Source organism: Lyngbya aestuarii BL J, assembly GCF_000478195.2.
Taxonomy (GTDB): domain Bacteria; phylum Cyanobacteriota; class Cyanobacteriia; order Cyanobacteriales; family Microcoleaceae; genus Capilliphycus; species Capilliphycus aestuarii.
Map to the genome: position 1 here is coordinate 1 of NZ_AUZM01000017.1, position 102,024 is coordinate 102,024.

Consider the following 102,024-nt stretch of genomic DNA (forward strand, 5'->3'; position numbering starts at 1 on the left):
TGATGCGTCTATTGCGATGAAAATGGGTCATGTAGCCAGAGGGGCTTGTTTAGGCTTCCCCACTCAAAATACTCACGGCTATGAAATCGCCCATTTAGGTGCCATTGTCAACTGCGTTCAAATCCTAGAAGCATACTGTCAAGGGAGTTTTAGCGAATTTCCTCATTAGTCTCCAAAAAAAATTGAAGCTTGGGGTTGACAGAGCAAAATATTCTATTTATAGTAGTAAAGGTGAAAGGCGAAAAATGCTGGACACACAACTTGCCCCCATCGTCTAGAGGCCTAGGACACCTCCCTTTCACGGAGGCGACAGGGATTCGAATTCCCTTGGGGGTACTAAAGAAAAACCAAATAATCAAACCAGAATTTAAGCTTGGGGTTAGAACGCCTCAAGCTTTAGTTTTTATGGGTTTAATCGAGGTTTTACTAGCCAAACACCAACAACCAAAGCGGTAGAGTCACTAACAAAGCCCCAGAACCCATCGCGAGAGTCGTAACTGTTAACTCCCGATCTAAATTAAACGCTTCGGCTAATACCAACGTGGCAAAAGCAGGAGGAGTTGCCATTAATAATACCATAACTAAGAGCGGAGAACCCCCAAATCCCAGAATAGAGAGAATCGTCCCGATAACTAACGGAACAATCAACATCTTAATAGTAAGACTAACAGAAGCTTGTTTAAAATAACGCCAAGAGGAAAGCTGACTCAACCGCATTCCCATCAAAATCAACGATAAAGCAATCATCCCCCAAGCCATGAGTTGTAAAATTTGTTCGACTATATCGGGTAAAATTACATCACGAGATAACAAGCTAAACCCCAAACTCCACAACGCCGGATTTTTGAACATTACTGTCATCAAAGCGAGAATATTTTGAGTCTCTAAACCAAACCTCGCCGCTAATAAAACCCCCAACCCATAAGCCCCAATCGCAGAACCCAAACCATCATAAAATACCGCCCAACCCAAGTATTGCGGCCCAACCAATGATAAGATAATCGGAAAACCAATATAACCCGTATTTCCCACCATTGAACTTAAGATAAAACTCCCTTGCGTCGGGCGACTCCAAGATTCATTGAGATGAGAATTAGCCTGTTTTCGACTGATCCAAACCCAAGCCAAACCCCCACCCAATAACATAGCTATCCACGCCACCACAGGGGCTAACAAAATTTCTCCCGATAAATCTGCTTGACGTAAAAAAACAAAAATTCCAATCGGAACCCCAACCCAAAATAAAAACTTTCCAATCCAAACCGGAACAAAGGCAGGTAAAAAACGTCGAAGAATCCATCCCAATAGGACTCCGCCAATTAACCATTGATAGAGTTGTAGAAGTTGAGTCATGAGAGTAGAGATGAGAATGGCTAGATCTTGAATGTCATCATAGTCTAATTCAACGAATTGAGTAAATAGGTCAGCTTTTTATAATCTTTCCGGTTTGAATCAAAATATTTTTTAATTATAAAAAAATTAGTCTTAATTTAACCCTAAAAAGATCTCAAACTTGACTTTTTGATTGATCTATTATTGCCGATAGAACTTTAAAATTACTCGTCTTGAATTTTCAGAAATTAGAAATTAGCCAAAATTCAGAATTAGTCGGAAGAACAACTCATCTCTGTGTAAACTCAAAAGGTAAAAATTAGATCCACTTTAGATTAGACCCTAAAAAAACAGTTTTAGAGTTACACTGATCGGGTGCGATCCCCGTGTCACGAGTCAAACCCGACCCGTCAAATCAGATGTTAAGCAGGAATCGTTAAATTAATGCTGATAATCTTCAACTCACGGTCTAAAATCGATAAGTGGTGCTTTGACGAAAAGCAGGAGTGAAGCAGTTGAATAACGCAAGTCTGCCCGAAAATACACAACCCGTCTCAGAAATGGTTGCAGAGGACATCCCGGAGGCCATTCGAGATCCTCACGAGACTGAACCCGCAACGGCTAGCCAGTCGCAGCGAAAGAACCTATTTTGGAAGTTACTCGGACTGGGTATTGTTGCCTTTGGTCTGACCCTTGTCCTCAACTATCAATTTGGAATTCTGCTTCGACAGACACCGACTTCCTCACCCACTCCCACCGCCTCAGACAACCCAACCGTTGTTTCTACAGAACCTTCATCCTCTGCGAGTGATTTTCCAGGCGAAGATCAAGCCCCAACCCCAGAAGTCACTTCCCGTGAAGACCCCTCAGAAGATTTACTCGGTCATCTACCCTACGAAGAAGCCTCCCTAGACCAACTGAAAAGTATTACCGGAGATAGTAGCATCAAATTACGTCCAGCGGCCGCTCAAGCTTATTTAACCATGGTAGACGCCGCCCGCCGACAGAATATACGTCTAGTGGCAATATCTGGATTTCGCGATATTCAAGATCAAGAATATCTATTTTTTGAAGTGAAAGCCCAACGGGGACAAAATGCCAGCACACGCGCCGAAGTTAGCGCCCCTCCCGGCTATAGTGAACATCATACAGGTTACGCCATTGATATTGGGGATGGGAACTACCCCGATACTCATCTGGAAGTCACCTTTGAGGAAACAAAAGCCTTCAAGTGGTTGTCTGAGAATGCCGCTTTTTACAGTTTTGAGTTATCCTTTCCTCAAGACAATCCTCAAGGGGTGAGTTATGAGCCTTGGCATTGGCGTTATGTTGGCGATCGCCATAGTCTAGAAACTTTTTATAAGGCTAAGTCTAAGCTGGAAAATTCTCCCGACACCCCCAAAGCCGAGATCGAACCCTAATCTGTTATGAACCAAACCTCCCTCAATCTGATTGCGATCACCATTTTTACCCTAACAATGTCCGCCCTAGTGGGGCCATTCGTCAATTTATCTCCTCTGATTCCCGCAGGTTTGGCTTTTTCGTTATTAGTTCTGGGGACAATTGATACTTTTGCTCTCCAGGGCCAAGGGTCAATGATTTTAATTGAGGGTATAGAAGGTATTTCGCCTGAAAAACGAGATCGGATTCTGCGTCACGAAGCGGGTCATTTTCTCGTCGCCTATTTAATGAATATTCCTATTAGTGGTTATGCCCTCAATACTCTCGAGGCTTTTAAACAAGGGCAGACGGGACAAGGTGGAGTCAGGTTTAATGATCAGGAGTTATGGATTCAACTGCAAAAAGGCCAGCTTTCAGCCCAACGGATTGACCAATATTGTACGGTTTGGATGGCGGGGGTAGCCGCAGAAATTTTGGCTTATGAGAATGCCCAAGGGGGCCTAGAAGACCGAGGAAAAATTCGGGCGGTGTGGACTCAATTAAAACGTCCTCTTTCGGATGCCAATCTCAAAGAACGATGGGCAACTCTACAAGCTCAAACGTTAATTGAACAAAACCAATCTGCCTACACTGCGTTAGTCGAAGCGATGGAACAACGCATTTGCGTGGAAGAATGTTATCAAATTCTTGAGAAAACCTTAAAAATCAGTGCTTGAAGAAGGCTAAACCGCCTATTTTTTCGTAGATATTGACCTCAATTTCTCCTTTTCTGAGGAATTATGGTGAATTCTCCTTCAAATAGTGACAGTCTTGACCAAATACTTTGGGGTAGTCACGATAAATTATTTAGCAAGCAGTCAGTGGAAAACCCTTGCCTCCATTGGTCTGGGAAGGGATATTAAACGGGAGAATCCAATGACTATGACTATGACTATGACTTTCGATGACATTTATCGCTATTTTCAAAGCCCTCCGCCTGTTTATCTCAATAAAGAGTTGGCAGTGTGCTACATCTTATCTGTTGTTCTCAATGGAGATTCCTACGGTACTGAGTTAATTGACCGACTCGAAGAGGAATATTCCATCTACCGACTTTCAGATACTGTGCTTTACAGTGCCTTGAAGTTTCTCGAAGCACAAGGTAGCATTACAGGCTATTGGAAGAAGGTAGAGGGACGGGGGCGTCCTCGCAGAATGTACCAGCTTACTCCGGAATTTCGGCGCAAAGCTCAAGAGTTGTCTCACCTTTGGTACGAATATGCTCAAGAGTATGCGGTCGAACGTCAACTTGTGTAAAGTATTCTCAGGAAAACTTCACTCAAGCTGTCTGCACCGTAACCCATGACTGTTCCTGTTCTACCTTCTACCTTTGTGCTAACAGCACTTCTAGCCGTCGGTTTGTTTTTCTTCATCAAGGCTTCTGTAAAAGATCGCATTCAACAAGAAAAACTGATTGCTCAACAAGAGGCTGAGTCCTTGTTGACTCAGCTTCAAGCTTACTTTAGTTCTCGTGCTTATCGAGTGGCACAAACAAACCCAGCGGAAAATCAAATCACCTATGAGGGGCTTGTTCGTCCAAGTTGGTTTCTGGCTATATTTTTAACCCTGCTCACTGCCGTGGGATTATTGTGTTTAGCCCTAGTTCTATCCATGCTCGTTCAAGATAACGGTGAATGGTTTCTGGGGCTAGTCATTCTTTCTCCCTTAACGGGATTATTTTATTGGCAACGATCTAGACGCATAGAGCAGGTCTCACTGAAGCTCGAAGCTGCCGTTGACTCCGTTTCTCAACCCCAGAGTATTATTACGGTGAGAGGACATCGAGATGAACTCGCCACCCTGAAACAGTCTCTTGGGTTGAAATCATGGGACTCAACGCACTAACTCTAGTGTGGCTCAGAGTCAGATCTGACTCTTTATCCTGGAGGAGACAGAAGTTCTCACTCCTCAAAAATTAGGCTAAACGTGTAATGGGTTCGGTAGAGAGTTATAATTAAATCTCTCTGATCGAGTTAACCCAACTCCGATCTGAGCCTACTTCTGCCAAATCAGCATCAACTCTAGGAAAGTTGTTGTAAGATGACGCTCAAACTTAGACAAAAAAAACGATGTTGCCCACAACACCCAAGTCTAAACTCGAGCGGGAGCCGCAGTAGTTGCTTTCTCTGCAATCTGTTTTAAACTGGGGAACAGAAAATGGTTTTCTTCGACATACTGAGCGCCGAACAAACCCTTTTCTGCCCAGAAGTACCGATCTGTGGTATGCTCGTTTCGCTTCACAAGAAGCAGAGCCGGGGGAATGATTCCTTCAGCATGAATGAATCGGCGAGCAGCGGTTACCGGCTTCTCTTCTCCACTAGAAATGCTGTATTGAGGTACACATTCTAGAATTCGACGGCCTTCTTGTCTGCGACGGCTCTTGCGTTTACGTCTTCTAGCCAATTTAACTTACCTCCTGTTTTTTGCAGACGTGTTGTAAATCTAGCTACCAAATCCGGTTGAAGTATATCGATTCTGGCTCAAAATTTCAATATCTTTTAACAGATCGATACAAAAAAGCCTTGCAATAAAGCAAAAGCGGTGCTAGTACAACTCATCATAACCCATCCCTAGGGTAGATAGAAAGCGCTTAGGGCCAATTTTTATGGAAAAAATTATTCTCGACGGGTGTCCAACAGTCATTAATCACCATTTATCAGGTGTTTCAGTTCAGAGTGAACAGTTAGAAGTTTTAAGATCAAAGAATAGGCAAGGGTCAAGTATCCGACTCCCGACCCTAGCATCAGTCGCTCATCTGGTAAAAATGCTCTAAAATGCTAGATAAGCTCGCCAAATTGACTGGATTTGCGAGAAAAATGATTGACTGTACGCTCTTGAGAGACTCTATAGCCAGCAAGCGAGGGTTGCTCATCCCCAAATTCAATGCTCCTGTTTTCTCATGCCCAGTAGTTCCGAGTTCGTTACACTTTGCCAAGCTCAAGTCTCCCTTGTTGCTAGTTTGGGAGCGTCCTTGAGTATTGTCTACTTGGCGGAAGACTGGGTAGAAGGTGGCAGTCGAAAATTAATTCCCGTAGCGGCTTATCCAGAAACAAGTATAGATTGGCAAGAAAGTCAAGCCTTAATGCCTCCAGATTTTGAAACCGAAGACAGTTTGAACCCTCGTCCGCTTCTGCTATCAGGAACCTCCTCAAACCAATCCGAGCCGATTCCTCTCGTTGAGGTCGAATCCGAACAAAACTTTGATATCCCTTCTTCTCAACCTCTCTCCGAAGAACAACCCGTAGAACAGCGTCAATTTGTTTTACCCCTGATGCGTGAGGGTGTCGTTATGGGGTTTTTAGTCACGAGCCGAGAAGATCGACCTTGGACACCTCAAGAACAGCATCAAATACAAGCGATCGCGCACACCCTGACAACAGCTTGCATTCTAGATCGACGTTTTCAGTGGTTTCAGCAACAATTTACACAGCAGCAACAATTACAAGCCCAACAACACGACACCCTACACAGTCTCATGCACCAGTTGAAAAGTCCCTTAACAGCGGTGCGAACCTTTGGAAAATTATTACTCAAGCGGCTGTTACCCGAAGATAAAAACCATAGAATAGCAGACGGTATTTTGCGAGAAAGCAATCGCCTCGAAGAACTCCTCCAACAAGTCGATCAAACCCTCACCCTCAACGAGGAACTGATCCGTCTCCCGACAACCTTTGATCCCAGTATTATCCCGAGTTCAGAAACACTTACCCCTCCCGATAGCTATCTCCCAGAGGAAAACTCCCCCTCTCCTCGGACAACAACCCAAGTCTTGCTTCCGGCTTCCCAACCATTAGAAGCAACATCCATCAAAGCAGTTCTTGAACCCTTAATGGTTTCGGCCCAAGCGATCGCCGAAGAACGTGATCTTCACTGTATTGCAGAGATTCCCCCTCAATTACCCCTCGTACAAGCCAATTCTAAAGCCTTACGGGAAGTTTTAAGTAATCTGATTGATAATGCCCTGAAGTACACTCCAGCAGGGGGCTGTATCTATATTCGGGTTCATCAACCTACCCACCCCAATCAACCCTCAAATCAACTCGCGATCGCCATCAGTGATACAGGGCCAGGTATTCCCAAAGAAGATTTAGAACATTTATTTCAACGGGGATATCGAGGGGTTCAAGCCACAGGTCACATTCCCGGAACCGGATTAGGATTGGCGATCGCTCAAGACTTAATCAAAGAAATGCAGGGAAAAATTCAAGTCTTTTCTCCCGTCAACTCAGACTGGATACCCCCAAACCTCTCACTGTTTTCTCGTCTGGGTCAAGGAACAACCTTTATTGTTTGGTTAAAACTCTGGGGCTAATCAACCCCTTTTTAGGTTTCACCCGATATCGTATAATGCAAGTCGCAGAGTTAGAAAAACAACTCGCAGGCGTTGACCAAACTTTACCCCCATTTACCCCAGAATTTACGATCAATGACGAATACAAACGACCCTGATCTCATCAATCAGGATAATCCCAACGTTAATGTTCCTCCCCCAGTCAGTACCCCTCCTCATGCTGATTCTTCAGTCCAACGAGAAGATATCATGGCACGCGCAGAAGATCGCCGCAATGTGTGTCGAATTTTGAGTCGAGCGCACGTTTTAGTGTCAATTCGTTGGTCAAATACTCATCTGTATATTGGGATTCCTAGCACCGTTTTTGCGGCTTTAGCTGGGGTGCAAGCCATCTCAGAACTCGGTCAAACGGGTAGTAACTCCGGAAAAATCATTCAAATTATTCTTTCAGTTTTAGTCGCCGGGTTAGCCCCCTTACTTACTTTTTTAAATCCAAACGAAAGAGCCAATAATAATCAAACCGCCTCTAGAGTTTATGAACAAATCGGCGATCGTTATGATGCCTTTTTACTGCGATGTCTTGTCGAAAGACGCAGCTTAACACAAGAACTCGATGAATTAGTCCAGCTAAATCTATCTTATTCCGAAGAAAAAAAAGCCCTTCCCCTCACCCCGGAATGGGCATTTCAACAAGCGAAACGAGGTCAAATGATGACTCCTTTTGCACAAGACCATAAAAGCAAAACTTAATAACCGTCACCTTTTGCTAAAATTAAACACAGTTTATATGGGCATCCTTGTCGATTATCCTCCATGCGCTCTGAACTTCAAGGCTTAGAAATAACCAAAGGAGAATTAAAACATCTCAGTGGTTTAGGAATGAATCAGGTTTATCGACCTGCAACCTGGCAGAAATTCGCAAAGGAAGGATTTAAAAGCTTAATCATATCGATCTTAATTTTAATCAGTTACGGAATTCTAGCGACAGTTTTTGAATACCATCACCCGTTACTTATTCTTACCCATGTGATCATTGTAATCAGCGTTCTTCTCGATGATTTATACAAAATTTTTATCAGTGTCAGAAATCCCGACTTACTGTATATTTTTGATAAAATTGATCGCTATAATGCCATTGTTCAGAGCTTAATCTTACATGAAGACTTAGAAAAAGCGGGAAATTTGGAAGTCAAAATCTATCAGCGAGAACAAGTCCTAGCCGCACTCAACTTTCTTCGCGCCGATCTGGTTCGAGCCTTAAAAACAGAAAAAATCATTCGGAAAAATAAACAGTTTATTGCCAACAATCAGGAACTCTTAGAAACTGATTTAAGCACCATTATCACTCCTTTCAACTCCGACGAAACCACCGAACCGGGACGATTACTCAACGAGTCCCTCCAACTTGCTACAGAAGTCCATCAAAAACTTAAACAGTTGCAACAGAAACACTCTACCCGTTAAATGTTAGGCTGTTGTATTATGCACTCGACAAATCACAGCCGATGCAACCTAAAATTATTGTACTTGATGACGATCCGACAGGTTCTCAAACCGTTCACAGTTGCTTGTTATTGACACAGTGGGATATCGATACCTTGCGACTCGGACTTCAAGATCAGTCGCCGATTTTCTTTATCCTGACCAATACAAGAGCATTAACTCCAGAACAAGCCTCCCGCGTCACTCGGGAAGTCACTCAAAACCTTAAACAAGCGATCGCCGCAGAGAAGATCGAAGATTTTTTGGTCGTTAGTCGTTCCGACTCCACCTTGCGGGGTCATTATCCAGTCGAAACAGACGTGATCGCCGAAGAACTCGGGGGTTTTGATGCTCATTTTCTGGTTCCCGCCTTTTTTGAAGGGGGACGCATCACCCGTAATAGCGTTCATTACTTGATGGTTAACGGAGTTCCTACCCCTGTCCATGAAACTGAATTCGCCAAAGATTCTGTATTTGGCTATAGTTACAGTTATTTACCCGATTATGTAGCGGAAAAAACCCAGGGTAAAATTCCCGCGACTGCGGTTGAACGCTTTGTTCTCGATGATCTTCGGATCGGGACTCAACACCGCCTGATGCAGCTTTCTGGGAACCAATGCGTTGTGGTTGATGGAGAAACCCAAGCGGATTTAGATCGGTTTGCATCTGAGGTATTAGCCACCGCTAAAAAAGGAAAACGGTTTTTGTTTCGCAGTGCGGCGAGTATTCTGACTTCTTTAGCTTCCCTCGGACTGCAACCTGTTCCCGCCTCGGAGATGTCAAAATATAGCCGTGAGGGGAAACCGGGTGTTGTTTTAATGGGTTCTCATGTCAAAAAGTCAACCCAACAACTCGAACGCCTCCTCCAAGAATCATCAGTTGTGGGAATAGAAGTGGATGTCTCTCATTTACTCGAAGACAGTGCCGTTCAACGTCAAGATTTATTAACTCAAATTCTCCAACAAATTCGAGCCGTACATAGCGAAGGGAAAACACCCGTTATTTATACCAGTCGTGAAGAACTGACTTTTAACAGTGTTCAAACTCGGTTAGAATTTGGGGCAGCGGTTTCTGATTTATTGATGGATATTGTGCGAGGTTTACCCGCAGATATTGGATTTTTAATTAGCAAAGGTGGAATCACCTCCAATGATGTTTTAAGTAAAGGTTTAGCCTTGAAAACGGCTCGTTTGTTAGGTCAGGTTATCGCCGGATGTTCAATCGTAAAAACTTCCGATCATCATCCCCAATTTCCTAATTTACCTGTGGTTTTATTTCCCGGAAATGTAGGAGATACCGATGGGTTAGTCACAGTTTATCACCGACTTAGCCCACAGAAGTGAATCTCGAGGAGATCAGGACATTAACTCAACTCCAAACGCTAAATTAGCCGCTGACTGGGTTGATTCATTCCATTTTTTGTGGCTAATCAAAGCATTTTCACCGGATGGGAAATAAGATTTAAGGAAGATTATCCCATCCTTGAATTGGAGCCACTTCTAAGACTCCAGACGGCATCATCACCACTGTAAATTCTATCAAATTTTGGGGTAAAAGATTCGGTTGATGTAACTCCTCTAAAGGTGTTTCTGCTACCCAATCAGAAGCAGCAACATTCATCGGTTGATAAGAGGCAATTTTTCCATCAGCAGTCAGTTTCACCCGATAAACTAAAGTGTCGTTAAACCGAACAGACTGCCAATTTTGATCAATAGAGTTGTACAAGATTTGATTTAACTCCACCAACGTCTTAGAATCGGTAACTTCAGAGGATTTCAGTGAGGGTTTTAAATGAATTTCACTTGAGGTTTGGGTATTCATGGGTTGGAATATTTTCGGTGTATCAATCTCCCACAACTTCACCATTTCATCACTACTTCCAGTTGCTAAAACTTGACTATCTGGGCTAAATACTAGCGACCAAATTGGCTTTTTATGACCTTCCCATTGACGAATTTGTTGACCTGTCTTTGGGTTCCACAGTTGAATTGTTTTGTCATAACCTCCGCTAGCTAAAATCTGACTATCTGGACTAAATGCCAGTGACCAAACTGCTCTAGAATGTCCTTTGAGTGTATGCTGAAGTTGGAGGTTATTTAGTTGCCATAATTTAATCGTTTTATCGGTACTAGCAGTAGCTAAAGTTTGACCATCTGGACTCAATGCAACTGACCAAATAGCTTGAGAATGTGCTGTTAAAGTTTGTAACCGTTTTCCATCTGTTAATGACCAAATTTCAACAGACCCATTTTCACTCCCACTCACTAACGTTTGAGTATCAGAATTAAAGACAATTGAACGAACCCAGTCAGAAGTTTTTAGGGTTAAATGTTTTTTTCCAGTTGACAAATTCCAGAGTTTAATTGTTTTGTCAACACTCCCACTAGCCAACCATTTTCCATCAGAACTAATCGCTAAGGTTTTAACATCTTCTATATGACCTTTGAGAGTACGAATTAGTTCACCTGTTTCTAGATTCCAAAGTCTGATGCGGTTATCCCAACCTCCACTTGCAAGAATCTTGCTATCAGGACTCACAACTAACGTTTCAATCGCATCCGTATGACCCGAAAGGCTATGAAGAAGTTGACCGGTTTTCTGGTTCCAAATTTTAATTTTACCGTCATAACTTGCACTAGCTAAGTATTGATTATTAGGAGAAATTGCGATCGCATAGACCCAAGTTGAATGTCCCATCAGGGTTTTAGAAGCGGGTAAGCGCAAGGGTTCTTGAGTCTTGGGTTCGGTAAAAACGGAAGGTTGAAACTGTGGCTTCGGCCAACTTAAACCCAGTACAATCGTAATCGTAGAAAGGGTCAGGAGCGTCGGATATTTCCAGTGGTAACGTTGTGACTGTATCATGAGTTTATTCTCTGTGTTCAATGTGAGGTTAATGGGTGATAAAATAATAAGCTCAGAGGGTCTAGTCAGGAGATTCAGTCAAGTTTTGGCGTGAAAATTAACATTAGGAATTGCGAGCGACAGGCTTTTTGGTTTTATTTTTTCCTTGATTTTCCATCCACATCCGCACCAAGAATAACACCGTTGTTCCCGTCATTAAAATCATTGCGATGGGAGTGAGATAAGTCCAATGTCCTGACATTTTATCCCAAACGTGCCAAGTCAAAAGAAAGATGGCAACATAAGTTAATTGATGGATTTTCTTCCAATTTTTCTTGAGCTTTTTAACACTCCAGTCATTAGAAGTAATTGTCAGAATAGCGAAAATTAGGAAAGTAAAGATTCCTTGAATATAAATCCAAGAGGTTTTCAAATCGAAAAAGTCAATACTGCGCTGACGAACGAGTAAATATCCATGACCAACAGCAAAACCGAATGAAATAATTCCAATTAGACGTCGTTGTTTGAGGAGAAATTTAGGAATTCCGGTTTGTCGGGTTTGAGGAAAGACAATTCTAAGAATCGTTGGTGAGAGTGTGATGACATAGCTAATTAACGCCAAAATTCCTAAAATATGAGGCAATGAAGGTGTATCTAAGGTGAACATAACTCTTTCCAGTAAATGACTCAAGAAGAACTCGATACAGTTCGATTTGTCGGGTAGTAACAGTCACCTTGGGGTATGATCAAGACATCAATAAATAGCTCTATAATTCAAGCAAAGACAAATAATGCTGAATTTCTTTTCTATTTGCCCTTGCCTATTGCATCAGCTTTTACCTAAACTCACAGATCACTCACTTTAGTTTTGTCTAAATACTGTTGGTATAAATGACCAAGTTTTTAGACTTTTTGGGCTGATTCTCTGTAAATCAACTATACAGGGATAAACTGATCAAACGCACCCATCTATTGTTGAGTTTTCAACCTAGACTAAAGATTAGGTATTAGCTGACCTGGAGTTTAGGAATGAATCTGAACTTAAGGCTAAGAGCAAAGAACATTCCTAATTACAGCACTACGCATTTAAGTTAGGACATTTCTAGATCCTAAAACCCTTTCACAGTCTACTGTTCCCTGATCCGGTGTTCCCTGTTCCCGATTCAAGTAGCGCTATACACAACCGCAACAAAGTCAGTCGGTGCTAAACTTGCAGTGACACCATCGACAATCGCTAAAGTTTCATCTCCGAAAAGCACTTCGGTACTGTTACCATTGACATTGAAAGAAAGCTGACTAACCTCTAAACCGTTCACCAAACCAATCAAATCTTTACCGATATTAAAGTCAGCAATCAAATCAGTTCCTTGACCCACACCGACAACAAAAGTATCATTTCCTTGACCGCCAGTGACCGTATCATTACCCAAACCGCCCCAGAGTAAATCATCACCGTGATCGCCCCAGAGTTGATCGTCGCCTTGATCGCCATAGAGAGTATCATTTCCGCCCTTACCGCCCAGGCGATCGTTACCAAAGCCGCCAGAAAGGATGTCATCACCGCCAACGGAACCGCCCGGAGAACGATGATTGCGATCGCCGCGTAGGATATCATCCCCATCTCCACCAAACAGTTGATCGTCGCCCAAACCGCCTGCTAGAGTATCATCACCGGAACGACCATACAATTTCTCTGAGATTTCAGTACCGACGAGTTCATCTGCGTCTCGGCTACCAAACAGAATATTTTGTTCTTGTCCGCCCTCAATGTAAAATTGAGCTTGTTCAAAGACTTCCGTCGCCACATCTTGTCCGAGAGTCCGACCATTCAAGTCGCCATCTTCAAAGTGAATTCCTCCATAGAGGCGAGACAAACCCGCTTCATCAGCCGCTTCAGAAAACGTATCCCAAGCCAGCGTCACGTCTTGTTGGGGAGTGAAATTAGGTTCAAAGCGAGATTGACCCGGTTCAAAGGTAACAGAAGCCCCAAAATTATCACTTCCGGTTGCTAATTCTAGAATAGTTGCAGCAGAAGCACTAAAGGTACTGTGTCCAGAAACATATTCTGCAAAAGGCGGCGATACATGGCTTCCGGGAGTTTGATAGGTGGTAAAATCTGTAGCTAAAATGGTTTGAGTGCCTTCTTCTGGGCCTGCCCAAGCTTCAACCGCATAACCGCCGAGTTCTTCGTTAAACTCACCAATTAAGCCCAATTCACCCAGTTCTCGCACCAAACGCACCGGACGAGTATAGTTATAATGAGTCTTGGCTTCCCAAGTAGCGACCCCCGCATCAAATACTGCATTTCCCAAACCGAAGAATAGCTTTGCATCTTGATCGAGAGAATGATCGTTTTGGGCGGAAGTATATTGTCCAAAGGTCATCCAAGTTCCTGGAGGAAAGGACGTACCGCCTCCATCTTCCCAAAATTCCGCAATCAGTTTTTGTTCATCGGTGAGGTTAGCACTGGTTTCGACAACTTGTTCAGCTTGGGCGATAAATTCGGGGTTGATAATGGTGCCGACAATATCGCGGTTAATGTCTACTACAGCACCATCTGCTAAGGTGATAGTCCGTGCTTCTAAGTCAACCTCTGCTTCGACCAATAAAAAGGGTTCTGGGGCTTCAGGACGCAACTGATCGCCGGAGTCCAAGCCAAAGGGAATCACATCGCCCCACTGTGGGGTTAAATATTCTTGTAGGGGAGCATTGTGATCGTCAACGGGGATGTGTTCTGGTGTCCAAGCTGCGATGTCTACCAGTTGTTCAGGGGTGTTAACCGCTTGATAATCAGTGGTATTGGCGTAGTCATTGAGTTGGTTAGAACCGTCTTGCTGACGAAATTCTAATAAAGCGTTTGCGGAGACGTTCCCAATTCCGGCGGCTGTGGTGGTGTCGGAGGTGGTATTATTGGGGTCAAAGCCCAAATCTGCCATGAGTTGATCAAAGATCTCAACTTGCTCGGGAAATAAATCTGTTAACACCCGATAAGCCGAATAGCTCATCGCTTCTGTTTTATGAGCATCGGTGTTTTCCGCTTCTGGACGTTGGAGTTGATCGCCCAGTTGAGTGGCGATCGCTGTTGGATCATAAGCAGCCCAAGCATCAAACATGGCGGTGTGTACCATACTGTAAGCACGAGAGCCAACAGTTGGGCCGACTTTGGTTTCAGTAACAGCTTGTTGAGCGGCTTGATCCCACATGACAGAAATAGTCGGTGAAGGGTCGTTGATATTCACCAGTTGGGTATTGGGATCAAGAAGCAGTTCCACAGAGTTGGTTTGACTTTCTGAGGTAGACATTTTAGGATTGAAGGTGAAAAATAAAATGAATTTGAGAGTAAAACTTGATTTTGACTCTTCTTTTTTTAGAGAAGTCGAATAGCTTTCCTAATCTAACCTATCTCTTGGATTTGAGAACTTATGCAACTTGTTGCCAACTGTTCCGCTCCAAATCAGACGATGCTTTATTTGTTGGCAGAATTGGCAAAAATTTCACATCTTGTTGATTTTATATACGGTTTGACTCCACAAACATATGCAGAAAAATCATACATTTTTTTTAGAGACAACCTAAGATTAGGAGTTTGAACTTATTACTATCATTAAATATGGATCGAGTTTTTGCAGTGGGAAAAAGTGGGTATTTGTTGGCAACGAGGGACTGACATTTTCTCACTGATCAAAGGTTTGACAAAAATCCAGTCTCAACCCAATCAAGTCAGATCAGGCCTAATCACGCAATCGGGCAACCAATTCCTGTTAAAATAATCAAGCCGAAAATGTTGCTGTTGAGTGATCGGCTCGTTTTCCGTCTCAGTGCTAGACATTAACGCAGAATCATGCAATCTGATACCTCATCCTCTACGACTGTTACGCCCGAAAATACGGTTCAACCCAAAGACCAAGCGACCCCACCCTCTGTTAATCTTCAGCAGCAAGTGCGGTTTAAAAGTCTCGATGGACGGCTGTTATTAATATTACCCCCAGAAACCCCCAATTTAGAAGATTCCGATCCCCCCACAGGTAGCCAGTGGACAGAACTTTGGCAACAGCTTAAACATCGAATTAACGGGAGTGAACACGCTTGGAAACCTGATACAGAAGTTCATTTGATCGCCGGAAATCGACTGTTAGATGTGCGTCAACTCCAAGAGATTGCCGAAGCTTTAACCATCGCCCAACTGCACCTGAAGCGAGTCCAAACCTCTCGACGCCAAACTGCTGTAGCCGCAGCCACCGTTGGTTATTCTGTCGATCAAGACTCAGAACGCAATAAACTTAATAATACGCCGACAAACAAAGCAGACTCTCAAGCAGATCCTCTCTATTTGCAAACGACTCTGCGTTCGGGAATGGAAGTCAAACATCCGGGGACTGTGATCATTGTCGGAGATGTCAATCCGGGAAGTACAGTCGTTGCAGAAGGAGATATTATCATTTGGGGACGATTGCGCGGTAGCGTTCATGCCGGAGTGAATGGCAATCTCAAGAGTATGATTATGGCGTTGCAGATGGAACCGACTTTAATTCGGATTGCGGATCAGATGGCCAGAGGCCCCGAAAAACCACCTGCTCAATTTTATCCAGAAATTGCTTATATGACCTCTCAAGGTGTTCGGATTAGTAAAGCTTCTGATTACGCTAAAGTGAAGCTTTGGCAAGTTCGAGGTGATCGATAATAAAGACTGAAATTGTTATTCAACCTGAGTTGCAACTCTACCCCACTGGGTTATCCTCAAGTTCTTCAGCCAAAAACCAGCGCAAACTAGACAAATAGGAGCAAGACAGTGGCAAGCTTGCATTTGCAGACATTCTCAGGCATGATTCTCTCAAAACATCTGATTTTTAAAATGTGTTGAGTAGACAAATGATTACCTAGATTGGCGATTTAACGACTATTCTAATATTCTTAAGTCCCTAACGGCTAACACACAAAACGAGCATGAGTCGCATTATTGTTATTACCTCAGGCAAGGGAGGAGTGGGTAAAACCACCTGTACAGCAAACATTGGCATGGCTCTGGCAAAAAAAGGACGTCAGGTTGCCGTGATTGATGCCGATTTTGGATTGAGAAATCTAGACCTACTGTTAGGCTTAGAAAATCGGATTGTTTATACAGCGTTGGAAGTGCTATCAGGAGAGTGTCGTCTAGAACAGGCATTAGTCAAAGATAAACGACAGCCGAATTTGGTGCTATTACCTGCCGCTCAAAACCGCATGAAAGATGCAGTCACCCCCGAACAGATGAAAGAATTAGTTGGGATGTTAGAAGCAAAATCCTATGACTACGTGGTGATTGACTGTCCAGCCGGAATTGAACAAGGCTTCCAAAATGCGATCGCCCCGGCGAAAGAAGCAGTAATTGTAACCACACCCGAGATTTCAGCAGTACGAGATGCAGATCGGGTGATTGGTTTACTCGAAGCCAATAGTATCAAACGAATCCGCCTTCTGATTAACCGCATTCGACCTCAAATGGTAGAGTCAAACGACATGATGTCTGTCCAAGATGTCGAAGAAATTCTGGCTATTCCGCTCGTGGGTGTTGTTCCCGATGATGAAGGAGTGATTGTTTCCACGAATAAGGGAGAACCCCTAGTCTTGGCGGAAACTGTGACTCCAGCAGCAAAAGCTTTTAGCAATATTGCGCGGCGTCTCGAAGGCGAAAAAGTGGAATTTATCGATTTTAATCCTCCCCCAGAAGGATTCTTAACTCGATTACGCCGACTATTCTCGTCTAAAATTTTGGGTTAAGGGGCAGTTTTTCGATAGCTCTGAAAATTTTTCTCTGGAAATTGTCGTTGATCACCGCTGATCCAATTCGGTTATAGATTATGAGTTCCCCGTCAACCAACACTTCCCTCTATAACCGTTCGTCAACAGAGGAAAATCAAAAGTCGATAGAAACCAAATCAAGTCTGAATTTTGAGCTAAATGGATAACTGATGACGGCTCACAAAAACCCCCCGCCTCTGAGTGCAATCTCCAGTTCTAACCCGAAACGCGATCCTCACCGAATCGAAAATCCGATGAAACTCAATGAACTCCTGGAACGACTCTTTCCGCGTAGTACCAATAGCCGCGAGGATGTCAAACGTCGCCTAAAATTGGTTCTCGCCCATGATCGCGCCGATCTGACTCCTGAGCTAATCGAAGCCATGCGTCAAGAAATTTTAGAGGTGTTGTCTCGCTATGTCGAAATTGACACTGAAGATTCGGAATTTGGTTTAGAAAGCGATCAACGTGCGACCGCTTTAATTGCCAATCTACCAATTCGACGGGTCAAAAATACTCCCGACGTGAATCAAACTTCACCCACTTCCCCCGATGCTCCCCTGTAGTTTGGGGAAATTTTCCCGAGACAGAAGGCTGAACCGACTATTCTCGACTCGGACTTGCCAAAGTGAAACTAAAATCTTAAATCGACAATTTCTTGATGTTCCCATCAGTGATACGCTAAAAGATGGTAATTATCTAGATGTTAAGCTTTCCGAGAAATCGGATGAAGCGATTTAAGGAAATAGACGCTCATCATGGTCACCACCGAACAAAGAACAAACGTAGGTTACATTACCCAAGTGATCGGTCCCGTTGTAGATGCAAAATTTCCGGGGGGTAAAATGCCCGAAATCTACAATGCCTTGACGATTAAGGGTCAGAACGAAGCGGGTCAAGAAGTCTCTGTTACCTGTGAAGTGCAACAACTTCTCGGTGATAACCAAGTCCGTGCGGTTTCAATGAGTAGCACTGATGGCTTGGTACGAGGGATGGAAGTGGTTGATACAGGTACCGCGATCAGCGTTCCTGTCGGCCCGGCAACATTGGGTCGGATTTTTAATGTGTTAGGTGAACCGGTTGATAATCTTGGCCCGGTTAATGCCGAGACAACTTTCTCTATTCACCGCTCTGCACCCGCTTTCACAGAACTGGAAACCAAACCTGCTGTCTTTGAAACCGGAATCAAAGTGCTTGATCTGCTTGCACCCTACCGTCGCGGCGGCAAAATCGGCTTATTCGGCGGTGCAGGTGTGGGCAAAACCGTCATTATGATGGAATTGGTCAACAACATCGCTAAAGCTCACGGTGGCGTATCCGTGTTTGGTGGTGTGGGCGAACGTACCCGCGAAGGGAATGACCTCTATCAAGAAATGATCGAATCAGGGGTTATTAACGAAGAAGACCGCACCAAATCCAAAATTGCCCTCGTTTACGGTCAAATGAACGAGCCTCCCGGAGCTAGAATGCGTGTCGGTCTGTCGGCTCTGGCGATGGCTGAATACTTCCGTGATGTCAGTAAACAAGACGTGCTGCTGTTTATCGATAATATCTTCCGGTTTGTACAGGCGGGTGCTGAAGTTTCCGCTCTCCTGGGTCGGATGCCTTCTGCTGTGGGCTATCAGCCGACTTTGGGTACTGACATGGGTGAACTGCAAGAGCGGATCACCTCGACAAAGGAAGGCTCGATTACTTCTGTTCAGGCGGTCTATGTCCCCGCAGATGACTTGACTGACCCGGCTCCGGCTACGACTTTTGCTCACTTGGATGCTACCACGGTACTATCTCGGGCATTGGCTGCTAAAGGGATTTATCCGGCGGTTGATCCGTTAGATTCCACTTCTACGATGCTACAGTCGAGTGTTGTGGGTGATGAGCATTATCAAACTGCACGGGCGGTACAAGCGACCCTACAACGCTACAAGGAATTGCAAGATATTATTGCGATTCTGGGTTTGGATGAATTGTCAGAAGAAGACCGTCGGACGGTTTCCCGCGCTCGTAAGATTGAGCGATTCCTATCTCAACCTTTCTTTGTGGCTGAGGTATTCACAGGCGCTCCGGGTCAGTATGTGGAATTAAAGGATACTCTCAAGGGTTTCCAAATGATTCTCTCTGGCGAACTGGACGATTTGCCCGAACAAGCTTTCTACATGGTTGGTGGTATCGATCAAGTCATGGCTAAAGCTGAAAAAATGAAGTCCTAGAAAGGTCAGAGGCTCAGGGGAACTGGAAATCAGTCCTCTGTGATCACAGTTTGATTTCCCCCCTTCCGCCTTTGTCTTCTGTTTACTTGAGATCACGAACTACTTTCTATTTATACTTGACAAATGACACTTAATGTGCGTGTAATTGCTCCAGATAAAACAGTCTGGGACGATCAAGCTGAAGAAGTTATTCTTCCCAGCACAACGGGTCAATTGGGTGTTCTTAGTGGACACGCACCCATGATGACTGCTCTTGATGTGGGAGTGATGCGAGTTCGGTCTAAATCGGAATGGGTTCCGATTGCCCTACTGGGAGGATTCGCTGAAGTTGAAGAAAATGAAGTTACTATTTTAGTCAATGGAGCCGAACGAGGTCAATCCATTGATAGAAGTCAAGCTCAGACTGCTTATACTGAAGCCCAAGCAAACTTAGAAAAAGCAGACAGCAATGGTAGCGATCAAGAAAAAATGAAAGCCAAAAATGCGCTGAAACGGGCTAGAGCGCGTTTTCAAGCCGCAGGGGGCATGGCTGAATAGATCCTAGCCATCGGATGGAGTGATTAGTCCTGAGAGAGTGGCATAGCATTTACTCGGGGCTAATCGTCTCTAGACTCCTACTTGAGATAACAGAGGTTGGATACTATCCCAGGTTAGTCCTTGCTGAAGATAATCGGGTTGGGTTGGGTTGTAGGGACTGGCAACACGGTCAATTTTTATAATTTTCGCTTCATTAGGTAGTACAGGAACATCGGGATCAAAAGCCGTCGGACGCATCAAAGAACTGGAAAATCCTTTAAAAATAGCAATTTCGTCAGGTTCACCCTCGATTTCGATGTGAACAATCAAAACCTCTTGAGGGCGTTTTTCGGTGTATTGTTCCAAACGTCGGGCGATTAAGTTAGTCATCGAACTGGCAAGCATGGTTGGTTAGGAGGTGAACAAGAGAGTCTTTGTTCTACTTTTTTATCTTAAACAATCAGGGGAAAAATCAATCAACTCAATCCAAAAAACCTGATCCCAACAAAACAGCGAGAACATTTCAACGCTCTCGCTTCAATCCTATTTACACAGGTTTTTCAACCTATTTATCATCTGTTGTAACCTAATAACAACATCAGGTTATTTGTTCCCCCTAGCACCGCTAAGATCATTAACATTTTAGCTATTGCTATTGCACTCCTCTCTTAAAGCTTCTTGAAGTGCTGTCGTTTGATCTTTTTCAGCTCCAAACTGATGTAATTATGGTTTGTTTAATCAAACCTGATAAAACTCTAACAGTCATTTTTTAAAAAATCTTTGTTTTATATCACGGCTCAGGGTGATCTTTATCACAAAGACAATAATATCAAATCACGGCACTTTCTAACATTTTAATTATACCCAAATTAGCATCAATTTCGACTTCGACACCAAGCGGTACGGTAAACTGATTGCGAATATGACCAATCATCGAACCATACCAAGCCGGAATTCCTAAAGGTCGAATATGATCATTTAAAACCTGCCACAAACTCAGTGTGGGAGAATCATCCTCCTCATCGAGACAGCGAGTACATTGACCAAAAATAAAACCCCCCAGTTGTTCTAGTATTCCCGCTAATCTCAAATGATTTAACATTCGATCAACGCGATATATATCCTCTCCAACATCTTCTACAAATAAAATCGCTTGATTCCAGTCAGGTAAAAAACCAGATCCAACTAATCCCCCAATCACCGATAAATTCCCCCCAACTAACCGCCCTCTCGCCTGTCCTGGAGTAATCGTTTCAACCCTAACTTCAGCGGGGTTTTGAAAGGTGATTGCTTCTGCGTTAAATAACAACCGTCTCAAGTAAGCGACGGAAAACTCATTCCAGACTGAAGTTCCTAAAAGTCCGTGAAAGGTAGTTAATCCACTGCGGCTATAAATAGCAACAAGTAAAGCCGTAATATCGCTATAGCCCAAAATGATTTTAGGATTGCGGCGAATCAAATCATAATCTAAAAATGGTAAGATGCGACTACTTCCCCAACCCCCTCCCGTAGAAATTAAAGCTTGAACTGATCCATCTGCAAAGAAAGCATTAATATCGGCTGCCCGATCTCGATCAACTCCGGCTAAATACCCGTATTCATCTAAAGCATGAGGGGCAACTTTAATCTTTAATCCCTGTTGGGCTAATTGAAGTTGAATAAACTTTATATGTGACTTCTTAATCGGACTTGCCGGAGTCACTAACCCTACAGTATCTCCTATTTTTAGTCGTGAAGGCTTGAGAATCTTCGGAGAAGAATTCGCTGTTATCGGAGAAATAGGGGAAAATTGAGTGAGTAATAAGGAGTGTCCAAACCTGCTTAAAAATTGACGACGGTTCATTAATTTGATTTCCTCCCCGACTCGAATGTACAGGAGTAAAGGGAAAAAGGGGAAAAGAGAAAAGGGTTAAAGAGTTCTCCCGGAAACGCACACTACACGAAAACCGAGATTGTAGTGGCGGTTGTCGCGCCTATAATTGTAGCGGTAAGCGGAACGGCAGAAAGTAGAAATGTAGTCCCAGGAACCGCCCCGCTGCGGAGAAGAATTTTCATTTCCATTTAACCAAACACTTCCATCAGTAGGCGCACCATGATAATTATCATGCCAAACATCAGCGCACCACTCGAAGACATTACCGTGCATATCATACAAACCAAAAGCATTGGGAGGAAAAATTCCCACATCTGTTGTTTCGTCACGATATATTCCTTCTGGTTCATCAGCATAAGTAGAAAGGCGATTATAGTTAGCTAACTCAGACGTTATAGTTTCGCCAAAATAGAAGGGAGTAGTTGTCCCGGCACGGGCACCATATTCCCACTTGCTCTCACTGGGTAAACTATATTTTTTGCCTGTTCTAAGTGAGAGTTTCTGACAAAATTCTGTCGCTTCGTTCCAAGTTACTGTTTCTACAGGACGACCTGCATCTTGAAAGTTGGAGGGATTATTTCCCATCACTGCTTGCCATTGTGCTTGAGTGACTGGATATTTTCCCATGAAAAATTCTGGCACGTCTACATTATGTTGCGGACCTTCATAATCATTTCTTCCTGCTTCTGTCTTTGGAGACCCCATGAGAAATCTACCTGCGGGTATTTTTACCATTTCTAGGGAGATTCTGTTGCCGAGGTTTTCTGTCATTACCTCTGCTTGATGTTGAGAGCGATTTATTATTTCTCCTTTTTCATTAACTGTGACTGTCTCAAATTTCTGAGTCGAGTTTGATGAATTTAATGAGTATGCTTTTGGCAGCAAAAATCTATGCCACCAATTTTTACTTAACGTTGCTGCGGCAAACCCACTTCCGGCTAAACCTGCTAATATCAATATTTGTCTTCTGGTTTTATTGGGTTGGGGTTGAGTTTTAGGCATGGATGGAATTGTTGTTTTGGCGTTGAATAAAAAGTCATGCGTATGCGCGAAAAACCCCCAACACTTAAATTGTATCACGACGGGAGAGCAGATGCAAGGCAATTTCTCTGTTTTTTTCGAGTGCTTCACACAATGATAAATGTGGAGATCAGAGATGATGGTGGAGGCGAGTGTATTTGTGGTTTTTCATCGCCTCTGTCTGGGTGCTTCACAGAATGAGATATCGGCAAAATTTGGGTTTTTGGGGTGAGGGTGGCGATCGCTTTTTTCTACTATATGCCTTGAGTCGGGAATTGTTGTTTTGGCGTTGAATAAAAAGTCATGCGTATGCGCAAACAACCCCCAACACTTAAATTGTATCACGACGGGAGAGCAGATGCAAGGCAATTTCTCTGTTTTTTTCGAGTGCTTCACACAATGATAAATGTGGAGATCAGAGATGATGGTGGAGGCGAGTGTATTTCTGGTTTTTCATCGCCTCTGTCTGGGTGCTTCACAGAATGAGATATCGGCAAAATTTGGGTTTTTGGGGTGAGGTAATGCGGCTACTCTGAAAAAAATTTGACGCGCTTCGCGGGAAGGAAGGGAAAAGAGGAAGAAGAGGAAGAAAGGGTAAAGGGAAAAAGGGGAAAAGAGAAAAGGGTTAAAGAGTTCTCCCGGCATCGCATACTACACGAAAACCATCTACTCTCAAGGAGATGGGGCCCGTATCGCCGATGCCGCGTCTGGCAGAACGGCAGTTATAAGGATTGCTGAACCAGCTACCACCCCGCTGCGGAGAAGAATTTTCATTTCCATTTAACCAAACACTTCCATCTGTAGGGGCACCTTGATAATTATCATGCCAAACATCAGCGCACCACTCGAAGACATTACCGTGCATATCATACAAACCAAAAGCATTGGGTGGAAAAATTCCTACGTCTGTTGTTTCTTCACGATATATTCCTGGCGGTGCATCAGCATAAGTAATATGGCGACCATCATAGTTAGCTAACTCAGACGTTATAGTTTCGCCAAAATAAAATGGTGTTGTTGTGCCTGCACGGGCACCATACTCCCACTTGCTCTCACTGGGTAAACTATATTTTTTGCCTGTTATTTGGGAGAGTTTCTGACAAAATTCTGTCGCGTCGTTCCAACTTACTTTTTCTACAGGACGACTTGCACCTTGAAAGTTGGAGGGATTATTTCCCATAACGACTTGCCATTGTGCTTGAGTGACTGGATATTTTCCCATGAAAAATTCTGGCACGTCTACATAATGTTGCGGACTTTCATCATCTCTTCTCCCTGTTTCTGTTTCTGGAGAACCCATGAGAAATCTACCTGGGGGAATTTTTACCATTTCTAGGGAGATTCTGTTGCCGAGGTTTTCTGTCATTACCTCTGCTTGATGTTGAGAGCGATTTATTATTTCTCCTTTTTCATTAACTGTGACTGTCTCAAATTTCTGAGTCGAGTTTGAGGAATTTAATGAGTATGCTTTTGGTAGCAAAAATCTATGCCACCAATTTTTACTTAACGTTGCTGCTGCAAACCCACTTCCTGCTAAACCTCCTAATATCAATATTTGTCTTCTGGTTTTATTGGGTTGGGGTTGAGTTTTAGGCATGGATGGAATTGTTATTTTTGGCGTGATTTTACCTCGGGGAATTGAGTTGAAAGGGAAGTTTGTGTAGAAGTTCAGAGGATATGACTATGACTTACCGAATTGGCGATGATAAACTTCGTCTTCTTTTTCCGTTTCGATTTTCAAGTTAGATCGAGGATAAGAAACACATAATAGGGCATATCCTTCGGACTGAAGTTCAGGACTCACACCCATACCTTCACTCTGATCAACCTCACCCTCTTGTAGTTTAGCCGCACAGGTGGTACAGACTCCGGCATGACAGGAACTCGGTAACTCTAGTCCGGCTTCATCTGCAACTTCTAGAATCAATTGATCTTCACAAACGTCTAGGGTATGAACGTTTCCTTGATGATAAATTTCAACAGTGTAAGTTTTTGACATGATCTTTTGCAAAGGTATATTCAATAAATTTCTCCTCCCCTTGTTTGAGAAAGTTGCTTTAACTTCACTACAACACATAAGAAAATCTTAAGTCTGGAGGAATCACTTTCTGCTAAGGAGAGGAGAGAATTTCTAACAGTTAAAGTTAGAATTAACTCTCGTCAGACGACGTTCATTGAGAGATTACTCAACTACAATTTTTCCAACCATACCCGCACCCCGGTGAGGCTGACAGTAGAATTCATAGGAACCTGTTGGTGCATCTTCAGGGATAGTCACTTTGAAATCTTGTCCGGGGGAGTAGAGAAGTCCCTCGTGAGAAAGCTTAGAAGCGATCTCTGAACTGGGGGATTTGCTCTTGTCAAAAACGACGTTGTGAGGAGGGAGTTTATTATTTACAAAGTCTATTGTGTCGCCAGGTTTGGCTTTAATAGTGCTAGGTTCAAATGCTAACATTCCATTATTAGCACCCATTTTTACCTCATAGGTTGCTGCGGCCGCAGGAGAAGCATTGAAGACCAAGCTGCTCACCATCAACAAAACAAGAGATAATCCTAATACTATTCGCTTAGAGATTGACAAAACGAAGTTCATATTCTCCTTTGAAATTGCTCGCTTTATGCAGATTTTCACACTTCTACTTTAGCATCCCAAGTTCAGAACTTGCTGAGAGGAAAACTGGTTTGAAGTGGAACCGATGATTATTGTACCATAGAGACTCAAGCTTGATCAGAAAATCTAAAAATGAGAGGTATGGTTATAGAGTTTACGACTAAATAACAATCTAAGGAAAATGACACCAAAACCCAATTATCGTCCTGAAAAAATGTCTCTTGGCCCTCTAGAACGAGAAATCTTAAACATTATCTGGGATTTGGGCTGTGCTACCGTCAAACAAGTCCATGAACAGATTCTCGCCGATCCGGATCGAGAATTATCCTCGCCCAGTGTAACAACCGTATTAAATCGTTTGCGCCGAAAAGGGTGGCTGTCTTGCGATCGCAGTGGACGGGCTTATATGTGGAAACCGCGACTTTCTCGAACCCAAGCCCAAGCCATTATTGCTTACGAACACCTCAATCAGTTTTTAGCTTTGGGCAATCCTGATATTGTGGCAGCGTTTGCCAGTGATCTCGATTCTGCTAGTTTAGATCAACTTGATGCAATCGCACAACGCTTAAAAGCTTTACGAGAAGCCAGAAACGAGGAGAAGTAATGCACTTAATTTTGATTTTAGTCTCCGGTGGATTGGCCATGAGTTGGCGAGGGGTAAATGTTTCGAGTTCTGGAACTTGGGCGCAACGTTGGCAGCGATCGCTAATTAAGTTAATTGTACCGCCTTTGATGTTATTGATCAGTGCGATCGCCGTGATTTGGATGGGGCCACAAGGACAGATGCTGGGACAACCGACAGGTTGGTTGGGTTATGGGTTAGCCTGGGGGCTGTGGGGATGGGCGATCCTGTTAGGTTTAGTTTTAGCCTTTAAAAGCTGGAGATTAATCAACCAAGTTGATCACTGTTCTCAAATTGTCGTTCAAGGAATTACCGTTCGAGTCTTAGAAAATCCGGTTTTATTTTGCGCTCAAATCGGGCTTTGGAATCCAGAATTAGTGGTGAGTCAAGGACTGCTAAAAATCTTAACTCCTGAACAACAAAAAGCCGTTTTCATTCACGAACAAGCCCATCGTTATTATCAAGATACATTTTGGTTTTTGGGGTTGGGATTTTGTCGGCGTTTAACGGCTTGGTTGCCGGGTACTGAAGACATTTGGCAAGAATTGTTACTATTACGAGAACTGCGAGCTGATCGCTGGGCTGCTCAACAGATTGATCCTTTACTTTTAGCAGAGTCGCTCTTATTGATGGTTCGTCAATCGGTTGCGATTTCAGAAGAAAGTTGTGCTGCGTTTAGTTGTGTTGCCCCTCAAAACCGGATGACAGAACGGATCGAAGCTTTGCTCAAGGATGATTCTACACTGGAATCTGATTCCCAATTAAATTACTGGAGTTGGAGTCGAGTTTTCTTTGTGTTTTTACCCTTAATTTCTGTACCGTTTCATTATCGTTGTTGAAAACTAATTTTAATCAGAATCTTCCGTTTCATCGAGATGTTCAGCCACCGCTTGATAGAGATCGAGAACATGATGATCTAGCAGTCGATAATAAACTTTTCGTCCTTGTTTACGATAACTGACTAATCGTAGCGCACGCAGCGATCGCAATTGATGAGAAACGGCAGATTCACTCATCTCTAAAATTTCTGCTAAATCACAAACACATTGCTCTTGTCGGGCTAATATAGATAATAATCGTAGACGGTTCGCATCTCCTAGCAAACTGAAAAACTCTGCCATTTGTTGAGCTTTTTCGACACTCAGAGTTTGAGTTCTCACATTCTGGATATCTTTTAAATCAACAGCATGATGTTGATCGCAAGTTGGGGTTTCTGCATTTTCGATGCGGTTCGTTATAGCGTTGTTTATGGCTGAGTCTGTTAACATTATCAATTTTCTTAAGGTGGCATCTAGTTTTTATTTGAATTAAGTATAACAGATCGCGCTTAACTCCCTATTTTTAATTCTTTTTTGCCGTGATTAAAGAGTCGTTTTCTGAATCTATAACGTATTGAACTGTTCATTCATCAGCAAGTTTTAGATTGTTTTGGGAGTGTCTGTGAAGCGATAGAAGATGTGATTTACCCTTAATCCCTGTTTCAAAATTGGGAAAAGACAAACCTGATTCAGGTCTTGACTCTCCACTTTACTGGAGACTATAGAATGAAAGAATACTTCTCATTGAGTCTCACATCTACTGGAGTCAAGGCGATGGAAACCAGCTATTTACGACTAAAAGGTATGGGGTGCGCCGCTTGTGCCAATAAAATTGATCGTGCTATTCACGAAGTTCCCGGCGTAACAGAATGTAACGTTAATTTTGGAGCAGAACAGGCAACCGTTCAGTATAATCCGAAACAAACAAATATAAACAATATTCAACAAGCGGTTAGTGATGCGGGATATAGTGCCGAACCGTTAGAAAGCACTCAAAATAGCCAAGAAGAACGGGATAAAGAAAACCGCAAAATCGCCCAAAAACTGAGAAAAAAAGTTCTTATTAGTGCGGTGATTAGTAGCATTTTAATTATCGGCAGTTTACCGATGATGACGGGGTTAGAAATACCCTTTATTCCGATGTGGTCACATAACCCTTGGTTACAATTAATTTTAACAACTCCCGTGATGTTTTGGTGCGGAAAAACCTTTTTTATAGGAGCCTGGAAAGGCTTAAAACGTCACAGTGCCGACATGAATACATTAATTGCAGTCGGAACAGGTTCGGCTTATCTTTACTCAATATTTGTGACAATTTTTCCCGGATTTTTTATCAGTCAAGGATTGAGTGCAGATGTTTATTATGAGTCAGCCGCAGTTATTATTACTTTAATTTTACTCGGACAATTACTCGAACATCGGGCGAGGGGAAAAACCTCAGAAGCCATTCGGAAATTGATGGGTTTACAAGCAAAAACCGCTCGGGTTGTACGAGATGACAAAGAGGTTGATATTCCTCTAGAAGCGGTTAAAGTTGGCGATATTGTGATTGTTCGTCCCGGTGAAAAAATACCTGTTGATGGTGAACTGATAGAAGGACGTTCAACCATTGATGAATCGATGGTAACAGGCGAAAGTGTACCTGTTGAAAAGAAACCCGGAGATGACATTATTGGCGCGACGATTAATAGAACCGGAAGCTTTAAATTTCGGGCATCTAGAGTCGGAAAAGATACGGTTTTAGCCCAAATTGTCCAACTGGTACAACAGGCGCAAGGTTCAAAAGCACCGATTCAAAAATTAGCCGATCAAGTCACAGGTTGGTTTGTTCCAGTGGTGATTGCCATTGCCATTTTAACCTTTATTATTTGGTTTAATTTTACGGGAAATTTAACTCTAGCAACTCTCACCAGTGTCGGGGTTTTAATTATTGCTTGTCCTTGTGCTTTAGGATTAGCAACACCAACTTCTGTCATGGTCGGAACGGGATTAGGTGCTGAACATGGAATCTTAATTAAAGGGGCAGATAGCTTAGAAATTGCTCATAAGATTCAAACAATTATTCTTGATAAAACAGGTACATTAACAGCCGGAAAACCAACAGTTACTAACTATATTACCACCGGAGGAACGGCTAATGATAACGAATTAAAACTCTTACGATTAGTCGCCGCAGTGGAACGAAAATCAGAACATCCTCTAGCTGAAGCCATTGTACAATATGCGGAATCTCAAGGAGTAGATTTTCCCTTACCTGAACCCGAAGATTTTGACGCGATGACAGGAATGGGAGTTCAAGGTTATGTTTCAGATCGATTTATACAAGTTGGAACAAGTCGCTGGATGGGAGAATTAGATATTGATATTGAAGCCCTAAAACAGTTTCAACAACAATGGGAAACTGAAGGAAAAACAACCGCTTTAGTCGCTGTTGATGGTATAATAGAAGGGGTAATTGGAATTGCTGATACGCTCAAACCCACTTCTGAAAATGCCGTAAAATCCTTACAAAGAATGGGGTTAGAAGTCGTTATGATTACCGGAGATAATCAAAAAACAGCCGAAGCCATTGCATCACAAGTAGGAATAGAAAGAGTATTTGCAGAAGTACGTCCCGATCAAAAAGCAGATTTAGTTAAATCTATTCAAAAAGAAAAGAAAAGAAAGGGGGAAAATCATCGAATTGTGGCGATGGTTGGCGATGGAATTAATGATGCACCCGCCCTCGCCCAAGCGGATGTGGGAATTGCGATCGGTACTGGAACAGATGTGGCAATTGCAGCCGGAGATATTACCCTAATTTCTGGAGAATTAACGGGAATTGTCACCGCAATTAAACTCAGTCGGGCTACCCTGAATAATATTCGCCAAAATCTGTTTTTTGCCTTTATTTATAACACAGCCGGAATTCCCATCGCCGCCGGAATTCTCTATCCGTTTTTTGGCTGGTTATTAAATCCAATTATCGCCGGAGGTGCGATGGCTATGAGTTCAGTTTCTGTGGTGACAAATGCGTTGCGTTTGCGTAATTTTAAACTTTCATCGTGAAAAACATTCAGTTATATGGTGCGTTAAATTATGCCATCTTTATTCAGTATAAATAAGTTTAATGCACCCTATCTATCAAATTAAATTGCCGCCTCAATGGAGACTAAACTCATGCTAAAACATCGGAAAATTGGATTCTATTTGAGTCAAATTTTACTCTCTTTAATTCTGGTAACTTCTGTTCAAGCTGCTTCTACAGAATCTCCTTCTCAATCTACCGATAAATTTCGCCAAATTCAACAACCCATTCCTGTTAAAATTGCAATCACAACTGCGGGTTTAGGGTTAATCGGTTTAGAACTGTGGTGGTTTATGTTTAGCAAACCCAAAGCAAAACAAGCCACCAAAACTGAAGACACCCAAGAATTACAAATTCTAGTAGATGGTGGATACGAACCCAACAGAATAACCGTTAATTCGGGTCAACCCGTTCGTTTACAATTTTACCGCAAAGACCCTAGCCATTGTTTAGAAAAAGTCCTCTTTCCTGATTTCAATATCTCCAAAGATTTACCTCTAGATAAAACCACAACGATTGAATTTACTCCTGAAAAACCCGGAGAATATACGTTTAGTTGTGGGATGAATATGGTACGAGGAACACTAGAAGTTCGAGGATAAACTAACATGATTAACCGCAGAACATTTCTGACTTTAAGCACCTCAGCAGCGAGTGGGATTTTGTTAACGCAATGTGTTTCTAACTCAATAAAAGCCCAATCCTCTAGTTCTTTGACAAGTTCTGCAACTCAAAGTAGTGTCGGAAACTTATTAGAGGTTGATTTAGAAGCAAGCTTTGATCAGGTTTCTATTGCCGGACAAAAGGCAAAACTGTTAAGTTATAACGGACAAATTCCGGGGCCAAGATTGGAAGCAAAACCCGGAGATACCATCCGAATTAACTTTACCAATAAACTCTCACAACCGACCAATTTACACTATCACGGTTTGCACATTCCGCCCACAGGAAACGCCGATAATGTGTTTTTAAAGATTCAACCGGGCGAAAGCTTTACCTATGAATTTACCCTTCCTAAAAATCATCCATCTGGAACGTTTTGGTATCATCCCCATTTACACGGTTTGGTTGCAGAACAACTTTTTGGGGGTCTAGCAGGTTTATTGATAGTACGGGGTGAACTGGATGAAATTCCTGAAATTCAAGCCGCAGAAGAACAATTTCTCGTTTTAAAAGATTTTGCTTTAAATGGAAATCAAGCCAACTTTCAAGGTCACATGGGGATAATGTTGGGGCGAGAAGGTGAACTTTTAACGGTTAATGGTGAACTCAATCCTAACTTTTCAATTCCCAAAGGGGGGTTATTGCGTCTAAGAATTTTAAACGCTTCTACCTCTCGTTTTTATCGCTTAAAATTAGAAGAACATCCTCTTTATTTAATCGCCACAGATGGCGGTTCTATTTCCGAACCTGTTGAATTATCAGAAGTGTTATTAACTCCCGGTGAACGGGTGGAAATATTGGTTCGAGGAGAACGAGAACCCGGACAATATCGCCTTTTAAACTTACCTTATGATCGCACGGGTGGTATGGGAGGTGGAATGATGGGAAGGGGAATGATGGGAGGCGGAAGGATGGGAGGTGGAATGAGGGGAAATCGTTCTAATACAAATACTCCCCAAACTTTAGCGACTTTTAGCTATAAAAACTCGGTTGAAACTCTACCTTTACCCAAACAATTAATTGCTGTTCCTGAACTTCCCGAACCCCAAGAAACACGCCGTTTTACCCTCAATCATGGGATGGCGCCGGGAATGGGAATGGTGTTTTTAATTAACGGTGAACCTTTTGAGATGGGAAACCCGGATACTGTGGTTAAATTGAATACGGTTGAAGACTGGGAAATTGCCAATACCGGGACGATGGATCATCCTTTTCATTTGCATACTAATGATTTTCAAGTTATTAGCCGAGATAATAAACCTGAACCTTATCGGGCTTGGAAAGATACAACCTTAGTGAAGCGGGGGGAAGTGGTTCGCATTCGTATTCCGTTTAAAGATTATCCCGGTAAAACCGTTTATCATTGTCATATTCTCGACCACGAAGATTTAGGAATGATGGCAACAATTGACATGAAAGCTTAAATATTTTTCTCGAAAAGTTAAAGTTTTGTAATGTTATCTAAATTGTTGATTTTGGAGGTGTTTTCTGTTAAAATAGAAAGTAGAAAAACTGGTTGTAAACCAGGAGGACTGAATGATGAGTTTATATTTCAGTGCTGCGACAATTCTCAGTGCGGCCCTAATTGTACTCAGTCCCATTGATCGATCTGCTGATTCGACCTTTGATATTTCTCAAGCCTCTCCCCCCTGTTGTCAATCTGGTAGACCGGGAATGATGCCCGGAAACCTCGGGGGTGGATACGGAAGACACAGAGGAATGATCTTTAACTCCAATGAAGTCGAAACGGTCACGGGAAAAGTGCTTCAAGTTGATACTTGGACGCAGGGAGAATGGCAAAGGGGAGGGGTTCATGTTGTCCTCCAAACCGACAATGAAACGATTAATTTACATTTAGGGCCGGCGTGGTATATTAACAATCAAGACATTAGAATCGAGCCGAACGATCAGATTCAAGTCACAGGAATCAGAGTGACTTCCGGTGATGGACGAGCGATGATGGTGGTCAGTGAAGTCAGCAAAGGCAATCAAGTAATCACGCTCAGAGATGTCGGTTTCCCAACTTGGATGAGGGGAAGATAATATTGATCTCAGTTGGGATAGAACAGTTTAAGATTTTTAGACAGTTGGCGAATAGAGTTCAACTGTCTGTTATTATATTAAGTTTTGATTCTAACTGAATGAAGCAATGTTAAGGTCGGGTGAATAGGCAGACAATTGCAGATTAGAAGTTTTTAGAATCCTTAAAAAATTGATAACGCTAAAGCCTAACTTCAAGGATATAATGACCGAAAAAGCAAACGACTCTCAAGATATTTCCATTCAATATGAAACTACAGGATCTTGTAGGAACAGATCAGCGTTATGATGTGAAAGCGATCGCCGCAGATGAGGAATTAACTCGTCAAATTCAGACGTTGGTGATTAACCTGGGTTTACTGAACCCACCTGCTGATGGTAAATTTGGCCCATTATCAACCGCAGCATTACATCGATTTCAAATCTTGATGGACTGCGGCGAACCGGGATATTTAGGTAGAATTACAGCAAAACTATTAATTGAAACCAAGCCAGAAGACTTACCGACTCCAGCTTTGGTGCTAAAAATTACTAAAGAAACAATTCTCAAACTTAGACCCGTTCAATCCAGTGAACTCAACGAATCTGAAAAGCAGGGAATTAAAGAAAATGAGTCTTTTTCTCTGATTGCCTTTGAACCGATTCGTAATCACGTCAGAGTTGCATTTCGAGGAGAAACTTTTCAAGACCAATCTATTTGGTATGTCTTTGAAAAACACGCCGAAATTTATGAAGGAAGTAAGCTTAGTTTTCCAAAAATTTTACCGAAACGAGTCCGATTAGAAAACTTTCCCTACAAACCCCAAACCGATAATTTCTTCAATCCCACAGGTGCTTGTAACGTCACTTCTATGGCGATGTGTTTGACTTATTTTAATACTCCAAGACGCAAAGGTTACGGACAGTTTGAAGATGAACTGTATGAATATGCGATTCAAAGAGGCTACAGTCGATGGAGTCCCTATGATTTGGCAAAAATTGTTAGAGATTACGGCTGTCAAGATTATTTCACCGAAAAAGGAGATATGGATGATTTAAAAGATTGGTTAGCTGAAGGAAAACCCTGTGTAATTCACGGATATTTTACCGCCTTTGGTCATATTATGCCTGTGGTGGGTTATGATGACTATGGGTTAATTGTTCATGATCCTTATGGAGAATGGTTTTCAAGTGGATACCGAACCGATTTAAGTGGTGCTTATTTACGTTATTCCTATGGTTTAATTCGACGGACTTGTATGCCAGATGGTAACTTTTGGGTACATTTTATTTCTAAATAAAACTGAATTAACAGGAGGTTAAAACGCTTATTTTGTCAACCTGAGAGTGAACTAAACCTCTTGAAATAGAACTTCCCTGATGAATTGATCACTCTCCATGGATTAATCAAATATAAAATTTTTCTCATCAACTTTTTATCGAAATTTAACGCACTTGATTAAAATCTGAGCCATTCTAGTAATCAAGTCGAGTTATTTGATTGATCATGTTTAGTCTCAATTCAGCACCCCCAACCTCACACACGACCCACCCTCAAACTCGGGTTACTCCATTTTCTGATCAATTCTTCTGGCGACAGATCCTTTGTTATACAGGTAATGCTATCTTTGTAGTCATCGCCCTGGTGATTCTTGATTGGTTGTATAATGCAACACCCGTATCGCTGAAGTTGGATTTAGGAACTTCTAATGAACCTTCCGTCTTTTCTGTGGCTGTGGAAGATAGCTGCTTGGTCAATGGGATTTTCGCTGTTTGCTTACCTGATGCTCGCCGTCACAGGTAGTTGGATGTTTTATACTCGTAATGTGAAAAAACCTCGCCCTCCAGGGTTACGAACCGCTCATTATGTGATTGGCGGTACAATGGTCGGGTTAATATTACTCCTGTTGGCAATTGGTTTGATTGGCACCCTCGGTTACTATGGGAGTCTCGGTCATTCAGCCCACTTGCCTGCGGGATTAACCGTTGTCAGTTTAGTTTTCGTTTCAGCGTGGAGTGCGACTCAGATTCATCCTTCCCGACCTTGGGCGCGATCAGTTCATATTACGACAAATATTGTACTTTTCTTCGCCTTTGCTGTTGTTTCTCTTACAGGCTGGACTGTCGTACAAAAATACTTACCATAAGATAGAGTTCAGGAATCAAACCCCACCTTATAGTATAGATAGAGATTAATTGATCACAGATAATTCATCGATTACCTGAATCCGTCCTCTCATAACAGCCCGAAGTAAACGATCAACAGATTTGCGCTCATCTTCACTGAGAGTATCATCTAAGATAGCAGCCATTAATCCGTATCGATCAGCTTGAGTTAAATAATTGTTATTTCCGACAGATGCAACAATGGCGTAAACCGCTCCGGGAAGAAGATTAATTAAGGGCATAGGTCTAAATTGAACTTTTATATTACCCTTAATTATCTCCTATTTTGGTGATTGGATCTGTGACAAATTGAATTACGTTTTGTTGACAGCACTAGAAAAACCTAGTGACTTGTTGCTTCATATACCTGTGATATATATCACAATAGTAATTATACCACTTTCTCCGTGTCTAAGCATAAAAGCCTTAAAAGCCTGACTCATTCAGCTAGAGATCACCCTCGTGCACCTCAGCAAAGACAGAGCCAAATCGCTCTCTACATCAGAGTTATGAGATGAAATACTAACTCCAATTCAAAAAATAAGCAGATGAATCTTGCGAAAACCGTACCTCAATAGACGGTACATACGAAAAATGAGAGATTGCATAAAACGTTTACATTTCGTTACGATAGATTCATAGATTAAATTAAGGAAATAAACCGTTTACACACGCTGAATTCAAAGGACATATTTAATGAATAACTCTATACGAGTCGGTAACTTATTTGGTATTCCGTTCTATGTCAACGCCTCCTGGTTCATCGTACTAGGATTAATGACATTAAGCTACGGAACCAACTTATCATCGGAATTTCCCACCTTGGGCGGTGTTAATTCTACATTCCTCGGTTTAGTCGCCGCTTTGCTATTATTTGCATCAGTATTAGCCCACGAACTCGGACATAGTTTTGTCGCCATCAAACAAGGAATCAACGTTAAATCAATTACGCTATTTCTGTTTGGGGGACTCGCAAGTTTAGATAAAGAAGCCAAAACCCCCGGTGGCGCTTTTTGGATTGCGATCGCAGGCCCGGCGGTGAGTCTCGCGCTATTCTTACTATTAACCGGAATTGGAACTAGCGTGGCGACAAGCGGGCCGTTAGGGGCAATGGTGGGTTTACTGGCTTACATTAACCTGGCGCTGGCATTATTTAACCTCATCCCAGGCTTACCCCTTGATGGCGGAAACGTTCTCAAAGCGTTGGTTTGGAAAATTACCGGAAAACAATATACTGGGGTAATTTGGGCGAGCCGAGTCGGTCAAGCTTTAGGTTGGACAGCGATCGCATTAGGATTTCTCCCGACCTTATTATCTGGACAATTCCCCAACTTTTGGACAATCTTAATCGGTTGGTTCCTGTTACAAAATGCAGGTGTATTAGCCCAAGATGCAACCCTACGCAGCAAACTGTCTGAGTTCACCGCAGAAGATGCTCTAACCAACGATACTCCGATCATTTCTGAGGATTTATCCCTGCGCGAATTAGCCAATGAATATATTATCGGAAAAGCTCAAACTCGACGGTTCTTTATTGTCAACGAAGAAGGCGAATTGTTAGGTCAATTTGAAGTGGATCAAATGAAAGCCATCCCCACCTCTCAATGGCCGACAACTCAAGTTAAAGACCTCATACAACCCGTTGAACTCTCCAAAACCATAGACGCCGAACGTTCATTACTCGATGTTGTCACCTTATTTGAAAAAGAACAACTCGACGAACTGGCAGTGATGCGAAATGGAATGTTAGTCGGGTTAATCGAAAAAGCCTCAATTCGCCAAGTGTTACAACGCAACGCCGAAGCCAAACCCGCTTAAATTTTAAGCATTGTAACTAACCCAGAACCCGGTTTCTTTGAGAAGTCGGGTTTCTTAGCATTTGGGGCTGGTTTACAGAGATTGATGTATCCTATACATATTTGTGTAAAACCTGCCCTCTATATATGAAATCTTTTTTGCAAAGGAGGCTCTCAAGATGCCTCGAATTTAGTTATATATGAATTCTCTTAAGAAAAAACGGTTTGCAGATTACGGTCCTTACTCTCATTGGAATTGGCAAGCACAATCAGAGAATAGCTTACCCCACTGTGCTGTAGAAATTGAATTATTTAGTGATGCCTGTTTTATTAGAAGTAAAGAAGTTGAGCATGGTCCATATTTAGTTATAGACGCTGAACCGTTTCCACCCATAGAACCTCGGCAATCAATGCACGGTCGGCTAATTTTAAGATGTGAGTATTATCTAGACCCTAATCAAGATCCAACTATTTCCCCTCGTAATACAGATACATCAAGATATCATGGAGGGAGTTTACAAGATGAGATAGCTGCTATCTATTCACTCTGCTTGGGTGTAAGGCTCAAAGCAGGAGGTATTGTCCGACAGTTTTCTCATGGCAATGAGTATGGTAGACCTCGTATTCCTAGATTAGATGAAACTCCAATATTTTTTACTCCTCGTAATGGCAGATACATTTTACCGTGGCATCCAATTGAACGAAAATTAGATGGAATGCAAGAACAAATTAATTCATACATTCTCTTGACACCTCAACAAGCTTCCATCCTAGTTCGTGCCGCTAGACTTTATCAAGATGCAGTATGGTTAGCAGAAAGTGATCCTGAAATCTCTTGGCTGTTACTAGTATCAGCAGTTGAAGTAGCTGCTGACTATTGGTATGCTGAAAGTAATCCTGATCCTATTAAACAACTAGAGCAGCTTAAACCGGATTTGTTTCAAAAATTGAAGGATTTAGAAAATGATGGATTACAAGCTATTGAGATTGTGAGTAAAAACCTAGAAGGTCTTTTCGGCTCCACTAAGAAGTTTAGACAGTTCCTTTGTAAATTTAAGCCTCATAAACCACCCGCAAATAGACCAATCTGTTATCAGGTAGATTGGAGCCAATCATCACTAGATAAGATTTTCAGCAAGGTTTATACCTATCGTTCAAAAGCATTGCATGGAGGTACACCATTTCCTAAACCCATGTGCAGACCACCAACAATAGATCATCAAAATCAAATGTTTGCAGAATGTCCAGATGTTGGACTGGCTGAAGCATCACTTGGAGCGTCTTGGAAAGCCAAGGATGTTCCAATACATCTGCATATATTTGAATACATCGTAAGACATTCTTTATTGAACTGGTGGCAAAGCATGATTGAGATTAGCTGAAGGTGAAAGTGTTGAACGAACTTCCCAAGTGGAGGATGTTAGAGTAAAAAGCATCAGCCTAAATAACATGGTTAGATGACATCGTAACGAAATAGAGTTGCCATGATTCGACTAATTACCCCCGATGACACAGCAGCGCTCATCGCCCTAGCTAAAGACACAATTAGCTTTAAACCAAACGAACTTGAGGAACTGGGTAAAATGTTCTCCGACTACTTCAATAGTAATAGCGATGACATCTGCATCACCGACGAAGATAATGGGCTGGTGGGAGTAGCCTACTGCACCCCCGAACACATGACCAACGGGACTTGGAACCTGCTGTTGATCGCCATCCACCCCAACTATCAGGGACAAGGACGGGGTACTGCATTGCTGCGCCAGGTTGAGCAAACGTTGACGAGGCGAGGTGAGCGTATACTATTGGTGGAAACTTCAGGATTACCCAGTTTCGAGCGCACACGAGCATTCTACCGCAAATGTAGCTACGATGAAGAAGCACGAATTCGCGACTTCTACGATGTTGGCGACGATCAGATTGTTTACCGCAAGGTGTTGGCTAACCCGTTGAATTGATAAACCCGTCCCTACACAAATATGAGACAATATAGAACGGTACATCGGAATAGAGAATTGAAAAACTGTGAGTTCAACCGTCGTCACGACTGAAAATTCAAAATCAACAGCTAGCCTAGCCCGTCGTGCTGTTTTTCCCTTCACCGCAATTGTCGGTCAGGAAGAAATGAAACTGGCGTTGCTGCTGAATGTGATTGACCCCAAAATCGGTGGTGTGATGATTATGGGCGATCGCGGAACGGGCAAATCGACCACCATTCGGGCTTTAGCTGACTTATTACCCGAAATAGAGATCGTTGCAGATGACCCCTTCAACAGTCATCCAGATGACCCAGAATTGATGAGTGATGAAGTCCGTCAGCGAGTCTTCGAGCAACAATCAGTTCCCGTCGCGCGTAAAAAAGTCTCGATGGTTGATTTACCGTTGGGGGCGACGGAAGATCGGGTTTGTGGCACCATTGACATTGAGAAAGCCTTAGCCGAAGGGGTAAAAGCTTTTGAACCGGGTTTGTTGGCGAAAGCCAATCGCGGTATCCTCTACGTCGATGAGGTGAACCTGTTAGATGATCACTTGGTTGATGTATTATTAGATTCGGCCGCCAGTGGTTGGAATACCGTTGAACGCGAAGGTATCTCGATTCGTCACCCGGCGAGGTTTGTATTAGTCGGTTCAGGAAACCCCGAAGAAGGAGAATTACGCCCTCAACTGTTAGACCGTTTTGGAATGCACGCCGAAATTCGCACGGTAAAAGAACCGAATTTGCGCGTTCAAATCGTTGAACAACGCACTGCTTTTGACGGCGCTCCGAACGAATTTCTCGCTCAGTATGTCAGCGATCAAGAAAAGCTCCAACAGACGATTATTGAGGCTCAACAAAGACTTTCTTCTGTTGAAATTAGCCATGATTTTCGCGTGAATATTTCTCAAGTTTGTGCAGAACTTGATGTTGATGGGTTGCGAGGTGATATTGTTACTAACCGCGCCGCTAAAGCGATAGCCGCCTTTGAGGGTCGAACAGAAGTAACTGTCGAAGATATTGGTCGGGTAATTACCCTGTGCTTGCGTCATCGTCTGCGAAAAGATCCCTTAGAATCAATTGATTCCGGATACAAAGTGCAGAAGGTTTTCCGTCAAGTATTTGGTTTACCCGAACCCGAGGATGGTAATTAATTGAAAAGGTTTAAGGGTTAGAAATTGGAACTTTAACCTAGAACAAATCCTAACCCATGCAAAGACGTATTATTGGATTTGATCCTGGACTTGCAACTTTGGGCTTTGGTGTGATTCATTGTCAAAATAAAAGGGAACGGGGTGGCAATTATCCCGTTTCTTTAATTGATTTTGGAGTGATTAAAACACCTGCCCATCAAGAAATGGGAAAGCGTCTTTGTACAATTTATGAGGATTTACACACCTTAATTGAACAGTTTAAACCTGATTTGGCGGTAGCTGAAAAATTGTTTTTTTATCGGATGGGAAATGTGATTTCTGTCGCGCAGGCTAGAGGGATTTTAATGTTAGTTTTAGCCCAGGAAAAAATTCCCCTAGTTGAGTTTGCTCCGCCTCAAGTTAAACAAGCGTTAACCGGATATGGTAACGCCAATAAAGTTGAGGTACAAAATGCCGTCGCCCGTGAGTTAGACTTAGAGAAAATTCCCAAACCTGATGATGCAGCCGATGCTTTGGCGGTTGCTTTAACGGCTTGGTTTGATGATGACATCGTTCCCAAGCAATAAAATAGAAAAAAATATCAATTTAGGATAGATGGTTATTTTAACTTCTCAAGAAATTGCTCAATTTCGTTCACAACTTTCTGAATATTCCCAAGCATTAGAAGCGTTGGATACGATAGAAGACTGTGAAGGTGATATCGAAGATGCGGCTATTTCCATCGCGATTCAAGTTGGACAAATGCCCACAACTTCCGATAATTGGTTAGCGGGTGTGGCAAAACGGTATCGGGTAACAATTTGTGATCAAGAATATCGTGACGAACTGTTGCAAGGTAATATTAGTAAAATAGTCGGGCATTTAATCGAACAAAATACTTGTCCACAACTGTTAGTCACTCCTGTGGTTATTTATGCTGTCAAAACAGGAATTAATCAATTCTGTGAACCCTTAGAATACAAATTGTCTTCTTAAAGAATGACAACAACACAAAGTTAACCAAAACTTAGTTTAAAGCTCTTGACATAAAATCAGTTTATCCCCTAAAATACACATCAAAGTTAACCCTTAAAGAAAAGGCGTTAATGTCTTTTTAATGTCCAAATTAAAGAAACCTTTCTAATGGGTGTTCTAGGTGTTCTACAAAGGGGTGTAATGGGGTGATAAAATTTAAGTTAAATTTCAATTTCAAGTTAAACCTATGGAATCAAGGCCTAGTTTACTGCGGTTTATTCCTCTCACTTTCCGCCTGTACAACCTCATCAACAGTTTCTCCTCAACAAACAGAAACACCAACAACAAATCCCGATAAAATTGTTGAAGTTATCCCAACATTTGAAGCTAAACTTGTTAACGAAAAAGGCGGATATTATTGTTCAGATGGTCAAACCGCCTTCGGGCCAGTCACCCAAAAAATGATCAAAAAATGTGTAGACTGGGGAGGTGGAAGTGCTTGTAATAATACTTACTGGTCAGAAACACTCTTTCTCAAAGCCTACGGAAATGGACAATGCCCAGACGGTTCTCGCCTCAACTCTGTTACAGGTTACTGTGTAGAAGGTCAAAATGCAATCGGCCCTTTTCCTCAACAATTAGTAACAGCTTGTAGCAACGCAGATGGGGGAAACTCTTGTAAATCTCATCGTTGGAATACTCGTTTATTATATAATCTTTTAAGAAACGAAGAATTAATTAAAGCACCGGAAACGCCGCCCCAATTTGTTTTGTTAGCCTTTGATGGTTCGAGTTCTTTAGAGGCTTGGAATAAATCACGAAAATTTGCCAAAACCTTAGAACAAAAAGGCATCAATTTACGCTTTACTTATTTTATCAGTGCCGTTTATTTTGTCAACAACGAAAATCGCAAACTCTACGACGCACCAGCCGGAAAAGGTCGCGGACGTTCAGCCATTGGTTGGGGCGGTTCAGCCGATGACATTCAAAAACGACTCGAACAAGTCAATTTAGTTTATCTTGAAGGACATGAAATTGCTTCCCATGCAGTCGGTCATTTTAACGGCAATAACTGGAGTGAAGCTGACTGGAAAAAAGAGTTTGAATACTTTGATAAATTCATTTTTGACGCTTATAAAATCAATGGTTTAACAGGTCGCCTTGCCTTTGAGAGAAGTGCAATTGAAGGGTTTCGCGCACCCGAATTAGGAACCGGTCCCGGTTTATTTCGCACCTTAGAAAAACAAGGATTTCGCTATGATACCAGTCGCACAAACCAAGCCAACTATTGGCCGCAAAAACAAAATGGAGTTTGGAATTTTCCCTTAGCCAGTATAACGACAGCTTTAACAAAAAAAAGTTTACTGTCAATGGACTACAACTTTTATTATCTTCACTCAAAAGCAAAATCTAACCCGAGTAACGCAAAATATTATGAGGAGGATATGTTCAAAAGCTATATGAACTATTTTGAGAAGAACTATAAAGGAAATCGCGCCCCGCTACACATCGGACATCACTTTTCGGCTTGGAATAATGGTGCCTATTGGAATGCTTTATTTCGGTTTGCAGAAGCGGTTTGTGGTCAACCTGATGTGCAATGTGTGACTTATCGTGAACTAGCTGACTTTATGGATATGTTAACACCGACTCAAATTGCAGCTTATCAGAAAGGCAGTTTTCCGAAAGTTATAGCGGATAAGAGTCCTCAAACAAACCCCGTAAAAGTAGAAGAAATTCAACCCGAACTCTGTCAAGTTTCAGAGCCAATTGGAAATCAAACTAAACAACAGAAATTGACACCAATCTCCCGTCTTAATAATGGGGTTTTAGATTAAGCTGTTGGCGAAAATCCTCATTATATTCAGCTTCCCAATAAAATTGAGCCGATTTAATTTGTAACGGGTTGAGAATTTCGACATCACTGAGATTGGCGTGTTTGAGGTTGGCGTTTTGAAAATTTGCATTTTTGAGATGAACCCCTCGAAGGTTGGAACCTTTGAGGTTAGCATCTTGAAAATTTGCATCTTGAAAATCCGTGTTAAATAGATTGTCAAGGCAATAAAAATCTACTCGAATTAAAATAGCTTGATAAAATTGAGTTTGATTTAAACACGCTCCACACAAATTAGCATCGGTTAAATTCGCGCCCTGAAAGTTGGCTTGAGCTAAATTCGCCACTTCTAAATTACCTCGTTCTAAGTTAACCCCTTGAAGTTGAGCGTTTTGGAGTTTGGCTTCTCTTAAGTTAGCCTTCATTAAGTTAGCATCGGTTAAATTCGCGCCTTGTAGGATAGCCTGTTGTAAATTCGCCCCTTGTAAATTCGCGCCTTGTAAGTTCACTGCTCGTAAATTCGCCCGAGTTAAATTCGCCCCTTGTAAATCTGCTTCCCGAAGATTTTGAACCTCTCGTAAATGGTTAGTTCTAACTAAATAGGCTTGACGCAAGTTCGCACCTTTTAAATTCGCACCTTGCAATTCTACGCCCATAAAATCTGCTTGTTCAAAGTTCGCTTCAATGAGGTTCGCATCCGTAAGATTCGCTTCAGATAAAATCGTCTGTTTGAGATGGGCACCCCGTAAATTAACGCCTTGAAAATCCACACTAGAAAGGTTAGCTTGTGCAAATTTCGCTTTTCGTACAGAATAGGCTTGTTTGAGATGGCTTCCTTGCAAGTTAGCCCCTTGAAAGTCTGTACATTTGAGGTTTGCACCTGTTAAGTTAGCACCGCTGAGATTTGCGCCGGTGAAGTTAGTTTCATGGAGATTTGCGCCTTGGAGGTCAGCACCTTGCAAGTTGGCTCCACTGAGGTTAGCATGACTAAGGCTAGCTCCTTGTAAGTTAGCACCTTCTAAGTTGGCTTCAACTAAATTAGCGCCAGATAGATTAATCTCTTTGAGGTAAGCTTGAGAAATATCGAGTCCATCGAGAGAAACACCTTCATTATTGAGGTCTTGCAGGGCTTTCAGTCGCGCTCGACTGGCGAAAACTCCCGATGTGGCGGTACTGTCAACAACCTGCCATGCTTCATAAATTGCCCGTTTTCGGCGTTTACGACTTTCGAGTAAATATAAAGCTGCAACCGTAGAAATGCTGAAGCTTTCTACATGGTCAACAGTAATTAGAGAAAGAACTTCCTGAGTGATACAGTGTAAAGCTGTGTCTTGTACCTGACAAATCGTTTCACCTGCAACCCAGTTTTCAACACGGTTGACAAACAGCAGACCAATATAAGCAATCACCAACGCCAGGTAAATCCGAAACCACAGACATTTATCAAAGGAACGAAATAAAGGCGAGCGGGCTTGAATATTTTTCCACTGATACCACTTTACACGTTCAGGTCGCTTCAAGGTCATACTAGATTTTACTGCCTCAAAAGAAGTCACGAGTTGACGACAACCCGTGCTTTTTCAAATCTTAACCGAATTAGCGTAAATTTATTCTTACCATAAACCGCGAACAGGTGTACCATTAGGCGGTTCAGAAGGTTGAGACGGTTGGGGTTGAGGCGGTTGCGGGGGTTGACTTCCCACCGCTACACAACTTCCATAAAGCCGTTTACAAATTTCATCTATTTTATCTTGGTCGGGTAACGGATTTTGATACCCTCGAAATAACGGCCCGGTAATAATGGCTTCGTATTCTTGTTTAGTTATCTGTTCAATCGTAATATCAGCGAGTGCTAAACCTTGGGTTAACCCCGCTACTCTCTGTCCACCTGAAATCACTAGGGCGTTGGGGTCGTCGGGGTTGTCTTGGAGAGCGAGTTGAATTTGACCTTCTAACACCGTAATTGTACCAATTCCGTCTTCATCAGCACTCATCAAATAAGTCGTTCCTTGAACACCAACAGCAAACCCTGAAAGACACCCATTCGCGGGGCCAGAAGCCACTACAACCCCTTGTTGAACTTCAATACACTGACCCACAACAATCGAAGAATTTTCGGTCATTCGTCCCGACGCGCCTGTATTAAAGTCAAGTTGCGCCCGGGCTTGTTCGGTACGAACTTCTTCGCCTAAAGCCGCATCATCGTTTTCTTGGGCGACTTGGTTCTCGATAAAAACTTCGTTGTTATCTCCAAGAATTTCTGTTAATATTGCTATGTCTATTTGTGCAATCGCTGGAATAGCAGCAAGCGTGATTGTTAAGGCGACTCCTAAACTACCAAAACCAGATTTTATTGATTTGACTGAACTCCTCATCTCCTCTCTCCTTTCTTTATAAATGATTAACTCATGGGTCGATGAACTTTTCCATGCAAAGGTCAGTATTTCGGGATAGTTTATCTCCTTCAGTAATAAATTAAAAGATTATCGGACAATACAAATTTTATTCTATAGTTTAGGAGTTCAGAAATAATTGTCATTGGTGAGTGGAACGAAGAATCTCTAAAACACGGACGTTTGACTCCGAGTAACAGGATAACCGATAACAGATAACTGAAAAATGAGGTGTTAAGTCAGAAGACCGAACACCTCATTGATTTTAGACAAGTTGTGACGAGAGGGGTTTTCTCACCTCCCCAGTTAAACTAGGAAGGATGAGAGAGTAGTGGCTAACCGTTAAACAATTCCTTCAGAAGAATTAGTTGTCGTTCCAACAAAACCCTGGGAAACTTGATACTCAAAGGCTTGATAGAAGTTGATTTGAGTCACTTCTTTAACCCCGTAGAATTGAGTCAACTCTTGAGCATTTCCGCTGATGAATTTATCCAACTCTAACTCAGGATTTTCAGTGAGGAAATCATCGCTATAGGGGTCAATACCCGCTTCTAAACCTGCACCGAAAGCATACTCAACAACTTCACGTTTGCTGATTTCAGTGAGTTGTTTACTGTAGAAGTTGGTGAGAACATCTCCATTTTCTGCGGTGTATTCATCGAGGTCATAAGAGTCATCAGTTTCAAATCCATCTTCGAGGAATTGACCCTGCATTTCACCGATTAACTCATCATCTTCAACCTCTCCGCTAGCATCAGTATCGAGTTCTGCTTTGTTGTCCTCAATTAACTGAGCATTTTCTTGTTTGAACCACTCCGTATCTAACAGAGAAGAAGTGCTGACTCCTTGGGTTTCGGTGTAGTTGAAAGCTTCTTCGTAGTTGAAAGAGTAAACCTGTTCAACCCGATAGTTTTCAACCAGTTCCTCACCCAAACCGCGATAGTAATCGAGTTTAACAAACTCTTTCACATCCAAACCAATTTCGGTCGCAGTTTCGAGGATGAAGGTCTTGACAACGGAAGTATCGAGTTCGGCAATTTGTTCTTCAGGAATCTCGAAGTGTTCAGCGATTTCTGACTTATACTCTCCGATAAATCCATGAACATCAACCGCAGACATTTCTAAGTTATTCGCCAAGCCGTAAGTTGAAGCGTGTTCAACAATTTGACTTTCGCTGAGTTCATTAACCGAGACACCGTAATTGGCTTCTAAAACAGATTGGTGAGTGGATTTGTAGAACTCGATATCGACTTCTTCTTCCGCTACAAACTTGCTGTACAAACCACCGACAACCATCTCAGAAGGAAGTTCTGCGACTTGTTCAACCGCTATTTCAAACCGTTCAGCGAGTTCATGTTTAAATTCTTCCTTCAGGTAGTCTTCATCGACGTATTCTAACGGGTTAATTCCGTTTTTCCATCCCTTACCGAACATGAACTTCATTAAGTCTTTATCGGGGATAGAAGCAACATCAACATCTCCGTCTTCCATGTCGTCGGTGTCATCGATATTGTCACCTACGCCATCTTCCGACTCATCATCCATTTCCGACTCATCATCCATTTCCGACTCATCATCCATTTCATCGGAATCATCATCCATTTCCGACTCATCATCCATTTCCGACTCATCATCCATTTCCGACTCATCATCCATTTCCGACTCATCATCCATTTCCGACTCATCATCCATTTCCGACTCATCATCCATTTCCGACTCATCATCCATTTCCGACTCATCATCCATTTCAGAATCATCATCCATTTCGTGATAGAACTCGGCGATTTGTTCAGCGTTATCTTTACGGTATTTATCGAGGTCGATAGCGCTGTATTGTACCTTCTCAACTTCAAGGATTTCTTTGAAGTCGCGACTGAAGCCAATATCAATCACCTGTTTAACATCGAGTTGAGAGATATCGGTGACTTCAATTTCCAAGTCTGCAAATAATTGAGTTTGTTGTTCAGCAGTTAACTCGGAGATTTGATATTTCAGGTAGTGAACATCGAGGTTAGCGAAAGTCTCATCGAAACCATCGAGAATTTCCGCATCCGTCAGAGGAACAATTTCTCCCTTGAGAACATCCTCTTCAGAGACTTCGTAGAATGTGGCAATTTCGGTAGTCTCGGTTGTACGAATATATTCGTAATCAATTTCAGACTGAACCAGTTTGAGTTCGACACTTTGGAATGTTTCGCTTCCAGACAGTTGAACCAGTTGTTCAGCAGTAAGTGCTTCAACGCTAGCGACTTCAACTTCGAGGACTGTGCTAATTTGTTCTAGGGTAACGGTTCCTGCTTCAACTAAGCCACTCAGTTGGAACTCAACGTAATTCTCGTCAACTTCAACTGATTTAGCGACAGTCTCAATATCGAGTTGTTTGATGTATTCTAGAACATCCGCATCGGTAAAAGAAGTTTCTTCTGTTCCGTCATCGGTAGTTCCGTCATCGGTAGTTCCGTCATCGGTAGTTCCGTCGTCGGTAGTTCCGTCATCGGTAGTTCCGTCGTCGGTAGTTCCGTCATCGGTAGTTCCGTCGTCGGTAGTTCCGTCATCGGTGGTTCCATCGTCAGTGGTTCCGTCGTCGGTAGTTCCGTCATCGGTTCCATCATCCTCGGTTGAACCATCATCGGTTCCATCATCATCGGTTGAACCATCATCAGTTGGAGGTTCAACAGTATCATCACCTTCATCACCGACTGAAGAATCATCGCCTTCGTCTTCAGCAACATCATCGCCTTCGTCTTCCGCAACAAACGTTTCAATTTCAGTGGCGAAAGTTTCGCTGAAGTATTCAATAACTTGTGCTTCGGTGATTTCAGCATCCGCTTCTAAATCAAGAGCGGTAGTAATATCTTCACCGTAGACAGAGGTAACAAACTCTAAGTCAAACCCGGTTGGAACCAGTTCAACAGTGGTTTCTTCGCCGAGAAGTTCCTCGAACTCGCTATCAGAAATTAACTCAGCAACTTGTTCGTCAGTCAGACTATCAATATCCTCGACAGTCGTTAACTCAACCTCTAGAATTTCCGCAACACTGGTGAGATTTTCTTCAGTGATAACTTGATTGAGTTGATAGCGAACGAAGTCATAATTAATGTCTTGTTCTCCATGTTCAACACTGACAACGTTCGACTCTGTGAACCATTCTGTTGCTAATTCATCAGTGACTTCAGCTTCAGTAACTTCCGCATATTCAGCGATTGCCGTAACATTTGTTTCCGCTAAGAAATCGAGAATTTCAGTGTCGGAAACCATCACCACTTCTTCACCCGTGATGGCGGCGATGTCAACATCAAGCGCTTCAGCAATAGCGGCGGCGTAAGTGGTTTTAACGTATTCGAGGTCAACTAATCCTTCTAAGCTAAATTCTTCGCTGTGTTCAACTGCAAACTTGAAGACTTGCTGGAAGGAAAGTTCAGAGATATCATCGACATCCTTGTAGACATCTTTCAATGCTTTCTCGAGGTCTTCACCGAATTGTGCTTTGTATTCTTTGCTATCGAACCAGTTCAACTTTTTGAAATCAACAGTGCCTTCTTGTTCGTAGACAAATTCAACAATTTGCAGTTTGCTAACTTCGGTAATAGACTCGACACCAAAGACAGTTTGAACATCGCCTTCAAAGGTTTGACGGAAGTAGTCATAGTCAATGTCTTGAGACAAACCACCGACTACAAAATCAATGACAACCTTGGCATCAAGTGTGCTAACTTCGGTGACTTCAATGTTGTAGAAAGCAGCGATTTTTTCAGAGAATTCTGTGCGGTAAACTTCGACTGTTTCTTCTTCGATGTAAGTTGAAAGGTCAATTCCTTGTTCCAAGCCAACCGTAACCATGTAGTTGTAGACTTGTTCGGAACTGATTAAACTAACGTTACTAACTTCAAAGAAAGTGGTCAGTGCTTGCGCGTTTTCTGTGCGATAAACTTCAACTTGGAAGGCAGAGAGTTGTTGTTCGGGTTCAAAGTTATCAGCAAAGAAGTATTTTTTGAGGTCTTCGAGAGTTAGGTCTTTTTCTTTCTTGCCGATAGATTCTGCAAAGTCTTTTAGTTCATCTTTGAATTGCTTGCGAACCCATTTTTCATCGATGAAGGGATGCTTTCCACCGAAGACAAATTCTAAAGTTTCATCAACGGTAACGTCTGTACCGAATTGAACTTCTAAAGCTTCTTTGTAGACATCTTTGAGGTATTCAACATCAACAACTTGTTTCAAGATTCCAAGTTTTAAACCTTCGCCTTTTAAGAAGGCTTTGAGTTGACCATCAGTTAAGTCATCAAGGTCTTTAACTCCACCTTTGAAGAAGTCTTTGACATCTTTCTCAAATTCTTTGAATTCTTTCTTAAATTCTTTCCGCAGTTTCTTGAAGTCAATTTCAGAACTGCTTAACTCTTGGTCAAGAACAAAGAACTTAATTTGAGAAACTTCTAAGCTGCTGACTGCCTCGATTTCAACACTGTAGAATTGAGCGAGTTGTTCCGCATATTTAACCTTGCAGTAGTCAACATCAACTTCAATTTCTAAGTTGGCACTATCGAGAACATCTTCATCACTGATTTCGCTAGTATTCTCAACATCAACTTCTTCGCGAATCTTGTCACCGTATTGTTTCTTGATGAATTTGAAGTCGAAGAAAGCAGAAGTATTTAAACCTGCTTTAATTCCTTTTTCTTCAAGATATTCAAGAATTTGTTCAGGAGTTGCATTTTCTCCCAGTTCTTCTGTCAGTTTTTCGCCATGAATGGATTTTAGATAATCAAAGTTAACTTTCGGGGAAGGACTCTTTCCTTTACCAACAACTTCTTCTTGAACGAATTGGATTAAATCGCCTAACTTCAGACCTTCAACAGATTCAACTGAGAAGAAAGTTTTAAGTTCAGCGTCAAACTCCTTCAAAAGTTTATCAACATCAAAGAACTTAGAAAGTTTGACTCCTTTCAGGTCAGCTAAGTCTTTTGTGACTAACAAGTCTTGCAGGTCTTCGTTGCTAATTTCGCCGTCGATACCGAGTTTTTCAAGCAGGTCAGCGTTACCTTTAACAACTTTGACATCTAGATAAACCTTAGACGGGGGTTCTACATCATCGGGAGTTTCACCGTCATCGGGAGTTTCACCGTCATCGGGAGTTTCACCGTCATCGGGAGTTTCACCATCATCGGGAGTTTCACCATCATCGGGAGTTTCACCGTCATCGGGAGTTTCACCGTCATCGGGAGTTTCACCGTCATCGGGAGTTTCACCGTCATCGGGAGTTTCACCGTCATCGGGAACATTCACATCAGGAACTTCTCCCACAATCTGTCATCGCCTTCACTACCCACATCGGAGTCGTCGCTATCATCTCCTGCGATTACATCATCATCTGCATCGTCGGAGTCATCATCGTCGGAGTCATCGTCTTGGTCGTCGGTATCGTCTCCATCATCATCGGAGTCGTCGTCTTGGTCATCGCTATCATCATCAACGTTATCATCACCACCATCAACAGGAACATCGTTACCGTCGGTGTTATCATCGCCTGTCGCAATTAAGTTGAAGTTGCTAACGATAGACTCAACTAATTGTTCGATATCTAACTCAGCGAGGGTGGAAATTTCGAGAACTTCTAGAACTTTTGAAACCGAGAAGGAGAAGCTAAATTCACGATTTTCTTCGCGTCCAAATTTTAACCAGTGGTCAACAGCTGTAATTTGACCCGACTGCACAAAATCAACGAGTTCTGGGTTCAGTTGTAGGTATTCGCCAACTTTAAAGAAGTTGCTAAATTCCCGTCTTTCTTTTTTACCAAACTTAGCAAAATGCTTGAACAGACTGAATTGACCGCCTTGAACAAAGGATTCTAAATCAGAGTTCAGACTGAGATATTCACTCGGTTTAAAGAAATCACCGCATTCGCGTTGTTCGTATTGTCCATCTTTGAGGAAGTGACGGAAAGCACTTACAAATTTACCTTGACCTTGGAAGAAGCTGTCGAGGTCAGTATTCTTTTCTAGGTATTTTTTGACACTAAATAAGCTGTTAAACTCCCGTCCTTCTTCTAAACCAAATTCGAGGAAATGTGAGAGTAAACTCTGACGACTGACAACTTGAGAGACATCAACGTTTTTCGTAGAGTATTCGGTGATATTAAAGGTATAACTAAATTCCCGACCTTCAAATTGACCAAACTCCATGAAGTGGGCTTTCGCATCAAGTTGACCTGCTTCTACTAGGGTCTTGATGTCGGAGTTGAATTCTAGGTAAGCATCTACATCAAATAATTCGTCTAGGATATCATTTGTTGCTTCTGTATCATCCATTTCAACTCCGGTTTGTACGGCTTCATCAGGAAGGGGTTCTGCGCCGTCTCCAATTCCGCCATCGGGTTCAACGGGGATGGGGGTCATGTCGTCCATGTCGTCCATGTCGTCCATGTCGTCTGAGGTGACATCTACAGGTTCGTCCATGTCGTCGATGTCTTCGTCCATGTCGTCTGAGGTGACATCTACAGGTTCGTCCATGTTGTCCACGTCGGGAAGGGGTTCTGCGCCGTCTCCAATTCCGCCATCAGGTTCGACAGGAATAGGGGTCATGTCGTCCATGTCGTCTGAGGTGACATCTACAGGTTCGTCCATGTTGTCCATGTCTTCGTCCATGTCATCATCTCCCGTTACAACATCAACAGACTCAACAGGTTCTTCTGTGATGGTTTGGGTTTCTTCGTTTACAGGAAGGCCTGTTAAAGGGTCAAAGATTAAGTCGTCCATAGCTAGATTAAACCTCTACTTAAATTGCAAAAAATTTACTGAAAAAAATCTGTAGATTAGTGACTGAAAGGGATTTAATTCTCCCCTCTAAATTTCAGTCAGACTATAAGGGGTTTTGGGTTAATAAAGACTCAGAGTTTAGTTTTTATTGTCTGAGTTGCAAGCATAAATTTGTTGCCTCCTTTCTGCTTGAAGTTGTAAGCTCTCATCTTTCATAATTTAATCTGAGGTCTCACACCGAACTTTTTGTTCTCTACCCTGATTGTAATAAACACTTTTAAGATCTCTATGAGGGTCAGATGAGAAGTTTTTTATGATTTCTATTCAACCCATACCTTTAATTGTTACATCTGGAATGAATAGTGGCATCCGTTAAAACACGGAACTTCTAAATTCAGAAGAAAAAGGCTTGCAATGACGTTTTAACAGGGATTTTTGCCTCAAAGCCTAAGTGATAGTTATAATTAACTAGGGGGATTTGCGTGATTATACTGAGGTCAGGAAGTGATCATTATGTCATTGAAAATTTGTGCCATGCAAAAATAAGTCACTCCTGTTTATATTTCAATTTATGAGTAGGAATGACTCAAAAATAAAGATTGATGAATTGTCAAGCTTCCTATGAAAAGAAGCAAAAAAGCTACAGCATTAATCAATCTTCAGTCTCGATCTTTCAATAGATAGATTGCAGAAAATTGTTAGGGCTACAAGTTGTAGCGGCTCTGATCCGAATCCTGGAGTCAGAACCCTTCTATCGGAGACGTAATTTTAAAAGTTAGGTTCCTCAATATTCCTTGATATTAGGGACAAAGGCGATAACCCATTCCTCTAACGGTTTCAATGCGATCGCCGCCCAATTTTTTCCGTAAATATCCAACATAAACATCAACAATATTCGATCCGGGATCGTAATCATAACCCCAAACGCGATCAAGGAGTTGTTCTCGACTCATCACTTGTTCAGGATGACGCATCAACGTTTCTAAAAGCTGAAATTCTTTAGCGGACAGTTTGATGGGACAATCAGCGACTTGGGCTTGACGAGTATACAAGTCCAGCAAAATATCCCCGGCGGTCAATACCCGTTCCTCTTTAACAGGTGAGAGAGTCTGATGACGTAAGCGGGCGCGTACTCTCGCTAACAACTCCGCAAAGCGAAACGGCTTAGTGACATAATCATCAGCGCCTTCTTCCAAACCAGCAACTTTATCTTCGATATCATCACGAGCCGTTAAGATAATGATGGGGACTTGTTCTCCCTGGCCCCGTAATTGTTTCAAGACTTGAAAGCCATCCTGATGGGGAAGATTTAAGTCCAGGATCAGCAAGTCAAATTGATTTCCCAGTGCTTTTTCTAAGGCATCAGAGCCATCATTGGCGACGGTAATGGTAAAGCCGTTGGCTTTTAGCCCTTTCTCTAAAAAGGCAGCGATACGAGGTTCATCTTCAGCGATCAAAATCCGGCTCATTAGACAGAACTTCCTTCAGGAGAATGATTTCAAAATAATTGATTAAAACGAATGCTGTATGTGAAATCCTCAAGATGCAGCCCTGCTGGTTTGAGTCGCTCTGAATCAAAATCTATATTCTGTAACAGTTTACCTTTTGTTCTCAGCATCTTGAGCAGTGACCTCAACTCTAAACTGAACGGATGTAGATCATCTTTGTTTTCTATCGGTAGATGCTTTGTCTGCCTTGGGATTCACACCCTATGGGATCTATCGATTCCATCATAACTCTCATTAGGACTGGTGAGATCAAGGATTCAGCGAAAAAAGTCTGCATTAACCCCAACCGATACCCGATACATAGACACAATTTCCCTGACTCTTAGTTTGCCCAATCACCCAGCTAAAATATCAACCCTTGTAGTTATACGGCTCAGAAATTAATTTTTCTCAACGAATAGTCGGTTTTCCTCACCTGATGTCTGCCGTTGAACCCCTCCGGGTTGTGTGGAATCTCTTAAAATATCAAGTGATGTCAACAAAGGCAGTCCCCAATAGAAGCGCAAAATGACACCTGCCATCTTAATTGAAAAACTGCAAAAACGTTATGGTTCTGTCGAGGCCGTCAAAGAGGTCTCTCTGTTCGTCAAACCGGGGGAAATCTTCGGTTTACTCGGCCCCAACGGTGCGGGTAAAACCACGACTCTACGGGCATTGTGTACGTTAATTACTCCGGATTCGGGTCGTCTGGAAGTCTCAGGGGTGAATGTTATCGAAAAGCCCCGACAAGCGAGACAACGCCTGGGTTATGTGTCTCAAGAAGTCGCCTTAGACAAGGTGCTAACAGGTCGTGAACACCTGCAACTGCAAGCGGCATTGTACCATCTGCCTCGGCCAATGATTAAAGATCGGATTGCCAAGGCGATCAATTTATTGGGTTTAGCAGAATGGGCCGATCAAAAAAGCGGTACCTATTCGGGCGGTATTCGCAAACGTCTCGACTTGGCTGCTGGCCTTCTCCATCAACCCGATGTGTTGGTGTTGGATGAACCGACGGTGGGCTTGGATATTGAAAGCCGAGTAGCGGTTTGGGATTTCCTGCGTCAGTTGCGTCAAGCCGGAACAACGGTGTTAATTACCAGCCACTATTTAGAAGAAGTAGACGCTTTGGCCGATCGCGTGGCAATTATTGATCAGGGGGTTGTGATTGCGACAGGAACCCCTTCTCAACTCAAAGATCAAGTTGGAGGCGATCGCATTACCCTCAGAATTCGGGAGTTTTCGCCGATGGAGGAAGCCGAAAAAGCCAAATCTCTCCTGGAATCTTTACCGTTTGTCACCGAAGCCATTATTAATACTGCCCAAGGGAATTCTCTGAACTTGGTCGTTCAACCTCAAAGTGATGCGCTGTTAACGGTACAACAGGCGTTAAAAGAGGCGGACTTACCCACGTTTGGGATCGCCCAATCTCGACCCAGTTTGGATGATGTTTATCTAGCGGCGACAGGTCGAACCCTGATGGATGCGGAAATCGCAGCCGTTGCGGTTCGTGACCCCAAAGCGGAGAAAAAACAAAATATGCGTTAAGGTGAAGGCAATAGGGAACAGGGAACAGGGAACAGTTAACAGGGAACAGTTAACAGGGAACAGTTTTTAGCTTCTGCGGCAAAAGCCTCACACCTGAAAACGAGCGTGTCAGTGTCAGATGAATCGCCGACAAAATCTCGAATTTCTCCGAGTTCCGTTACAGTTGTAATAAAGTATATTTGCTTTAAGTTGCCCAATGAGAAACGTAGCAAAAGTCAGACTATACCCAACGGATGACCAGAAACAAACCCTTGCAAAAGCGTTTGGCTCTGTACGTTGGGTGTGGAATTACTGTCTAGAGCTAAACAACCAAGTCTACAAAGAAACAGGCAAGGGGATCTCAGGGATGCAGCTAAAAAAGCAACTACCAATCCTTAAGAAGAAAGAAGAAACAGCCTGGTTAAAAGAAACTTATTCACAGTGCTTACAGCAGTCTGTTTTGAATCTTTCTAGAGCTTTTGTCAACTTCTTTGAAGGTCGAGCTAAATTCCCGAGGTTTAAGAGTCGTCATGGAAAACAGTCGATCCAATACCCCCAAAACGTCAAGATTATTGAAAACTATTTGAGTTTCCCTGTAATTGGCAACATCAAAGCTAATATTCATAGAAGGTTTGATGGAAGTCTAAAAACGGTAACAATAACTAAGACGAAAACAGAAAAGTATTATGCTTCAATACTGTTTGAGAACGAGGAGCAAGAACCCGAGATTTCAAGCGAAGGAAAAGCGATTGGACTGGACTTGGGATTGACTCATTTTCTAATTACAAGTGAGGGGTCTAAATACAATAATCCTCGACACTTCAAAAAACACTCACACAACTTAAAACGGAAACAACAGAAGTTATCCCGTAAGCAAAAAGCGTCTAACTCTAGGAATAAAGCACGTAGGTTAGTCGCAAGAGCGCACGAGAAAGTCAGCAACGCAAGGCAAGATTTTTTGCATAAATTGTCTCGCAAAATTGTCAACGAGAACCAAGTGATAATTGCTGAAAATCTCAACGTAAAGGGCATGGTACGCAACCATAATCTTGCCTTAGCAATAAGCGATTGTGGTTGGGGAATGTTCTTAAACTTTGTTGATTACAAAGCTAAACGGGATGGAAAGACCTTTGTGGAGATAGATCGGTTTTTCCCATCCTCAAAGACTTGTAATGTTTGTCTGAATGTTGTAGAAAGTTTGCCACTTGATATTCGTCAATGGGAATGCAATCATTGTCATACCCAACATGATCGTGATATTAACGCAGCCATAAACATTCGAGACGAGGGATTACGAGTCATCGCGGGGCGTATAAACTGCGCGGGAGACCCACGCAGACAGCCCCTTGCCTCGGGGACGGAGGCGACTGCCAGTGGAGGAGGTGTAAGACGAAATCTTCGCAGCTCTCGGAGCTTGCATCCGAGAGAACGAAGACCTCTCATTGGACGCAAGTCCTCTGTGCGGCAACTTCCGATCAATGAACAATCTAAAGATGCTTCGACCAAGACTGTTCAAGAAACTGGAAGCTTACGACCGAAAGCGAAGCGTCGGCGTAGGTAGTTCACAGAGAATTATTCCATTAAACGTCTTGCTGAAATTTGTAAAAAAGTTGTAACGAGATCTTGTAAATATGACAGGTACAACCACTCCTAGTTCATCTAATCTAAGTTTATCTCCGAGTCAACGGGAAACGATTCAACCCAATCCCGTCGGAGAATTTCTTCAAGAAACTCTGGCGTTAACTCGTCGGTTGTTTATTCAGCTTCAGCGCCGTCCGTCAACTTTGGTGGCGGGTGTGATTCAGCCGTTGATGTGGTTAATTTTATTTGGGGCGTTGTTTCAAAATGCACCGAAAGGTTTATTTGGAGAAAGCCAAAATTATGCTCAATTTCTCGGTGCGGGTGTAATTGTGTTTACGGCTTTTGCAGGGGCTTTAAATGCCGGATTACCCGTAATGTTTGACCGGGAATTTGGCTTTTTGAACCGTTTATTGGTGGCGCCACTCACGACTCGCTTTTCGATTGTGGTCGCCTCTGCAATCTTTATGATCACCATGAGTTTTATCCAAACCGGAGCGATTGTAGCCGCAGGTGCTTTTCTGGGGGCGGGACTTCCGGGAATTCCTGAGTTGGGTTTGATTGCTGTGATGTTGTTTCTGTTGGTTTTGGGCGTCACGGGTTTAAGTTTGGGTTTGGCGTTTGCCTTACCAGGACACGTTGAATTAATTGCGGTGATTTTTGTCACCAATTTACCGCTATTATTTGCCAGTACCGCTTTGGCACCGCTTTCGTTTATGCCGAGTTGGTTACAGGTTGTGGCTTCCTTGAACCCATTGAGTTATGCGATTGAACCGATTCGTTATTTGTATTTACACGCCGATTGGTCTTTTGGAAGTATCGTCATGCAAGCGCCTTTTGCTAATATTTCTTTAGGAGGTGCGATTGGGGTTCTATTTGGCTTTGCGATCGCTGCGTTATTAGTGATTCAACCGCTTCTGCGCCGTCGCTTTGCATAACTAAAGCTTCTAAGTTGGATTCAATAAAGTTTGTAACCCTCTCTATCTCTAGGGAGGGTTAAAATCTGCTCAATTAGTCTATCGTTAGAAATAGTGATTTAGGTGTGAATGCAATGAAACTTCAAGTCAAATCTGGTGTGGGGATGGCAATATCAATCCTATCGGCAGTTGGAATCAATGTAACGCTGTTGTCCCAACTGAGTATTGCTCAACAAAACAATCTGAATCCGCTCCAGGATTTTAACAGTCAGCATAATGATAATGGGACGAGTTTGGGGATTGATCAAAGTACCATGTATAACCTGATTCATCGGGCGCAAATGGGAACTTTGGATCTGAATGTGAACTCTGTTCATGATCAACAAAAAGATAATATTCGCGATGCAGCAGCAGAATTTCGCGCCAAGCAACGTCAAAGGTTTGAACAACGCAATCCTGAAGTGGCGGGAGAGACTTCTTCTGATGGCGAGCAACTCAATCCATAATCTCTTTGAGTAATTACCCTCACCCACTTAGGCTAGGTCGCAGGGCTGTTTCCAAGTCGGACGAAATTTTGATTGATAGGGAGGTCGGGAAAAATCTATCAACTTCAAGGTAGATTTTCCCTTCTCACTCGGCTTTGTAACTGAGGCTCTAGATATTAAAAAAAGCTTAGACTTCCTTCTAGTGAGAGGATGTGGGGTGCAGAAAAGCCAAATAAACAGTACACTAAAAGAGTAAGAGGTAATTCACCTCTATAAAACTCCCCCGCACTTGCTCTATTGTTCATAATTCACATCATTTTCGACGGGGAAAGCCACAAGCAACTGTTTACAAAAAGGCAAATATGTCCAGGTATGACTCCCACTTACGCTGCTCTTTTTGCGGCAAGTCCCAAGAGCAGGTTCGCAAGTTAATTGCTGGCCCTGGTGTTTACATCTGTGATGAATGTGTAGAACTCTGTAATGAAATTTTAGAAGAAGAATTTTCAGATCCGACTAAAACTACGCTTGCAGATCTCGAATCCAATTATCTTTCTACAGGTTCAGTCCAGACAACTCCTTCATTACAACAGATCCCCAAGCCCACTGATATCAAGCAGTATCTTGATGATCACGTTATTGGTCAGAATGATGCGAAAAAGGTGTTATCGGTCGCGGTTTATAATCACTATAAACGTCTGAGCCTAGATCAAGCGAGTTTGAGTGGAGATCTCAATCCTGATGATGGCGTAGAACTCCAAAAATCAAATATTATGTTAGTCGGGCCGACGGGTTGTGGTAAAACCCTTCTGGCTCAAACCCTTGCCAAGCAGCTAGATGTTCCGTTTGCGGTGGCTGATGCGACAACGCTCACCGAAGCTGGATATGTTGGGGATGATGTCGAAAATATCTTGCTGAGACTGCTACAAGTGGCAGACTTTGATATTGAAGCGGCTCAACGTGGAATTGTTTACATTGATGAAATTGATAAAATTTCCCGTAAAAGCGAAAATACTTCGATTACTCGCGATGTTTCGGGTGAAGGGGTACAGCAAGCACTACTCAAGATTTTAGAAGGAACGATTGTTAATGTTCCCCCTCAAGGTGGACGTAAGCATCCTTACCAAGATTTTATCCAGATTGATACGAGTAAGATTTTATTTATCTGTGGTGGTGCTTTTGTCGGTTTAGAAAAAGTGATTGAACAACGGTTGGGTAAAAAGTCTTTAGGCTTTATTCAACCTTCGGAGACGGCAAATAATACAGCCGTTAAATCTGTTCAACGTCAAGATGAACTATTCCAACACGTTGAACCCGATGATATGGTGAAGTTTGGGTTGATTCCTGAATTTGTTGGCCGAATTCCAGTTGTAACGGTGATTTCACCTCTGAATGAAGAAGCATTGATGCGGATTCTAACAGAACCCCAAAATGCTTTAATTAAGCAGTATAAGAAGCTGCTGAAAATGGATAATGTTAATTTAGAATTTGAACAGGATGCTTTAAAAGCGATCGCCGCAGAAGCTTATCGTCGCAAAACGGGTGCTAGAGCATTGCGAGGAATTTTGGAAGAATTAATGCTTGATGTGATGTATGAGTTGCCTTCTCGTAAGGATGTGGTTCGGTGTATTATCACTCAGGAAATGGTTGAAAAACGATCAACGGCTGAGGTTTTATGGCATCCAACCTGGCGTAGACAACATGAGTCGGCTTAGGTTGATCAGCTTGAGTTTATCAGTTTAGGGATGGGATGGAAAGTTAAATAATTTTGTTTTCTATCCCTAATTTTGCTGATTAATTAATTGTTAGAAGCTGATGTTGGGTCTGTGGTTGCGGCTATTTTCACAGAGCGTAACTCTTTTTGAATCGAAATCGCTTTTCCCAAAGATGAAATAGCTTCTTGATAGTTTTTGAGTTTGGAGAGTAATGCACCTCGAAAACGCCATGCTTCTGCATCATTGGGTTGGAGTTTGATAGCTTGATCGTAGGCGGTGATCGCATCAGGATATTGTTCTAGTTTTTCAAATAAAAGCCCTTTATGTCGCCAAGCTTCTGAAGCTTCGGGTTGGATTGTGATCGCTTTTTCGTAAGTTTCTAATGCTTCTGAATATTGCTTAAGTTGTACGAGAACTGAACCTTTACCCAGCCATGCTTCATAACAGTTGGGTTGATGTTCAATTGCATTTTCAAAGGAATCAATTGCCTCTGAGTATCGTCCTAATTGTTGTAATAAAGATGCTCTCATATTCCATAATTCGGGAGAAGTTGGATCGAGTCCAATGGCTTGTTCAAAAGATGCGATCGCCTGTTCGTAGCGTTTCAATTTACACAGGGCAACAGCTCGATTTAACCAAACTTCTCGTTTTCCAGCATCAATAGTAATGGCTCGATCATAAGAGATAATCGCTTCTTCATATCGTTTTAATTTTCCTAAGACATTACCGCGATTATGCCAGGTTTCATATTTATTGGGTTGAATTTCTAATGCTTTGTCATAGGAAGTTAAAGCCTCGTCATAACGCTTGAATTTTCGCAGCAATGCACCTCGATTGTGCCATGCTTCATCATCCTTCGGTTGAATTGCCAAAACATGATCATAGGATTCTAAGGCTTCAGAATATCGCTTCAACTTAACCAAAACATTACCGCGATTATACCAAGCCTCGTATTTTTGAGGATGAATTTGTACAACCTTTTCATAAGCCTTTAACGCTTCTTTATAACGATTTAGACGCACCAAAATATTACCTTGATTATACCAAGCTTCCTCTAACTCTGGATTCATTTTAGCCGCTTTTTCAAAGGAAATTAAAGCTTCTGAATAGCGTTTTTCGTTATTTAAAGCTTCTCCTTGTTTGAGATAATCATCTGCAATAAAGTCCGGAGAAGAATTAAACTGAAAACTCCCATCAAATTCGGAAGGAAAATTGGAGTTTAATTGATTTCTTTTCGGTAAATTATTATGGCTATTATGACCCCCGGGAAACTGAATTAAATTCGATTGCTCTTTAGACTTAAAATCAGACTTAAGTTTTTGTAAACTTTCAATTAAATTTAACTGTAATTGCTTTAATTCCTCAATCGACGCTTGAGATGCGGAGGCTTCTTGTTTCAAAAAATTAATAGAGTCTTGAGTTGCCTTAATTTGCGCTTCTAATTGTTGAGCTTGCTGCTGAGATTGATGACGAGATTGAGCGATTTGTTCTTCTAAACCATCAACCCGATTTAAACCCCGATTTGCCTCTGTTACTAACTCTCGAATCACCAAACGCCGCACTAACCAAAAAAATGCCATCGTTATGACAGGTGATAAGATCCCAATAATCAATAAACTATTAAGCAGCGTAATGGTTTGATTAAAATCGGAGTCGCTCTCGTCATTCGGACTAATTTCTTGAGCTAAATTTGTGTCGTCTAGGCTTAAATTTACCTCGGAGGATAAATTATTTTGATTGGAAAAAGTTTCAACCAATAAAGCCAACCATGTCCGACTTAAGACTTGATTCAGCTTTTGTTGATTGGACTGCGAGAATGCTGAGGATGGAGTCAAAGGTGGGATCGCCGAAGCCAGAATCAACTCCTGATCCGATGTAGACTGAGATCTTAAAGGAGAAAACTCCTGGCCGATCAGCATTTCCGGCATACTTACCGATGGTGTATGCTGCGATATGAGGTTCTCAATCCAATCACTCTTGCTATCGATAGTAGGAATTATACCCGAAGAACTCGATAACAAACTCTCAGGAATAGAACGAGCTTCGCCTACGGAGTCCTGAGCGACTAAAGCCGCCAAAGTTAAAAATGCTACATTTGATAATTTCATAACGCTCAACTCGCTTGCAAGCTAGGAGTAAATAGCAGACTAAGATTAGCTCGAACTAAAATATAAACTCATCCCCCTTTTCTACAGACAAACGTAGGCTAGAGTTAGAGTCATACATACTCTTACACCATTCACCTGATTAATCAGGAAATACTCAGTAAAAACTTTTCTGGTTTTCGCAGTTGATTACGGTGGGTCAAAAAATATAGCAATAATCCTGAATCGCTCAACAGTCAAGAGAAAAGAACACTTAACTTCAGGATGCAGAAATTAGCATTTTAAAGGTAATAAAAATCTCTGAAGCCGATAGCAGTGCGTTGAGGTTTCCCAACTTTGAGCCACTGTTGTTCAGTATTAATCTCTTGAAAAAATAGAAAATCTAATGGATTCACAAGTGCCTCAATTGCCTGAAACTGGGAGTGACGAACCGATTTTTGTCCTACCTCCTTACAAAGTTGAACGGGTTCTGATTGCAGCGGCAGAAATTACCGACTGGGGATTAGAAATGTTTGCTATCCCCAATTTATGGAAACAAACCAAAGGTAAAGGGATTAAGGTAGCGGTTCTCGATACTGGAGTTGCTCTGAGACATCCAGAACTTGTTGATGCTGTCGAAAATGCTCGCGACTTCACCAATAGTCCTTCTGGGCCGAGTGATGTAGACGGACATGGAACTCACGTTGCGGGAATTATCGCCGCTCGTGAAAATCGAGGCGGAGTGGTTGGTGTGGCACCGGAAGCAAAACTGTTAGTGGGTAAAGTCTTAGGTGATAATGGCTATGGAACCGCCGGGCAGCTTGTCAAAGGAATTCGTTGGGCAATTGATCAAAAAGCTGATATTCTTTCGATGAGTTTGGGAAGTCCTCTCCCGAGTGATGAAATGCACGAGGCGATTAAAGCCGCAGTTGAAGCGGGTATTTTTGTGATTTGTGCGGCAGGGAATAGCGGCCCAAATCTAGATACAGTAGACTATCCAGGGATTTATCCGGAAACGATATCAGTCGGAGCGATTGATCGAACTCGTCGCATTACTCAGTATTCTTCTCGGGGTAAAGCGGTTGATATTGTCGCACCGGGAGATAATATTCTTTCAACTTATCCGCCCAGAGGTGTGGCGGTTTTGAGTGGAACCTCGATGGCGACGCCGTTTGTGAGTGGAGTGGTGGCGTTGATGGTGGCGAAACATCGGAGTTTTGGCGGTAAAACTGCGGTGAAAACTCAAGCGGATTTAATCGAACATTTGCGGAAAACGGCGACTGATGCAGGAATGCCGGGATTTGATCCTTATTATGGGTTTGGGTTGATTAATCCTGAAGCGTTGTTGTTATCTAATTTGGATCATACATTACAAACCATTGCTAAGGAAGAATTAACCAGCAAATACATTGAGAAATTGAAACAGTTCACACAAAATTATACAAATAATCTTGGAAATTCTCAAGATTTTCGATGAAGTGATTCCTTTTCTGAGGAATATTGATGCAAAAACCCGGTATCTTTGGGAAACTGGGTTTTTATTTTTCACAACTGTATTTTACAATTCTGGATTGAGTAGATAAAAACTCGGTTCAGAATTTTGACTGGGAAGAATATCCCGAATATTTTTCACCCCCAAACGTTGACAGAGTTTGGAAAAAGCCTGTAAACTTTCTAGTCTTGCTGATAGTTCGCTCAACGTGTCTAAATATTCGGCGATCGCAATTTGTTGATACGTCCATTTTTGATCGAGTTGGGAAGCGTGAAACATCTCAAACTCGACCTCTGCTTCTTGTTGTCGCTCTTTTATTTTATTCGCGGATAATCCACAATCAACGGAAGAAATTTGAGCGATGCGTTCAACTCGCTCTCGACTAATATGGGGATGAAAACGGGACGCACCAAACCGATAAGCGGTTGAGAATTGCGAACGTTCATCAACTAATAATTTATCCGCCCATTGAATAGCTACTTGTTTAAACCGGGGAGCTTCTAATGTTAGCAATTGTTCCGCATCATTAATCAGTCCAGTTTCTAACAGAAGATTGGCTTCAACCGCAGTCGCAACCGCCCAACCTTGTACCGCAATATCGGCTTTTAAAATCGTTTCTGCGTCCAACTCCGGTAGAGTTTGCACGGCTTGGTTAGACAGAATCATTCTAACTTTGGAAGCCACTTTTAGGGTGTCTTGTACGGGAGAATCAGGAAAACGATTGCGGTTGAGAAGTTCTGCTTGTAAAGCCGCTATCTCTTTGAGAATAATCGTTTGATGAAGTTCCGCGATCGCATTTCCCAAACGTTTTTGTTCTTCGGTGTTGTATTCGACTAATAAACACAGATAAACTAGCTGGTTGCTCATCTGATTTAAGCGGTTTTCTATGCGATCAAAGCCTGCTTCTACGAGTTTATGCAGAGTATCTAATGAAGCTTGAATTTGGTGGAGTTTAAAACCCATATAGATGAATCCCGCCACACTCACACCCAGATTTAGAACAGTTGCTCCCGCAGAAATTTGAGTGAGTTTTAAGACAGAAGCCAAGTTTTCTTCAACTTTATTAAACTTAGACAGAGTTTTTATTAAGCCGGGGGGTTCGACGAGATGGCGAACAATTTGACCCGTATCGGTTTCTCGGATAACTCCCCCAAATCGTTTGAGAGAACCATCGATTAAACCTTGTATAATCACCGGATCATCAACTAAAAAAGTTGTATCAATTAACACGAAAATCTCCTATTTATCGAGTGTAAAGAAAGGGTAATTGATCGTCATAATTAAATAGGCGATCTGATACTGTAACCCCTTGTGAAATATAGGGTAATTTTTCAAAAGCATCACTTCGATCAATGGAAGTGACATTTTGAGTAAATCCTTTTTCGTAATTAGATAAACTAATTAACAAGAAGTATACATCATACTCAGATGTATCTAATACTTTCGATTTTGTTAGAAAATCAGGAGTAATATTCAACTTGAGAAGATCAGATTCTCCTCCCATCCATAAAGCTTGTGTAGCTCGGTACAAAGGCGAACAGTCATCAGGTTTAATCTTTCGATTTTCTTTTATAGATTGGATGACTTTTTCTTGTTTAGCACTCACTACCAGCACTAGAAAATAATTTGGGTGTCCACTTTGATGATTGGTTTTGCTTCTTAGGTTTGTATCGGGATAAGAATTGACAGTCTTCTGTTCTTTATTTTTCTCTACTTGTTGATACAAAATACAAAGACCACCAAAAAGTAACAAAAACAAAAGTTCCATGTTTGGAAAATTCCTATTTACAAGGTGAATGGTTTTCCGTGAAAAAAATACACTTCTACTGATTTTAAGTAAAAGTCTTATGAAGTACGAGATTCATTCTCTAAATTTTGACGAATCTCTAGTACAGAATCTTTACCCAGTGTAATTTCATCCCAACGCTTAACTTCTGCTTCAAAGTCACGTTGAATAATCTCTAATTGTTCCTGAAGTGAGCGATTGACAAAATTGATAGTATCTTTAATTGACTGCTCAAACTCATAATCAACCTCTTTGAGATGATTAATCATCCAATCACGAAGAATATCCCATAACTTTTCCTTTTCATCTGCGATACCTGCTGACCACTGACGAGCCATATTATCAGTATCAGGAAGTTCAAGTTTTTGGTATTCAACTTGTTCAATTTTATCTTTCCAGACCGTTCTGGTTTTTGTTTTCTTATTAAAACAGCCTCCAGTAGTATAATGTTCTTCTACCGCTTGTTTACCGACAACCTCTTTGTTTTTCTTCTGGCTTTGTTTAATATTTACAGAGAAATTAAACAAATTTTCAGATCATGTCGGTGGTGTTTGAGATATCCGATTTTTAAACTCAGCAATAATTGCTTCATCAAGTTTAAATTCGGGTAATTCTTGACAACATAAATCGCACAGTTCATTTACTTTTTGATTGACTAATGACTGCAAGGCATCTTCAAGCTGTTTCGCTTGGGCTTGTAGCATAAATTCAGCCCGAACAGATAACGCTTCTCGCATCGCAAAATAGAGGCTACGAACCGCACGTTCAGCGTGTTCTAGTTCTCGGAGTCCTTCGGTATCGCTTTGACGAACCTCTTTAATCCAAGAACCTGATGAGTGAGTAAAATCTTTGCATTTTCGACTGACTAAATCGTATGCTTTGGTAATATTGCGTGCGTATGTTGGCGCAATAACTTCGTTGAGTTTTTCTTCTAGTTCATAGGTTCCCAGGTTATTTTTAAGCGCATTCCGAACAGTAGCAATCAGATTAATAGTTAAATCAGCTTCAATTTCACGAAAAGCATCAATGAGGATTTGAAACCCCTCTAACCCTTCTTGTTTAGCCTTTTTAGCCGCTTGAATTCGAGACTTAGGTGTGTTCTTTTTTAGAAGTTCTACTTTCTCCTCAATTCCATTATGAAATTCTCGACAAAAACGCTCAATTTCCTTAGACAAACGTTGACGACTGGCTTCGATTTTAGCTTGCTCTTTCTTGATTTCTTCCTGACTTTCTATTTTTCGTGTCTCGGCTAAAAGATTGATACTTGCTGTTAACGCATCGCAACTAGCGAAAACTTCAAATAAAGCAGGTAAAATCACCAACTCCGAAAAAGACTCTTGTAAACGAACTCGTAGACGATCCCAAAGCTGTTTTCCTCCACTCCATTGGTAAGCATAGCGGAGAACTTTTCGCAGAGTTTCATCATCAATATTTTCTCCGTCTTCTACTTGGTCTTCCAAGTCCCGAAACCAACCTCGCAAGTTTTTATCTTTACCAACATATTGTTTTATTGTTCCCGCACAATCTAGAAACATTGCTTTCAACAATTCCAGGCGAGTTTGTTGATCAACCAAAGATTTAGATTTTAGTGATCCTGGCCCCCAAGCACATTGAGCGTAGTACAAAAGTCGAGCATTAAAAGGCAAAATATCCGGTAAAACTTCCAGAGAAAGCGTCTCTTTAATTTCTGACTGTAGCTTACTAATGCGTTCTTCTAAAGGTACATCATCAGACCCTCGCTGATCGACTCGATTGAGAATAAAAATCATGGAATCCGTTCGACCTTGCAAGTATTTAACAACTTGTTTCAGTTCTTCTAACAATCGCTTTCTGTGATCATCATCGACTTGCATATAGTCAAGCGCAACCAGACAAAAGGCTTTATTCACTTGAGATTGAATCACAGCCAGATTGTCCGCATCTTGAACGGATTTCAGTCCCGGTAAATCTATTAATTCAACGCCAATTCCAGCAGGTAAACCGAGTAAACTTTGTTCTAATGCAGGGAAAAGGGAGCCAACTGCTGTGACTTGAGGAGCAATACAGATTTTTTGCTTTTGTCTAATTTGGTGATAATCAGTCATCACACTGCGAATTTTATTATATAAATCTTCATCGGTTAATCCTTCCCATTCGCCTGTCTCCCAAGTTGCGCCTTCGGTGGCTTCAACAATTAATTTCCGCTGATTACCATGGCGAAGTGTTAACACTCCTGCGCTCATTTCTCCGGCTTCAATGGGAGCGATTCGACATCCGATGAGTGCGTTAACAACAGTTGATTTTCCTGAAGATGTTGTCCCAATTGTGGCGATAGATAAATTTGGGGGGTCGAGTCTTCGTAATGCTTCTTGATGGGCTTGACGGAATTTTTCAAGTTGTGATTGAATTGTTTTATCTGCAAAAGCATCCGGGTACTTTTGAACAAGGTTTTCAATCCCTTGACCTAACTCTTTTAGGTTTTTCTGAGTGTTCTCAAGTTTCGCTGTAATATCTAACATTCTTGTCTCATTTTGGGGTAATTTTTCAAAGAGTTCTGCTTCTCTAGTTTCTGAAGGTTTTGTACCTTTGTTGAATACAGATTCTATATGTTGACTCGCCCCTTCCTTGACATCATTTAATGTCTCAAGATGAGGTTCGACGGACTCTTTAACAAAATCTGAAGCTTGTCGAGAAGCACTTTCAACTGACTTACCGAGTTCTTCTAGTTGTTGTTGAGCGAGTTTTTGAGCTTGCTTCAGCGTTTCTTGGAAATCTGGAAAAACCATTCAGTTTTTGTCCCATGAATAAATAAAAAGTTTGAACAATTCCTCAAGCTTGGACAATTGGAATGAGTGAATTGTTATCTCTAAGTTCAAGATTAACCTTAAAAGTTTTGGATAGCCCAGAGCGTAATTACCGAACTTTGCAAATATTTTGATGTGCAAAAAAATGGAGGCTTTATCAGTAAAAATACGGTTTATTTTTTTAGGTTTTATATTTCAATTTTTATTAATATATCTAGAGCAATTTCAAATCTGATTTGACCTGATAACTTAAAAAAACAGTAACTCCCTTTTTGATCCCCCCTAGCCCCCCTTTTTAAGGGGGGAATCAGAATAAAGAAATAAAAATTCCCCTTTTTTAAGGGGGATTTAGGGGGATATTTTAAAGAAGATTTAGGGGGATAAAGTCCCCCTTTTACCCCAATGTTGGGGGATTTAGGGGGCAGGGAATTAATCCTCAGTTTTCAACCCGTTAAACTGTTGCTAAAACCGGAGTTTGGGTTGGAGTTGAATCTGCGGGAGTATCAGTACAGTAAACTTCACAAGAATTATTCGGACTTTCAATTAGTCGAACTTTGTGCAATTTCGCTCCCAATTCCTGAACGGGATTTTGCAGCAAATCTCGAATATACACCGCAATATTTTCGGCTGTCGGTACCACTTTGGCAAAGTGAGCGATATCTTTATTTAAGAAGGTGTGATCGAAAGGTTCAACGACATAATCATCAATCACCTGTTGTAAAGCCGCCAAATCCACAATCATCCCGGTGCGGGGGTCAATTTCACCTTTAACGCTGACTTCGAGGTGATAGTTGTGGCCGTGGCCGTTGGGACGGGCGCATTTGCCGTAGATTTCGCAATTGTCCTCAAAGCTGAGGTCGGGGTGAGCGAGTCTGTGAGCGGCGCTAAAATGAGTGCTGACAGTTAAATGAGCTTCCATGCTGTTTCCTTGGTAATCGGCCCAAAGTTTGGGGTGTTCAAAGACTTGAATGTTGGTCAGGGGGAGATGGGGTGCTAAACGTTGCCAAATGACTTGTGCTAAGTATTCGGTGGTGGGTAGGGTTTGCTGAAATTCTGGCCAAGCGTCGTTGAGGAAAGAAAAGTCCAGTTGACTGGTGACTTCAGCCTTGATAACGTGTTTGACATCGGAGAGGTTCAGTACCATCCCATATTCGTCTAGTTGTCCCACCATTGAGATGTAGAGGACGTAATTGTGTCCATGACCAGGGGCGCGAGCCGTTGGCCCAAATCGTTCAAAGTTCTCAGTTTCGCTCAATTCGGGCAACCAATACCGATGACTGGCTGAAAACTCTGCCCGACGAGTGATAACGCATTCCATAAAATGCACACCAACATCTGTTGTTAAGTTCTGTAAACTAATTTAAGCTTTTTTTTAGATTATTTCAATCCCCACTAGATTTCAGAGTCTCATTTTGAGATGAAGTTAGGAGGATTGCAATCCTGAAAACTAATGAATCAGAATGACTTTATTTTTATTATAAAACATTCTTCATTTCCTGTTTGATTTCTCTCCGCAAACCCGCAGCGATTCTAAAGAATTCATGCCCGGTGTGTAAGCAGGAATCATCATAATTGACGGTAAAGTATTCGAGTTCTTCTAGTCCATCACTGACATGATTGAGACAGTAATAAAGATGAGCCGCAACACTTGCAACATTCGCCGGATTTGGTGTTGAACGAAAGCGATTTTGAGCTTGGGCTAAAACATCTCGACAGGTTTCAATATAGATTTGAAAATCTTCCATCAGTTCATCATCAAAGGGATCAGCCGAGAGTTTATCCACCTCACTTTTAAAAGGTTTAAGTATACGGTCAAGGTAGCGGTTAATGGGTTTATAAACTTGATTGAGCCATTCTTCAAGTTGAGTATCGACGGCTCTTGCGGTTTGACGTCGCCTGCGGGTTTGAGCGGTTGAAGTTGTTGTGGTGTTTGAGGTGTAAGGGCGGGATTTTGTGTGACGCTGTTGGTCATAGGATTGGCGGCGCTGAGGATCGCTTAAGACTTCGTAGGCTGCATTAATCCGAATAATGCGTTCATGGTTAGCAGTTTCGTGGTGACTATCGGGATGAAATAATTTTGCTAAACGACGATAAGCTTGTTTGATTTCTGATTGAGTCGCGGTTGGTTTGATTTCTAAGGTTTGGTAATGATTAGTGGTTGAGGTAACCATGAAAATTTTGCTCCAGATTCAACAGTTCATGCTATAATGAGCCACTAACATTTTATCGATTAGATGAACTGTTAATCGCCCACTGTTTATTTTAACGATTCATCCGAGAAACTGAGTTGATCTGAATCTGAAATTATTTCTTTTGAAGTTAGCCCTCTGGTATTGGAAGTGAGTTAATATTAATCTCTTGTACAAACAAAATTTCCAAAGAATGAACTTAAGTTTTGAATTATAACCCGAGATCAAACCGTCGCAAAGTCGAGTATTTTTCCCTAAAATTACTATTAATACCGATTCAATCAAAACGAAAATGCCAGAAAAAGTTTAAATGTAATACATGAGATTGGTTTGTCGCTGGGTCTCTAACTTTTCACCCAAATCCTTCAAAGTATATTTCTGTAAAATCGAGTTAGCCATTTGATGAGCTTCTTCCCAGACTTCATCGACAATCAGACTTTCGAGGCTTTTGTGATGTCGATTCCGATTGGGGCTTGAATTTGAGCCTTCCAGACAAACAACTACATCAAATAGGGTTATTTTCCAAGGTTCTTTAGCAAGCAAATACCCTCCCTTTGCTCCCCGTTGACTCCGAACGATACCACTCCGTTTGAGAGTAGCCAGTAGCTGTTCGAGATAGCGCTCTGGTATCTGATGCTGACGAGCAATCTGACGAATTTGACGTGGCTCACCGTGAGGATAGTGAGCGGTTAACTCTAGCAACGCTAGAATTGCGTATTGACTCTTACAGGACAATTCCACCAAATTAGGATGTAATACGATTCCATTTAGTTTCTAGTATACTCCGGTTTTCTCATCGGGTTTATGGGTTTTTGTAAACTTGATTTTTATTTCAAGTTTGAGACGCGAATACCCATCTTGCCGATCACAAGGTAAAACAGAGATAGGGAAGTCTGTCAAAAATTGCTAGACAGTCCTGATCGTACACTGTTGTATCTAGAAAACCCTCTCATCTGTTCAGTCGAGTGAAACCCCACCGAAAAAAATAGGTTTGGTTATTCTAAACCTGATGCTTGGGTAAACTTTGCTGAAAGGAGAGAAACAACAAACATGAAATCCTCAATTGCTATGACTCAAGAACTTGAAAAGACAAAAAAACTCGCTCAAAAAAATACCAGAGCCACAGCATTTCTAACATTTTTTATGCCGTTACTCGGTTATATTTATACCGGACGTTATCAAGCGATGTTGATGAGTTTGGGTCTGTTTATTGGAGTGACAGGTGTTTGTGTGGCTGGAGATCTTGAACTTGATGAAACGGAAGATTTAACTCTAGCTTTACAATTTATTTATGGGGTGGGGACTGCTGTTGAAAATTCTCGGGCTGTTAGTCAAGCGAAAAAACGTTTACAAGAGCCAAAATTTCCAGCGATTAATCCTGAACACCAAAAGATTCAATTACTGAGATTAGCCAAAGCTCAAGGAGAAGTTACTTTAGCAGATTGTGTGCTAGAAATTAATTGTTCGGCTCCCGAAGTTCGCTTGCTCTTAGAAGAATTACAACGGGAAGATTTAATGATTGTGGATAACCGAGAACCCGATGGTGCTGTGGTTTATCGGATTATTTCATCAGCGGGTTAAAATCATCTTAAAAAAGCATCTAATAACTTTCTTTTGATTTGAGTATTTTGATGTTACTCGGACTATTCTATAGCTTTAGGTTGAACTTAAGATTTGCTCCCCAAGTCGGATGGATTTTGGGGAACTGAATATTAGGTCAATCGATGTAGTCAACTCACAAAATGCCAGAAAGACTTCACCGTAAAGCTTGAGTCCAATCAGATCCGGTTAATTTTTCAAAAACTTGGGGAAAAATACAGCTCCAAGACCATTGTATGAGACGCTAGTATCAGTTGTTTTTGGTTAACTATTCATGCCTGCGGTCACTCTCAAACAGCAACAATATCAAACCTACATTCTGTCTGATGAAACAATTTCTGCGGAAGTTTCCGTCGTTCCAGAACGTGGGGGAATTATCACAGACTGGCGTATCGGTGAACATCAAATCTTTTATTTAGATACCGAACGTTTTACTGATCCCTCGTTGTCGGTGCGGGGTGGCATTCCTTTATTATTCCCCATTTGTGGTAATTTACCCAATGATACTTACACACTCAATGGAAAAACTTATCAACTTAAGCAACATGGTTTTGCTCGTAATTTACCTTGGGAAGTCACCGAACAATCTACAGAAAAAGGGGCAAGTCTCACCGTAACTCTCAAGAGTAATGATCAAACTCGTGCGGTTTATCCGTTTGATTTTGAGTTGAATTTTATTTACACACTGCGAGGTAATACTCTAGAATTACGTTATCGTCACACCAATTTGTCTCAGGAATCTATGCCGTTTTCAACAGGTATTCATCCTTATTTTACAGTTGCAAACAAACAGCAATTAGTTTTTGATTTACCTTCAACTCAGTTTCAAGCCAAAGATGATGAGACGATTCAAACTTTTTCAGGACAGTTTGATTTTGAACAAGATGAAATTGATGTGGCATTTTTTAATTTATCTAAATCCTCTGCGGTAGTCAATGATTTGAGTCGTAAATTAAAGCTGACCTTTGAGTGGGATAATCGTTACTCAACTCTTGTTTTCTGGACGGTTAAAGGCAAAGAGTTTTATTGTCTAGAACCCTGGAGTTCTCCTCGTAATGCACTTAATACAGGTAAATCTCTGATGAGTGCTAAACCCGGAGAAACGATAGAAACGTTTGTCAAAATTAGTGCAGATCTCGGTTAGAGTTTAAGGTTAGTCACTGGAGTTACTCTTAACTTATTGTATAAAAATTCCCCAGATTAATTAATCGTTAATATTGGGGAATTATAACTAATATTTAAGAAAATTAATTAAAATTTAGCTATTATATTGAATTAGGTTTTAAAATGAGTAATGGATCTAAAGTTTTGATTCGACAGTCTATCAAACTAAGTTTAACCTTATGGGTTTACTTTGTGCTGTTACTAGAGACTGGGAGAGCAGAGTTTAGCAAGACAAACTCACCCTCATTACAACAGCCAGAAACACAGCAGTTTTTGAACGAATCAGAAAAACCTTCACAGCAGCAGACAATTCCATCTCAGCTACAAGCTATTCAAAAATTAGAAGAAACACTATCAAAATCACGAACTCTAGCTGATCAATCTCAAGTCGCATCAATCTTGCTGAAACTCGGTAAACTTTATCAAGAACTCGGAGCAACAACACCTGCATTACAATACTATAACGAAGCGTTAACCCTATATCAAGAAATAAAAAACCCTCTCCAAGAAGCCTATATTCTCAGCCAAATAGGAAGTGTTTATGTCGCCTACTTAGGACAATTAGATGAAGAACAACTCTTTGCATTTAATCACGATTTATTGATCAATTCTCGGCAGTCAAAATTATTGCTCGATCAAAGCTATAGCGATCCGGAAAAAGCGAAAGAACTTTATAACCAATCTCTAGCAATTTACCAGAAAATTAATAACTCTCCTAACTCTAAGATTGATACCTTTGCTGCACGTCAAGGAGAAGCAACTGTTCTCAATACTATGGCTCTCAATGACTATTTGAATAATGGTGAAGAAGATAAAGTTAAATTACTTAAACAATCTTTGGCAATTTATCAGGAAATCGGTGATCAAAAAGGGGAAGCTCTTGTTCTCAGTAATTTAAGTGAATTAAACCTGATTGAGTACAGAAATGATCAAACGGGGTGGGATTTATTTGATCAAGCTATGACAATTTATCAGGCAATCGCTAAGTCTCCTAATCGTGAGAATTTCGCTGCACGTCAAGCCGAAGCTAACCTCTTAAATATTGCCGCTCAATATTGGGGGTTAGACAATCAACAAAAAGCATTAGAATATCATTATCAGTCTTTAGAAATTTACCGAAAAATTGGAGATTTAAAGGGAGAAGCGACTACCCTCAGTCTCATCGGTGATTACTATTTTTCATTAGGAGATCAACAAAAAGAATTAGAGTTTTACAACCAAGCCTTGATCATTTATCAAAAACTGGGTGATCGTGTTAAAGAAGCGAATATTCTTGATCGCTTAGGGTTAATCTATTCTCAATTAGGAGATGTACAACAAGCATTAGAATACCACAATCAAGAATTAGAGACTCTCAAAGATATTAGTCAATTTTATACCCAACTAAAAGATCCAGAAACAGCCTTAATATTTGATTATCGTCAGCCAATCATTCTATTCACCATTGGAAAGCTTTATTCTCAAATAGAAGATGATCCCAATGAAGTAGAGGCTTATAATCAAGCACAAACAATTTATCAAAAATGGGAAGATGACGAAGGAGAAGCAGCTTTTCTTCTGGCGATCGCTGAATACTACGGAAAGCAAGAAAAGCAGGAACAAATGATAGAGTTTTTAAATTCTGCTGTGACTGTTTATCAAAAAACTGGCAACCGTATTCAAGAAGCAAATCTCTTGCGTGATCGGATTGCGGGGATCTATTTCTATAGCTTGAAAGATTGGGAAAAAGGATTTGATACTCTTGATAAAGCACTAAAAATTTACCAAAAAGTTGGCGATCGCACCGAAGTTGCAAAAACATTAAATAAGATTGGATACTTCTATCTTAATGTTTTAGAGGATCAAGAAAAAGCATTACAATTTTATACTAAAGTTATTCCAATTTATCAGGAACTAAATGATCTTAGTCAAGAAGTATATACGCTCAGAATCATTGGTAAAATATACTACGAACTTGGCAACAAACAGAAAGCATTAGAAGTCTTTAATCAGGCTGTAAAAGTTTACAAAGAAAGAGGTGATACTGAACAAACTGTAAAAATTATTATTGAGATTGCTGAAGATTACACAAAATTGAAAGACCAAGAAAAAGCTCTAGAATTCTACAATCAAGCCATCCCGATTTCTCAACAGTTAAAAGATTACGAAAAAGAAGCATCAATTTTGAGAACAATAGGCGAGCTATACTATGAATTAGAAAACCCAAATCAAGCAGTAGAAACCTTTCAGCAAGCACGAATAGCTTATCAAAAAAATAATTATCGCTCAGGAGAAGCCTGGACAATCTATGAAATTGGTAAAGCCTACACCACATTAGGGGACTTGAAAAAAGCTTTAGATTCCTATCAGCAAGCCCTACCGATTTATGATCAAGAAACTGATGCGCCTTTTCGAGAAGAACGAACTCTTGATATGTTGATTAGAATCAGCCGTATTTACGCTTACTTGGGAGAGTCAGAAACAGCTTTAGAATACTGCAACCAATCCCTAAATAATGCTCAAAATTTCCCCCAATCAAAAATTGTCAGACGCTCAGAAATGTTTCGAGAAATTGGTAAGCTTTGTTATCAAATTGGAAATACAGAAAAGGCATTAGAATCTTTTAATCAATATTGGACTATTTATCAAAAATTAGGACTAGATCGAGAGGTAACGGCTCTGATGCGTATTGGTCAAGATTACGCTGAATTAGGAGATCAAAAACAAGCATTATACTTTTTTGATCAAGCGAGAAAAGTTTATCAAAAAAGCGGCTTTTCTGAAGGAGAAATAGAGACTCTAAGCTGGATGGGTAAAATCTATTCTCGGGCGGGAAATGATCAAAAAGCGTTAGAGTCTTTCAATCAAGGTTTGAGAATTGCTCAGAATATTGAGAATTTGAGTAAAGAAGCTTCTATACTGAGTGAAATTGGTGATAGCTACTCTGAATTAGGAGATGAAGAAAAAGCATTAGAATTTTATAACAAAGCTCTCATAATTTACCAAAAACTCGGAAACTTTAAACAACAAACAGATCTCCTCAACAAAATTGGTGAACTTTATCAGCAACTTGGAAATTCAGAAAAAGCATTAGAATTTTACCAGCAAGCCCTGACAATTTCCCCAGATAATAACTCTTGGACTCAAGTAAAAATCTCCAGAAATATTGCTCAAGTCTACTCTCAACTTGGAAATTCAGAAAAAGCATTAGAATTTTATCAGCAAGCCCTAAATTATAATCAACGCTCTAGTTCATACCTTTATACAGATATTGCTAAAGTTTATTCCGATTTAGATCAACCCCAAAAAGCATTAGAGTTTTTCAATAAATCTCTAGAATTACTGAATAACAAATATCCCGATGCTGAAGCAGAAAATCGATTTGGAATTGCTAGGGTTGAACGAAAACAGAGTAATTTAGACACTGCTTTCACTCAAATTAAAACAGCAATTTCCTTAATTGAAAAAACACGAGCTAGCAAAAATTCTCTAGAAGAACGTCTGACCTTTTTTGCCTCAAAACAGGACTATTATGAGTTCTATATTGATTTATTAATGGAACTCCATCAACAAGATCCCTCAAAAGGATACAATGCCCAAGCATTCAATATTAGCGAACGTTCTAAAGCCAGAAACCTCCTCGAACTTCTAGCCTCAGCTAACACCGATATTCGTAAAGGTGTTGATCCAGAATTAGTTATCCAAGAACGAAGTTTACAACAACAATTGGATGCAGTGGAACGACGACGAGTCAAAATTTACAGCAGTGAAAATGACACCCTAGAACAAAAAACTGCCATTGAACAAGAACGACAATATCTTCTCCGTAAATATCAACAAGTCCAAACTAAAATCCGTGAAAAAAGCCCGAGTTATGCTGATCTGACTCAACCTCAACCCCTGACTTTAGAGCAAATTCAACAACAAATTTTGGATGATGAAACTCTGCTATTGCAATATGCTCTCGGTGAGAAACGCAGTTTTCTTTGGGCTATCACTAAAAATAGTATGACGAGCTATGAACTTCCCTCTAAAGCATTAATTGAACAAGCAGTGAGAGATTTTTTTCGTAGCACAATTATCAATAAAAGTCGTTCTCCAGTAAACTTATCTCAAGATTCTGAATCTCTTTATGAGATGATTTTGGCTCCAGTTGCTTCTCAATTAAATCATCAACGTTTGGCAATTGTTAGTGATGGAATTTTACATTATCTTCCCTTTTCTACTCTTTCCTTACCCACAACTTCATCAGAAAAAGAGTATTTACCTTTAGTTGTTAATCACGAAATTGTTAACCTTCCCTCAGCATCGACTTTAAGTATTTTACGCCGAGAAGCCGAACACCGAAAACTTGCTTCTAAAACAATTGCGATTGTTGCTGATCCTGTTTTTAGTTCTGAGGATGAACGCTTAAAAACTCCAGCTTTAAACCCTGAGAGTTGGGAACAATATAATCTTAATCGTTCCGCCAGACAATTAGATATTGGAGTTTGGCAACGACTCCCCGGAACTCGGATTGAAGCTGAAGCAATTCTCGCCCTAATACCGGAGTCTGAGAGTATCCATGCCTTTGATTTTGCGGCTAATCGTTCCACCGCCATTAGTTCCCAATTGAGTCAATATAAAATTATCCATTTTGCAACTCACGGATTATTAAACAGCGTCAATCCTGAACTTTCTGGGATTGTTTTGTCGATGGTTGATCAACAAGGAAATCCCCAGAATGGTTTTTTACGTTTGCATGATATTTTTAACCTTAATTTTTCCGCAGATTTAGTTGTGTTGAGTGCTTGTAAAACAGGATTAGGTAAACAAGTTCGAGGAGAAGGATTAGTGGGATTAACTCAAGGATTTATGTATGCAGGAACACCCCGAGTCTTAGTCAGTTTGTGGGATGTCGATGATCAAGCAACTGCCGAAATGATGAGTAGATTTTATCGGTTGATGCTTGAAAAGAAACTCTCGGCAACGGCAGCTTTAAGAACCGCGCAACTAGAGATGCAAACCGAGACTCAGTGGAAATCTCCTTACTATTGGGCTGCTTTTACTTTGCAAGGTGAGTGGCGCGAAAAAATCGATCACCCGAAATTGTCTTCACAGAAATACTAGATTGATTTTAGATGAAATTTAAAAAATAATCTCACAAAATGTCATAGCCAAGAAGCAAAGGTTTTTTCCGATCTACCGATGACGATCTGTAGCAAATATTTAAGGATTTCATATCCGCCCCGATCTGCGGTAAGCTAGAGTTCAAATCGAGATGGTCAGATTTATGCGATCGCGAATCTTTCCCCGTGTTTTACTTGCAGGTTTAATTAGTCTTGTCACTTGGTTCTGGACTCTCCCGGCTTTTGCTTTGATTCCTGTGGAAATTTCTGATCTGGGTTTCAAAGACTGTCCACCTGAATTATCAGAAGGGATGATTTCTAGTTTTTCTTCCCAAGGGGCAAACTGTTATATTATCGTCGGAAAAGCCAAAAATACTTCAGGAAAATATGTTGTGGATGCTGATGTATTTGGTCGGATCTACGATGCAAATGGTAATCGAGTCATGCAAAACAGAACTCGCCTCGGAAGTATTAGTGAAGTTCCTCCGGGTGTTACTGATTTTGAGTTGAGAGTTTCTTTTCCGACAAACCTTAAGCCCCCGTTTAGCTTAGAACAATTTAAAGCTTCTGGGTTTACAGGTCGAATTGGTCGTTAGTTGACTCAAATTAACTTTCCGGTTGGGTTGCGAATTCTACGAACCCAACCCGATTTTTTTCGACTAAACGAAACTGTACAAAATTCCGGGGATAATTCCAGCCACAATTTGCAAGAGGAAAATAGCAATAATTGCTGAAAAGTCAATTCCGCCCAAGGGGGGAATAATTGAACGAAAAAGATTTAAGTAAGGATCAGTTAACTGACTTAAAACAGAGAAAAACGGGTTACTCCAATCAACATTGGGAAACCAGCTTAACAAGATTCTAATGAAGATTAGAACCATATAAATTTGTAAAAACTGAGCTATCGTATTAGCCAGTAGTAGTATTGGGGAACTCATAGAATTTTATTGAATTTCTACTCAACGTTAAAAGTTATCCGAACATAGATATCTTATCACATCTGAGGTGTGATTAGGTTTGATGAAATTGCGGCCAAACGTCCGACTCAAACGTCTTCTCGCAGCGATTCGGAATTTTCGGGGGTAACGCCGTTAACACTTCCCAACTGTTGACGAACATCATCTATAGCCTGATTGAGTTGAGCAATTTTATCCTCAAGACTCAAACGAGCCATTTCCATATTCTCAGCATCCGGTTGATTGGATTTATTTTTGGCTTTTTTTGGCTCCATCAACTGATTGTTCAAGTTCTCACCAGACATTCGTGAGGTGAGGACAACCCCCAAAACTCCACCAATCAAGCTCCCCAAAGTCGCTCCAATCATCAATCCACTGGTAAACCCTTCTCGATTGCTCATATCAACTTTTCTGTTTTCAATACCCTAATTTTACCGTTGTCAGGGACAACTCTCAGAACTTAAGTTCCAAAGGTGCGATCGCCAGCATCCCCTAATCCGGGTACAATAAACCCGTTCTCATTCACCGTTTCATCAATAATCGCCGTATACACCTTCAGCTGAGGATAAGCGACACTCAACCGTTGTAACGCCGGAGGAGACGCCACAATCGAAACAATTCGGGTGAACTCTGGATTAACTCCCCGTTGTGTCAATTCTTCCATAGTAGCCATGATGGTTCCGCCTGTCGCCAACATCGGTTCACTGATCAAGACGCGGGTTTGAGGATCAAAATGAGGAGGCAGTTTGTTCAGATAACAAGTTGATTCTAAAGTTTCCTCGTTGCGTACCATCCCTAAATGATAAACCGAAGTGATCGGTACAACACTCTGAATGCCTTCCATTAACGCTAATCCCGCTCGTAAAATCGGAATCACCGCCAGAGGAACTTGAGGATTCACATAAGTCGCTGGACATTCCGCTAAAGGCGTTTGCACCGTTGTTTCTAGCGTCGGTAGCCAGTCTCGTACTGCTTCATAGGTGAGCCATCGCCCTAATTCTGTCATCGCAGATCGAAAAATTGCAGAGGGGGTACTGACATCACGAGCCACTGAAAGCCAGTGCTTAACCAACGGATGGGGGGGAACATAAACGCGCAGTTGCAAAGCCATAAGCCGATTGATGTCTGCTGAAAATCCTCAATTATCATAACTCGTTCGCGAAGTGTTCTAATACAGTTGGGAAAATTCTCCTAATTATTTGACAATAATTTTCAATAAGGTTATATTAAATTTTAGTGTTCTCCTCTCAAAGGATCGGTAAACGGGGCGGCGGTGTTCAGACCGCTCCCGTTTTTGTCTATATTTAAAGGTCAGGGGCGGGCGTATGACCCACTCTACGGGACAACCGAAAAGAACAGATAATCCTGAATCCCGGTAGTGATCGAATCGCGATACTCCCCTCAAACCACTTGAGGCGTTACACTGTGAGAGTCAGAAGATCCTGAAGAGAGTAAACTTCATGCCTGTTTCTAGCCGTCAGCCGTCTATTGGTGTAAATCCGGTATCCACTTCACCCGTATTTGATGTGATTGTCATTGGTTCTGGGATTGGAGGACTGGTGACAGCAACCCAGTTAGCCGCTAAAGGTGCTAACGTCCTCGTTCTCGAAAGTTATATTATTCCCGGTGGAAGTTCGGGCTACTTTGAACGCCAAGGATATCGCTTTGATGTGGGTGCGTCGATGATCTTTGGTTTTGGAGACGAAGGCACGACCAACCTACTAACCCGTGCTTTAGAAGCCGTCAACGTTAACCTCGAAACTATTCCCGATCCGGTGCAGATCCATTATCATCTCCCAGAAGACAGTGAAGTTAAAGTTCATCGAGATTATGAGAAGTTTTTGCAAGAACTGATTGAAAAGTTTCCCCATGAACAACGAGGGATTCGTAAATTTTATGATGAATGTAGGAAAGTCTTCAACTACCTCAACTCAATGGAGTTACTTTCTTTAGAAGAACCCCGTTATTTAATGCGGATGTTTTTCCAAAATCCGGGTGCTTGTCTGGGTTTAGCGCAATATTTACCTCAAAATGCAGGTGAAGTTGCACGGCGTTATATTAGCGATCCACAGCTATTAAAGTTTATAGATATTGAATGCTATTGCTGGTCAGTTGTTCCGGCTGATTTCACTCCGATGATTAATGCCGGGATGGTGTTTAGCGATCGCCATTATGGAGGCATAAACTATCCTAAAGGCGGAGTCGGTGAAATTGCCATTCAGTTAGCGGAAGGACTAGAAAAAGCCGGAGGTCAAATTCACTACAAGGCTAGAGTTAAACAAATTTTAATTGAAAACGGTAAAGCTGTGGGAGTTGAGTTAACCAACGGTGACGTCTATCGCGCTAAACGAGTGGTTTCCAATGCAACCCGTTGGGATACTTTTGGTAAGTTAGTTCCTGCTCAACACACGCCGAAACCGGAAATTAAATGGCGAAAGCGGTATAAAAAATCACCAAGTTTCCTCAACTTGCATTTAGGGGTTGAGGCTTCTGTCTTTCCCCCTGGAACCGAATGTCATCATGTGATTGTCGAAGACTGGAGTCAAATGGAAGAACCATTTGGGACAATCTTTGTTTCTATTCCTACCCTGCTTGATCCTAGTCTTGCCCCCGAAGGCTATCACATTATGCACACCTTTACCCCCACTTGGATCGACGAATGGCAAGGATTATCTGAAACCGAATACGAACGAAAAAAAGAAGAAGCCGCCGGACGGATAATAGACCGTTTGGAACAGTTCTTTCCCGGTTTAGATGCGGGACTAGACTACATGGAAATCGGAACTGCGCGATCGCATCGTCGTTTCCTCAACCGAGAAGATGGTACCTATGGCCCGATTCCTCAGCGTCAACTCCGGGGGTTGTTAGGAATGCCGTTTAATCGCACTGCTATTCCCGGTTTATACTGTGTGGGAGACAGTACCTTTCCCGGTCAAGGGTTAAACGCTGTTGCCTTTTCGGGGTTTGCTTGCGCTCATCGCATTGCAGTCGATCTCGGCTTTTAACAGGTTTAAAAAGGGAGGTCTGGAGGTCGGTATATTTTGACTTCTGACCTCACAACTTTTATCTTGTGGAGCATTATTTTTTCGATTTCAAATGAGAGGTTTAGATTAAAAAATATCTGGGTTTAAGCACAAGTTGAGAGTGCAAAATTGGGGCGGCAATCTTTGGCCCCGACAAGTTTATAAACACGGATAAGAATTTCACCCACTCAATTCTAACGGACAAACATGAGACTGTTGTTGCAGCCATTGTTGTCCGACTTGTTGTAACGCCTCGATCACGGGTTGAAGTTCTTGGCCCTTTTCAGTGAGAGAATATTCAACTCTCGGCGGAATCTCTGGATATACAGTGCGTTTAACCAAACCGTATTGTTCGAGTTGTCGCAGTCGAATCGTTAAAGTTTTCGTACTAATTCCGGGTAACGCCTCAACGAGTTGATGAGTTCGGCGACTTCCGCGAAATAGTTCTCTGAGAATCTGAAGTGACCACTTCCTCCCGACCCGATCCAAAATAAATTCAATCGGAGAGGTGATCTCTAGACACTGAGGGACATTCAGTAGTAAAGGCGTAGAATCGTTTGCTTTGAGCTTCATCAGACCATCCTCATAAACTTCATCTTTTTTAATAATAACCGAAAAATCCTTGTCCTCGCCATTTTTTTCGTTTTGTAACTATGAAGAAGGACTCAAGGATGATGGCAATTTGCTGAGAAAAGAATAGGATAAAAGTAGAGTCAATCAAAAACCGATTCAGACTCAACTCCCCTACAAGCCTTTCGTTAAAAAGACGTAACATTCGGCAAATAACCAGTAGGGATCAATGCTTTTTTATTTTAAAGACTTGTTTTAGCAAGAGTTAAAGGAACGGTAAACCCGTTTCAATTTTTAGCAAAACCCGCAAAAAACTCTACTCAAAGATAGAGGCTTTGCGGGAAACTATCTCTTTTACCTGGAGTGAATTTACTGATGTTAAAAACCATTACCCTACAAAAGATCTCCCCAGTCAAAGAACAAACCCTGGTGTTGTGGTTCGATCAAGTGGGAATGGCTGATGTCAAGTTTGTTGGCGGAAAAAATGCTTCTCTCGGCGAAATGATCCGTCAACTCACCCCCAAAGGTGTCAACGTTCCTCAAGGGTTTGCGATTACCGCCTACGCCTATCGTTACTTTTTGAAATCAGCAGGTTTAGAGGTAAAATTGCGTCAACTGTTGACCGATTTGGATGTCGATGATCTGCATAACCTCCGAACTCGCGCCGAACAAGCCAGAAATTTATTAATTAATACTCGATTTCCCGTAGACTTAGAAAGTGCGATCGCTCAAGCTTATTTAAAGTTATGCGATATCTACGGAACAAAGGTTGATGTTGCAGTGCGTTCGAGTGGAACGGCTGAAGATTTACCGGATGCGAGTTTTGCAGGACAGCAGGAAACTTACCTGAATATTCAAGGTTGTCAAGCGGTGATTGCTGCGACTCATCAATGCTTTGCTTCTCTGTTTACAGATCGGGCGATTTCTTATCGGACAATTAAAGGGTTTAATCATTTTGATGTGGCTTTGTCGGTGGGTGTTCAGAAGATGGTTCGTTCTGATTTGGCAACTTCTGGAGTGATGTTTTCTATTGATACAGAAACCGGATTTAAAAATGCTGCTTTAATTACAGCCGCTTACGGTTTAGGGGAAAATGTGGTGCAAGGTGCTGTTAATCCTGATGAATATTTAGTTTTTAAACCCACATTACATGAAGGTTTCCAACCCATTTTAGATAAACGTTTGGGAAGCAAAGCGATTAAAATGGTGTATGATAGTGAGGGAACAACTAAGAATATTAATGTTGATTTAGCCCAACAACAAAAATTTGCCCTTAATGATCATGAAATTCTACACTTAGCGAAGTGGGCGATGTTGATTGAAGATCATTATTCGCGAGTTCGGGGATGCTATTCGCCGATGGATATTGAATGGGCAAAAGATGGGATGAGTGGGGAATTATTTATTGTTCAAGCCCGTCCTGAAACGGTACAATCCCAAAAATCAACTCAGGTTCTTCAGCAATATAAACTACAAGAACAGGGTAAAGTATTATTGACTGGTCGGGCGGTTGGCGATCGTATTGGTCAAGGTCAAGTGCGGGTAATTCTTGATGTTAAAGACATCGATCAATTCCAAGCCGGAGATGTATTAGTGACCAATAAAACTGACCCAGATTGGGAACCGATTCTCAAAAAAGCCAGTGCAATTGTGACGAATTCAGGCGGAAGAACTTGTCATGCCGCGATTATTGCCCGAGAGTTAGGAATTCCTGCGGTTGTGGGTTGTGGCGATGCGACAACGGTTTTAAAAACAGGTCAAGTGGTTACAGTTTCTTGCGCCGAAGGAGAAGAAGGTCAAGTATATGAGAACTTAGTTCCTTTTGAAATAGAAGAAACGGTACTCGAAAATCTGCCAAAAACTCGTACTCAAATCTTGATGAATGTTGGCAATCCGGAAGTTGCATTTCGTTTAGCAGCGATGCCTTCTGATGGGGTAGGGTTGGCGCGTTTAGAGTTTATTATTGCCAATCATATTAAGGTTCATCCTTTAGCATTGATTCATTTTAATCAATTAACGGATGAAAAAGTAAAGCATCAAATTGAGCAGTTAACAGTTCAATACGATCATAAGCCTGATTATTTTGTCGATAAATTAGCCCATGGGATTAGTATGATTGCGGCTGCTTTTTATCCCCATCCTGTCATTGTACGCATGAGTGATCTCAAGAGTAATGAATATGCCAATTTGTTAGGGGGTCGTGAGTTTGAACCCACTGAAGAAAATCCGATGATTGGATGGCGAGGGGCATCTCGTTATACTGACCCGAAATATCGAGAAGCATTTGGGTTAGAGTGTCTAGCGATTCAGCGAGTTCGAGATGAAATGGGGTTGGCTAATGTGATTCCAATGATTCCATTTTGTCGCACTCCCGAGGAAGGACAACAAGTGTTAGCAGAGATGGCAAAATACGGCTTAGTTCGAGGCAAAAATGGGTTACAAGTTTATGTGATGTGTGAATTGCCGAGTAATGTTTTATTAGCGGATGAGTTTTGTCAGGTTTTTGATGGATTTTCGATTGGGTCAAATGATTTAACCCAGTTAACATTAGGTTTAGATCGAGATTCCGGTTTAGTGGCGCATCTATTTGATGAACGCAACCTTGCTGTTCGCCGCATGATTACAATGGCAATTGAAACGGTTAAACAGCAAGGACGTAAAATCGGAATTTGTGGCCAGGCGCCCAGCGATTATCCGGAGTTTGCTCAATTTTTAGTGAAATTAGGAATAGATTCGATCAGTTTGAATCCAGATTCAGTTGTGCCAATGATTCTCAATATTGCTGAAATGGAAGGATCGCTGTGATCGAATGATATAGTTTGGGTGGTGTAAGTCAAGTTCTAGAATTTGGGAGGAGTCCTAAGTTCTAGACGAGCTGAGACTGCGGAGGTTAGGGTATTACCGAAGCAGTCTTTTTTTTTGGGAATCAACAGAATTGTACATTTTTCAAGATAGACACAGACAATTGAGTATTGAATTCGGGAGATCAGCCTAAATTTGCTCGAAATGCTTAAATTTTTCTTAAAAAAATAATTTCAGGATTCATCAACTCAACCCATCAATTTTGCTTTCATTGCTGCCTCATCCCAATAGGATTCTAGTTTTTGAATTTTGCCCGCCTCATTGAACTCAAAAATAGCAATTCCTTCGGTTGTCGCAGTACGACCATTTCTAGCCAAAACATTCATTGTCCACTGGACTGCTGCTCTATTACCCCCGCTGAAAATTTGATTCGGTGTAATCTCTAGCTTCTCATAAAATTTCGATAAAATTTCAAAAAACTTATCAGCATCTTGGTGGACATTCAGCGGTGGTTTTCCCACTGGGTCATACACGAGTGCATCCTCCGAAAAAGCCTGTAGCCAACCTTCTGAATTTAAAGCGGTGACTTGGCGATAGTATTCGGTTAAAAACTGTTCAATCTCAGTTTGGGACATAACAAAATGCTAGGCGATGGCTTGGCTCTAATTATAGATGCTTTTTTTCTTTTTTCCAAGCGATTATCCTCAATTGAGTTGTGAATAAAGGTTTAAAGGGTTTAATTACATTTGTAAATGATATAACATTTTCTTAGGAATTTTGAAAGTCTTTTTTTGATTTTAAATATAAATACGGATCGCCATCGGGAATGATGGGTCAGATCTATTGCCTCAACCCCCTAATTCTAGGCAGGGCTGTTTCATTCTAAGTTAAAAGCCGGGGTTGATGGGGTGATGGGGTGGTGGGGAGAGGATTTTTTTCCGATGAAAAATAACTTTTTATTAATAAAAATTCCCCCCCGGAACCCTACCTCCCTACCTCCCCACCTCCCCACAAATCAAGTTTTAGGGGGATCAGGAAACGGCCCTGCCTAATTATAGGGGTCTTAGATGGATTGATTATTCATAAATTAAATCCTCTCGCTATCAGTGTTCAAAAGGGAATCATAGATGATAATATAGAGTCAGCCCTTTTTCACCCTTCTAGGTTTTTCGAGAGAGAACATCACCCCAAAAGCTGAATGAGTATTTTCACACTGCAATCGGTCAAAAAAGATTTTGGAATCAAGGAAATCCTCAGAGATGCCAATCTCAGCCTTGATGCTACGGATAAAATCGGTTTAATTGGGATAAATGGCTCTGGAAAGTCAACGTTATTAAAAATAATTGCCGGGTTAGAACCGATTGATAGCGGTCAACTCTTAGTCAATTCTAAAGTTAAAATTGTTTATTTATCCCAAGATCCCGATTTAGACGACAATAGCACCGTTATTGAACAAGTTTTTGCTAAAAGTGGCGAACAAATGAAGCTCATTCGTGAGTATGAGGTTCTCTCGACAAAAATCGCTAAACATCCAGAAGATAGCCAATTAATTACTCGTTTATCCGCCGTTACTCAAGCCATAGACGCCGGGAATGCTTGGGAACTGGAAACACAAGCCAAGATTATTTTAACTCAACTTGGAATCGAAGATTATGAAGTCAAAGTTGGAAGTTTATCAGGAGGATATCGTAAACGAATTGCTTTAGCATCCGCTTTGCTTTCTAACCCGGATGTGTTGTTAATGGATGAACCCACCAACCATTTAGATGCAGGGTTAGTGGAGTGGTTGCAAGGGTATTTGAATGGTTATCGCGGTGCTTTATTATTAATTACCCATGATCGTTATTTTTTGGATCGCGTTACTAATCGGATTGTTGAACTTGATCGAGGGGACTTATACACCTACACGGGAAACTATTCTTATTTCTTAGAAAAGAAAGCAGAATCTGAAGATGTTGAGGTGAGTCAACAACGAAAACATCGAGGCCTTTTACGGCGAGAATTGGAATGGTTAAGACGTGGCCCAAAAGCCAGAAGTACCAAACAAAAAGCTAGAATTCAACGCATTGAAGGAATACAGGACACTGAATTTAAGCAAGCCCAAGGGAAAGTCGAAATCTCTACCCCAGGTCGTCGGATTGGCAAAAAAGTTATTGAGTTAAAAAATATTTCCAAATCTTATAGTGAAAGACCGATTATTCAGGATTTTACCTATACTTTTGCACCCGATGATCGAGTGGGAATTATTGGTAAAAATGGTGTGGGAAAATCAACGTTATTAGATTTAATTACAGGTCGAATTCAACCGGATTCTGGAACTGTTGATATTGGAACAACCATTTATATTGGTTATTTTGATCAACACTCCGAAGATCTAACTCAAGCTTTAAATGAAGAACAGCGAGTGATTGATTATCTCAAAGAAGTCGCTGAATATGTCAAAACGGCTGACGGGACTCAAATTACCGCCTCTCAAATGTTGGAACGATTTCTGTTTCCACCCAATCAACAATATTCACCCATTCATAAACTTTCGGGCGGTGAAAAACGACGATTATTTTTGTTGCGGGTGTTGATGAGTGCGCCGAATGTTTTAATATTAGATGAACCGACAAACGATTTAGATGTACAAACCTTATCGGTTCTAGAAGAATATTTAGAAGAATTTAATGGTTGTGTAATTGTGGTTTCCCATGATCGCTACTTTTTAGACCGAACTGTTGAACGAATTTTTTCCTTTGAATCTGAGGGAAATCTACGTCAATATCCGGGGAATTATTCAGTTTATTTAGAATATAAAGCCCGAGAAGAAGCGGAAGCCGCAAATCAAACGACAACGGCTAAAGAAAAAGTTTCAGACACCCAACAACCCGACAAATCTCAACGCTTTTCTTGGGATAAAGAAGGAAATCGCAAACTGTCTTCTAAGGAGAAAAAAGAATATCAAGCCTTAGAAAAGAAAATTGCTAAATTAGAAGCCGAAAAAGCGAAGTTAGAAGCTGAGTTATACAATGTATCCCCAGGAAAAGTTAGCCAAGTTCAAGAACTTCATCAAAAAGTTGAACAGTTAGCCCTAGATATTGATCAAGCCACTGAACGTTGGTTAGAATTAGCAGAAATTGATTCTTAAATTGCTCTTTCTATTGCCAATTTCCCACTAAAACAAACGGCGCCCAATAAAAAGGATGACGAGTTCTATCCTCATTTAAAAGATTGAGTTGAGCGGTTCTTAAAGCCTGCGCTTTATTGGATTTAGTTTGACGATTTGCTAGCTCTCGATAGAAATCAACCATCAGCCTAGCGGTACTTTGATCCTCGACTGTCCATAAGGTTGCGACGGTGCTACGCGCTCCCGCTCTCACTGCAATTCCCGCTAAACCAAGCGCGGCTCGATCATCTCCTCGGACGGTTTCACAAGCACTTAAAACTAATAATTCAATCGGCCTCTTTTCATCCGGTTTGCGTAAAATTTGATCGAGCGTTGTCACATCTATTCTATCATTATAGGTGAGAATAAAAGTTTCCTCAGCATTAGAACCAAACTGACCATGAGTTGCGAGATGAACCACTGGAAACGGTACTTGATTAATTAAATCTTGCAGATTTTCTCGGGTAAATTCTTCATTTTGACGTTTTTCGTGATTGGGAATGGTTTCAGCAATTTGATTTAATTCTTCATCAACTGCTGGAAGTGTACCGAATTCCCCAAAGGTTGGCGCATCTGTTGCACCCGCTAACAACGCTTTTAAGTCTTCTTGAGTCAACGGTTGTGGGTTTAATAATTGCAAACCTGGAGTGAGTGCGATTGCATATTTTTGAACTAAAAACTCATTTCCATCATATAATGTTCCCATCGGAATATTTCTCAGTGTTCCATCTAAGACAAACACTAAAGTATCAACTTGACTATTCTTTAAATCCACTTCAGCCGGACGAATCAACCAGTCATAAACTTGTCGAGTTAAAGTAAAAATTTCAGGTGTTGTTGCGGTGCTTCCATCTCTGGGAGGTTGTAATAATTCTCCTTGTAGTTGTCGAACTGTTTTGTTGATTTCTTCTGAGTTAACTTTTGTTGTATAAAGTCGAAATGTGGGTTCTGGTTGTGTGGGTAAACTGACAATAATTTCTAAGCGATTGGGTAAAATAATCGGGTAAATGATAGCAGCCGTTTGAGCAACTTCATCAATTATTCTAGGGTTCGCATCGACACAAGCATCCCGAAAGAAATTATTGAGTTCAGCTAACTGTAAAGACTCAATCACTTGACGCACGTCTCTAATTTGGAGTTGTAAGTTTTGCGCGTCTCCCGCGATTTGAAATTCATTGGCTTCTTGTAACTGTAAATCCACCAATTCACGATAGACAGGTTCGACACTTTCGCGGAAAGAAAACTGCACTTCTGGGTTAATCGCCACTAAATCACTCCGTAAAGATTGCAAGGTATCAAAAGCATTAGTATAAGCTGCAATTGCTCCTTTTCTATCCTCTTGTTGTTTGCGAATTCGTCCGAGTTGCCAAGAAAATTGATAAGCAATATCGGGTGAATTGTAAGTCGGTGCAATACTTAAAGCTTGTTGGGTATATTCTTCTGCTATTTTCCATTGTTCAGCTTGTTCATAGAGTTTTCCAAACGTTCCCAAGGTATAGGCTTGAGCTTTAATATCCCCTAAACTTTGAGCTTGAGTTAGGGCATTTTCTAAGATTGAAATAATTTTCTCCATCGTCAGATTTTGAGGCGAATTTGCTAACTGGAGAGCCAATAAACTTTTAGCAAAATTAACTTGAGCATAGATTCCCGTTCGAGTTGGGGGCAGAGTTTTTAAAGGTTCATAGACTACCAGCCATAATTGTTCTGCTTTTGACCATTGTTCACTATCAATCAATAAACTCAATTGATTCAGTTGGGCTTGAATTTGAGTCAGTAACACCGGGGAAACTTCAGCCGCTTCTTGATACAAATTTATAGCTTTTTCTAAATCTTCTAAATAAGCTTGACGCTTAGTTTTTTTAACTCGTTCTGAATCTCCATCCTTAAAAGAAAGACGGCGTGTTCGTTCAGCAATAGATCGTTCTGTATTACCTAAATTCAAGTAAATTGTAGCGATTGCTTCAAAATTCTCCTGTTTTTTAGCGATGTTTAAACTGCCTTCTAAAAGAGTCTGAGATTGTTCGATGTTACCGACAACACGAAGCAAATTTCCTAAACTTCTCAATCCTTCTAACTTCCAAGCATCATCAGGTTTTTCTAACAAGAGAGTAACTGTAGAATCTGATAAATTGCAACCTTGTTCAATGTCTTGTTCAACCTCAAAAATTTGTAATAGGGTTTGACAAACTTTTGGATATAAGCCTAAATCTTGAAAAGCGAGTGCTTGGTTTAATTGATTTTGAGAGAGTCGCGTTTTATCTCCCATCTCTTGATAAATTTTCGCCGCTTCTACCCAACTATCAATTGCATTTTGAATTTGTCCAGTTTGCCATTGAAAACGTCCTTTTATATCAAGAGTTTGAGCTAATATTTTTAAACTTTCAGAGGAGTTTTTGAGAGATAGAAGTAAATTTAAACTTTGATTGATTGTGGCTTCTGCCTCTTGCCATTGATTTAACTTTTGATAGGTTAAGGCTAAGTTACTGAACGCCATTACTTGGTTAAGTTTATCGCCTTTTTGAGCAAAACTCGCCGCCGCTTCTTGCCAAAATTGCACCGCTTTTTCAAACTGTCCAGCTTGATAAAAAATTTGAGCCTGCTGAGTTAATTGTAAGCCCTCTTGCTGAGTTTGAACGAACAAAATTTCTGGCATTCTAGCAAGAACAGGTTGCACTGCCATTGACATCAAAAACAACATCAAAATAAAAATTCGGAACCCTTGCTTTAAGTTTATTTTTAAGTTTTTAAAGTTAATCATTATTGTGTTCCCCAATTGATTCTCATTTCTCACCCTAATTTACCGACCGTCCTGCTTGTATTTTAGAAAAAAACTTGCCTTTTGTCTATGAAATGCCAATATTTTCAATGAAAAGATATTCTTGAATTGTTTAATTAGATTTAAGAACAGTAAATCAATTGATAGATGAGTTAAACTTTTCTATAAATCATAATCAGAAATAGTCTTGACTGCTTGATCCTATTATTTTTCGTACAAAATGGCAATCTTTAAGAAAAACAAAAGAATTAAAAGTCTAAAATTTAAACTTTAAGTAAGATTGTTGATTTACCAGATGGCTAACAAAATGTTAATATTTATATTGGTTTCCTTGAAATCAAAAGATTAAAGTGAAATTCTAAAATCTTTAAAACCTGCTATAAACTATGGAAGACGTTAACAATTCAATTCAGAATGAGTCAATTTACTAATTTACCTCAATTACCCAATTTTTCTCGACGAACAACCCTGAAAATTCTAGGAGTGAGTGCTGTTTCTGGACTGATTGGTTATTCTCGATTTAAAAAGCCCCAGCCTACACATTTTCAGCAGGATTCTTTGATATTACCTCGGCTTCTCAATCAACCTAAACAGGTGGTTATTGTGGGTGGAGGACTCGCCGGATTAGCCTGTGCATATGAACTCAGTCAACGAGGATTTAAAGTCACATTATTAGAAAAATCTCCTCAACTGGGGGGTAAGATAGCAAGTTGGCCGATTAAAGTAGGCAACGAAACCTTCAACATGGAACATGGTTTTCATGGTTTTTTTCCTCAATATTATAACCTCAATAGTATCATTGATGAACTCAATATCAAAACTAACTTTATTTCTTTAGAATTCTACTCTGTTGTGTTTAGAAACAACCAATATAAACCGGAAGTTTTTCGTCCCAATCATTCGGCTTTTCCCTGGAATATTGTTGATTTAGCAATTTCTTCTGAGAATCGATTACGTTGGGGAATTAACCTAATAAAACCCGCTCACTGGAAAGTTTTTAGAGAAATAGGCGGCTTTAAAATACCTGATAGTTTTCAACGTTTGGACTCAGTATCCGTTGCGAATTGGGTGAAAAAAGATTTTCCTCAAGGCTTATATGATTTGTACTTTTTACCCTTTGCCAAATCCAGTTTAAATGCACCCGATAAGCTCAGTACCGCCGAACTGATGCAATTTTTTCATTTTTACTTTTTTGGCAACCCAGAAGGCTTGGCATTTAAGGGTACACGTCAGGATATGGGAACCAGTTTAGTTCAACCTATCGCTCAATCCATTCAACAACAAAATGGTGAAATTGTCACCGAAGCAACCGTCAGTAATATTCAGATAAAAGCTGGAAAAATTGATTCAATTTCTTATTTTCAAGGAGAATCTTTAAATCCTGTTCCTTTTTGGGTAAAACGAAATCAATGGATTGAAAAAGATTGGGAATATTTTGGGGCGGGAGATGAAGTTTATGCAATTCCGGCGGGAACAAATGAAGCACTTTCTTTAACTTGTACCCATCAAGGCTGTACAGTTAAACACACTGAAAATGGGCAATTTTATTGTCCATGTCATGGAAGTATTTTTGAAAGTAACGGACAAGTGATTTCAGGGCCAGCCCAACGAAACTTACCTCAATATAAAGTAATTCAACGTCAACCGGAACACGTTAAACTTATCGCCTTAAATGCTGAAAAAACACTAAAATACTCAAATAATTCACCTCAAAATTCTACCACAATTCAAGCAGATTATTATATTTTTGCCACAGATATTCCCGGAGTTCAACACCTTTTTTCTTTAACTGAAGGAGAAGTCAACTCAACCCTACAAGAACAAATTCAAAACCTACAAGTTGCTGATCCCTTTGCCGTTTGTCGGTTTTGGTTTGATCGCGATTTTCCTTGGGAACAGAGTAACTTTACCTCTTTATCTGGCTATGAACTCACCGATAGTATTACCCTCTATCATCGCATTCAACAGCAATTTATTAACTGGCATCAACAAACAGGGGGAAGTGTGATTGAACTGCACGCTTATTGTTATAAAGAATCTCAATTTCCCACTCAAGAAGACTTACTAATAACCTTTGAAAAAGAACTCTATGAAATTGTCCCCAAACTCAAATCTGCTCAGTTAATTCATCGAGAATTAGTTAATCAAAAAAACTTTGCAGGTTATCCACCCGGAAGCTATGCCAAACGCCCTCAAACTGCCTCCGGTATTTCTAACTTAATGTTTGCTGGAGATTGGGTAAAAATGCCTTTTCCTTGTGGTTTAATGGAACGAGCCGTCAGCAGTGGATTATTAGCCGCGAATGAAATTTTATATCAAGAAGGTTTACACCGACGCCCATTACTTTCTGTGAACCCAGAAGGATTTTTAACAATTTGAATAATTTGAATTATATGAACCAAAATATCAAAATTCGGGACTTAGAAATTAACCCCAATCATTGGTATGTTGTTGCTCGTAGCAGCGAAGTCAAAACTCAACCTTTGGGGGTAACATTGTGGAATAAACCCATTATTTTGTTTCGAGATAACCAGGAAAAAATTCATGCCTTAGAAGATCGTTGTCCCCATCGACAAGTTAAACTCAGTCATGGTAAAATAATAGCAGGTTTGATTGAATGTGCTTATCATGGCTGGCAATTTAACGCTCTGGGTAAATGTGTCAAAATTCCCTATTTAGCCGAAAATCAGAAACTCCCCCATTGTCAAATTCAGAACTATCCGGTTCAAGAATTAGACGGTTTTATCTGGCTATTTCTAGGAGAAAATTCAACTCAAACTCAACCGTTAGGCATTCCCGAGTGGGATCACTTAAATTATATTGCTACCGTTTCTCTGATTCACTGTCAAGCTCATTATTCTTTTGTAATTGAAAACTTGATGGATATGTATCACGGACATTTACATCAAAATTGGCAAGCTTGGACAGATGCCGTTTTAGAAAAAATAGATGAATCTCCCGATCAAATTGATGTTCAGTATCAAGCCCAAAGTTATTATAAAATCGATAAAATCTGGTCAATTTCTCAGCTATTTTTTCCAGCTTTACGTCAACTTCATCCTGAACCCTTAACGGTTAGTTATATTTATCCCCATTGGGTTTCAACATTAGGAAAAGACTTTAAAATTTACTGTCTATTCTGTCCCGTAAGTTTAACAGAAACCAAAGCTTATCTGATCCATTTTACATCGCTTCATTCCTTTTGGCGCCTGCACAAACTCCCGATACCATTTCGTCGCTTTCTCAAAAACAAACTATTCGGTTCAGCCCAAAAATTACTTGATGGATTAGTTGAACAAGATATTAAAATGATCGAAGAAGAACAACAAGCCTATCAGAATAATCCTGAACAAAAAGGATATGAGTTCAACCGAAGTTTAGCCAGTGTACAGAAGTTAATCTTACATCAAGCCTCACTCTCTTAATCTTATCTTTGTTCTGTTCTTTGTTCTGTTTTTTATGATGTCTTTAAATTCTCCACCAACCAATTAAACTTAGCCTCAGCCAACTCTAAAAAATCTTGTTTACTCTCCGTCATGTCTTCTGTATCCTGTTCCATATCTTCGAGATAATGATCATTAACTTCATATCCCAAACGCCTAACCGTTCCCCGCATCCGACTCGCTAAACAGAGACATATTCCTTGATAAAATCGAGAAGCAAAGCCCGCATTTTTATGGAGTTGAGACATTAATTCAAAGCGAGGAACAACCAAAACCAAACTTTCTTCAAGTGCTTTCACCGTAGCCAAAGGAGGACGATTATCAATAAATGAAATTTCCCCCACCACTTCTCCTTCGACTAACCGGGCTAGTTCTCGCTCTCCATTGGGAGAAATAGACACACTTAATGCACCTTTTAAAACAATATAAAGCGCACTAATCGTTCGACCTTCATAAATCAGTGTTTCCCCCGGAGGAATCACTTGTGTTTTACCTCGATTAATAATCCAACATAAATCTTGATCATCCAGTCCGCCCAGAATAAATAGAGCTTTTTTAGGTTGTTCAATCATTGGTTTTTTGAGTTTGTAAAAGTGCTTTTTGATCTGAAAATAAAAACATTAAAACTCGCTTATACCTAAAGCCAACATCGAAAAAACAAACTCCTATTCCTCCTCTTGTGTCACCGTTGTCACCTGATCAATAAACCGAATCAACCCTTCGTGAAACTTATTCGGCGCTTTCATATAGCAAGCATGACCTACTTTTGCTAAAATAAACTTCCGAGCATTGGGCATGAGTTTCACTAACATATCCGCCTGTTCAACCGGAATAATCCGATCTTCACTTCCCCAAATCGCTAAAGTCGGAAGTTCAATTCCCCGAAGCTGTTGACTCATTTTCAGAATTCCCACCGGAGCAATCGCCACAAACCCCTGAAGATGCTGTGAATGCTTGACTATAAAAGAGAGACTATAAATTCCACTCATCGACGGAGACACTAAAATAGCCTTCTGAAGACTCAATTTAGCAATCAATTTTGGTAAAAATTCATCATGATAGTCTGATATTGATTCAGACTGACCATAACCCGGTAAATCAATCGCAATCACATGGAAATTTTTCTGAGTTAAGCGCTTGAGTGTACCCAGATCTTTCCAGGTTTTCGCATTAAAACTCGCGCCATGCAGAAACAATACAGACGGATTTTGTGGATCTCCTCCCTCCAGATAATGAATATTTGCGGTTTGAATCTTGATAACCTTTGATGCTATGGCATATTCCATAAAGGGATTAATATAAATTAAACAAAACACCTGAATTGATCAGGATTTTATTTAAACATCCTAGCTTATTATATCTTAGAGACTCGGAGAGGGTTTATATTAAATTAAGAAAGTTGATCAGAATCGTTTCTACGCTTGTGCTATGGCAATCGACCGTTTACCTGAGTCTCCGCCTCCAAATCCCGTAGATCACCAACCTTTGCCCAAGGTTCACTTACTCACCATGTTTCGGCTCGGTTTATTTCAGATGGGATTGGGCATTATGTCCTTGCTGACTCTGGGAGTCATTAACCGGGTGATGATCGATGAGTTGAAAGTTCCCGCTCTGATGGCCGCAGGTGCGATCGCCATGTACCAATTGGTCGCCCCGGCTCGCATTTGGTTTGGTCAGATGTCCGATGCCAAGCCCCTATTTGGACATCATCGCAGTGGCTACATCTGGTTAGGTGCCATCATATTTACGACTGTCTCCTTCCTGGCCCTACAGGTGACATGGCAGTTGGGAATCAGCCTACAAAATACAGGCTTGAGTGGAGTTACCTACGCTTGGGCTGGCTTACTCGCCCTCGTCTTTGCCCTCTACGGCTTGGCACTCAGCGCCAGTTCTACTCCGTTTGCAGCGTTATTATTTGATGTTTCTGATGAAGATAACCGCTCTAAACTGGTGAGTATCGTTTGGTCGATGTTGATGATCGGGATTGTGATCGGAGCCATTATTAGTTCAAAACTCCTCAACCGTCCCGAAGTTTGCGGCGCCGATATTCTCTCCTATAGCCCCACTCAAACGGGTAGTGTCGTTAATATTCCTCAATTACAATCCGTCATTAACCCCCTATTTATCATCGTTCCCGCTATTGTTTTTGGGTTGTGTCTGCTCTCAACCATCGGCGTTGAAAAGCGATTTTCCCGGTATGCTAGTCGTTCCCGTGTCGTCGAACGAGAAGACCAAATTCCCCTGTCTCGCGCTTTAAAAATCTTAACCGCCAGTCGTCAAACCGGTTTATTTTTCAGCTTTCTGTTGGTGATGAGTATCAGTCTATTTATGCAGGATGCCGTACTCGAACCCTATGGCGGCGAAGTTTTTGGAATGTGTATTTCTGAAACCACCCAACTTAACGCCTTTTTTGGGATGGGAACCTTAGCCGGAATTGCGACAACGGGTTTTTTAATCACTCCCCGTTTAGGCAAGAAAAATACTGTTAAAGTCGGTTGTATTGGGACTATCGTTTGTTTGAGTTTATTTATCGCCTCGGGCTTCATTGCCGACCCCGGAATGCTCAAAGGCGGGTTATTGCTATTTGGGGTTGCTTCGGGAGTCCTGACCGCTGGGGCTATTGGGTTAATGCTCGACTTAACGGCCGCTGAAACCGCCGGAACCTTTATTGGTGCCTGGGGACTCGCTCAAGCCATGGCACGCGGTTTAGCAACGATCCTCGGAGGGGCTGTGTTAGATTTAGGTCGCTCCCTATTTAGCATTCCTGTCCTGGCTTATAGTCTGGTCTTTGCGGTGCAAGCAATTGGGATGATGGTTGCCATTTCCTTACTCAGTCGCGTTAATATTCGTGAGTTTCAAGAAAATGCCCAAAAAGCGATCGCTACCGTATTAGAAAGTGAATTAGATTAGCATTACAACTTCTAGGAAACGGGGAACCGTTATCAATCTTCCCCGCTTACCCTTTTGCCTGTAGTTGTTTAAAAATACTCTCGTTAGTGATTCTAAGTTAGAGGTGTATTGCCCTCAGTAAAATCAGTTTAAGGCAAGGCTTTATATTCTATAAGGCTGTAGGAATGACCATGTTTGTGATGGTATGCAAAAACTTGGTCTATGAAAGAAGGGTATTTTTGTTCCAGTTTATGTTCAGCAACTTGCCATAGATAATCTTGATAGTATTCATCCTCATCTTCCGACATTTTTAAATATTCGTTGGAGATGCAGTTCACTTTGACCGTTGCCAAAATTTTAAATGGCTCATCCGAATTGTATGGAGACAATTCCCATTCTATAGTACACAGGTAGTCAATTCTTTTCTTGGGGTCATCGCTCAACACAAACTCTCGCGCTGCAATCAAAACATCGATATCTTCTGGTTTGAATATCGGCTCCCCTTGTTTATTGCAGAGTTGAGCAATTAATTGAGATACTTCATCGGCGGAAAAGTTTTTGAATAATTCTTTGTATTCTCCCCCGTAATAGGATTTATCTCCCCCGTAATAATCGATCAGGTAGGAAACCAGTCTATCAGAACAACCCCGAGTTTTAGTATGTTCATTCAAGCAATATATAAATTCCCGAAAATTATTAATTGCTGCATCATCAAAACAATTCGCACTGTCACCAGAACTCATAATTTACTGTCCCTCCAATTGTGCTAGTCGTTCCTCAATTTTCACGATTCGCTCAATTAAAGGAACATCTTCTGGTGAATCTAGGTATTTAGATAAGGCACTGACCACAACTTCAGTTTGCGACATCTCCATAATCTGAATATAGCGGTTAAGTTTTTGCAACAAAGATCGAGGAATTCTAACCGCAATTTGAGCTTTTTTACCAGGAGATAATCCCTTCACCTTCGGTTCGACTGTTTCTGATTCTACCGCTTCACTGGGATAGCTTCCATCACTGTAATTTTTATAATCGCCATTGCGAAGCGTAAAGATTCGCCTCTTGTAGTATTTTCGTCCCGTTGCAGAGTCGATAAAACTGGGCGGTGCATCCTCTTCCAATTCGGCATATCCAACTAACTCACAGTCCATCTCGATTTTAGATTGGCGGGACTTTGATATTCCCTCCTTGCTGGTGAAATCTGTCATCCCTTCTCGTACCCAAGGATACTGGCTCATGTCTTTCAACCAGACAATCTTTGCTTCGGGCTTTAAATCCTCCAATTTGAAGAAGATCATTTTTTTATCCTTTGATTTCATTGACCAACTTTTTAGTTATAGCATACTTTACGACATACAACGCCCTGTGCTGCATGGCATTTTATTGAACTGAGTGATAAGGATCCATAAAACCTTTACGGGTAGGACTTTTGAGTGATTAAAATGCCGGGGTCATTTCCGGTGAAAAAATTTTGGCTTTAGTACCATTGCTGCTCTTGAAAAATTTTATTTCTTAACCAACAAGGCATCTCCCATTCTGGAGTCCAGAGAATATTGTGCTTTTCGCTGTACAACTCAAATCCAACTTTTGACCAATACTTTCGGAGCAGCGACTGCCCTTTCTCTTTCGGGTACTTGTCGGATAAGTCGTCGGTGGGAACTGGATGACAACCAACCACTTCACCCCAGGCCAACCCCTGTAAAAACATCGCTAATGCCTGCAAGCCGTAATCCCTGCCTCGGTACTTCGGTTCGATAAAGACGCTGTTTATATAGAACAAGTAGCGGTTGAATTCTATGGCATCCCGACCTTCCTCCAATAGAAAAAATGACGCGAAGTACGATAAGTCTGAAGTCAAACAATCCGCGACAATCATGACTTCTCGTTGGTTGTAATACAAATCGAATCGATGAGCTTGCATTCTGCCAATCTGAATGGGTTCCGGATAGTCTCCCAATGCCAATTTTTCATCCAATTCTTCTTCCGATAACTCAATACCCCCGTCAATTTTGATGGCGGTTTGGATTCGGGTAACTTGCAAATCATCCAATTTTGAATAAGAAAGACCCAGATTTGATAAACAAAAGGTCGATTCTAATTCTAGTTCCATCGTTCGGTTTCTTTTATCTGTCATACTCCTTCCTTGATTAAAGCCTCTAAAGAATAGGGGGGTTGACAACCCGGAGCGCGATCGCTTATCATCATGTAGTGCGCCCAACCTGAAATTACACATGACTAATACATCAACACCCATTCCACAAGTCAAACAAAACAGTTAAATCCCCTGCAATTCTCCGATGGAGACGCTACGCGATCGCAACAACTCCGCCAATCTAATAGCATTGTTTGAAATCAACAGTCCATCTTACCACTACCCTTAAATCGTCACCGGGGAATCTACATAGATATTCGGTTCTTGCATTGAGAAAGAAATATTGTACTGTTCCAGCTTCTTAGAAATACTTTTGTTTGTTGATTCTAATAAAGTCTTTCTCAGCGTGATGGCGTTTTCACTCGAACCCAAAATAAAAAACGTGATTCTCGCCCGAGTATTCCCCGTTTCTGTGTGTTGCAATAAGACAATATTTGTACTCCCCGGATCAATCCCAAATACTGAGTCTGTACATTCTTTAATCGCTTGTTGAACCAACGCTTTATCCCGATCTTCTAATTTGCGGGTAAAGTCAAGATACAATAAAACCATCACTTTTTTACCTCGGGTAATATTCTCAATTTCCGACTTCATTAAATTGGAATTGGGAATAATCACCAACGTTCCTTTCGCCGCGAGTCGAATTTTTGTCGAACGCAAACCAATCGACTCCACCCGTCCATAGGTGCCATTTTCCAGCCTTACATATTCACCCCGGATAAACGGACGGTCTAACCGTAATACAATTGTTCCTAACAGTTGTTCAAAGGTACTCTGCGCCCCAAAACCAATCGCTGCACCCCCAATAGACGCACCTGCTAACAACGCCGTTAAGGGAAAATTTTGACTTTGGGCGAAAGCAGTTACCGCAACAAAACCAATAATGACATTCACAACAGTTTCAAAAATCAGAAAGGTTTCATCCACTTCTAAACCATATTTTTGGACAATTGGAATCCCATAAATTAACAAAACTTGGCGAAAAATTCGGGAGAGTAACCAAGCTACAGTGGCAATAACACCGAAATCTACAAACGGTTTAATAAATCGGTATAATGCTGGATTATCATTGAGCCAAACTAACGAAAGGGAAATTAACATAAATGTTCCCGCCAGTTTGACAGACTCCTCCAGAGGAATTATAAATTCATCAATAATTTTCTTTCCCTTTGGGGGTAAAAACTTACTGGCAAAAAATCTCAGAATTCCTGGAACATATCGACCAACGAGGAAAGAAAGGAGAACAAACAGGACAAAAATAACTGGATTGGGAATTGCAGAATCTCTTAAACCGATAAAAATCTGCGAGTCGGGATCGAGTGGATTAGCAAATTTCATAGATTAAACTGTAATAGGTGAATTCACGTAAATATTTTGTTCTTCCATCTCAAACGGAATACCATATTGTTTAAGAATCTGGTTGATATCTTGACTGGCAATTTGTAATAATTGACGACGCAATTCTAAATTTTCTTGACCTGAACCTAAAATGAAAAAAGTAACTTGGGCGTGAGTTTTATCTTCTCCGGTTACTTCTCTTAAATCTTTGAAGATCACATCAGTTCCTCGCGGATCAATTCCATAAGTGTTTTGAGTTCCTTCTAGAATTACCTGGCGAATGAGAGCCTGTTCTTCTGGACTCATTGCCCGATGAAAGACTAATCCTAAAATTGAAATTACTTTGCGAGCGCCTGTATAATTTTCGATGTTTGTTTCCGTTAATGAACTATTGGGAACGATCATTAATGTTCCTTTTCCTGAAGTTCTAATTTTAGTGGAACGTAAACCAATTGATTCTACTCTGCCGAATGTTCCATCTGGTAAACCAATATAATCATCTACAACAAACGGTCGATCTAAATATAAGACAATTCCGCCGAGAACTTGACTTAAGGTACTTTGAGCCGCAAACGCCACCGCTAGTCCACCCACACCTAAACTTGCGAGTAAACCAAAAATATTGATTTGATGAGTTTGAGCAAAAGCAACAATAGCGATGATAATAATCACCGTATTCGCCACAAACTTCCCGACTAAAAGAAATTCACTATTAACACTTCGTCCCTGTTTTCGAGCCGCATTGTTAACAATGTAAATATCAAAAAACTGTTTAAAAACTTGAGAAGCTAACCAACTCGCGGTAATTGCTAAACTCAAACTCACAATCACTTCTAGACTCGACAGAGATTTTGAGAGCGGTATTGATAATAGAAAAAATTCCGCCCCTGCCAATCCCACCACTGTTAAAATTAAAGATTGGTAAGGATTAAAAATCTGTTTGTAAAGCTCTAATTTTTCCGGCGAAAAAAAGCGATTAATGATTTTATTTTGAATTAAGTTTTTCAGCGCAAAAATACCCACTAAAGCCACAAGTCCAGCGCCAATCCAAATCCCAATATCAATGCTTTGTTCAAGTGCTATCAATAAATAGCTTGACAAATAATTCAACTTAAAATCAACCATAAAGAAAGAGAGTTATAACAAAACCAAACAGATACACCCGAAGCCTAAAAATGTGTTTTTTACACCACTTGCTTCTACATCTTCTCAGTTCAAGTCAATGGGTGTTAACACGATATTATTGCAATGCTAGGCAACTACAGCCAGTATAGTATAAGCGGCGATCGCACCTGACGACATCCTCCCGAGGTCAAAAGGCAAAATCTCCCCCACCTCCCTATCTCCCCATCTCCCTATCTCCCCACCTCCCCATCTCCCCATCTCCCTATCTCCCCACCTCCCTATCTCCCCACCTCCCCATCTCCCTATCTCCC

At 41.2% G+C, this 102,024-nt stretch carries 83 protein-coding genes, 1 tRNA gene and 3 pseudogenes; 48 read left to right on the forward strand and 39 right to left on the reverse strand.

Annotated elements, in window-relative coordinates; all coding sequences use genetic code 11:
• Positions 1–169: pseudogene (locus M595_RS30570) on the forward strand (M42 family peptidase); the annotation flags it as partial.
• 94 nt (positions 170–263) lie between these two features.
• A tRNA-Glu gene (locus M595_RS09375) sits at positions 264–336 on the forward strand.
• Positions 337–426: 90 nt separating this feature from the next.
• Here the strand turns inward: M595_RS09375 and M595_RS09380 are convergent.
• The gene (locus M595_RS09380; protein WP_023065975.1) at positions 427–1,353 is read right to left on the reverse strand and encodes an AEC family transporter; all 927 of its coding nucleotides are present in this window, start codon (positions 1,351–1,353) and stop codon (positions 427–429) included.
• A 539-nt stretch (positions 1,354–1,892) separates the two neighbouring features.
• Here M595_RS09380 and M595_RS09385 point away from each other — a divergent pair.
• The 4 genes from M595_RS09385 (at position 1,893) to M595_RS09400 (ending at position 4,617) form a co-directional block, all read left to right on the forward strand.
• Positions 1,893–2,753, forward strand: a complete 861-nt coding sequence (locus M595_RS09385; protein ID WP_023065960.1) for a M15 family metallopeptidase — start codon at positions 1,893–1,895, stop codon at positions 2,751–2,753.
• A gap of 6 nt (positions 2,754–2,759) precedes the next feature.
• The gene (locus M595_RS09390; protein ID WP_023065940.1) at positions 2,760–3,449 is read left to right on the forward strand and encodes a hypothetical protein; all 690 of its coding nucleotides are present in this window, start codon (positions 2,760–2,762) and stop codon (positions 3,447–3,449) included.
• Positions 3,450–3,666: 217 nt separating this feature from the next.
• The gene (locus M595_RS09395; protein ID WP_023066017.1) at positions 3,667–4,029 is read left to right on the forward strand and encodes a PadR family transcriptional regulator; all 363 of its coding nucleotides are present in this window, start codon (positions 3,667–3,669) and stop codon (positions 4,027–4,029) included.
• A 45-nt stretch (positions 4,030–4,074) separates the two neighbouring features.
• The gene (locus M595_RS09400) at positions 4,075–4,617 is read left to right on the forward strand and encodes a cofactor assembly of complex C subunit B (RefSeq protein ID WP_023065963.1); all 543 of its coding nucleotides are present in this window, start codon (positions 4,075–4,077) and stop codon (positions 4,615–4,617) included.
• A gap of 246 nt (positions 4,618–4,863) precedes the next feature.
• On the opposite strand, the gene M595_RS09405 is transcribed toward M595_RS09400, so the two are convergent.
• Positions 4,864–5,175, reverse strand: coding sequence for a DUF3155 domain-containing protein (locus M595_RS09405; RefSeq protein ID WP_040483853.1), 312 nt, complete (start codon positions 5,173–5,175; stop codon positions 4,864–4,866).
• A 496-nt stretch (positions 5,176–5,671) separates the two neighbouring features.
• Between M595_RS09405 and M595_RS09410 the strand changes: the two genes are divergently transcribed.
• The 4 genes from M595_RS09410 to M595_RS09425 all read left to right on the forward strand — a co-directional run bounded on the left by M595_RS09410 (position 5,672) and on the right by M595_RS09425 (position 9,888).
• On the forward strand, positions 5,672–7,084 hold the full coding sequence (locus tag M595_RS09410) for a sensor histidine kinase (RefSeq protein ID WP_040483854.1): 1,413 nt from the start codon (positions 5,672–5,674) through the stop codon (positions 7,082–7,084).
• A gap of 114 nt (positions 7,085–7,198) precedes the next feature.
• Entirely contained in the window at positions 7,199–7,813 is a 615-nt protein-coding gene (locus M595_RS09415) for an SLATT domain-containing protein (RefSeq protein ID WP_023065992.1), read from the forward strand.
• 63 nt (positions 7,814–7,876) lie between these two features.
• Entirely contained in the window at positions 7,877–8,527 is a 651-nt protein-coding gene (locus M595_RS09420; RefSeq protein WP_023065999.1) for a hypothetical protein, read from the forward strand.
• Positions 8,528–8,568: 41 nt separating this feature from the next.
• Entirely contained in the window at positions 8,569–9,888 is a 1,320-nt protein-coding gene (locus tag M595_RS09425; RefSeq protein WP_023065970.1) for a four-carbon acid sugar kinase family protein, read from the forward strand.
• Between the two features lie 118 nt (positions 9,889–10,006).
• On the opposite strand, the gene M595_RS09430 is transcribed toward M595_RS09425, so the two are convergent.
• From M595_RS09430 to M595_RS09440, 3 genes are all read right to left on the reverse strand, one after another.
• On the reverse strand, positions 10,007–11,407 hold the full coding sequence (locus M595_RS09430; protein WP_023065996.1) for a WD40 repeat domain-containing protein: 1,401 nt from the start codon (positions 11,405–11,407) through the stop codon (positions 10,007–10,009).
• Positions 11,408–11,510: 103 nt separating this feature from the next.
• Complete coding sequence (locus M595_RS09435) at positions 11,511–12,053, reverse strand: ferric reductase-like transmembrane domain-containing protein (protein ID WP_023065997.1); 543 nt, start codon at positions 12,051–12,053, stop codon at positions 11,511–11,513.
• 496 nt (positions 12,054–12,549) lie between these two features.
• Positions 12,550–14,688 carry a DUF6851 domain-containing protein gene (locus M595_RS09440; protein WP_023066024.1) on the reverse strand — a complete coding sequence of 713 codons (2,139 nt, stop codon included), beginning with the start codon at positions 14,686–14,688 and terminating at the stop codon, positions 12,550–12,552.
• A 539-nt stretch (positions 14,689–15,227) separates the two neighbouring features.
• Between M595_RS09440 and minC the strand changes: the two genes are divergently transcribed.
• From minC to atpC, 6 genes and pseudogenes are all read left to right on the forward strand, one after another.
• The gene (minC, locus tag M595_RS09445; protein WP_023065950.1) at positions 15,228–16,067 is read left to right on the forward strand and encodes a septum site-determining protein MinC; all 840 of its coding nucleotides are present in this window, start codon (positions 15,228–15,230) and stop codon (positions 16,065–16,067) included.
• A gap of 260 nt (positions 16,068–16,327) precedes the next feature.
• Positions 16,328–17,143: pseudogene (gene minD / locus M595_RS09450) on the forward strand (septum site-determining protein MinD); the annotation flags it as partial.
• Positions 17,144–17,418: 275 nt separating this feature from the next.
• On the forward strand, positions 17,419–17,730 hold the full coding sequence (minE, locus tag M595_RS09455) for a cell division topological specificity factor MinE (RefSeq protein WP_040483865.1): 312 nt from the start codon (positions 17,419–17,421) through the stop codon (positions 17,728–17,730).
• The gene (locus tag M595_RS30575) at positions 17,717–17,905 is read left to right on the forward strand and encodes a hypothetical protein (RefSeq protein ID WP_023065986.1); all 189 of its coding nucleotides are present in this window, start codon (positions 17,717–17,719) and stop codon (positions 17,903–17,905) included. The genes minE and M595_RS30575 overlap by 14 nt, the downstream gene beginning before the upstream one ends.
• Positions 17,906–17,922: 17 nt before the next feature.
• Positions 17,923–19,371 carry a F0F1 ATP synthase subunit beta gene (atpD, locus tag M595_RS09460; protein ID WP_023065967.1) on the forward strand — a complete coding sequence of 483 codons (1,449 nt, stop codon included), beginning with the start codon at positions 17,923–17,925 and terminating at the stop codon, positions 19,369–19,371.
• A 123-nt stretch (positions 19,372–19,494) separates the two neighbouring features.
• The gene (atpC, locus tag M595_RS09465; RefSeq protein ID WP_040483856.1) at positions 19,495–19,908 is read left to right on the forward strand and encodes an ATP synthase F1 subunit epsilon; all 414 of its coding nucleotides are present in this window, start codon (positions 19,495–19,497) and stop codon (positions 19,906–19,908) included.
• 69 nt (positions 19,909–19,977) lie between these two features.
• On the opposite strand, the gene M595_RS09470 is transcribed toward atpC, so the two are convergent.
• The 6 genes and pseudogenes from M595_RS09470 to petE all read right to left on the reverse strand — a co-directional run bounded on the left by M595_RS09470 (position 19,978) and on the right by petE (position 25,373).
• Positions 19,978–20,277 carry a DUF7734 family protein gene (locus tag M595_RS09470; protein ID WP_023065943.1) on the reverse strand — a complete coding sequence of 100 codons (300 nt, stop codon included), beginning with the start codon at positions 20,275–20,277 and terminating at the stop codon, positions 19,978–19,980.
• Positions 20,278–20,716: 439 nt separating this feature from the next.
• Entirely contained in the window at positions 20,717–21,730 is a 1,014-nt protein-coding gene (locus M595_RS09475; RefSeq protein WP_023066016.1) for a S66 peptidase family protein, read from the reverse strand.
• A 66-nt stretch (positions 21,731–21,796) separates the two neighbouring features.
• The gene (locus tag M595_RS09480; protein WP_023065936.1) at positions 21,797–22,762 is read right to left on the reverse strand and encodes a formylglycine-generating enzyme family protein; all 966 of its coding nucleotides are present in this window, start codon (positions 22,760–22,762) and stop codon (positions 21,797–21,799) included.
• 643 nt (positions 22,763–23,405) lie between these two features.
• A pseudogene (locus tag M595_RS09485) lies at positions 23,406–24,221 on the reverse strand (formylglycine-generating enzyme family protein); the annotation flags it as partial.
• A gap of 240 nt (positions 24,222–24,461) precedes the next feature.
• Positions 24,462–24,779, reverse strand: coding sequence for a 2Fe-2S iron-sulfur cluster-binding protein (locus tag M595_RS09490; RefSeq protein ID WP_023065978.1), 318 nt, complete (start codon positions 24,777–24,779; stop codon positions 24,462–24,464).
• A 183-nt stretch (positions 24,780–24,962) separates the two neighbouring features.
• A complete protein-coding gene (petE, locus tag M595_RS09495) occupies positions 24,963–25,373 on the reverse strand; it encodes a plastocyanin (RefSeq protein ID WP_040483857.1) in 411 nt (136 codons plus the stop codon).
• A 199-nt stretch (positions 25,374–25,572) separates the two neighbouring features.
• On the opposite strand from petE, the gene M595_RS09500 reads away from it, so the two are divergent.
• Positions 25,573–25,995, forward strand: a complete 423-nt coding sequence (locus M595_RS09500; RefSeq protein ID WP_023066028.1) for a BlaI/MecI/CopY family transcriptional regulator — start codon at positions 25,573–25,575, stop codon at positions 25,993–25,995.
• Positions 25,995–26,852, forward strand: coding sequence for a M56 family metallopeptidase (locus tag M595_RS09505; protein ID WP_023065946.1), 858 nt, complete (start codon positions 25,995–25,997; stop codon positions 26,850–26,852). The genes M595_RS09500 and M595_RS09505 overlap by 1 nt, the downstream gene beginning before the upstream one ends.
• Positions 26,853–26,861: 9 nt before the next feature.
• On the opposite strand, the gene M595_RS09510 is transcribed toward M595_RS09505, so the two are convergent.
• Positions 26,862–27,281: an ArsR/SmtB family transcription factor gene (locus M595_RS09510; RefSeq protein WP_023066006.1), complete on the reverse strand. Its 420-nt coding sequence runs from the start codon at positions 27,279–27,281 to the stop codon at positions 26,862–26,864.
• A gap of 324 nt (positions 27,282–27,605) precedes the next feature.
• Between M595_RS09510 and M595_RS09515 the strand changes: the two genes are divergently transcribed.
• From M595_RS09515 to M595_RS09540, 6 genes are all read left to right on the forward strand, one after another.
• On the forward strand, positions 27,606–29,879 hold the full coding sequence (locus M595_RS09515; RefSeq protein ID WP_023066029.1) for a heavy metal translocating P-type ATPase: 2,274 nt from the start codon (positions 27,606–27,608) through the stop codon (positions 29,877–29,879).
• Positions 29,880–29,990: 111 nt separating this feature from the next.
• Entirely contained in the window at positions 29,991–30,500 is a 510-nt protein-coding gene (locus M595_RS09520; RefSeq protein ID WP_023066002.1) for a cupredoxin domain-containing protein, read from the forward strand.
• Positions 30,501–30,506: 6 nt separating this feature from the next.
• Complete coding sequence (locus tag M595_RS09525; protein ID WP_023066005.1) at positions 30,507–31,985, forward strand: multicopper oxidase family protein; 1,479 nt, start codon at positions 30,507–30,509, stop codon at positions 31,983–31,985.
• A gap of 115 nt (positions 31,986–32,100) precedes the next feature.
• Positions 32,101–32,604: a MamS/MamX family magnetosome protein gene (locus M595_RS09530; protein WP_152983551.1), complete on the forward strand. Its 504-nt coding sequence runs from the start codon at positions 32,101–32,103 to the stop codon at positions 32,602–32,604.
• Between the two features lie 245 nt (positions 32,605–32,849).
• Positions 32,850–33,881, forward strand: a complete 1,032-nt coding sequence (locus tag M595_RS09535) for a C39 family peptidase (protein ID WP_040483858.1) — start codon at positions 32,850–32,852, stop codon at positions 33,879–33,881.
• Between the two features lie 408 nt (positions 33,882–34,289).
• Positions 34,290–34,727: a DUF4079 domain-containing protein gene (locus M595_RS09540; protein WP_023066026.1), complete on the forward strand. Its 438-nt coding sequence runs from the start codon at positions 34,290–34,292 to the stop codon at positions 34,725–34,727.
• A 45-nt stretch (positions 34,728–34,772) separates the two neighbouring features.
• On the opposite strand, the gene M595_RS09545 is transcribed toward M595_RS09540, so the two are convergent.
• On the reverse strand, positions 34,773–34,988 hold the full coding sequence (locus tag M595_RS09545) for a hypothetical protein (RefSeq protein ID WP_023066000.1): 216 nt from the start codon (positions 34,986–34,988) through the stop codon (positions 34,773–34,775).
• A 454-nt stretch (positions 34,989–35,442) separates the two neighbouring features.
• Here M595_RS09545 and M595_RS09550 point away from each other — a divergent pair, with 454 nt between their 5' ends.
• The 7 genes from M595_RS09550 (at position 35,443) to M595_RS09580 (ending at position 42,463) form a co-directional block, all read left to right on the forward strand.
• Complete coding sequence (locus tag M595_RS09550) at positions 35,443–36,564, forward strand: site-2 protease family protein (RefSeq protein ID WP_040483859.1); 1,122 nt, start codon at positions 35,443–35,445, stop codon at positions 36,562–36,564.
• Positions 36,565–36,742: 178 nt separating this feature from the next.
• Positions 36,743–37,924, forward strand: coding sequence for a hypothetical protein (locus tag M595_RS09555; RefSeq protein WP_023065944.1), 1,182 nt, complete (start codon positions 36,743–36,745; stop codon positions 37,922–37,924).
• 102 nt (positions 37,925–38,026) lie between these two features.
• Complete coding sequence (locus M595_RS09560) at positions 38,027–38,500, forward strand: GNAT family N-acetyltransferase (protein ID WP_023066014.1); 474 nt, start codon at positions 38,027–38,029, stop codon at positions 38,498–38,500.
• Between the two features lie 67 nt (positions 38,501–38,567).
• Positions 38,568–39,671 (forward strand): magnesium chelatase ATPase subunit I, encoded by a 1,104-nt coding sequence (gene bchI, locus M595_RS09565; protein ID WP_023065952.1) that lies wholly within the window; start codon positions 38,568–38,570, stop codon positions 39,669–39,671.
• Positions 39,672–39,727: 56 nt separating this feature from the next.
• On the forward strand, positions 39,728–40,237 hold the full coding sequence (gene ruvC, locus M595_RS09570) for a crossover junction endodeoxyribonuclease RuvC (RefSeq protein WP_023066007.1): 510 nt from the start codon (positions 39,728–39,730) through the stop codon (positions 40,235–40,237).
• A 28-nt stretch (positions 40,238–40,265) separates the two neighbouring features.
• Entirely contained in the window at positions 40,266–40,646 is a 381-nt protein-coding gene (locus M595_RS09575; protein WP_023065987.1) for a hypothetical protein, read from the forward strand.
• Positions 40,647–40,831: 185 nt separating this feature from the next.
• Positions 40,832–42,463: a polysaccharide deacetylase family protein gene (locus M595_RS09580; protein WP_023065985.1), complete on the forward strand. Its 1,632-nt coding sequence runs from the start codon at positions 40,832–40,834 to the stop codon at positions 42,461–42,463.
• On the opposite strand, the gene M595_RS09585 is transcribed toward M595_RS09580, so the two are convergent.
• The 3 genes from M595_RS09585 to M595_RS31090 form a co-directional block, all read right to left on the reverse strand.
• Positions 42,441–43,985 carry a pentapeptide repeat-containing protein gene (locus tag M595_RS09585; RefSeq protein WP_023065945.1) on the reverse strand — a complete coding sequence of 515 codons (1,545 nt, stop codon included), beginning with the start codon at positions 43,983–43,985 and terminating at the stop codon, positions 42,441–42,443. The two genes, M595_RS09580 and M595_RS09585, sit on opposite strands and share 23 nt — an antisense overlap.
• Positions 43,986–44,072: 87 nt before the next feature.
• Complete coding sequence (locus tag M595_RS09590; protein ID WP_023066023.1) at positions 44,073–44,834, reverse strand: FecR family protein; 762 nt, start codon at positions 44,832–44,834, stop codon at positions 44,073–44,075.
• Between the two features lie 360 nt (positions 44,835–45,194).
• Positions 45,195–50,150 carry a hypothetical protein gene (locus M595_RS31090; protein ID WP_052001733.1) on the reverse strand — a complete coding sequence of 1,652 codons (4,956 nt, stop codon included), beginning with the start codon at positions 50,148–50,150 and terminating at the stop codon, positions 45,195–45,197.
• Between M595_RS31090 and M595_RS32995 the strand changes: the two genes are divergently transcribed.
• Positions 50,064–50,549 (forward strand): hypothetical protein, encoded by a 486-nt coding sequence (locus M595_RS32995; RefSeq protein ID WP_375339239.1) that lies wholly within the window; start codon positions 50,064–50,066, stop codon positions 50,547–50,549. The two genes, M595_RS31090 and M595_RS32995, sit on opposite strands and share 87 nt — an antisense overlap.
• Before the next feature lie 1,852 nt (positions 50,550–52,401).
• On the opposite strand, the gene M595_RS09605 is transcribed toward M595_RS32995, so the two are convergent.
• Positions 52,402–53,070, reverse strand: coding sequence for a response regulator transcription factor (locus M595_RS09605; protein ID WP_023065942.1), 669 nt, complete (start codon positions 53,068–53,070; stop codon positions 52,402–52,404).
• Between the two features lie 546 nt (positions 53,071–53,616).
• Between M595_RS09605 and M595_RS09610 the strand changes: the two genes are divergently transcribed.
• The 5 genes from M595_RS09610 to clpX all read left to right on the forward strand — a co-directional run bounded on the left by M595_RS09610 (position 53,617) and on the right by clpX (position 59,307).
• On the forward strand, positions 53,617–54,636 hold the full coding sequence (locus tag M595_RS09610) for a daunorubicin resistance protein DrrA family ABC transporter ATP-binding protein (RefSeq protein WP_023065938.1): 1,020 nt from the start codon (positions 53,617–53,619) through the stop codon (positions 54,634–54,636).
• A 196-nt stretch (positions 54,637–54,832) separates the two neighbouring features.
• Positions 54,833–56,176: an RNA-guided endonuclease InsQ/TnpB family protein gene (locus M595_RS09615; RefSeq protein ID WP_023066009.1), complete on the forward strand. Its 1,344-nt coding sequence runs from the start codon at positions 54,833–54,835 to the stop codon at positions 56,174–56,176.
• Between the two features lie 70 nt (positions 56,177–56,246).
• The gene (locus M595_RS09620) at positions 56,247–57,131 is read left to right on the forward strand and encodes an ABC transporter permease (RefSeq protein WP_023065988.1); all 885 of its coding nucleotides are present in this window, start codon (positions 56,247–56,249) and stop codon (positions 57,129–57,131) included.
• Between the two features lie 113 nt (positions 57,132–57,244).
• Positions 57,245–57,616, forward strand: a complete 372-nt coding sequence (locus M595_RS09625; protein WP_023065973.1) for a hypothetical protein — start codon at positions 57,245–57,247, stop codon at positions 57,614–57,616.
• A gap of 341 nt (positions 57,617–57,957) precedes the next feature.
• Positions 57,958–59,307 (forward strand): ATP-dependent protease ATP-binding subunit ClpX, encoded by a 1,350-nt coding sequence (clpX, locus tag M595_RS09630; protein WP_023066027.1) that lies wholly within the window; start codon positions 57,958–57,960, stop codon positions 59,305–59,307.
• An 83-nt stretch (positions 59,308–59,390) separates the two neighbouring features.
• Here the strand turns inward: clpX and M595_RS09635 are convergent, their stop codons facing one another.
• On the reverse strand, positions 59,391–61,415 hold the full coding sequence (locus M595_RS09635) for a tetratricopeptide repeat protein (RefSeq protein ID WP_023066022.1): 2,025 nt from the start codon (positions 61,413–61,415) through the stop codon (positions 59,391–59,393).
• 382 nt (positions 61,416–61,797) lie between these two features.
• Here M595_RS09635 and M595_RS09640 point away from each other — a divergent pair, with 382 nt between their 5' ends.
• Entirely contained in the window at positions 61,798–62,868 is a 1,071-nt protein-coding gene (locus M595_RS09640; RefSeq protein WP_023065993.1) for a S8 family peptidase, read from the forward strand.
• An 81-nt stretch (positions 62,869–62,949) separates the two neighbouring features.
• Here the strand turns inward: M595_RS09640 and M595_RS09645 are convergent, their stop codons facing one another.
• The 7 genes from M595_RS09645 to M595_RS09670 all read right to left on the reverse strand — a co-directional run bounded on the left by M595_RS09645 (position 62,950) and on the right by M595_RS09670 (position 70,385).
• Positions 62,950–64,113: a hypothetical protein gene (locus M595_RS09645; protein ID WP_023065961.1), complete on the reverse strand. Its 1,164-nt coding sequence runs from the start codon at positions 64,111–64,113 to the stop codon at positions 62,950–62,952.
• A 13-nt stretch (positions 64,114–64,126) separates the two neighbouring features.
• Complete coding sequence (locus M595_RS09650; protein WP_023066008.1) at positions 64,127–64,651, reverse strand: hypothetical protein; 525 nt, start codon at positions 64,649–64,651, stop codon at positions 64,127–64,129.
• A 77-nt stretch (positions 64,652–64,728) separates the two neighbouring features.
• Positions 64,729–65,196, reverse strand: a complete 468-nt coding sequence (locus M595_RS32255; RefSeq protein ID WP_023065971.1) for a hypothetical protein — start codon at positions 65,194–65,196, stop codon at positions 64,729–64,731.
• A gap of 9 nt (positions 65,197–65,205) precedes the next feature.
• Positions 65,206–67,434, reverse strand: coding sequence for a dynamin family protein (locus tag M595_RS09655; RefSeq protein WP_023066015.1), 2,229 nt, complete (start codon positions 67,432–67,434; stop codon positions 65,206–65,208).
• Between the two features lie 469 nt (positions 67,435–67,903).
• The gene (locus M595_RS09660; RefSeq protein WP_023065994.1) at positions 67,904–68,770 is read right to left on the reverse strand and encodes a 6-carboxytetrahydropterin synthase; all 867 of its coding nucleotides are present in this window, start codon (positions 68,768–68,770) and stop codon (positions 67,904–67,906) included.
• 157 nt (positions 68,771–68,927) lie between these two features.
• Complete coding sequence (locus M595_RS09665; protein WP_023065953.1) at positions 68,928–69,623, reverse strand: J domain-containing protein; 696 nt, start codon at positions 69,621–69,623, stop codon at positions 68,928–68,930.
• A gap of 324 nt (positions 69,624–69,947) precedes the next feature.
• Positions 69,948–70,385, reverse strand: coding sequence for an Rrf2 family transcriptional regulator (locus M595_RS09670; RefSeq protein WP_040483861.1), 438 nt, complete (start codon positions 70,383–70,385; stop codon positions 69,948–69,950).
• 324 nt (positions 70,386–70,709) lie between these two features.
• Here M595_RS09670 and M595_RS09675 point away from each other — a divergent pair, with 324 nt between their 5' ends.
• From M595_RS09675 to M595_RS09690, 4 genes are all read left to right on the forward strand, one after another.
• Positions 70,710–71,222, forward strand: a complete 513-nt coding sequence (locus M595_RS09675) for a hypothetical protein (protein WP_152983552.1) — start codon at positions 70,710–70,712, stop codon at positions 71,220–71,222.
• Positions 71,223–71,514: 292 nt separating this feature from the next.
• A complete protein-coding gene (locus tag M595_RS09680) occupies positions 71,515–72,384 on the forward strand; it encodes an aldose epimerase family protein (protein WP_023066003.1) in 870 nt (289 codons plus the stop codon).
• A 143-nt stretch (positions 72,385–72,527) separates the two neighbouring features.
• A complete protein-coding gene (locus M595_RS09685; RefSeq protein ID WP_023065966.1) occupies positions 72,528–77,492 on the forward strand; it encodes a CHAT domain-containing tetratricopeptide repeat protein in 4,965 nt (1,654 codons plus the stop codon).
• A 163-nt stretch (positions 77,493–77,655) separates the two neighbouring features.
• Complete coding sequence (locus M595_RS09690) at positions 77,656–78,087, forward strand: hypothetical protein (RefSeq protein WP_023065974.1); 432 nt, start codon at positions 77,656–77,658, stop codon at positions 78,085–78,087.
• A 63-nt stretch (positions 78,088–78,150) separates the two neighbouring features.
• Here the strand turns inward: M595_RS09690 and M595_RS09695 are convergent, their stop codons facing one another.
• The 3 genes from M595_RS09695 to upp all read right to left on the reverse strand — a co-directional run bounded on the left by M595_RS09695 (position 78,151) and on the right by upp (position 79,558).
• A complete protein-coding gene (locus M595_RS09695) occupies positions 78,151–78,429 on the reverse strand; it encodes a YggT family protein (RefSeq protein WP_009786658.1) in 279 nt (92 codons plus the stop codon).
• A gap of 107 nt (positions 78,430–78,536) precedes the next feature.
• The gene (locus M595_RS09700) at positions 78,537–78,848 is read right to left on the reverse strand and encodes a ssl2009 family thylakoid membrane protein (protein ID WP_023065959.1); all 312 of its coding nucleotides are present in this window, start codon (positions 78,846–78,848) and stop codon (positions 78,537–78,539) included.
• A gap of 59 nt (positions 78,849–78,907) precedes the next feature.
• Positions 78,908–79,558: a uracil phosphoribosyltransferase gene (upp, locus tag M595_RS09705; RefSeq protein ID WP_023066021.1), complete on the reverse strand. Its 651-nt coding sequence runs from the start codon at positions 79,556–79,558 to the stop codon at positions 78,908–78,910.
• Positions 79,559–79,907: 349 nt separating this feature from the next.
• Between upp and crtH the strand changes: the two genes are divergently transcribed.
• Positions 79,908–81,452: a carotenoid isomerase gene (gene crtH / locus M595_RS09710; RefSeq protein WP_023065958.1), complete on the forward strand. Its 1,545-nt coding sequence runs from the start codon at positions 79,908–79,910 to the stop codon at positions 81,450–81,452.
• Between the two features lie 198 nt (positions 81,453–81,650).
• Here the strand turns inward: crtH and M595_RS09715 are convergent, their stop codons facing one another.
• Positions 81,651–82,043 (reverse strand): winged helix-turn-helix transcriptional regulator, encoded by a 393-nt coding sequence (locus M595_RS09715; protein ID WP_023065991.1) that lies wholly within the window; start codon positions 82,041–82,043, stop codon positions 81,651–81,653.
• Between the two features lie 372 nt (positions 82,044–82,415).
• Here M595_RS09715 and ppsA point away from each other — a divergent pair, with 372 nt between their 5' ends.
• A complete protein-coding gene (gene ppsA / locus M595_RS09720; protein ID WP_023065939.1) occupies positions 82,416–84,845 on the forward strand; it encodes a phosphoenolpyruvate synthase in 2,430 nt (809 codons plus the stop codon).
• A 245-nt stretch (positions 84,846–85,090) separates the two neighbouring features.
• On the opposite strand, the gene M595_RS09725 is transcribed toward ppsA, so the two are convergent.
• On the reverse strand, positions 85,091–85,477 hold the full coding sequence (locus M595_RS09725) for a nuclear transport factor 2 family protein (protein WP_023065984.1): 387 nt from the start codon (positions 85,475–85,477) through the stop codon (positions 85,091–85,093).
• 563 nt (positions 85,478–86,040) lie between these two features.
• Here M595_RS09725 and M595_RS09730 point away from each other — a divergent pair.
• Positions 86,041–87,972: an ABC-F family ATP-binding cassette domain-containing protein gene (locus tag M595_RS09730; protein ID WP_023065949.1), complete on the forward strand. Its 1,932-nt coding sequence runs from the start codon at positions 86,041–86,043 to the stop codon at positions 87,970–87,972.
• Positions 87,973–87,982: 10 nt separating this feature from the next.
• Here the strand turns inward: M595_RS09730 and M595_RS09735 are convergent, their stop codons facing one another.
• Entirely contained in the window at positions 87,983–90,748 is a 2,766-nt protein-coding gene (locus M595_RS09735; protein WP_023065937.1) for a CHAT domain-containing protein, read from the reverse strand.
• Positions 90,749–91,180: 432 nt separating this feature from the next.
• Here M595_RS09735 and M595_RS09740 point away from each other — a divergent pair, with 432 nt between their 5' ends.
• Positions 91,181–93,145 carry an FAD-dependent oxidoreductase gene (locus M595_RS09740; RefSeq protein WP_023066011.1) on the forward strand — a complete coding sequence of 655 codons (1,965 nt, stop codon included), beginning with the start codon at positions 91,181–91,183 and terminating at the stop codon, positions 93,143–93,145.
• 14 nt (positions 93,146–93,159) lie between these two features.
• Entirely contained in the window at positions 93,160–94,191 is a 1,032-nt protein-coding gene (locus M595_RS09745; protein WP_023066020.1) for an aromatic ring-hydroxylating dioxygenase subunit alpha, read from the forward strand.
• 32 nt (positions 94,192–94,223) lie between these two features.
• Here M595_RS09745 and M595_RS09750 read toward each other — a convergent pair whose 3' ends face one another.
• Positions 94,224–94,781 (reverse strand): cyclic nucleotide-binding domain-containing protein, encoded by a 558-nt coding sequence (locus M595_RS09750; protein ID WP_023066013.1) that lies wholly within the window; start codon positions 94,779–94,781, stop codon positions 94,224–94,226.
• A 93-nt stretch (positions 94,782–94,874) separates the two neighbouring features.
• The gene (locus M595_RS09755; RefSeq protein WP_238987049.1) at positions 94,875–95,525 is read right to left on the reverse strand and encodes an alpha/beta fold hydrolase; all 651 of its coding nucleotides are present in this window, start codon (positions 95,523–95,525) and stop codon (positions 94,875–94,877) included.
• Between the two features lie 112 nt (positions 95,526–95,637).
• On the opposite strand from M595_RS09755, the gene M595_RS09760 reads away from it, so the two are divergent.
• Complete coding sequence (locus tag M595_RS09760; protein ID WP_040483862.1) at positions 95,638–97,119, forward strand: BCD family MFS transporter; 1,482 nt, start codon at positions 95,638–95,640, stop codon at positions 97,117–97,119.
• Positions 97,120–97,247: 128 nt separating this feature from the next.
• Here the strand turns inward: M595_RS09760 and M595_RS09765 are convergent, their stop codons facing one another.
• The 6 genes from M595_RS09765 to M595_RS32260 all read right to left on the reverse strand — a co-directional run.
• On the reverse strand, positions 97,248–97,841 hold the full coding sequence (locus M595_RS09765; RefSeq protein WP_023066001.1) for a hypothetical protein: 594 nt from the start codon (positions 97,839–97,841) through the stop codon (positions 97,248–97,250).
• Between the two features lie 3 nt (positions 97,842–97,844).
• Positions 97,845–98,396, reverse strand: coding sequence for a DUF6009 family protein (locus M595_RS31795; protein WP_203419053.1), 552 nt, complete (start codon positions 98,394–98,396; stop codon positions 97,845–97,847).
• A 179-nt stretch (positions 98,397–98,575) separates the two neighbouring features.
• A complete protein-coding gene (locus tag M595_RS09775) occupies positions 98,576–99,232 on the reverse strand; it encodes a hypothetical protein (protein ID WP_238987050.1) in 657 nt (218 codons plus the stop codon).
• 243 nt (positions 99,233–99,475) lie between these two features.
• The gene (locus tag M595_RS09780) at positions 99,476–100,588 is read right to left on the reverse strand and encodes a mechanosensitive ion channel family protein (RefSeq protein WP_023065989.1); all 1,113 of its coding nucleotides are present in this window, start codon (positions 100,586–100,588) and stop codon (positions 99,476–99,478) included.
• 3 nt (positions 100,589–100,591) lie between these two features.
• Positions 100,592–101,713, reverse strand: coding sequence for a mechanosensitive ion channel family protein (locus M595_RS09785; protein WP_052001734.1), 1,122 nt, complete (start codon positions 101,711–101,713; stop codon positions 100,592–100,594).
• 126 nt (positions 101,714–101,839) lie between these two features.
• On the reverse strand, positions 101,840–102,024 hold a 185-nt coding region (locus tag M595_RS32260; RefSeq protein WP_052001735.1), incomplete at its 5' end, for a hypothetical protein.

What these genes read in the sequence shown, in the direction of transcription:
- M595_RS09380 (WP_023065975.1), bottom strand. Translation starts at nt 1,353, where the DNA reads ATGACTCAACTTCTACAACTCTATCAATGGTTAATTGGCGGAGTCCTA.
- M595_RS09385 (WP_023065960.1), top strand. Translation starts at nt 1,893, where the DNA reads ATGGTTGCAGAGGACATCCCGGAGGCCATTCGAGATCCTCACGAGACT.
- M595_RS09390 (WP_023065940.1), top strand. Translation starts at nt 2,760, where the DNA reads ATGAACCAAACCTCCCTCAATCTGATTGCGATCACCATTTTTACCCTA.
- M595_RS09395 (WP_023066017.1), top strand. Translation starts at nt 3,667, where the DNA reads ATGACTTTCGATGACATTTATCGCTATTTTCAAAGCCCTCCGCCTGTT.
- M595_RS09400 (WP_023065963.1), top strand. Translation starts at nt 4,075, where the DNA reads ATGACTGTTCCTGTTCTACCTTCTACCTTTGTGCTAACAGCACTTCTA.
- M595_RS09410 (WP_040483854.1), top strand. Translation starts at nt 5,672, where the DNA reads ATGCCCAGTAGTTCCGAGTTCGTTACACTTTGCCAAGCTCAAGTCTCC.
- M595_RS09415 (WP_023065992.1), top strand. Translation starts at nt 7,199, where the DNA reads ATGACGAATACAAACGACCCTGATCTCATCAATCAGGATAATCCCAAC.
- M595_RS09420 (WP_023065999.1), top strand. Translation starts at nt 7,877, where the DNA reads ATGCGCTCTGAACTTCAAGGCTTAGAAATAACCAAAGGAGAATTAAAA.
- M595_RS09425 (WP_023065970.1), top strand. Translation starts at nt 8,569, where the DNA reads ATGCAACCTAAAATTATTGTACTTGATGACGATCCGACAGGTTCTCAA.
- M595_RS09430 (WP_023065996.1), bottom strand. Translation starts at nt 11,407, where the DNA reads ATGATACAGTCACAACGTTACCACTGGAAATATCCGACGCTCCTGACC.
- M595_RS09435 (WP_023065997.1), bottom strand. Translation starts at nt 12,053, where the DNA reads ATGTTCACCTTAGATACACCTTCATTGCCTCATATTTTAGGAATTTTG.
- M595_RS09440 (WP_023066024.1), bottom strand. Translation starts at nt 14,688, where the DNA reads ATGTCTACCTCAGAAAGTCAAACCAACTCTGTGGAACTGCTTCTTGAT.
- minC (WP_023065950.1), top strand. Translation starts at nt 15,228, where the DNA reads ATGCAATCTGATACCTCATCCTCTACGACTGTTACGCCCGAAAATACG.
- minE (WP_040483865.1), top strand. Translation starts at nt 17,419, where the DNA reads ATGAAACTCAATGAACTCCTGGAACGACTCTTTCCGCGTAGTACCAAT.
- M595_RS30575 (WP_023065986.1), top strand. Translation starts at nt 17,717, where the DNA reads ATGCTCCCCTGTAGTTTGGGGAAATTTTCCCGAGACAGAAGGCTGAAC.
- atpD (WP_023065967.1), top strand. Translation starts at nt 17,923, where the DNA reads ATGGTCACCACCGAACAAAGAACAAACGTAGGTTACATTACCCAAGTG.
- atpC (WP_040483856.1), top strand. Translation starts at nt 19,495, where the DNA reads ATGACACTTAATGTGCGTGTAATTGCTCCAGATAAAACAGTCTGGGAC.
- M595_RS09470 (WP_023065943.1), bottom strand. Translation starts at nt 20,277, where the DNA reads ATGACTAACTTAATCGCCCGACGTTTGGAACAATACACCGAAAAACGC.
- M595_RS09475 (WP_023066016.1), bottom strand. Translation starts at nt 21,730, where the DNA reads ATGAACCGTCGTCAATTTTTAAGCAGGTTTGGACACTCCTTATTACTC.
- M595_RS09480 (WP_023065936.1), bottom strand. Translation starts at nt 22,762, where the DNA reads ATGCCTAAAACTCAACCCCAACCCAATAAAACCAGAAGACAAATATTG.
- M595_RS09490 (WP_023065978.1), bottom strand. Translation starts at nt 24,779, where the DNA reads ATGTCAAAAACTTACACTGTTGAAATTTATCATCAAGGAAACGTTCAT.
- petE (WP_040483857.1), bottom strand. Translation starts at nt 25,373, where the DNA reads ATGAACTTCGTTTTGTCAATCTCTAAGCGAATAGTATTAGGATTATCT.
- M595_RS09500 (WP_023066028.1), top strand. Translation starts at nt 25,573, where the DNA reads ATGACACCAAAACCCAATTATCGTCCTGAAAAAATGTCTCTTGGCCCT.
- M595_RS09505 (WP_023065946.1), top strand. Translation starts at nt 25,995, where the DNA reads ATGCACTTAATTTTGATTTTAGTCTCCGGTGGATTGGCCATGAGTTGG.
- M595_RS09510 (WP_023066006.1), bottom strand. Translation starts at nt 27,281, where the DNA reads ATGTTAACAGACTCAGCCATAAACAACGCTATAACGAACCGCATCGAA.
- M595_RS09515 (WP_023066029.1), top strand. Translation starts at nt 27,606, where the DNA reads ATGGAAACCAGCTATTTACGACTAAAAGGTATGGGGTGCGCCGCTTGT.
- M595_RS09520 (WP_023066002.1), top strand. Translation starts at nt 29,991, where the DNA reads ATGCTAAAACATCGGAAAATTGGATTCTATTTGAGTCAAATTTTACTC.
- M595_RS09525 (WP_023066005.1), top strand. Translation starts at nt 30,507, where the DNA reads ATGATTAACCGCAGAACATTTCTGACTTTAAGCACCTCAGCAGCGAGT.
- M595_RS09530 (WP_152983551.1), top strand. Translation starts at nt 32,101, where the DNA reads ATGAGTTTATATTTCAGTGCTGCGACAATTCTCAGTGCGGCCCTAATT.
- M595_RS09535 (WP_040483858.1), top strand. Translation starts at nt 32,850, where the DNA reads ATGAAACTACAGGATCTTGTAGGAACAGATCAGCGTTATGATGTGAAA.
- M595_RS09540 (WP_023066026.1), top strand. Translation starts at nt 34,290, where the DNA reads ATGAACCTTCCGTCTTTTCTGTGGCTGTGGAAGATAGCTGCTTGGTCA.
- M595_RS09545 (WP_023066000.1), bottom strand. Translation starts at nt 34,988, where the DNA reads ATGCCCTTAATTAATCTTCTTCCCGGAGCGGTTTACGCCATTGTTGCA.
- M595_RS09550 (WP_040483859.1), top strand. Translation starts at nt 35,443, where the DNA reads ATGAATAACTCTATACGAGTCGGTAACTTATTTGGTATTCCGTTCTAT.
- M595_RS09555 (WP_023065944.1), top strand. Translation starts at nt 36,743, where the DNA reads ATGAATTCTCTTAAGAAAAAACGGTTTGCAGATTACGGTCCTTACTCT.
- M595_RS09560 (WP_023066014.1), top strand. Translation starts at nt 38,027, where the DNA reads ATGATTCGACTAATTACCCCCGATGACACAGCAGCGCTCATCGCCCTA.
- ruvC (WP_023066007.1), top strand. Translation starts at nt 39,728, where the DNA reads ATGCAAAGACGTATTATTGGATTTGATCCTGGACTTGCAACTTTGGGC.
- M595_RS09575 (WP_023065987.1), top strand. Translation starts at nt 40,266, where the DNA reads ATGGTTATTTTAACTTCTCAAGAAATTGCTCAATTTCGTTCACAACTT.
- M595_RS09585 (WP_023065945.1), bottom strand. Translation starts at nt 43,985, where the DNA reads ATGACCTTGAAGCGACCTGAACGTGTAAAGTGGTATCAGTGGAAAAAT.
- M595_RS09590 (WP_023066023.1), bottom strand. Translation starts at nt 44,834, where the DNA reads ATGAGGAGTTCAGTCAAATCAATAAAATCTGGTTTTGGTAGTTTAGGA.
- M595_RS09605 (WP_023065942.1), bottom strand. Translation starts at nt 53,070, where the DNA reads ATGAGCCGGATTTTGATCGCTGAAGATGAACCTCGTATCGCTGCCTTT.
- M595_RS09610 (WP_023065938.1), top strand. Translation starts at nt 53,617, where the DNA reads ATGACACCTGCCATCTTAATTGAAAAACTGCAAAAACGTTATGGTTCT.
- M595_RS09615 (WP_023066009.1), top strand. Translation starts at nt 54,833, where the DNA reads ATGAGAAACGTAGCAAAAGTCAGACTATACCCAACGGATGACCAGAAA.
- M595_RS09620 (WP_023065988.1), top strand. Translation starts at nt 56,247, where the DNA reads ATGACAGGTACAACCACTCCTAGTTCATCTAATCTAAGTTTATCTCCG.
- M595_RS09625 (WP_023065973.1), top strand. Translation starts at nt 57,245, where the DNA reads ATGAAACTTCAAGTCAAATCTGGTGTGGGGATGGCAATATCAATCCTA.
- clpX (WP_023066027.1), top strand. Translation starts at nt 57,958, where the DNA reads ATGTCCAGGTATGACTCCCACTTACGCTGCTCTTTTTGCGGCAAGTCC.
- M595_RS09635 (WP_023066022.1), bottom strand. Translation starts at nt 61,415, where the DNA reads ATGAAATTATCAAATGTAGCATTTTTAACTTTGGCGGCTTTAGTCGCT.
- M595_RS09640 (WP_023065993.1), top strand. Translation starts at nt 61,798, where the DNA reads ATGGATTCACAAGTGCCTCAATTGCCTGAAACTGGGAGTGACGAACCG.
- M595_RS09650 (WP_023066008.1), bottom strand. Translation starts at nt 64,651, where the DNA reads ATGGAACTTTTGTTTTTGTTACTTTTTGGTGGTCTTTGTATTTTGTAT.
- M595_RS09655 (WP_023066015.1), bottom strand. Translation starts at nt 67,434, where the DNA reads ATGGTTTTTCCAGATTTCCAAGAAACGCTGAAGCAAGCTCAAAAACTC.
- M595_RS09660 (WP_023065994.1), bottom strand. Translation starts at nt 68,770, where the DNA reads ATGGAATGCGTTATCACTCGTCGGGCAGAGTTTTCAGCCAGTCATCGG.
- M595_RS09665 (WP_023065953.1), bottom strand. Translation starts at nt 69,623, where the DNA reads ATGGTTACCTCAACCACTAATCATTACCAAACCTTAGAAATCAAACCA.
- M595_RS09675 (WP_152983552.1), top strand. Translation starts at nt 70,710, where the DNA reads ATGACTCAAGAACTTGAAAAGACAAAAAAACTCGCTCAAAAAAATACC.
- M595_RS09680 (WP_023066003.1), top strand. Translation starts at nt 71,515, where the DNA reads ATGCCTGCGGTCACTCTCAAACAGCAACAATATCAAACCTACATTCTG.
- M595_RS09685 (WP_023065966.1), top strand. Translation starts at nt 72,528, where the DNA reads ATGAGTAATGGATCTAAAGTTTTGATTCGACAGTCTATCAAACTAAGT.
- M595_RS09690 (WP_023065974.1), top strand. Translation starts at nt 77,656, where the DNA reads ATGCGATCGCGAATCTTTCCCCGTGTTTTACTTGCAGGTTTAATTAGT.
- M595_RS09695 (WP_009786658.1), bottom strand. Translation starts at nt 78,429, where the DNA reads ATGAGTTCCCCAATACTACTACTGGCTAATACGATAGCTCAGTTTTTA.
- M595_RS09700 (WP_023065959.1), bottom strand. Translation starts at nt 78,848, where the DNA reads ATGAGCAATCGAGAAGGGTTTACCAGTGGATTGATGATTGGAGCGACT.
- upp (WP_023066021.1), bottom strand. Translation starts at nt 79,558, where the DNA reads ATGGCTTTGCAACTGCGCGTTTATGTTCCCCCCCATCCGTTGGTTAAG.
- crtH (WP_023065958.1), top strand. Translation starts at nt 79,908, where the DNA reads ATGCCTGTTTCTAGCCGTCAGCCGTCTATTGGTGTAAATCCGGTATCC.
- M595_RS09715 (WP_023065991.1), bottom strand. Translation starts at nt 82,043, where the DNA reads ATGAAGCTCAAAGCAAACGATTCTACGCCTTTACTACTGAATGTCCCT.
- ppsA (WP_023065939.1), top strand. Translation starts at nt 82,416, where the DNA reads ATGTTAAAAACCATTACCCTACAAAAGATCTCCCCAGTCAAAGAACAA.
- M595_RS09725 (WP_023065984.1), bottom strand. Translation starts at nt 85,477, where the DNA reads ATGTCCCAAACTGAGATTGAACAGTTTTTAACCGAATACTATCGCCAA.
- M595_RS09730 (WP_023065949.1), top strand. Translation starts at nt 86,041, where the DNA reads ATGAGTATTTTCACACTGCAATCGGTCAAAAAAGATTTTGGAATCAAG.
- M595_RS09735 (WP_023065937.1), bottom strand. Translation starts at nt 90,748, where the DNA reads ATGATTAACTTTAAAAACTTAAAAATAAACTTAAAGCAAGGGTTCCGA.
- M595_RS09740 (WP_023066011.1), top strand. Translation starts at nt 91,181, where the DNA reads ATGAGTCAATTTACTAATTTACCTCAATTACCCAATTTTTCTCGACGA.
- M595_RS09745 (WP_023066020.1), top strand. Translation starts at nt 93,160, where the DNA reads ATGAACCAAAATATCAAAATTCGGGACTTAGAAATTAACCCCAATCAT.
- M595_RS09750 (WP_023066013.1), bottom strand. Translation starts at nt 94,781, where the DNA reads ATGATTGAACAACCTAAAAAAGCTCTATTTATTCTGGGCGGACTGGAT.
- M595_RS09760 (WP_040483862.1), top strand. Translation starts at nt 95,638, where the DNA reads ATGGCAATCGACCGTTTACCTGAGTCTCCGCCTCCAAATCCCGTAGAT.
- M595_RS09765 (WP_023066001.1), bottom strand. Translation starts at nt 97,841, where the DNA reads ATGAGTTCTGGTGACAGTGCGAATTGTTTTGATGATGCAGCAATTAAT.
- M595_RS31795 (WP_203419053.1), bottom strand. Translation starts at nt 98,396, where the DNA reads ATGATCTTCTTCAAATTGGAGGATTTAAAGCCCGAAGCAAAGATTGTC.
- M595_RS09775 (WP_238987050.1), bottom strand. Translation starts at nt 99,232, where the DNA reads ATGACAGATAAAAGAAACCGAACGATGGAACTAGAATTAGAATCGACC.
- M595_RS09780 (WP_023065989.1), bottom strand. Translation starts at nt 100,588, where the DNA reads ATGAAATTTGCTAATCCACTCGATCCCGACTCGCAGATTTTTATCGGT.
- M595_RS09785 (WP_052001734.1), bottom strand. Translation starts at nt 101,713, where the DNA reads ATGGTTGATTTTAAGTTGAATTATTTGTCAAGCTATTTATTGATAGCA.